The 115,343-nt window shown below is 52.6% G+C and carries 102 protein-coding genes, 3 tRNA genes and 1 pseudogene (2 of these 106 running past the window's edge); 55 read left to right on the plus strand and 51 right to left on the minus strand.

Going from position 1 to position 115,343, the window contains the following annotated elements; translation table 11 throughout:
* From rhlB to KFE80_07140, 3 genes are all read right to left on the minus strand, one after another.
* On the minus strand, positions 1-310 hold the beginning of the coding sequence (rhlB, locus tag KFE80_07130; GenBank protein ID UTW44181.1) for an ATP-dependent RNA helicase RhlB. 1,004 nt of this gene lie to the left of the window's left edge; only the first 310 of its 1,314 coding nucleotides appear in the window; it begins with the start codon at positions 308-310; the stop codon falls past the left edge of the window.
* 129 nt (positions 311-439) lie between these two features.
* The gene (locus tag KFE80_07135; protein ID UTW44182.1) at positions 440-1,042 is read right to left on the minus strand and encodes a DoxX family protein; all 603 of its coding nucleotides are present in this window, start codon (positions 1,040-1,042) and stop codon (positions 440-442) included.
* A gap of 120 nt (positions 1,043-1,162) precedes the next feature.
* Entirely contained in the window at positions 1,163-2,677 is a 1,515-nt protein-coding gene (locus tag KFE80_07140) for an FMN-binding glutamate synthase family protein (protein UTW44183.1), read from the minus strand.
* A gap of 95 nt (positions 2,678-2,772) precedes the next feature.
* Here KFE80_07140 and KFE80_07145 point away from each other — a divergent pair, with 95 nt between their 5' ends.
* The 4 genes from KFE80_07145 (at position 2,773) to KFE80_07160 (ending at position 6,279) form a co-directional block, all read left to right on the plus strand.
* A complete protein-coding gene (locus KFE80_07145) occupies positions 2,773-4,161 on the plus strand; it encodes an MATE family efflux transporter (protein UTW44184.1) in 1,389 nt (462 codons plus the stop codon).
* A gap of 72 nt (positions 4,162-4,233) precedes the next feature.
* On the plus strand, positions 4,234-4,479 hold the full coding sequence (locus tag KFE80_07150; GenBank protein ID UTW44185.1) for a GrxA family glutaredoxin: 246 nt from the start codon (positions 4,234-4,236) through the stop codon (positions 4,477-4,479).
* Between the two features lie 162 nt (positions 4,480-4,641).
* Positions 4,642-5,649, plus strand: a complete 1,008-nt coding sequence (locus KFE80_07155; GenBank protein ID UTW46666.1) for a rhodanese-related sulfurtransferase — start codon at positions 4,642-4,644, stop codon at positions 5,647-5,649.
* A 186-nt stretch (positions 5,650-5,835) separates the two neighbouring features.
* Positions 5,836-6,279, plus strand: coding sequence for a hypothetical protein (locus tag KFE80_07160; GenBank protein ID UTW44186.1), 444 nt, complete (start codon positions 5,836-5,838; stop codon positions 6,277-6,279).
* Positions 6,280-6,359: 80 nt separating this feature from the next.
* On the opposite strand, the gene KFE80_07165 is transcribed toward KFE80_07160, so the two are convergent.
* Positions 6,360-6,584: a TM2 domain-containing protein gene (locus KFE80_07165; protein ID UTW44187.1), complete on the minus strand. Its 225-nt coding sequence runs from the start codon at positions 6,582-6,584 to the stop codon at positions 6,360-6,362.
* A 173-nt stretch (positions 6,585-6,757) separates the two neighbouring features.
* Between KFE80_07165 and KFE80_07170 the strand changes: the two genes are divergently transcribed.
* Entirely contained in the window at positions 6,758-8,065 is a 1,308-nt protein-coding gene (locus KFE80_07170; protein UTW44188.1) for a hypothetical protein, read from the plus strand.
* Here the strand turns inward: KFE80_07170 and prmC are convergent.
* Both prmC and KFE80_07180 read right to left on the minus strand, forming a co-directional pair.
* Positions 8,045-8,881 carry a peptide chain release factor N(5)-glutamine methyltransferase gene (gene prmC, locus KFE80_07175; protein ID UTW44189.1) on the minus strand — a complete coding sequence of 279 codons (837 nt, stop codon included), beginning with the start codon at positions 8,879-8,881 and terminating at the stop codon, positions 8,045-8,047. The two genes, KFE80_07170 and prmC, sit on opposite strands and share 21 nt — an antisense overlap.
* Positions 8,881-9,603, minus strand: coding sequence for a UTRA domain-containing protein (locus KFE80_07180; protein ID UTW44190.1), 723 nt, complete (start codon positions 9,601-9,603; stop codon positions 8,881-8,883). Before KFE80_07180 ends, prmC begins: the two co-directional genes overlap by 1 nt.
* A 254-nt stretch (positions 9,604-9,857) precedes the next feature.
* Here KFE80_07180 and phnW point away from each other — a divergent pair, with 254 nt between their 5' ends.
* The 5 genes from phnW (at position 9,858) to KFE80_07205 (ending at position 16,595) form a co-directional block, all read left to right on the plus strand.
* Positions 9,858-10,964 carry a 2-aminoethylphosphonate--pyruvate transaminase gene (phnW, locus tag KFE80_07185; protein ID UTW44191.1) on the plus strand — a complete coding sequence of 369 codons (1,107 nt, stop codon included), beginning with the start codon at positions 9,858-9,860 and terminating at the stop codon, positions 10,962-10,964.
* Between the two features lie 50 nt (positions 10,965-11,014).
* Positions 11,015-11,827, plus strand: a complete 813-nt coding sequence (locus KFE80_07190) for a phosphonoacetaldehyde hydrolase (GenBank protein UTW44192.1) — start codon at positions 11,015-11,017, stop codon at positions 11,825-11,827.
* Positions 11,827-13,227, plus strand: coding sequence for an FAD-dependent oxidoreductase (locus KFE80_07195; protein ID UTW44193.1), 1,401 nt, complete (start codon positions 11,827-11,829; stop codon positions 13,225-13,227). The genes KFE80_07190 and KFE80_07195 overlap by 1 nt, the downstream gene beginning before the upstream one ends.
* The gene (locus tag KFE80_07200; GenBank protein ID UTW44194.1) at positions 13,224-13,793 is read left to right on the plus strand and encodes an HD family phosphohydrolase; all 570 of its coding nucleotides are present in this window, start codon (positions 13,224-13,226) and stop codon (positions 13,791-13,793) included. The genes KFE80_07195 and KFE80_07200 overlap by 4 nt, the downstream gene beginning before the upstream one ends.
* 231 nt (positions 13,794-14,024) lie before the next feature.
* Entirely contained in the window at positions 14,025-16,595 is a 2,571-nt protein-coding gene (locus KFE80_07205) for a TonB-dependent receptor (protein UTW44195.1), read from the plus strand.
* Between the two features lie 235 nt (positions 16,596-16,830).
* On the opposite strand, the gene KFE80_07210 is transcribed toward KFE80_07205, so the two are convergent.
* The 3 genes from KFE80_07210 to KFE80_07220 form a co-directional block, all read right to left on the minus strand.
* The gene (locus KFE80_07210) at positions 16,831-17,154 is read right to left on the minus strand and encodes a hypothetical protein (GenBank protein ID UTW44196.1); all 324 of its coding nucleotides are present in this window, start codon (positions 17,152-17,154) and stop codon (positions 16,831-16,833) included.
* Positions 17,155-17,343: 189 nt separating this feature from the next.
* Complete coding sequence (gene prfA / locus KFE80_07215; GenBank protein UTW44197.1) at positions 17,344-18,429, minus strand: peptide chain release factor 1; 1,086 nt, start codon at positions 18,427-18,429, stop codon at positions 17,344-17,346.
* A gap of 12 nt (positions 18,430-18,441) precedes the next feature.
* Positions 18,442-19,716: a glutamyl-tRNA reductase gene (locus KFE80_07220; GenBank protein ID UTW44198.1), complete on the minus strand. Its 1,275-nt coding sequence runs from the start codon at positions 19,714-19,716 to the stop codon at positions 18,442-18,444.
* 169 nt (positions 19,717-19,885) lie between these two features.
* Here KFE80_07220 and KFE80_07225 point away from each other — a divergent pair, with 169 nt between their 5' ends.
* From KFE80_07225 to KFE80_07275, 11 genes are all read left to right on the plus strand, one after another.
* Positions 19,886-21,703 (plus strand): tetratricopeptide repeat protein, encoded by a 1,818-nt coding sequence (locus KFE80_07225; GenBank protein ID UTW44199.1) that lies wholly within the window; start codon positions 19,886-19,888, stop codon positions 21,701-21,703.
* 2 nt (positions 21,704-21,705) lie between these two features.
* Entirely contained in the window at positions 21,706-22,296 is a 591-nt protein-coding gene (gene lolB, locus KFE80_07230) for an outer membrane lipoprotein LolB (protein ID UTW44200.1), read from the plus strand.
* Positions 22,297-22,429: 133 nt separating this feature from the next.
* Entirely contained in the window at positions 22,430-23,272 is an 843-nt protein-coding gene (gene ispE, locus KFE80_07235) for a 4-(cytidine 5'-diphospho)-2-C-methyl-D-erythritol kinase (GenBank protein ID UTW44201.1), read from the plus strand.
* Between the two features lie 29 nt (positions 23,273-23,301).
* A tRNA-Gln gene (locus KFE80_07240) sits at positions 23,302-23,377 on the plus strand.
* Between the two features lie 78 nt (positions 23,378-23,455).
* Positions 23,456-24,400, plus strand: a complete 945-nt coding sequence (locus KFE80_07245; protein UTW44202.1) for a ribose-phosphate pyrophosphokinase — start codon at positions 23,456-23,458, stop codon at positions 24,398-24,400.
* Positions 24,401-24,515: 115 nt separating this feature from the next.
* Complete coding sequence (locus KFE80_07250; protein ID UTW44203.1) at positions 24,516-25,184, plus strand: 50S ribosomal protein L25/general stress protein Ctc; 669 nt, start codon at positions 24,516-24,518, stop codon at positions 25,182-25,184.
* A 34-nt stretch (positions 25,185-25,218) separates the two neighbouring features.
* Positions 25,219-25,800: an aminoacyl-tRNA hydrolase gene (gene pth, locus KFE80_07255; GenBank protein UTW44204.1), complete on the plus strand. Its 582-nt coding sequence runs from the start codon at positions 25,219-25,221 to the stop codon at positions 25,798-25,800.
* 58 nt (positions 25,801-25,858) lie between these two features.
* On the plus strand, positions 25,859-26,950 hold the full coding sequence (gene ychF, locus KFE80_07260; protein ID UTW44205.1) for a redox-regulated ATPase YchF: 1,092 nt from the start codon (positions 25,859-25,861) through the stop codon (positions 26,948-26,950).
* Positions 26,951-26,997: 47 nt separating this feature from the next.
* The gene (locus tag KFE80_07265) at positions 26,998-27,426 is read left to right on the plus strand and encodes a DedA family protein (GenBank protein UTW44206.1); all 429 of its coding nucleotides are present in this window, start codon (positions 26,998-27,000) and stop codon (positions 27,424-27,426) included.
* 74 nt (positions 27,427-27,500) lie between these two features.
* Positions 27,501-28,409: a DMT family transporter gene (locus KFE80_07270; GenBank protein ID UTW44207.1), complete on the plus strand. Its 909-nt coding sequence runs from the start codon at positions 27,501-27,503 to the stop codon at positions 28,407-28,409.
* 94 nt (positions 28,410-28,503) lie between these two features.
* Positions 28,504-28,580: transfer RNA gene (locus KFE80_07275), tRNA-Met, on the plus strand.
* A 135-nt stretch (positions 28,581-28,715) separates the two neighbouring features.
* Here the strand turns inward: KFE80_07275 and KFE80_07280 are convergent.
* From KFE80_07280 to KFE80_07305, 6 genes are all read right to left on the minus strand, one after another.
* On the minus strand, positions 28,716-31,850 hold the full coding sequence (locus KFE80_07280) for an efflux RND transporter permease subunit (protein UTW44208.1): 3,135 nt from the start codon (positions 31,848-31,850) through the stop codon (positions 28,716-28,718).
* Positions 31,843-33,111 carry an efflux RND transporter periplasmic adaptor subunit gene (locus tag KFE80_07285; protein UTW44209.1) on the minus strand — a complete coding sequence of 423 codons (1,269 nt, stop codon included), beginning with the start codon at positions 33,109-33,111 and terminating at the stop codon, positions 31,843-31,845. Before KFE80_07285 ends, KFE80_07280 begins: the two co-directional genes overlap by 8 nt.
* Positions 33,104-34,420: a TolC family protein gene (locus KFE80_07290; GenBank protein ID UTW44210.1), complete on the minus strand. Its 1,317-nt coding sequence runs from the start codon at positions 34,418-34,420 to the stop codon at positions 33,104-33,106. The genes KFE80_07285 and KFE80_07290 overlap by 8 nt, the downstream gene beginning before the upstream one ends.
* A 110-nt stretch (positions 34,421-34,530) precedes the next feature.
* Positions 34,531-34,860: a hypothetical protein gene (locus KFE80_07295; GenBank protein ID UTW44211.1), complete on the minus strand. Its 330-nt coding sequence runs from the start codon at positions 34,858-34,860 to the stop codon at positions 34,531-34,533.
* Between the two features lie 348 nt (positions 34,861-35,208).
* Positions 35,209-37,533 (minus strand): M48 family metalloprotease, encoded by a 2,325-nt coding sequence (locus KFE80_07300; GenBank protein UTW44212.1) that lies wholly within the window; start codon positions 37,531-37,533, stop codon positions 35,209-35,211.
* Between the two features lie 31 nt (positions 37,534-37,564).
* A complete protein-coding gene (locus KFE80_07305) occupies positions 37,565-37,870 on the minus strand; it encodes a hypothetical protein (GenBank protein UTW44213.1) in 306 nt (101 codons plus the stop codon).
* Positions 37,871-38,067: 197 nt separating this feature from the next.
* On the opposite strand from KFE80_07305, the gene KFE80_07310 reads away from it, so the two are divergent.
* From KFE80_07310 to KFE80_07370, 13 genes are all read left to right on the plus strand, one after another.
* Positions 38,068-38,175, plus strand: a tRNA-Leu gene (locus KFE80_07310).
* Positions 38,176-38,391: 216 nt separating this feature from the next.
* Positions 38,392-38,970: a thioredoxin domain-containing protein gene (locus KFE80_07315; protein ID UTW46667.1), complete on the plus strand. Its 579-nt coding sequence runs from the start codon at positions 38,392-38,394 to the stop codon at positions 38,968-38,970.
* A gap of 228 nt (positions 38,971-39,198) precedes the next feature.
* On the plus strand, positions 39,199-39,675 hold the full coding sequence (locus KFE80_07320) for a Na+/H+ antiporter subunit E (GenBank protein ID UTW44214.1): 477 nt from the start codon (positions 39,199-39,201) through the stop codon (positions 39,673-39,675).
* Entirely contained in the window at positions 39,672-39,938 is a 267-nt protein-coding gene (locus tag KFE80_07325) for a pH regulation protein F (protein UTW44215.1), read from the plus strand. The genes KFE80_07320 and KFE80_07325 overlap by 4 nt, the downstream gene beginning before the upstream one ends.
* A 36-nt stretch (positions 39,939-39,974) precedes the next feature.
* Positions 39,975-40,322 (plus strand): monovalent cation/H(+) antiporter subunit G, encoded by a 348-nt coding sequence (gene mnhG, locus KFE80_07330; GenBank protein UTW44216.1) that lies wholly within the window; start codon positions 39,975-39,977, stop codon positions 40,320-40,322.
* Positions 40,322-41,299 carry a DUF4040 domain-containing protein gene (locus KFE80_07335; GenBank protein UTW44217.1) on the plus strand — a complete coding sequence of 326 codons (978 nt, stop codon included), beginning with the start codon at positions 40,322-40,324 and terminating at the stop codon, positions 41,297-41,299. The genes mnhG and KFE80_07335 overlap by 1 nt, the downstream gene beginning before the upstream one ends.
* Positions 41,296-41,652 (plus strand): cation:proton antiporter subunit C, encoded by a 357-nt coding sequence (locus KFE80_07340; protein ID UTW44218.1) that lies wholly within the window; start codon positions 41,296-41,298, stop codon positions 41,650-41,652. The genes KFE80_07335 and KFE80_07340 overlap by 4 nt, the downstream gene beginning before the upstream one ends.
* Positions 41,652-43,175 (plus strand): monovalent cation/H+ antiporter subunit D family protein, encoded by a 1,524-nt coding sequence (locus KFE80_07345; GenBank protein UTW44219.1) that lies wholly within the window; start codon positions 41,652-41,654, stop codon positions 43,173-43,175. The genes KFE80_07340 and KFE80_07345 overlap by 1 nt, the downstream gene beginning before the upstream one ends.
* Positions 43,172-44,683, plus strand: coding sequence for a monovalent cation/H+ antiporter subunit D family protein (locus KFE80_07350; GenBank protein UTW44220.1), 1,512 nt, complete (start codon positions 43,172-43,174; stop codon positions 44,681-44,683). The genes KFE80_07345 and KFE80_07350 overlap by 4 nt, the downstream gene beginning before the upstream one ends.
* A complete protein-coding gene (locus tag KFE80_07355) occupies positions 44,684-44,971 on the plus strand; it encodes a hypothetical protein (GenBank protein ID UTW44221.1) in 288 nt (95 codons plus the stop codon). It begins immediately after the preceding gene.
* Positions 44,964-46,676 carry a Na(+)/H(+) antiporter subunit D gene (locus KFE80_07360; protein ID UTW44222.1) on the plus strand — a complete coding sequence of 571 codons (1,713 nt, stop codon included), beginning with the start codon at positions 44,964-44,966 and terminating at the stop codon, positions 46,674-46,676. Before KFE80_07355 ends, KFE80_07360 begins: the two co-directional genes overlap by 8 nt.
* A gap of 93 nt (positions 46,677-46,769) precedes the next feature.
* On the plus strand, positions 46,770-47,777 hold the full coding sequence (locus tag KFE80_07365) for an efflux RND transporter periplasmic adaptor subunit (GenBank protein UTW44223.1): 1,008 nt from the start codon (positions 46,770-46,772) through the stop codon (positions 47,775-47,777).
* Complete coding sequence (locus KFE80_07370) at positions 47,774-50,947, plus strand: efflux RND transporter permease subunit (GenBank protein ID UTW44224.1); 3,174 nt, start codon at positions 47,774-47,776, stop codon at positions 50,945-50,947. The genes KFE80_07365 and KFE80_07370 overlap by 4 nt, the downstream gene beginning before the upstream one ends.
* On the opposite strand, the gene KFE80_07375 is transcribed toward KFE80_07370, so the two are convergent.
* The 7 genes from KFE80_07375 to KFE80_07405 all read right to left on the minus strand — a co-directional run bounded on the left by KFE80_07375 (position 50,931) and on the right by KFE80_07405 (position 65,448).
* The gene (locus KFE80_07375) at positions 50,931-51,653 is read right to left on the minus strand and encodes a DUF1499 domain-containing protein (GenBank protein UTW44225.1); all 723 of its coding nucleotides are present in this window, start codon (positions 51,651-51,653) and stop codon (positions 50,931-50,933) included. The genes KFE80_07370 and KFE80_07375 overlap by 17 nt on opposite strands.
* Positions 51,654-51,680: 27 nt before the next feature.
* On the minus strand, positions 51,681-52,562 hold the full coding sequence (locus tag KFE80_07380) for a dienelactone hydrolase family protein (GenBank protein UTW44226.1): 882 nt from the start codon (positions 52,560-52,562) through the stop codon (positions 51,681-51,683).
* A 339-nt stretch (positions 52,563-52,901) separates the two neighbouring features.
* On the minus strand, positions 52,902-53,441 hold the full coding sequence (locus KFE80_07385; GenBank protein ID UTW44227.1) for a hypothetical protein: 540 nt from the start codon (positions 53,439-53,441) through the stop codon (positions 52,902-52,904).
* Between the two features lie 346 nt (positions 53,442-53,787).
* On the minus strand, positions 53,788-54,648 hold the full coding sequence (locus KFE80_07390) for an IS3 family transposase (protein UTW44228.1): 861 nt from the start codon (positions 54,646-54,648) through the stop codon (positions 53,788-53,790).
* Positions 54,645-54,956 (minus strand): transposase, encoded by a 312-nt coding sequence (locus KFE80_07395; protein ID UTW44229.1) that lies wholly within the window; start codon positions 54,954-54,956, stop codon positions 54,645-54,647. The genes KFE80_07390 and KFE80_07395 overlap by 4 nt, the downstream gene beginning before the upstream one ends.
* A gap of 95 nt (positions 54,957-55,051) precedes the next feature.
* Positions 55,052-55,408: a hypothetical protein gene (locus KFE80_07400; GenBank protein ID UTW44230.1), complete on the minus strand. Its 357-nt coding sequence runs from the start codon at positions 55,406-55,408 to the stop codon at positions 55,052-55,054.
* Positions 55,405-65,448 carry a VCBS repeat-containing protein gene (locus KFE80_07405; GenBank protein UTW44231.1) on the minus strand — a complete coding sequence of 3,348 codons (10,044 nt, stop codon included), beginning with the start codon at positions 65,446-65,448 and terminating at the stop codon, positions 55,405-55,407. Before KFE80_07405 ends, KFE80_07400 begins: the two co-directional genes overlap by 4 nt.
* Before the next feature lie 546 nt (positions 65,449-65,994).
* On the opposite strand from KFE80_07405, the pseudogene KFE80_07410 reads away from it, so the two are divergent.
* The 12 genes and pseudogenes from KFE80_07410 (at position 65,995) to KFE80_07465 (ending at position 76,592) form a co-directional block, all read left to right on the plus strand.
* Positions 65,995-66,210, plus strand: a pseudogene (locus tag KFE80_07410) (helix-turn-helix domain-containing protein).
* A gap of 249 nt (positions 66,211-66,459) precedes the next feature.
* On the plus strand, positions 66,460-67,194 hold the full coding sequence (locus tag KFE80_07415) for a hypothetical protein (protein ID UTW44232.1): 735 nt from the start codon (positions 66,460-66,462) through the stop codon (positions 67,192-67,194).
* A 12-nt stretch (positions 67,195-67,206) separates the two neighbouring features.
* Positions 67,207-69,150, plus strand: coding sequence for a type II secretion system secretin GspD (gene gspD / locus KFE80_07420; protein ID UTW44233.1), 1,944 nt, complete (start codon positions 67,207-67,209; stop codon positions 69,148-69,150).
* On the plus strand, positions 69,147-70,604 hold the full coding sequence (gene gspE / locus KFE80_07425; protein UTW44234.1) for a type II secretion system ATPase GspE: 1,458 nt from the start codon (positions 69,147-69,149) through the stop codon (positions 70,602-70,604). Before gspD ends, gspE begins: the two co-directional genes overlap by 4 nt.
* Complete coding sequence (gene gspF / locus KFE80_07430) at positions 70,604-71,809, plus strand: type II secretion system inner membrane protein GspF (protein ID UTW44235.1); 1,206 nt, start codon at positions 70,604-70,606, stop codon at positions 71,807-71,809. The genes gspE and gspF overlap by 1 nt, the downstream gene beginning before the upstream one ends.
* A gap of 4 nt (positions 71,810-71,813) precedes the next feature.
* Entirely contained in the window at positions 71,814-72,281 is a 468-nt protein-coding gene (gene gspG / locus KFE80_07435) for a type II secretion system major pseudopilin GspG (GenBank protein ID UTW44236.1), read from the plus strand.
* Positions 72,282-72,335: 54 nt separating this feature from the next.
* Positions 72,336-72,851 (plus strand): type II secretion system minor pseudopilin GspH, encoded by a 516-nt coding sequence (gspH, locus tag KFE80_07440; GenBank protein ID UTW44237.1) that lies wholly within the window; start codon positions 72,336-72,338, stop codon positions 72,849-72,851.
* Entirely contained in the window at positions 72,841-73,218 is a 378-nt protein-coding gene (gene gspI / locus KFE80_07445) for a type II secretion system minor pseudopilin GspI (protein ID UTW44238.1), read from the plus strand. Before gspH ends, gspI begins: the two co-directional genes overlap by 11 nt.
* A 62-nt stretch (positions 73,219-73,280) precedes the next feature.
* On the plus strand, positions 73,281-73,919 hold the full coding sequence (gene gspJ, locus KFE80_07450; protein UTW44239.1) for a type II secretion system minor pseudopilin GspJ: 639 nt from the start codon (positions 73,281-73,283) through the stop codon (positions 73,917-73,919).
* Positions 73,912-74,991: a type II secretion system minor pseudopilin GspK gene (gene gspK / locus KFE80_07455; protein UTW44240.1), complete on the plus strand. Its 1,080-nt coding sequence runs from the start codon at positions 73,912-73,914 to the stop codon at positions 74,989-74,991. Before gspJ ends, gspK begins: the two co-directional genes overlap by 8 nt.
* Positions 74,954-76,102 carry a hypothetical protein gene (locus KFE80_07460; GenBank protein UTW44241.1) on the plus strand — a complete coding sequence of 383 codons (1,149 nt, stop codon included), beginning with the start codon at positions 74,954-74,956 and terminating at the stop codon, positions 76,100-76,102. The genes gspK and KFE80_07460 overlap by 38 nt, the downstream gene beginning before the upstream one ends.
* Positions 76,103-76,106: 4 nt before the next feature.
* Positions 76,107-76,592, plus strand: a complete 486-nt coding sequence (locus KFE80_07465) for a type II secretion system protein M (GenBank protein ID UTW44242.1) — start codon at positions 76,107-76,109, stop codon at positions 76,590-76,592.
* 118 nt (positions 76,593-76,710) lie between these two features.
* On the opposite strand, the gene yghU is transcribed toward KFE80_07465, so the two are convergent.
* The 13 genes from yghU to KFE80_07530 form a co-directional block, all read right to left on the minus strand.
* Positions 76,711-77,586 (minus strand): glutathione-dependent disulfide-bond oxidoreductase, encoded by an 876-nt coding sequence (yghU, locus tag KFE80_07470; GenBank protein UTW44243.1) that lies wholly within the window; start codon positions 77,584-77,586, stop codon positions 76,711-76,713.
* A 127-nt stretch (positions 77,587-77,713) separates the two neighbouring features.
* Positions 77,714-78,727 (minus strand): lipoyl synthase, encoded by a 1,014-nt coding sequence (gene lipA / locus KFE80_07475; protein UTW44244.1) that lies wholly within the window; start codon positions 78,725-78,727, stop codon positions 77,714-77,716.
* Positions 78,728-78,740: 13 nt separating this feature from the next.
* Positions 78,741-79,421 carry a lipoyl(octanoyl) transferase LipB gene (gene lipB, locus KFE80_07480; GenBank protein ID UTW44245.1) on the minus strand — a complete coding sequence of 227 codons (681 nt, stop codon included), beginning with the start codon at positions 79,419-79,421 and terminating at the stop codon, positions 78,741-78,743.
* Between the two features lie 4 nt (positions 79,422-79,425).
* Positions 79,426-79,698, minus strand: a complete 273-nt coding sequence (locus KFE80_07485; GenBank protein ID UTW44246.1) for a DUF493 domain-containing protein — start codon at positions 79,696-79,698, stop codon at positions 79,426-79,428.
* Positions 79,699-79,712: 14 nt separating this feature from the next.
* Positions 79,713-80,879 carry a D-alanyl-D-alanine carboxypeptidase gene (locus KFE80_07490; GenBank protein ID UTW44247.1) on the minus strand — a complete coding sequence of 389 codons (1,167 nt, stop codon included), beginning with the start codon at positions 80,877-80,879 and terminating at the stop codon, positions 79,713-79,715.
* Between the two features lie 100 nt (positions 80,880-80,979).
* Positions 80,980-81,810, minus strand: a complete 831-nt coding sequence (locus KFE80_07495) for a septal ring lytic transglycosylase RlpA family protein (GenBank protein UTW44248.1) — start codon at positions 81,808-81,810, stop codon at positions 80,980-80,982.
* Entirely contained in the window at positions 81,797-82,783 is a 987-nt protein-coding gene (mltB, locus tag KFE80_07500; protein ID UTW46668.1) for a lytic murein transglycosylase B, read from the minus strand. The genes KFE80_07495 and mltB overlap by 14 nt, the downstream gene beginning before the upstream one ends.
* A 60-nt stretch (positions 82,784-82,843) precedes the next feature.
* Positions 82,844-83,971 (minus strand): rod shape-determining protein RodA, encoded by a 1,128-nt coding sequence (rodA, locus tag KFE80_07505; protein ID UTW44249.1) that lies wholly within the window; start codon positions 83,969-83,971, stop codon positions 82,844-82,846.
* Positions 83,972-83,973: 2 nt separating this feature from the next.
* The gene (gene mrdA, locus KFE80_07510) at positions 83,974-85,776 is read right to left on the minus strand and encodes a penicillin-binding protein 2 (protein UTW44250.1); all 1,803 of its coding nucleotides are present in this window, start codon (positions 85,774-85,776) and stop codon (positions 83,974-83,976) included.
* Positions 85,777-85,866: 90 nt separating this feature from the next.
* Positions 85,867-86,334, minus strand: coding sequence for a 23S rRNA (pseudouridine(1915)-N(3))-methyltransferase RlmH (gene rlmH / locus KFE80_07515; GenBank protein ID UTW44251.1), 468 nt, complete (start codon positions 86,332-86,334; stop codon positions 85,867-85,869).
* Between the two features lie 11 nt (positions 86,335-86,345).
* Positions 86,346-86,693, minus strand: a complete 348-nt coding sequence (gene rsfS, locus KFE80_07520; protein UTW44252.1) for a ribosome silencing factor — start codon at positions 86,691-86,693, stop codon at positions 86,346-86,348.
* 20 nt (positions 86,694-86,713) lie between these two features.
* Entirely contained in the window at positions 86,714-87,397 is a 684-nt protein-coding gene (gene nadD, locus KFE80_07525) for a nicotinate-nucleotide adenylyltransferase (protein ID UTW44253.1), read from the minus strand.
* A gap of 3 nt (positions 87,398-87,400) precedes the next feature.
* The gene (locus KFE80_07530) at positions 87,401-88,654 is read right to left on the minus strand and encodes a glutamate-5-semialdehyde dehydrogenase (protein ID UTW44254.1); all 1,254 of its coding nucleotides are present in this window, start codon (positions 88,652-88,654) and stop codon (positions 87,401-87,403) included.
* Positions 88,655-88,907: 253 nt separating this feature from the next.
* Here KFE80_07530 and KFE80_07535 point away from each other — a divergent pair, with 253 nt between their 5' ends.
* On the plus strand, positions 88,908-90,029 hold the full coding sequence (locus KFE80_07535) for a glutamate 5-kinase (GenBank protein UTW44255.1): 1,122 nt from the start codon (positions 88,908-88,910) through the stop codon (positions 90,027-90,029).
* On the opposite strand, the gene KFE80_07540 is transcribed toward KFE80_07535, so the two are convergent.
* The 5 genes from KFE80_07540 to KFE80_07560 form a co-directional block, all read right to left on the minus strand.
* Positions 90,026-90,703 (minus strand): ion transporter, encoded by a 678-nt coding sequence (locus tag KFE80_07540; GenBank protein ID UTW46669.1) that lies wholly within the window; start codon positions 90,701-90,703, stop codon positions 90,026-90,028. The two genes, KFE80_07535 and KFE80_07540, sit on opposite strands and share 4 nt — an antisense overlap.
* A 17-nt stretch (positions 90,704-90,720) precedes the next feature.
* A complete protein-coding gene (locus KFE80_07545; protein ID UTW44256.1) occupies positions 90,721-92,583 on the minus strand; it encodes a M48 family metallopeptidase in 1,863 nt (620 codons plus the stop codon).
* Positions 92,584-92,624: 41 nt separating this feature from the next.
* Complete coding sequence (locus KFE80_07550) at positions 92,625-93,221, minus strand: LemA family protein (protein ID UTW44257.1); 597 nt, start codon at positions 93,219-93,221, stop codon at positions 92,625-92,627.
* 77 nt (positions 93,222-93,298) lie between these two features.
* Positions 93,299-94,669, minus strand: a complete 1,371-nt coding sequence (locus KFE80_07555) for a HAMP domain-containing protein (GenBank protein ID UTW44258.1) — start codon at positions 94,667-94,669, stop codon at positions 93,299-93,301.
* Positions 94,669-95,355, minus strand: coding sequence for a response regulator transcription factor (locus KFE80_07560; GenBank protein ID UTW44259.1), 687 nt, complete (start codon positions 95,353-95,355; stop codon positions 94,669-94,671). Before KFE80_07560 ends, KFE80_07555 begins: the two co-directional genes overlap by 1 nt.
* 170 nt (positions 95,356-95,525) lie before the next feature.
* Between KFE80_07560 and KFE80_07565 the strand changes: the two genes are divergently transcribed.
* Positions 95,526-96,026 carry a Spy/CpxP family protein refolding chaperone gene (locus KFE80_07565; protein ID UTW44260.1) on the plus strand — a complete coding sequence of 167 codons (501 nt, stop codon included), beginning with the start codon at positions 95,526-95,528 and terminating at the stop codon, positions 96,024-96,026.
* 76 nt (positions 96,027-96,102) lie between these two features.
* On the opposite strand, the gene KFE80_07570 is transcribed toward KFE80_07565, so the two are convergent.
* The 3 genes from KFE80_07570 to KFE80_07580 form a co-directional block, all read right to left on the minus strand.
* Entirely contained in the window at positions 96,103-98,157 is a 2,055-nt protein-coding gene (locus KFE80_07570) for a hypothetical protein (protein ID UTW44261.1), read from the minus strand.
* Between the two features lie 180 nt (positions 98,158-98,337).
* Positions 98,338-99,564, minus strand: a complete 1,227-nt coding sequence (locus tag KFE80_07575) for a sodium:proton antiporter (GenBank protein UTW44262.1) — start codon at positions 99,562-99,564, stop codon at positions 98,338-98,340.
* A 2-nt stretch (positions 99,565-99,566) separates the two neighbouring features.
* Entirely contained in the window at positions 99,567-100,526 is a 960-nt protein-coding gene (locus KFE80_07580) for a 2-hydroxyacid dehydrogenase (protein UTW44263.1), read from the minus strand.
* Positions 100,527-100,703: 177 nt separating this feature from the next.
* Here KFE80_07580 and KFE80_07585 point away from each other — a divergent pair, with 177 nt between their 5' ends.
* Entirely contained in the window at positions 100,704-103,256 is a 2,553-nt protein-coding gene (locus KFE80_07585) for an MMPL family transporter (GenBank protein UTW44264.1), read from the plus strand.
* Between the two features lie 603 nt (positions 103,257-103,859).
* Here KFE80_07585 and KFE80_07590 read toward each other — a convergent pair.
* Both KFE80_07590 and mpl read right to left on the minus strand, forming a co-directional pair.
* Positions 103,860-104,471: a UbiX family flavin prenyltransferase gene (locus KFE80_07590; GenBank protein ID UTW44265.1), complete on the minus strand. Its 612-nt coding sequence runs from the start codon at positions 104,469-104,471 to the stop codon at positions 103,860-103,862.
* A gap of 3 nt (positions 104,472-104,474) precedes the next feature.
* Entirely contained in the window at positions 104,475-105,827 is a 1,353-nt protein-coding gene (mpl, locus tag KFE80_07595) for a UDP-N-acetylmuramate:L-alanyl-gamma-D-glutamyl-meso-diaminopimelate ligase (GenBank protein UTW44266.1), read from the minus strand.
* A gap of 267 nt (positions 105,828-106,094) precedes the next feature.
* On the opposite strand from mpl, the gene KFE80_07600 reads away from it, so the two are divergent.
* On the plus strand, positions 106,095-107,354 hold the full coding sequence (locus KFE80_07600; protein ID UTW44267.1) for a 6-phosphofructokinase: 1,260 nt from the start codon (positions 106,095-106,097) through the stop codon (positions 107,352-107,354).
* A gap of 71 nt (positions 107,355-107,425) precedes the next feature.
* Here the strand turns inward: KFE80_07600 and KFE80_07605 are convergent, their stop codons facing one another.
* The 3 genes from KFE80_07605 to pip are packed head-to-tail and all read right to left on the minus strand — an operon-like array spanning position 107,426 to position 109,557.
* Positions 107,426-108,094, minus strand: a complete 669-nt coding sequence (locus KFE80_07605) for an alpha/beta hydrolase (GenBank protein ID UTW44268.1) — start codon at positions 108,092-108,094, stop codon at positions 107,426-107,428.
* A gap of 18 nt (positions 108,095-108,112) precedes the next feature.
* Entirely contained in the window at positions 108,113-108,550 is a 438-nt protein-coding gene (gene dtd / locus KFE80_07610; protein ID UTW44269.1) for a D-tyrosyl-tRNA(Tyr) deacylase, read from the minus strand.
* A 47-nt stretch (positions 108,551-108,597) separates the two neighbouring features.
* Positions 108,598-109,557, minus strand: coding sequence for a prolyl aminopeptidase (pip, locus tag KFE80_07615; GenBank protein UTW44270.1), 960 nt, complete (start codon positions 109,555-109,557; stop codon positions 108,598-108,600).
* Between the two features lie 115 nt (positions 109,558-109,672).
* Between pip and KFE80_07620 the strand changes: the two genes are divergently transcribed.
* From KFE80_07620 to KFE80_07640, 5 genes are all read left to right on the plus strand, one after another.
* Positions 109,673-109,987 carry an antibiotic biosynthesis monooxygenase gene (locus tag KFE80_07620; protein UTW44271.1) on the plus strand — a complete coding sequence of 105 codons (315 nt, stop codon included), beginning with the start codon at positions 109,673-109,675 and terminating at the stop codon, positions 109,985-109,987.
* A gap of 126 nt (positions 109,988-110,113) precedes the next feature.
* Positions 110,114-110,536 carry a GFA family protein gene (locus KFE80_07625; protein UTW44272.1) on the plus strand — a complete coding sequence of 141 codons (423 nt, stop codon included), beginning with the start codon at positions 110,114-110,116 and terminating at the stop codon, positions 110,534-110,536.
* A 4-nt stretch (positions 110,537-110,540) separates the two neighbouring features.
* On the plus strand, positions 110,541-110,843 hold the full coding sequence (locus KFE80_07630) for a TfoX/Sxy family DNA transformation protein (protein UTW44273.1): 303 nt from the start codon (positions 110,541-110,543) through the stop codon (positions 110,841-110,843).
* Positions 110,830-111,540: a YafY family transcriptional regulator gene (locus KFE80_07635; protein ID UTW44274.1), complete on the plus strand. Its 711-nt coding sequence runs from the start codon at positions 110,830-110,832 to the stop codon at positions 111,538-111,540. Before KFE80_07630 ends, KFE80_07635 begins: the two co-directional genes overlap by 14 nt.
* Complete coding sequence (locus KFE80_07640) at positions 111,512-112,102, plus strand: DNA-3-methyladenine glycosylase I (protein UTW44275.1); 591 nt, start codon at positions 111,512-111,514, stop codon at positions 112,100-112,102. Before KFE80_07635 ends, KFE80_07640 begins: the two co-directional genes overlap by 29 nt.
* A 216-nt stretch (positions 112,103-112,318) precedes the next feature.
* Here the strand turns inward: KFE80_07640 and KFE80_07645 are convergent, their stop codons facing one another.
* The 3 genes from KFE80_07645 to typA all read right to left on the minus strand — a co-directional run.
* Positions 112,319-113,407, minus strand: a complete 1,089-nt coding sequence (locus KFE80_07645) for a GGDEF domain-containing protein (protein ID UTW44276.1) — start codon at positions 113,405-113,407, stop codon at positions 112,319-112,321.
* 152 nt (positions 113,408-113,559) lie between these two features.
* Positions 113,560-113,982 carry a hypothetical protein gene (locus tag KFE80_07650; GenBank protein ID UTW44277.1) on the minus strand — a complete coding sequence of 141 codons (423 nt, stop codon included), beginning with the start codon at positions 113,980-113,982 and terminating at the stop codon, positions 113,560-113,562.
* A gap of 75 nt (positions 113,983-114,057) precedes the next feature.
* Positions 114,058-115,343 carry the 3' portion of a translational GTPase TypA gene (typA, locus tag KFE80_07655; GenBank protein UTW44278.1) on the minus strand. Its footprint extends 538 nt past the window's final position, so only the last 1,286 of its 1,824 coding nucleotides appear in the window; its start codon lies off the right edge, out of view; it ends in the stop codon at positions 114,058-114,060.

Consider the following 115,343-nt stretch of genomic DNA (forward strand, 5'->3'; position numbering starts at 1 on the left):
TGCCGGTACCGGTCTGCGCCTTACCCACCACATCGTGGCCGCACAGGCTGTGTGGCAGGGAATGCGCCTGAATCGGCGAGGCGTATTTAAAGCCCACATCGGCAATGCCGTGCATCAATGGCAACTCAAGATCGAGATCGTGAAAACGCAGCTTTCCCGCCTCTGGCGACACTTCAAATTGAGACAGGCTCCAGGTTTTTTTGGCGTTGCGATGGCCGCCTGAACGGCGCCGGCGCCGGTTGTGGGAGCGGCGTTTGGAATCTGGGCCCTTAGTTTCGGACGGGCTGTCTTGCTTGTTGTCTTGGGACATAAACGGTATTGCTCAAAGAAAGCTGTTCAAAAATTAGCCAATTTGGCGAAGCGGCGGATTATAGCAGGAATGGGGCAAGGAGGAGACAACAAAAAAGCCGCCCGAAGGCGGCTTTAGATGAGCAGGTAATTATTTCTGTTCTTTACAGAAAACCTTACACAGCCAATAGTCGGCACTGGCGTAACGTCCACCACCGGTAAACATCAGGCTCAACAGCATGATGAAATAGGTAGCAGCGAACTCGATACCATTGTTGAGAATGGTGACACTGCCACGGCCGGTCAACCAAGAGTAGTTACCGTGCTGTCTCAAAATGGATTTGATGGCGTCTTTACGTTCCGCCGCTTCCATCACACGATCGTTGGCCAACCAGCTGGACGAATCAGATACCGCCAACCAGCCGTTTTCCCAGTGCACCGCAAAAATGGCCACCAGCATAGTTACCATCAGTGGAATGGCGACGACTCGGGTTGCCAAGCCAATCAACAGCATAATGCCGCCAATCAACTCCGCACCAATTGCCAGAGCTGCCATCAGTTCAGGCATTGGCAGGCCCAGACCCCAATCGGCATTGCCAAACCAGGATACCGTACCTTGCCAGCCATCCAGCTTGTTCCAGCCAGCTTGAATCATGACCGGAGCCAGGTATACGCGAAACAGCAGAGGTGCGAGAAAATCCACCTTGCTGGCACCGTTCATAAAGCCGTTGTGTAGGCTAAACAGTTTGTTCATTGGTTGCTCTCCAGAATATTTGCGCCACCTTTGAGGGTAAAGCTGGCAAATAATTCCCTCAATAAACGGCCGAAATGCAATTTACTTGATCACTTCTGCATAGAAATCGGTTAAATAATGTTAATCCATGAATTTCACTGCCTGATGACGATTGCGATACAAGGCTTCCAATGTTTCTGAATAACCCGGCTCAATCACCATGCGAGCGTGATTGCGATTCAGCTGGCGAGGTTCCGACACACCACAGGTATGAGCGATGACCCCCACCTCGTGCACCATATGGTGAGCGTAACTGGAAACCCGGTTGGCTTTATTAAACGGGTCGAGGCCCTGCTGAAGTTTTTCATTGTGGGTGGTAATACCGGTGGGGCAGGTATTTTTGTTGCACTGCAATGCCTGTATGCACCCCAGCGCGAACATAAAGCCTCGCGCTGAAACCACAAAATCCGCTCCGGCACACAGTGCCCAGGCCACATCCACCGGATTAACCAATTTGCCCGTGGCAACCAGCCGAATACGTTGGCGCAAACCGTAGTACTCCAGTTTATCCGCCAGCCAAGGCAGGCTTTCACGAATCGGCAAACCGGCGTGATCCATCAAACTTTGCGGGGCAGCACCGGTGCCACCATCCGCGCTGTCCAAGCTAATAAAGTCCGGCGCCCAATAAGCGCCGCGTTCATTAATTGCCGTGCACAGGTTGTCAAAAAAGTTGGTGCCACCCATGACCATTTTGATACCCACCGGCTTACCGGTGACTTCGCGGATACGCCCGAGAGTATCCAGCAAGTCATTGACTGAACGAATCTCCGGGTGCCCATTGGGGCTGATGGAGTCCTGCCCAGCGGCAATACCACGGATGGCCGCAATCTCATCGGTCACCTTGATCGCTGGCAAAATACCGCCTTTACCCGGCTTCGCGCCCTGGCTGATTTTTAACTCAAACATACGCACCTGAGGGTGGGCCGCCACTTCGCGCAATTTGTCGTCGCTGAGATTGCCTGCCTCATCACGCACACCGTACTTGGCGGTGCCGATCTGCATCACAATATCGCACCCCCCTTCAAGGTGGTGCGGGCTGAGGCCACCTTCGCCGGTATTCAGCCAACAACCTGCATCCTTGGCGCCTTTGGAAAGGGCCTGCACTGCGGGCTTGGACAACGCGCCATAACTCATGCCAGATATATTAAAAAATGACCGAGCGTTGTACGGAATGCGGCACTGGGGGCCGATCACCAATGGTTGCGGCTCGCAGGCGTCTTCACTGAGGGTGGGGAAAGGCGTGCTAACAAACAGTACTGCACCAGGCTTGTCCAGAGGTGCGGTGGAGCCAAACGCCAGAGTACTGTCCACATCCTTGGCGGCCCGATACACCCAGGAACGCTGCGCCCTGTTGAAAGGCATCTCCTCACGATCCAGGGAAAAGAAGTACTGGCGAAAGAATTCACCGATGTGTTCAAACCAGTAACGCAAACGGCCAATTACCGGATAATTGCGGCGAATGGTGTGGCTGGTCTGGTTCACATCAATGATATACAGCACTGCAATGGCGATCACGCCAAGTACTAATATCGCCAATACGGATGCGGCAAACAGCTGCATCACAAAGGTTAAAAAGCTGATTTTTTCTTCTGTCATGGTATCCCCAAGTGACCTGTGAATATCGCTTTGTGACAACAGCGATTGGCGATATGCTTCGCCACGGATAATAAACCCACCCAAATTTTCCTACCATGTCTAAAGCACCTCACTATCGCCAGCTTTGCGGCGAGGCGGTACGCCTTTTTCGCTTTGCCTTGCCACTGGTTATTGGCCAGGCAGCGGCGATGGGCATGGGCCTCACCGATGTATTTATGGCAGGTCAGGCCAGTGTAGACGACTTGGCCGGTGTGACGCTGGGCAACAGCATCAGCATTTTTGTGTTTCTGATATTGGGAGGCATTCTGTTTGCCAACGCCCCTCTGATCGGCCACCACTTTGGTGCCGATGACCGCAGCGCCTTGCGGCATCAATTTCACCAATGCCTGTGGCTGGCCCTGCCATTGGGGTTGATTGCCAGCGCTTCGATGGCAGGTGGCTTATGGCTGGTGGGGCAACTGGGGGCAGAACCCCAGGTAGTGGCGATCGCTCGCGGCTACATGGCTCCCATGATCGCCGCGGTGTTTGGCTTTCATTTGATGTTCTGGCTGCGCACCACTCTGGAAGCGGTGAGCCTGCCGCGCGCAGTGATGGTGGTCAACATCGCCGGCCTGGCATTGAATATTGTTCTGGATTACGCCCTGGTCTTCGGCCACTGGGGACTACCCAAACTCGGCGGCGTCGGCTGCGGCTGGGCCACCTTGATTGTGGTGACGTTTCAGGTATTGGCGTTTGCCTTGTGGCTGCAGCGCAGCCGCGCCACTCAAGCATTAAAGCTGTTTACCGAGCTGGCCAGACCGCAATTAAAAACCATGGGCAATATCCTGCGCCTGGGGTTGCCGATTTCAGTCGGTATTCTGTTTGAATTCAGCTTCTTCGGCATTATCCCGCTGGTTATCGCCAGCCTGGGAGCGGAAGTGGTCTCCGGTCACAGCATTGCCCACCAGTTCGATGGCCTGATGTTTATTGTCTCCCTGGGCATTGGTCAGGCATTAACGGTCGCCATTTCCCAGCACATCGGTGCTCAAAAACCCGGCAAGGCCTGGTTCAGCTGCCAGGCCGGACTGCTATTGATCGCCACCATCGCCTGCTTGCAGGTAGCGGTTTATTTAGTCTTCCCGGAAGCCATTGCCGGTTTTTTTAACGACGACCCTACGGTGCAAAAAATTGCGGTAGAGCTGCTGTTAATTGCGGCAATTTATCGTTTTTCCGATGCCATCGCAGTGGGTGCCATGAGTGCATTGCGGGGCTACAAAATTACCAAGGCACCCATGGTGGTGCAGTTCATCGCTTTTTGGGTGGTGGGTTTCCCGCTGGCTTACAGCTTGGGGATGACTAATTTTTGGGGACCAGCTATGGGGGTTCCCGGCTTTTGGGTTGGCGCTGCTGTTGCCTTGAGTGTGTCAGCCCTGTGCCTAATGGCCATGGTTTGGCAGAGAGGCAGACAAAGAGCTATCTTGGGAAAAGCTATCAAGCCCATTTAATCAATTAAATAGTTTTAATGACAGTTAGCCATTACAGTGCACAGCATCCAAACATCTTTTGAGGAGCAAACGATGAGTACCGACAGCACCCGTTACACTATTTTCGGCCACCAGGCATGTGGCTTCTGCCGCCAGGCAAAAGCCGTTATGGAGCAAAAAGACCTGCCCTACCGTTACGTAGATATTCATGAGGAAGGCATCAGTAAAGAGGATCTGTCAAAGACCATTGGCCACACCGTAAATACCGTGCCGCAAATTTTTTACGGCACCGAATACATCGGTGGTTTTGACGCTTTGCAGAAGCATTTAGCGGCTTGAACCTCACAACGTAGCCCGGGTAAGCGCAGCTGAGCCCGGGCTACAGCCCTCGCAACGACGCCCATCTTTCTATAAAATCCCGCCTCGAACACTTTACCCGAAAACCCATGCTCCGGATTTACGCTCCGGCTCGCACGAGGCAACAATATGACTACCCCACACATGGCCACTTCTGGCCAGTATGTCGTCTGCGCGATGTACAAATTCGTTACCCTGGAAAACCATCAACAACTCCGTGACCCGCTGTTGGCCACTATGGAAGCCAACCGCATTTGCGGCACCCTGCTGCTGGCCAGCGAAGGCATTAATGGCACTGTCGCCGGCTCTCGCAAGGGCATTGATAACCTGCTGCAATGGCTGCAACAACAGCCGGGCCTGGAAGGCATTGATTACAAAGAGTCCTACACCGACCACAAGCCTTTCCTGCGCACCAAAGTGAAGCTCAAAAAAGAGATTGTCACTATGGGTGTGGAGGGTATCGACCCGAAAAAAGTGGTGGGCACCTACGTCAAGCCGGAAGACTGGAACGCACTGATCAGCGACCCGGACGTGGTGCTGGTGGATACCCGTAACGATTACGAATACCAGGTGGGCACGTTCAAAAATGCGGTTAACCCCAATACCACCAGTTTTCGGGAATTCCCCCAGTACGTAAAAGACAACCTAGACCCGGCCAAGCACAAGAAAGTCGCCATGTTCTGCACCGGCGGCATTCGCTGCGAAAAATCCACGGCATACATGAAAGAACAGGGTTTTGACGAGGTCTATCATCTTCAAGGGGGTATTCTCAAATACCTGGAAGACGTACCTGCCGACGACACTTTGTGGGAAGGTGAATGTTTTGTGTTTGACGAGCGCGTCACCGTCAATCACAACCTGGAGCGAGGCGAGTACGACCAGTGCAACGCCTGCCGCATGCCCATCACCCAAGCAGACCAGCAGAGCGACCAATACCAGCGCGGCGTCAGCTGCCCACACTGCTACGACAAAACTTCCGCCGCCGACAAAGCCCGCTATCGGGAGCGGGAGAAGCAAATTCAGCTGGCCAAAGCCCGTAACGAAGTACATGTGGGCGGTGACGCTGATCAGTTAATTAAAGCCCGTAAGGCTGCCAAACAAGCTGCCAAAAAGTTGCAGAGCACCAAAGACCGGCAAGCTGCTAATCGCTAATTGCTGCTTGGATGTTCGTCATTCCCGCCTTCGCGGGAATGACGCCCCCTACCGTTAAACTGGCACACTCAGGGTGAATCAGATACCGAACAGCCGTATCTCTTCAGTTATATGGGAACCAACCGGCCACTTGTGACTCTCATGGGTACTTTAATTTTAGCCAAAACTCTTATCTAAAGAACGACCATGAGCTACCACAGCTTTTTACAGCAAATTCGCCGCAATTCAGTGGCATTGATCAGTTTGGCCATTGCCTTGGCAAGCCTGGGTTATAACACCTGGCGCAACGAAGTCACCGAGCAGAATCGCAATGTACGCACTGCGGGTTTCGCGTTGATAGAACGGCTGGCGGAATTAGACGAAGTGGCCATACACATGCGCTATGCTCGCCACGACATGACCGAAGCAGAATTGGAAAACTCTCGCAAACGCGGTTGGGTACAAGTGATTGCCATGCGTGACCTACGCTACTTCATGCCCGACAGCGTCAACGAGAAATCCACACAGCTTTACAGCAAGTGGCAAATGTATTCCGATGAACTGGGCGAAAAAGACTCCTATGATAAAGTCAATCACAGTATCGAAACGCTGCGAGAGAGTGTGCTGACCGCTATTGGCGAACTGGATTGACGCAGCAGCGATTTAGCGCCGCACATAAAAAAGCCCTGCAATATTCATTGCAGGGCTTTTTTGTACCGATGTGGTTTTGCTTACGTCCACTCAGTGATTTTATTGCCTTCCTTATCGGTAAAGGAGCCGATAATAATCATAATAAAATCAATCAGTGTCCAGATGCCAAAAGCACCCAGAGTCAGTAAGTGCAAAATTCCAGTGCCAATTTTGCCCGCGTAAAAACGGTGCGCCCCCAATGGCCCCAGAAAGAAGCACAGCAGAAACGCTGGCAGGATTCGCTTGCTTGTCGCTGAATCGGACATAGTTATTCTCCTTATGTTTCCCCCAGATTCGGGTGCGCATAGCATACTGCTAGCGCACCCGGGTTTCCAGCACAGAACGGTGCACCAATCGTGCACCCTGTCACACAAAAGTCACACTTTGCCGGTTTAATAGCGCCACTGGTGTATACCACTTAATGTGACTGATTCGAGCCATGACACAACTACTGCAACGCATTACCCGCCGGGGCCAAGGGTTTAGTTTCTGCCTGTTTGCCATGATTGCCGCCTTTTGTACGTACTCCTGTATGTACGCGTTTCGCAAACCCATCGCCGTTGGCCTCTACGAAGATATTGTCTACTGGGGCATCTCCATCAAGGTGCTTTACCTATCGGCACAAGTAGCCGGGTACGCGCTGTCAAAATTTATTGGCATCAAAGTAGTATCGGAGCAAAGTGGCAATGGCCGGGCCAAAGGCATTCTGACCTTGATCACTATTGCTGGCATCGCCCTGTTGCTGTTCGCGCTGTTGCCGCACCCCTGGAATATCGTGTGTATGTTCCTCAACGGCATTCCTCTGGGTATGGTTTGGGGTTACGTATTCAGCTACCTGGAAGGCCGCAAGGTGACCGAAGTGCTGGCCGCCGGCTTGTGCACCAGCTTTATCGCCTCCTCCGGCCTGGTAAAAACTGTGGGCAGCTACCTGATGCTCAACTGGGGCGTGGATGAGTTCTGGATGCCGGTAACCACCGCTGCGCTGTTTATGCCGCTGTTAATGCTAGCGGTGTATATGCTGGAGCAGCTACCACCCCCTAATACAGATGACATTCGCCTGCGCACCAAGCGCGAACCTATGGACGCTTCCGCCCGGCGGGCATTCTTCAAACAGTTCAGTACGGGTCTGTGCCTATTGATCGGCGGTTATGTGCTGCTGACCATTTTTCGGGATTTGCGTGATAACTTCACCGCTAATATATGGGACGAACTGGGCTACACCGACTCACCGGCCATTTTCAGCCTCACAGAAATTCCCATCGCGGTGGTTGTACTGATGATTATCGGCGCCATGATGCTGATTAAAAGCAACAGCCGGGCATTAATGGTCAATCATTTTTTGATTTTATTTGGCTTTGCCAGCTGCGGGTTATCTACCCTGGCTTACCAGGCTGGCTACCTAAGCCCAATCAGCTGGATGATTATTAACGGTTTTGGCCTTTACCTCGCTTACGTACCGTTCAACAGCGTACTGTTTGAACGCCTGATCGCTACGTTTAAGCAGGTTGGCAATGTGGGCTTTTTGATCTACTTGGCGGATTCGTTTGGCTATCTGGGCAGCGTTGGGGTGATGGTGTACAAAAACCTCGGCCAAGGGGGTATTCAGTGGCACAGCTTTATTATTTACACCAGTTATCTGGTGGCTGCGCTGGGGGTATTTTTTACGGTGGGCTCCTGGTGCTACTTTGCCAACAAACACCGGCGGCAGAAGGGGGAATCAGCACCGCTAGCAGGGGTAGCGGCCTAAAGTCACACGATCATTACCCGCCAGATCCTGGCGGGTTTGTACCGTTTGAAAGCCGTCATTCACCAACAGATTTCGCACCGCCGCCCCCTGGTCATAACCGTGTTCCAGCAATAGCCAACCATCCCTGTGCAAATAATTCGCAGCGGTCGTCACAATAGCGCGAATATCTGCCAGGCCCTCCTCGTCGGCGACCAGTGCCGAACTGGGCTCAAAGCGCACGTCACCCTGTTGCAAGTGAGCATCTTTCGGATCGATATAAGGGGGGTTGCTGACAATCAGGTGGTAGCTATTTTCAGGTACGTGCTCAAACCAATTGCTTTGCCAAACCCGCAAGTTGTTCAACCCCAGTCGCTCGCGATTATGCTCTGCCAAAGCCACCGCCTCGTCGACAACATCCACCGCATCCACCTGCCAATCCTGGCGCTCAGAAGCCAGCGCCAAGGCGATGGCACCGGTGCCAGTACCCAAATCCAGCACTTGGGCGTGTGCCGACAAAGGCAAGTCCAAGGCAAGCTCTACCAGCAGCTCAGTTTCCGGACGGGGAATAAGCGTGGAGGCATTCACCACCAAAGGCAGCGACCAGAATTCCCGCTCACCGACAATATGAGCTACCGGCTCTCCCCTTTTGCGACGATCTAATCCAGCCTCAAAATCGGCCTGCTGCTGTTCGCTCAAACAACGCTCTGGCCATGTGTAGAGATAAGAGCGATCACGCTGCAGAAAATGGCAAAGCAGAACTTCAATATCCAATCGCGGGGTATCACTGACGGAGGCCAGCTCATCCGCTCGTTTTAGCAGCTGAGCAATGGTGGGCATCAGCAAACATCCGTGGATACGCGAATCTCAATGGCGTCGTGCAGCCATAACTCTTCATCGTATTCCACAGCTGTTTGGTTCTGGTCGTAACGGGTACGGTGAATCGCAACACAGTAACTGCCATCGGCAACCGCCAGCTGCTCGGCCTGCTCCCTGCTCAGGGCCGTGGCATTAATGGTCACTTCTTCACGTACGACCTCTATGTTGTAGTGGTCGCGAAAAATACTGGTCAGGGAAGAGGACACATCCTGGTCGAGCAAGCGCTCAATACCAACACCATTGATGGTGATGTTTTCCAACAGCACGTGGCGGCCATCCAGGCTGCGGCGACGGCGCAGCTGGTACATAGGGTCGCCTCGCTTTAAGCCCAACTTGGCCCCTTGAGCGGCAGAACGGCAACGACTCTGGTGCGCTGATAACGCTTCCGTAGTCGGTACCCGGCCTTGCTCCCGGGCCAATACACTGAAGTTGCTACGCAAGGTGGGGTCAAACACCGGTTTGGGGGGGGTTACAAACCAACCCCGGCGATTGGAGCGATAAATAACCCCTTCCCGCTCCAGCTGAGACAAAGCAATGCGCAACGTCACCCGGGTAGTGGCAAATTCCGCCATCAGTTCTCGCTCGGAGGGCAATTTATCCCGATAGCGCGGCGCCTTGCGGTGAATCTGCCCCAGCATGGTGTGATAAATGGACGCGTAAAGCGGTGCGTTTAAAGAGGTCATGAGAACTCGTTGCCTTTTGCCCTGAGCAAAATAAAACGCAACTTAGAGCAGCCACTGGGGGTTTGCAAGCGCCGCGCCGGCAACTTCTACAAACTTGCGACCTAGAAAAAACTGGAATACACCAAAAAAACAGCTTTTATGACAACCTTAAATAAAACAGTCATATACTTTTGTTTTACTGCATAAAATTCAATTGACCTGCATATCAAACAGATTCAAAATCTGGAATATACCAGATATATCGGAGAAACCTTATGAATGCCCCCGTAAACACCAACCACTACCTGTTGCTGACTCCGGGCCCACTGACTACCAGCGACAGCGTGCGCCACTCCATGCTCAAAGACTGGTGTACCTGGGACGACGAATACAACAATCTGGTACAGAGCGTTCGCCACGACCTGGTGGCTCTGGCCACCCTCAGCGAAGGCTACACCGCTGTTCTGATGCAAGGCAGTGGCACCGCTTCGGTAGAGGCCACCATTGGCAGCGCCGTACCTGAAAATGGCAAGCTGTTGATTCTCAGCAACGGCGCTTATGGCGACCGCATTGTCGAGATTGCCAACTACCTGCGTATCGACTACGTGCAACAGGATCACCACGAGCTGGACGCCATCGACCTGGAGCGTCTGCAAGCCACACTGGCGGAAGACAGCGACATCACTCACGTAGCCGTGGTTCACTGCGAAACCACCACTGGTCGCCTCAACGACATCCCTGCAGTCAGCGCCTTGGTCAAGCAACACAACAAGGTACTTATCGTCGATGCCATGAGCAGTTTCGGTGGCTTACCCATGGATGTAGCAGCACTGAATATCGACTTTCTGGTGAGCTCTGCCAACAAATGCATTCAAGGGGTTCCCGGCTTCGGTTTTGTGATCGCGAAAACCGACGAAATGGAAAAACTGGAAGGCCGCGCTCGCTCCCTGAGCCTGGACCTTTACGACCAGTGGAAGACCATGGAAACCCAAAATGGCAAGTGGCGCTTTACCTCGCCCACCCATGTGGTACGCGCCTTTCGTCAAGCCCTGGATGAACTGAACCTGGAAACACTGGAACAGCGTTACCAGCGCTATCGCAACAATCAAAGCACATTGGCACAAGGCATGGCTGAACTGGGCTTTAAAACCATGATTGATGCCAGCGAACAGTCGCCGTTCATCACCTCGTTTTTCTACCCGGAATCGGAGCAGTTTGAATTTAACCGCTTTTACGAAGCTCTGAAACAGCAAGGTTTCGTGATCTACCCCGGCAAAGTCTCCAACGCCAGTTGCTTTCGAATTGGCACCATTGGTGAGGTGCAGGGGCACGATATTGAACGACTGCTCGGCGCCATCAAAAACAGCATGTACTGGGTATAAAGCTACTCGACTTTCAAACACCCAAACCACTTTTTAGATGAGCATCAGTAATGAGCAACAACATTGAAGCAGTTATTCTGGATTGGGCCGGCACCGTTGTGGATTACGGTTCTGTAGCCCCCACCACTATTTTTGTAGAAGCCTTTAAACAAGCCTACAACTTTGACATCAGCCTGGATGAAGCTCGCGGCCCCATGGGTATGGGCAAATGGGATCACATCAAGGCTCTGGGGCAAATGCCATCAGTGAATGAGCGCTGGACAGCCCAATTTGGTGCGCCCATGACCGACGTCACCGTGGACGAAATCTACAGCGCCTTTATGCCACTGCAGAAAGCCAAGGTCGTCGACCACGCCACCCCCATTGCCGGCGCCCTGGACAGCATTCACTGGATGCGGCAACAGGGTATTAAAATTGGCAGCTGCTCCGGATACCCGCGAGAAGTCATGGAAGTGCTGGTAACTGCCGCCGCCGCACAAGGCTATATCCCAGATCACTATGTGGCCTGCGATGACCTGGCAGCGGGCTCTCGTCCCGGCCCCTGGATGGCACTGCAAAATGTGATTGCACTGGGTGTCAATGACGTCGCCAACTGCATCAAATTCGACGACTCCGCCCCCGGTATCAGCGAAGGCCTGAATGCGGGCATGTGGACCATTGGCCTCAGCCTTACCGGCAATGCCGTGGGCCTGACCGAAGTGGAATGGAACGCGCTAAACGACATTCAAAAAGGGCAAATGCGCAGCGATGCCATCAGCGAACTGAGTGCCGCCGGCGCCCACTACGTGATCGACAGTCTGGCTGAAGCCCCACGGACTATTCAGGAGATCAGCGCCCGCCGGGCAAGAGGTGAAAGGCCCTAATGGACAACAACCACCTGCCGTTTTGGTTTAAGGAAGCACTGGCGACAGAACAACCTCAGTCCAACACCCCGCTCTGTGAACACAAAAGTGCCGACATCTGTATTGTCGGCGGTGGTTACACCGGACTGTGGAGCGCCATCAAAATCAAACAACAGGCACCGGAAAAGCAGGTGGTTGTTATTGACAAAGGTCTTTGTGGGGAAGGCGCATCTGGCCGCAACGGTGGCTGCATGCTCACCTTTTCCACCAAGTTCCCCACCTTGCGCCGCCTGCTGGGGGAAGCGGAAGCCATGGAGCTGGTTACCGCTTCTGAAAAAGCGGTATTTGCTATCCGCAACTTCTGCGACAAACACCGTATCGATGCCGATGTGCGCGTAGACGGTGCTCTGTACACCGCATCCAACCCCAGCCAGGTGGGCATTCTGCGCCCAGTCATTGCCGAGCTGGAGCGACTCGGCATCAACCGATGGCAAAAATGCACGGCAGAGCGATTGCAACAATTGTCTGGTTCCGGGCTCCACCTGGAGGGCCATTACAGCCCCGCCGCCGGTAGCCTGCAACCCGCCAAACTGGTACGTGGCCTGCGCCGGGTGGCCCAGGAAATGGGCGTGGAAATTTACGAACACACGCCCATGACCAAGCTGGACTATGGGCCCCAGGTTCAGGTTCACACCCCCACTGGCATTATCACTGCCGACAAGGTGATTCTGGCGATCAATGCCTGGATGGCCCGCAAATTCCGCTTCTTTCGCCGCAGCCTGGTACTGGTGTCATCGGATATGGTGATCACGGAGCCCATGCCGGAACAGCTGGACAAAATCGGCCTCAACCACGGCACCGCTGTAGTGGACTCGCGCACCTTTGTACACTACTACCGCAGCACCCCGGATGGCCGCTTGATGCTGGGCAAAGGGGGCAATTACTTTTCTTACGGTAACCGGGTATCGCCGGTATTCGATTCCCCCAGCCGTTACCGTGGGCAGCTGGACAACGCCCTGCAACGGTTTTTCCCAACACTGCCTCACAACATTCACCAGACCTGGACAGGTGCCTCGGATCGCTCGGTAACCGGGCTGCCATTTTTTGGCCATCTGCCCGGACAACCCAATGTACTCTACGGTTTCGGCTACTCTGGCAACGGTGTTGTACAGAGTCACCTGGGCGGCGACATCCTCACCGCCATGGCCCTGGAACTGGATAACTCCTGGCGTCACTCGCCACTGGCTCGAGGGTGTCGCGGCTACTTCCCGCCAGAGCCCCTTCGCACCGGTGGTGCGCTGATGGTACGCAACGCAATACGCCGAGTAGAAGCCCGCCAAGACGCCAACAAGACGCCATTTGTTGGCGATACCTGGCTGGCGGCGCTGGCAGGCAGTGCCGGCAAGGCTGACCGACTGTGAACGCTTGCGACCCAGGTAAAAGCATCGCGCAAATTCGCGAATTATTTGAAGAGTACGGCGAACGCCATTACGGCGAAGCCTGCACTCAGCTGGAGCACGCAATCAGCTGTGCCCAGCACGCGGTGCAAAGCAATATGCCAGAGCACATGGTGATTGCTGCCTTGCTGCACGATATAGGCCACTTTGTCGCGGATCGGCAGGGCTTACCGGGCTTTGATCAATGGGGGTATGCCGCTCACGACTCCCTGGGTGCCAATTACCTCCAGTCCTTAGGCTTCGGCAAGGCAGTGACCGAACCCATTCGACTACACGTCGCCGCCAAACGCTATCAGGCAACTTTGGAAAATACCGAACTGTCTGTAGCCAGCAGCGCAACGCTGCAACAACAAGGCGGCACCATGAGCAACCAGGAATGCCAACAATTCAAGAGCCACCCCTGGGCCAATGATGCGCTCAGGTTGCGCCAGTTGGACGACACGGGCAAGCCAGACAAGCTGGAAAATACCAATATTGAGCCCTGGCTTGAGAGAGCCAAAGTTTATTTACGGGCATCTCAGACAACCTGAAATAATTATTTCCAATTAATTCAATTCATTACCAAATAAATGATTTTTTCATTTAAAGCGTATTGGCTGTACCCGCCTATTATAAAGTTTTTCTGAAAAAATCATCTGGTATATTCCAGTTGTAAAATTAGTTTCATATTACATCGGTATTGTTCTCCCCAGAATCACCCAATACTGCGGGCAAAGCCCATTAACAACCCAGCTATATAGCTGAACATCAAGGGGAAACCAATGAACAAGCTCTCTCCACTCGCAGCCGCCATTGCGATTGCCAGCAGCCAGTTGGTTATGGCTGAAAGCAATAGCGATCAGGTTATCGAAGAAGTTCGTGTACTGGGCCACATTGTGCGTGGCCAGATGAAAGCACTCAGCGAACAGCGCAATTCCAACCGCATCGTCAATGTTGTGGCTGCGGACGGCATTGGCAAGCTGCCAGATCGCAACGCCGCCGAAGCAGTACAGCGAATTCCCGGCGTATCCATTGAACGTGACCAGGGCGAAGGCCGCTTTGTGGCCGTGCGCGGCCTGCCCTCTCAATGGGCATCAACCACCCTTAACGGCGACCGTCTACCCACCGCCGAAGAAGAAACCATCACTCGCGCCACTGCGTTTGACTTTTTCCCTTCAGAATTGATTGAGTCAGTGGAAGTTTCCAAAGCGGTTACTGCAGACATGGAAGGAGACGCCATTGGCGGCGCAGTAAACTTTATTACCCGCACCGCTCCAGAAGAAGAAGTATTGAGCTTCACCGCAGGCACCGGCTACAGCGAAAAAGCCGAAGACGGTGGGCACGCGTTGAACCTGACCTACGGCAACCGCATTCTCGACGACAAATTGGGCTTTATTGTTAACGTCTCCAAATGGGAACGCGACTGGGCCACAGACAACTTTGAACCCCGCCGCACCGGAAGCCTGGGCGGTATCCGCCGCCTGGAACTGCGTGACTACACCGGCACCCGCGACACGGTGGGCTTTAACGGCGCCATGGAATACGTATTCGACAACGGCGACACTGTGTTCGCCCGCGCCAACTACGGCACTCTGGACGACGACGAAACCCATTACAAGCATCGCTACCGCTTCGATAAAGATCGCGTGGAACTGCAAAACATCCACGATATTCTGATTACCGAATTAACCGGTTACCAGATTGGTGGTGAGCACCAGCTGGCTGAAACCACCCGCCTTAACTGGCAGCTTTCAACCTACGAAAATGAGTTCCGCTACGGTGATCTCCCTGACGCGGAAAACAATTCTTATTTCGTGACCCGTTTTGACCAAACCAATGTTGGCTATGTTGGCCTGGAAGATCGCGGCGACGGTAAAAACCTGGCTTACAACGTCATTGATGGCGGCACCGATGAGCCTTTTGGTGTGAACACCCACCTACCCAGTGGTTACGTAGCCGACCCCACTCAGGCCAGCCTCAAATCCGTTGAACTCTACAAGGTATTCGTCAACGAAAAAGACAAGGCGGTGCTGCAATTTGATCTGACCACCGAAGCCAGTGACACCGTGGAATGGAAGTACGGTTTTAAATACCGCGACAAAGAGCGTATATCTCGCTTCACCGACGAATTTTATGTGTGGAACGAAGACCGCGCCGGGCGCGCTGCACCACTACTGTCTGATTTCAATTTGATGGATCAGCCAGGCCGCAACGATTTTTTCTCCGGCGATATCGACACCAACGCCAGTGCCGACTTCTTCCAGGTTGTCTCCCGGGAAGAGCTGGTACAGTTTTGGGCGGATAACCAGCAATTCTTTGACCTGTCTCCCGAATCCGACGGCGACACTGTTCTGGTACCCAACGGCCGCAACTTCGACGTAGAAGAAGAGCAAATGGCGGTTTACGGTATGGCCACCTGGAACTACAGCGAAAACATCACCGTTGTCGGCGGCCTGCGTCTGGAGCAAACCACCACGGACGTATTCGGTCAGCAACGTGTTGTAACAGACAGCGGCGAGAGCATTGAAGACTTTTCAGACAGCAACGACTACCTGTCTGTGCTGCCATCACTGCACATCAAGTACGCCATTAACGACGACAGCAATGTGCGTTTTGCTCTGACCCGCACCTTTGCCCGCCCTGACTTCGGCTCATTGACTCCCAGTGCCACTCTGGACAGCGCCGATGGCGAAGTGGATATCGGCAACCCCAACCTGGACCCAACCTATTCCTGGAATCTGGATTTGTTGTATGAACGCTACCTGGGCAATCTGGGTGTGGTATCTGCCGGGTTGTTCCACAAGGAAATTTCAGACCCGATCTACTCATCTAGAGAGCAGGGGCAATTCCGTGGCAACGACGTTGATATTGTTTCTTTTGCCAACGGCGCCAGCGGATCACTGACCGGACTTGAGCTGGCCTTTAACAACAGCCTGGAGTTTATTGACCCAGCCTTGGAAAACTTTGGCTTCCAGACCAACCTGACGCTGATGGATTCTGAGTTCACCTTGCCAGACGGCCGCGTAGCCGCAGTGCCACGCCAGGCGGACGAGCTGTACAACATGGCGGTGTACTACGACAACGGTGTGTTTGCCGCCCGTATTGCCCTGAACCACAAGGGTGAGTACATCGAACAGTACGGTTCCGACGCCAACAGCGACCGCATCTACGGCGACTACACCAGCCTGGACGTGACCACCACCTGGAACATCACTGACAACATGCTGGTGTACCTGGAGGCCAACAACATCAACAACGAACCGCTGATTTACTTTATCGGTAACGAAGCACGCCCAGCCCAAGTGGAGTTCTACGGAACCCGCGCCCAGCTCGGCTTTAAATACTCGTTTTAACGTCCCCTATTGAGCGTGCTTCGGCACGCTCGCGCAAAAGAAAATGCCCCGATTCATCAGACCGGGGCATTTTTTTGATAAAAAGCAGCGAGCTTCGTGCTGCGAGCAGACCGAGTGTATTTGATTTTATTCGGGAAACTTTTGAATTGAGCAGACTTGTCGGACTAAAGCCCGACCTACAATAAAAATCCCACACCTTCCCCTGTAGATTGGCCTTTAGGCCGACAAATATCTATCAGGCGCTTTGATACTTCGTCAGGATTTCACTACAAGCTTTCTTTACATCTTCCCTATAAAAATTCACAACTTCCTTTAATTCTTTATCCGACCTTTCTAACAACATAGAGGAGCAATACTGTCTCACTTTTTCTGTGGGTAAATGGTCTGTATCAGATTCAATAACACCAAACACATGAAACTCAGTGCCCCAGCGCTCATCGTAAAAACTATTTCCAAGCCTCCAAAGCTCAATCACATTGTCCAAATAGTTAACATCTGAATCCAATAGTGCTTTGGCTAGTTCGCAAGCTTGCACTTTAATGTCTGTTTTATCTTCCATACTCGAGATAGCAGAATAAATTAAAAATTTTAACTTTCCATCATCGCAAACGAAACGCGGTGATTTCCAACCGAGCACTCCGAAGTCAGAAAATTGCCGCACCTCTTCGCGGCTCGCAATGGCGAGTAATACTCAAAGTACCAACTACCCTCGATCTGCTCGCAACCCGCAGCCCGAAACTCGCAGCACTTATTCCCCCGCCAACGCCGCCAGTTGATCCGCTTGATATTCCGTCACCAACGGTTGCACCACTTCTTCCAATTTGCCTTGCATAATTTCGTCTAATTTATAGAGCGTCAGATTGATGCGGTGGTCGGTGACTCGGCCTTGGGGGTAGTTGTAGGTGCGAATCCGCTCGGAGCGATCACCACTGCCCACCAACAAGCGACGGGTGTCGGACTGCTCTTTGGCAGCGGCTTCTTCCTGGGCCTGCTGCAGACGCGACTGCAAGTGCGCCAACGCCTTGGCTTTGTTTTTGTGCTGGGAACGTTCGTCCTGGCACTCCACCACTACGCCAGTGGGCAGGTGGGTAATGCGAATAGCCGAGTCGGTCTTGTTGACGTGCTGGCCACCGGCACCGGAGGCGCGAAAGGTATCAATGCGCAGCTCCGCCGGGTTGATTTCGATGGCATCCAGCGCGTCCGCTTCCGCCAAAATTGCCACGGTGCAAGCGGAGGTGTGAATGCGCCCTTGAGATTCGGTTTCCGGTACTCGCTGCACCCGGTGGGCACCGGACTCAAACTTCAGTTTGGAGTAAGCACCGGCCCCGACAACGCGACTGATCACTTCTTTAAAACCGCCGTGCTCACCGTCGCGGGCGCTGATCATTTCGATGCGCCAGCCCTGCAGTTCCGCGTAGCGGGAGTACATGCGAAACAAATCGCCGGAAAAAATCGCCGCTTCGTCACCACCAGTGCCAGCGCGAATTTCCAGGAACACGTTTTTGTCGTCGTTGGGGTCTTTGGGCAGCAGCAGTTTTTGCAGCTCGGTTTCCAACGGCTCCAGCGCTGCCTCACCCTGCTTCAATTCTTCCTGAGCCATTTCCCGCATATCCGGGTCGGCGTCCTTGAGCATGGCTTTAGCTTCGTCGATGTCCGCCAATACCTGCTGGTAACGACCATAGCTTTTTACCACCGGCTCCAGCTCGGCGTACTCGCGACTCAACGCCTGAAACTTTTTTTGATCGCCAATCACATCCGGATCGCCCAGGGAAATCCCCACTTCTTCGTAGCGTTCCATCAGGTGTTCCAGTTTGTCGAGAATGCTTTGTTTCATGGCAATTTGTATTCAGGTTTTATTGTTTTTAAATGAATGGCTGTCGAGAGCAAACAGTTTGCCCGCCAGCTGAATGTGTTCCTGGCGCCCTTCTTCGCCCGCTTGCTTGAGGCCAGTGGTGGGGCGATGCAAAAATTTGTTGGTAAGGTTGCGCGCCAGTTGCTGCAACAGCACTTCCGGGTCGTCGCCGCGTTGCAGCCCCTTAATGGCCTTTTCCAGTTCGTCGTCACGCAGTTGCTCCGTGGAAGAGCGCAAAGCACGAATGGCTTCCACTGCATCCAAACCGCGCAACTGACGCTGCCACTGTTCAACACCTTGCTCAATAATTTTTTCCGCTTTTAGAGCCGCGCTTTCCCGGGAGCGAATGTTTTCATCGATCACTTCTCGCAGGTCATCCACCGTGTACAAATACACATCGCTGAGCTGACCTACCTGGGGCTCGATATCCCTGGGCACCGCAATATCCACCATAAACATGGGCCGGTGCTTGCGTTTTTTCAGCGCTGACTCCACCGCACCCTTACCCAAAATCGGCAACTGGCTGGCAGTGGAAGAAATCACAATATCCGCACGGTGCAAATGGTCGGGAATATCCGACAGCAAAATTGCTTCAGCGCCAAACTGCTGAGCCAGGCCCTGAGCACGTTCCAGGGTACGGTTGGCCACAGTAATACCGCCAACGCCCTTCTCCAGAAGATGGCGAGCCACCAGTTCAATGGTTTCACCGGCACCGATTAACAGAGCGTGTTCGCGACTGAGGTCGGAAAATATCTGCTGCCCCAGGTTAACCGCTGCATAGGCAACAGACACCGGGTTTTCACCAATGGCCGTTTCGGTACGCACTTTCTTGGCCACCGAAAACACCTGCTGAAACGCCTGGTTGAGGGAACCACCAACCGTACCCGCCTCCTGGGCCACCGCAAATGCAGACTTCACCTGGCCGAGGATTTGCGGCTCACCCAGCACCATAGAATCCAACCCACAGGCCACCCGCATCATATGGCGGGCCATATCACTGCCGCTGAATAAATAGTGGCAGCTGGTCAGCTGCTGTTGGGTTAAAGAGTGGTAATCGGCAAACCAGTTCAACAGGCGGCTGGCTTCCCCCTGGCCGGAGCTGTATACCTCGGTGCGATTACAGGTGGAAATAATCACCACCTCATCCAGGTCAGCAACGTCTCGGGCCTGCTGCAGCGCTGCCACCATGCGTTCCGGGGCAAAGGCCACCCGCTCACGCACGTCCAGAGACGCGGTGCGGTGATTGATACCCAGGGCGAGAAATTTCATGGAATAGGCAAACTGCTGACGAAACCGTGAATTTTCGGTGATTGCAGGTAACAAACACAAGGGGCAAGCACTGTGGCGAGACAAAAATCACTAAAAACCGAGCCGAATGGCTGTGACAGTGGTCATAGAACGTGCCACTATTGGTATACATTGATTTAAGGCGGTACCCATGAGCAAACCCAGCGGCCCTCAAAAAACCCGCATTGTGCGGCAGGCCAGCGCAGTGCTGGTGCTGTTATCTCTACTATCCGGCTGTGCCAGCGTCCATCAGGATTCAGCAACCGTAGCCGACGCCGCACCGCAAGCCACACCCGAGCCAGCCGCTGACCCAGCCCCCAAACCGCCGCTGCGACCATTCGAGCCGGAAACCCTGTTCGACCTACTGGTGGCAGACTTTGCCGGTGCTAACCAACAATACGGGTTGCAGCTGAATCGCTACCGCAAACAGGCCTTGGCCACCCGCGACCCTGGGCTGGCGGCACAGGCCACTTGGTTGGCGGTGCAACTCAATGCCCCACAACAAGCTCTTGAGCTCTCCAAATTATGGGCAGAGCTGGAACCGCAAAGCCCGGAAGCCAATCGCATTGCCGGTTACTACCTGGCTTACGCCAAACAACTGCCTGAGGCGCTGCCTCACGCACTCACCGCTCTGCGCCAAGACGACAAAGAAGCCATTTACGCCGTTGCCCGGCTGATTCGCGCTGAAGACACTACCGATCAGCAGCGCCAGCAGCTGCACAGCGAGCTCACCCGGCTGATTGCCGATGGCCCCTTTAACGATTTGGCCGATCATCCTCAAATCGCGTTGCTGGATGCAAACCTGATGATATTGGCCGAGGACTATAAGGCCGCTATTGCACGGGCCAGCAACATTCTGGAACCAGACACCGAGCGCGACTCCGCACTGATACTGATCGCCAATGCCACCCTGCAACAGGACGGCCTGGAAGCAACACTCGAGTTTTTGCAAAACCGCGTTGAAGCCTACCCGGACAGCAAACGCCTGCGCTTGCAACTGGCTCGCCAATGGGCGGAGAAAGACTTGCAACGCAGCCGCAGCGAACTGGATAAGCTGGTGGCGAAATTCCCCGACGACCATCGCCTGCGCTATTCACTGGCACTGATCAATGCGCAGCTGGGCTTCTACGATGAAGCGCAAGATCTTTTGGGCACCTTGGTCGAGGTCGCCGAACTGAAAGACAACGCCCACTACCAGCTGGGTCAGGTGCACGAGGCGCAAGAGAATTACAGCGCCGCCATTGAGAACTACCAGAAAGTAGCCGCTGGCGAACACTACGGCAAAGCAGTCACTGGCCAGATTCGCCTGTTGGCAGAAACTGACCGGGATAACGACCTCAATGCCCTGATTGAACAAATGCTGGCCCTAGACCCGGAGAAAACCACCGACACTTACCTGGATATTGCCTCGGTGTTGGCGGCCAACCAACACACCGACAGAGCCATGGCGCTGATCAATACCGCGCTGGAAAAGGAGCCTCAAAACTGGGAACTGCTGTACAACCGCTCCTTACTGCACGAACAGCAAGGCAACACCGCTAGCTCTCACAAGGACTTACGTGTGGTTATCGGCCTGCAACCGGACAACCCAGACGCCCTCAACGCACTGGGCTATTCCCTGACCAACAGCAAAGATCCAGCAGACTACCCGGAAGCTTACGAACTGATCCGCAAAGCCCTGGAGTTGGATCCGGAAAACCCGGCGATTCTCGACAGCATGGGCTGGGCACTGTTTCGTCTGGAAAAGTTGGAGGAAGCGCTGCCCTACCTGAGCCGCGCCTTTGAACTCTACCCAGACCCGGAAGTGGCCGCCCACTTGGGCGAAGTGTTATGGCAACTGGGCAAGCGCACCGAAGCCTTGACCATATGGCAGGAAAACCTGGCCAAGAATCCCGGCGCAAAACACATTGTTGATACCATGGAGCGGCTGGGTGCTACCCAGGTAAGCCACAACCAGTCCACACCCTAACCGTGAATTACCGATTCCTAATTGCCGCTTCATTGCTGTTGCTGCTGGCGGCCTGCTCAACAACCCCTCGCCAAACTGCACCATTGAGCGATTGGCAACGGCATATGGAACAACACCAACGGCTCAATCAATGGCAGCTGAATGGCAAGCTGGCGTTCCGTTCACCGCAGGACTCCGGCAGTGCGGCCTTGCGTTGGCGTCAGCAGCAACAAGACTATCAGGTGCGACTCAGCGGCGTATTTGGCATTGGTACTACTTATATAGAAGGCAACAGCGAGCAAGTCACCCTGCGCCGGGGGAAAGAACAACTGGCCGCTGGCAACAGTCAACAACTGACCACCGAACTGCTGGGGGTTCCGCTGGCCGTGGAAGACCTGACTTACTGGGTGCGCGGCATCCCCAACCCAACAACCCCTAGCAGCGCACAAAGCCACGACCCACAAGGTATGCTTCAGCACCTCAGCCAAAATGGCTGGCAACTGGAATTTTCTCGCTATCGCCACTCTGGTGAATGGTTGCTGCCCAGCAAAATTGACGGCACCAAAGGTGATTTAAGCTTTAAGTTGGTGATTAAGCGCTGGGAGTTTGAGTAAGCGTCCCCGTCATTCCGAGGAGCGTAGCGACGCGGCAATCTCCTGACATTGGCGATCTGCAGATGGAGATCGCCGCAGTCGCTACGCTCCTTCGCGATGACGATGGCCCACAGCTTTGCTATGGTTCGCAACCATGACTCTTACCCTCCCCGCCCCCGCCAAGCTTAATCTGTTCCTGCACATTACCGGGCGCAGGAACGATGGTTATCACAACTTGCAGACCCTGTTTCAGTTACTGGATTACGGCGATGAACTGGGGTTTAGCCGCAGGGACGATGGCCAAATAACCATTACACCCACCATTGATGGGGTTCCGCTGGAACACAATTTAATCTGTAAAGCCGCCCGCTTATTGCAGCAGCACACCGGTTGTACCCTGGGTGCAGATATCCAACTTACCAAGCGCCTGCCCATGGGAGGTGGCCTGGGCGGTGGCAGTTCCAACGCAGCCACCGCACTGGCGGGCCTCAACCACCTGTGGCAACTCAACCTCGATGTGGATCAACTGGCGCAACTGGGGCTGAAACTGGGGGCCGATGTACCGGTGTTTGTGCGCGGCAGTACCGCTTGGGGCGAAGGCATTGGCGAGCAATTAACGCCTCTTGAAACCGCCCGTGACTGGTTCCTGGTGATCCACCCCAACTGCCATGTGGAAACCGCCAAAATTTTTTCCCATCAGGCATTGACAAGGGACACCCCAATCCTGAAAATACGCGCCTCTTTCGAGCAGGGCTGGCGCAATGACTGCCAGCAAGTTGTAGAAATGCTGCATCCCGAGGTACGAAATGCACGGGAATGGCTGCAAAAATACGACAAAAATGCTCGAATGACCGGAACCGGTGCTTGTGTATTTGCCCGTTTTGACTCCCAGCAAACTGCCTTGGCAGCACTGGAACAAAGGCCAACAAATACTCAGGGGTTCGTAGCCAGAGGTGTTAATCAGTCACCGCTCTACGACAACCGCTTCCAACCATAGCAACTGCCAACAAACAGTTAGCTATCTGCAGGGGTATCGCCAAGTGGCTAAGGCAGCGGCTTTTGATGCCGCCATTCGGAGGTTCGAGTCCTCCTACCCCTGCCATTTTTTCTTCCCTGAGAAACCCCGCAAGGTACGCGAGCAGGGGTTGCAACCGAGAATTTACCTATCAAGGATCTAACTGTGGCCAACTTGATGGTTTTCTCCGGAAACGCGAACCCGGAGCTGACGGCGGAAGTCGCCTCTATATTAGGCGTGCCTGTAGGCAATGCGGTGGTATCGCAATTTTCCGACGGCGAAATCAACATCGAAATCTGCGAGAACGTTCGCGGCAAAGAAGTGTTTATCGTCCAGTCTACCTGCCAGCCCACCAATAAGAATTTGATGGAACTGGTACTGATGGCGGACGCCTTGCGCCGTGCATCAGCCTCTATCGTAACTGCCGTCATCCCTTACTTTGGCTACGCTCGCCAGGATCGTCGGGTACGCTCCATTCGCGTACCCATCAGCGCCAAAGTGGTTGCGGACATGATCGCCAATGTGGGTGTTGAGCGGGTAGTAACGGTAGACCTGCACGCGGAGCAGATTCAGGGCTTCTTTAACTGCACTGTGGACAACGTATTCGGCACCCCGATTCTGCTGGAAGACATCCGCACTCAGCGCTACGACGACCTGATTGTGGTTTCACCGGATATCGGCGGCGTAGTAAGGGCCCGCGCTACTGCCAAATTGCTGGGTTGCGACCTGGCGATTATCGACAAGCGCCGCCCCAAGGCCAATGTGGCCGAAGTGATGCACTTGATCGGTGAAGTAGAAGGCAAAACCTGTCTGTTGGTCGACGACATGGTCGACACTGCCGGCACCCTGTGCGGTGCGGCGAACGCGCTGAAAGAAAACGGTGCCAAAAAAGTGGTTGCCTACTCCACCCACGCGGTGCTGTCTGGCAAAGCCCTGGAAAACATTGCCAGCTCACAGATGGATGAGTTGGTAGTAACCAACAGCATTCCAATGAGCGAAGAAGCCGCTCAACTGGGCAAAATTCGCCAGCTGTCACTGGCGCCGATGCTGGCGGAAACCATCCGCCGCATCAACAACGAAGAATCCATCAGCGCGATGTTTGAGCAGTAAGCTCAACCATTTGCTGGTACAAGCATCCCCGCCATAGCATTAATGGCGGGGATTTTTTAAATCCTCACCGCAATCGGTCGCAGAGAACGGTGAGCCACAATAGGAGATTCAGACCATGTCTGATGATTTTACCCTTAGCGTTAAGGTCCGCCAGGACGTTGGGAAAGGTGCGAGCCGCCGCCAACGCCGTCTGGCTGGCGAAATTCCAGGTATTGTTTACGGTGGTGTTCGTGAGCCAGTGATGATCAGCATCCCTCACAAAGACATTTCCAAAGCCCTGGAGAACGAAGCCTTTTACTCCCACGTGATTACACTGGATATTGAAGGCACCGAGCAGCCCGCGATCCTCAAGGACATTCAGCGTCACCCAGCCAAGCCGCTGGTTCTGCACGCCGACTTCCTGCGCGTAAACCCCAAGCGCACCCTGACTGTGAACGTACCATTGCACTTCATTAACGAAGACAGCTGTGTTGGCGTTAAACAAGAGGGCGGCATTATTGCTCACACCATGACTGAGCTGGAAATCAGCTGTCTGCCTGCCGACCTGCCAGAGTACCTGGAAGTGGACATGGCAGAAGTTGCTGTTGGCCAGAGCCTGCACATTTCTGACATCAAACTGCCGAAAGGCGTTGAGTCTGTGGCCCTGTCCCACGGCGAAGACCACGACCTGCCTATCGCTGCAGTGAACAAGCCGAAAGCAGCTAGCGAAGAAACCGACGAAGAAGCACCTGCTGAAGGCGAAGTGCCTACCGTTGGCGAAGACGAGGCAGCTGACGAAGAGTAATCTCTGTCAGCGTTACCTCTGAGAGGCCCCGACATTGGACGCACCGGTTGAATTGATTGTTGGTTTGGGAAACCCCGGACCAAAATATGACCGGACCCGTCACAATGCCGGGGCCGATTTCGTTGTGGAGCTGTGCCGCCAAGTCGGTGCCACACTGAAACCGGAAAGCAAGTTCTTTGGTGATACCGCACGCATTCGCATCGGCAACAGAGATGTGCGTCTGTTGATCCCTACCACCTTTATGAACCGCAGCGGCCAGGCCATTAGCGCCATGGCGCGGTTTTATCAAATCGCCCCTGAAGCCATTCTGGTGGCCCACGACGAACTGGATTTGCCACCCGGCACCGCGCGCTTTAAGAAAGGCGGCGGCCATGGTGGCCACAATGGTTTGCGAGACACCATCAGCAGCCTGGGCAACAACAAAGACTTTGCCCGTCTGCGCATTGGCATCGGCCACCCCGGCAGCGCTAAAGAAGTGGTTAATTTTGTACTCTGCAAAGCCAGTAAAAGTGATCAACAAAACATAGACGACAGTATCGACAACGCCCTACGCGCATTGCCCCTGGCAATAGACGGCAAATGGGAGTTGGCGATGACAGAATTGCATTCTGCGTAAGACGTTTAGCATATCGCCAGGTATGAGATACCTGGCGTCCGACCAGAGGTTTTAAAACATGGGCTTTAACTGCGGTATTGTCGGCCTGCCCAACGTGGGCAAATCCACCCTGTTTAACGCATTGACCAAAGCGGGCATCGACGCCGAGAACTTTCCGTTCTGCACCATCGAACCCAATACCGGCGTGGTGATGGTTCCCGATCCACGCCAGGACAAACTGGCCGAGATCGTCAAGCCGGAGAAGACCATCCCCACCACCATGGAATTTGTGGACATTGCCGGGCTGGTCGCCGGCGCCTCCAAAGGCGAAGGACTGGGCAATAAATTCCTTGCCAACATTCGCGAAACCGACGCCATCGCTCACGTAGTACGCTGTTTTGAAGACGACAATGTGGTGCACGTAGAAGGCCAGATCGATCCACTGGCTGACGTGGAGGTAATCAACACCGAGCTGGCTCTGGCGGATCTGGACACTGTGGAGCGCGCCCTGCAACGTTACACCCGCGCCGCCAAAGGTCAGGACAAGCACGCCATCGTGATGAAAGCGCTGTTGGAAAAAGTTCAGCCTCATCTAAACGAAGCCAAGCCACTGCGCTCCTTTGGTCTCAGCGATGACGAATTGGATAAGCTCAAAGAGCTAACTCTGCTCACCGTCAAACCCACCATGTACATCGCCAACGTGGACGAAGAGGGTTTTGACAATAACCCGCTGTTGGACAAGGTCAAAGCGATTGCCGGCGACGAAAACGCCGTGGTCGTGGCCATTTGCAACAAACTGGAAGCAGAAATCGCTGAGCTGGATGACGACGAAAAAGCTGAATTTCTGCAAGACCTGGGCATGGAAGAGCCGGGCCTGAATCGGGTGATTCGCGCCGGCTACGAACTGCTGGGCCTGCACACCTACTTTACCGCCGGACCAAAAGAAGTCCGCGCCTGGACAATCCCCTTGGGTGCCACCGCTCCCCAGGCCGCCGGTAAAATTCACACGGATTTTGAAAAAGGCTTTATCCGCGCCGAAGTGGTGGCCTACGACGATTTTGTCGCCAACAACGGCGAAGCCGGAGCCAAAGAAGCGGGCAAATGGCGCCTGGAAGGCAAAGACTACATCGTTAACGATGGCGATGTGGTGCACTTCAGATTTAACGTTTAAGTTACTTCCCCTGTCATCCTGAGCGCAGCGAAGGATGACAGCACCAAATGCCCTACCTCTCCCTATTCACCTCAGCCTTTCTCGCCGCCACCCTGTTGCCACTGGGCTCGGAAGTTTTACTGGGCGCGCTGGTTCTTGAAGGCTATTCACCCCTGTGGCTGTGGCTCACCGCCACTGCAGGAAATACTCTAGGCGCCGTGGTGAACTGGTACTTGGGGCTAAAGTTACTGCACTTCCAAGATCGCCGCTGGTTTCCCTTCAAGCCAGATAAACTGCAACGGGCCCAGGCGGGGTTTCAAAAATATGGCACCGCCTCCCTTTTATTTGCCTGGCTACCAATAGTCGGCGACCCGCTGACATTTGTGGCGGGGCTAATGAAAACCCGGCTATTGCCCTTTGTGATTCTGGTGGGCATTGGCAAAGGCGCGCGCTATGGCGTGGTGCTTGCTGTAGCGTTGAATTTACACAGCGGCTAACGAGCATTTTCCGCAGCCGACAAAGGCTGATTTACAATACGCCCCTTTTCACTTGGCTGTCCTCAGGAAGCGTAATGCCCCATAGCAATAACTGGAAAATCGGCTTGCCACTGACACTGGGCGCCGCACTGATGTGGGCCATTTTGCCGATTATGCTCAAAGGCATACTCAGCGATATGTCACCGGCGAGCTCCGCGTTTTACCGTTTTCTGATGGCAGGCATTATGCTGCTGGCGATTCTCAGCTTCCGCAAAAAAGACAACAATCTGAAAAAGCTGGCGCAACCCAAGCTGTTACTGGCAACCCTTTTTGCCGGGTTGATGCTGGCGGGCAATTACCTGTTCTTCGCCTGGGGGGTTAACCACATTACCCCCAGTGCTTCACAAGTCTTGATTCAGCTGGCGCCCGTTATGCTCCTTCTGGGTAGCATCTTGCTCTACAAAGAGCCTTTTTCACCGCGACAGTGGTTGGGTTGTGCAATCTTTGTGTTCGGCTTGCTGCTGTTTTTTCACCATCGCCTGGAATCGTTACTGGCCGACCCCGGTGATTATGGCCTGGGCATTCTGCTGATCGTAGTGGCCGCCTTGGTTTGGGCGATTTACGCACTGGTTCAAAAGCGTATTCTCAAACACATTGACGCCCAACAGCTTAATTTAGTGGTGTTCTTTATCGGGGCACTCAGCTTGCTACCCTTCTCTTTTCCGCTGGTGCCCGAGCTGAGCGCAGGGCAATGGCTATTGCTTGTACTGTGTGGCGCAAACACCCTGGTGGCCTACGGCTGCTTTACCGCTGCACTGCACCACTGGCAGGCCACCAAAGTCAGTGCCACGCTCACCACCGTACCGATCTGGACGCTGTTTATTATCCCCCTGTGCCTGCAAATCTGGCCGGGACTGTTTACCCCGGAACAACTGGGACTACTCAACTACAGCGGCGCCGCTCTGGTAGTAATTGGGTCATTGACCGTGGTGGTTGCCAGGTAGCAACAGCGCTTGAGCGGCGCTTGACAAAACCGGGCAAAGCATAGAGAATGCGCGCCCTTGCCGACAGGCAGGAGTACTGAAAAGTACACTTTGTGGCTATGTAGCTCAGCTGGTTAGAGCACAGCATTCATAATGCTGGGGTCGCTGGTTCAAGTCCAGCCATAGCTACCATATCTTTTAAAGGGCTACCTACGGGTAGCCCTTTTTGTTTGCGTCAAATGCGAGAAATTTGCGCAAGCTGATGGGATCCACCATCAGACAAACTGAACCCCCAGACATAATTGCCTTCAAGGGTTGAGCCAGATATTACCTTGGTTTTTCTGAGGGTAGCGTTTGCTTCCACAAATAAAACACCACGGGCAACACCAAAAGCGTTAACAATACGGCGCTGACCATGCCGCCAACCATCGGTGCAGCCAAGCGGCTCATAACTTCGGAACCTGTACCCGAGCCCAGCATAATCGGAATTAAACCAACAATCGTCGCACTGGCCGTCATCAGTACCGGGCGTACTCGCACTGAAGCACCACTCAATATGGCATCGAACAGTGCTTCACTGGACAGCCCTTCTTCACTGCCAGATACCAACTTGTCTCGCTGCTCTTGCCAAGCTTGATTCAAATACACCAACATGATGACGCCCGTCTCGACGGCAACACCGGCCAACGCGATCATGCCTACGCCTACTGCGATAGAAAAATTAAACCCCAGCCAATACATCAACCAAAGACTGCCGACCAGGGACATAGGCAATGTCCCCATTAATATCAACACGGGAGTGAACTGCCGAAAATTCAGATAAAGCAGCACTACGATAATAGCCAACGTGAGCGGCACCACATAGGTCAGCTTTTCCATAGCGCGCAGCATGTATTCATACTGACCTGACCAGTTGATTGAGTAGCCAGGTGGCAAGTCCAGTTGTTCGTTAACCACTTGCATAGCGTGCTCAACGTATCGACCAATATCTACCCCGTCGATGTCCACAAAGACCCAACCGTTTACTCGGGAGTTTTCACTTTTGATAATGGGTGGCCCCTCTTCAACAAATACTCTGGCCACATCGCCCAAGGCGATTCGCTGGCCTAAAGGAGTCACGAGAGGTAGTAATTCAAGCTGCTCCGGTGAGTTGCGGTAGGACTGTGGGTAGCGAATATTGACCGGGTAACGCTCTAATCCTTCAACGGTTTGAGTCACATTGATGCCGCCAACAGCAGAAGCAACCACCTGTTGAACATCGGCGATATTCAAGCCAAAGCGAGCTGCATTTTCACGATTGATATCAACTTTGATGTAGCGCCCTCCAGCCACTCGCTCAGAATAAACCGATGCAGTACCAGGCACGTCCGCCAGTATCGTCTCAAGTTGTTGACCGAGGCCCTGAATCACCTGGAGGTCAGCACCAGCAATTTTGATACCGACGGGGGTTTTAATACCGGTGGCCAGCATATCGATGCGGGTTTTAATCGGCATCACCCAGGCATTGGTCAGGCCGGGCAGCTTGACCAGCGCATCCAATTCTTCCTTTAGCGATTGCGATGTAACCCCGGGACGCCATTCACTTTTATCCTTTAGTTGGATAAAAGTTTCTATCATGGTCAGCGGTGCCGGGTCGGTAGCGCTCTCGGCACGGCCAATTTTGCCGAACACAGTTTCAACTTCCGGTACCATGCGAATCAACTTATCAGTTTGTTGCAGTAACTCCCGCGCTTTACCGATAGAAATACCGGGGTAGGTTGTCGGCATATACATTAAATCACCTTCATCCAGTGGCGGTATAAACTCACTGCCGATTTTTTGTGCAGGCCAGAAGCTACTCACAACTATCAGCAAGGCGACAGCCAGCGTGGTTTTAGGGCGGCTCAACACGACTTTAAGCAGCGGCCGATAAGTACGCACAAGAAAGCGATTGACGGGATTATCCTGTTCTTTGCGCACATGGCCGCGAATAAAATAGCCCATCAGCACCGGCACCAGTGTCACAGCCAGTGCTGCAGCGGCAGCCATGGCATAGGTTTTGGTAAAGGCCAACGGCGAGAACATTCGGCCCTCCTGGGCTTCCAGAGTGAATACCGGGAGGAAACTAACCGTAATAATCAGCAGACTGAAAAACAGCGCCGGCCCCACTTCTGCCGCAGAATCAGCAACGATCTGCCAACGGTTCTTATTCGTCACTTGCTGGCGTTCCATGTGCTTGTGCATATTTTCGATCAGCACAATAGCACCATCGATCATTGCACCAATGGCAATGGCGATACCCCCCAACGACATAATATTTGCGTTCAAACCCTGAAAGTACATCACCACAAATGCCGTCAGGATACCGATGGGCAAACTGATCATCGCGACTAAAGAGGAACGTAGGTGTAACAAAAAAACGAGACAGACCAAGCCAACCATCGCCAGCTCTTCCAGTAACTTGTGCCAGAGGTTGTCTACGGCACGTTCGATTAAGCCGGAACGGTCGTATACAGTCACAATCTCGACGCCATCCGGCAGCCCTTGCTTCAGACTAGCCAGTTTCTTTTTGACGCCCTCAATCGTTTCCTGGGCATTTTCACCAAAGCGCATCACAACCACACCACCCACGGTTTCTCCTTCACCATTCAGTTCGGCAATGCCTCTGCGCATTTGCGGGCCGAGGGTAATATCGGCGATGTCGCCAAGGCGAATGGGTATTCCTTTGTGATTAACCCCCAAAGGAATGCTAACCAGGTCTTCTTTACCTTGGATATAGCCGGACGCGCGCACCATATATTCGGCTTCCGCCATCTCCACCACCGATGCGCCCACTTCCTGATTGGCCCGTTTGATCGCTGTTTGAATGTGCGCAAGGGGAATGCCATATGCACGCAGCTTTTCCGGGTTAACCGTCACTTGATACTGCTTAACCATGCCACCCACAGCAGCAACTTCAGAAACACCTGGAACGGTTTGCAGCTCGTACTTCAGGAACCAGTCCTGAATCGAGCGCAACTGGCTGATGTCGTGTTGGCCGGTGCGGTCAACCAGTGCATACAGATACACCCAGCCAACACCGGTAGCGTCTGGCCCAAGCTGGGGCTTGGCATTGCCCGGCAGTGAGGGCGCAACCTGACTTAAATATTCCAGCACCCGCGAGCGTGCCCAATACAAATCGGTATCGTCATCAAAAATGACGTAGACGTAGGAATCACCAAAAAAGGAATAACCGCGAACCGTCACCGCGCCGGGGACTGACAGCATGGCGGTGGTCAATGGGTAGGTTACCTGGTCTTCCACAACCTGTGGTGCCTGACCCGGATAGCTGGTTTTGATAATAACCTGCACATCGGACAAATCCGGAATGGCATCAACGGGGGTATTTTTCAGCGAAAACAGCCCGGCACCGATTAAAATAGCCGTCGCCAGCAGTACAAAAAAGCGGTTGCTGACGGACCAACGAATAATGGACTCAATCATGGTGGCCTCCATGATGAGCGTGATCCATTTCAGCCATGTCATGCTTCTCAGCATCACCAGATTCCAGGCGCGCAAAGTCAGCGGTTTTGCTGGACTCAGAGTCGAGCAGGAACTGAGCTGAAGTGACAATAAGCTCGCCTTCCTCTAACCCACTCGTTACCTCGACCATATCCCCCGCAACATACCCGAGTGTGACTACCACCGATTTGAAACGCCCTTCGCCCACGGCCAAGACCACCCGATTCTGCGTGCCCGTGCGAATCACCGCCTCTCTGGGAACCACCAATACATCAGTTTTGGGACAGGCCTGGATAGCGACCTGCGCAAACATATTGGGCTTTAATAGCTCTTCCGGGTTGGCAAAACGCAGGCGAACCCGCGCTGTCCGGGTTTTCGGGTCCAGGGTTGGATACACGTAATCAACCTGCCCTTGCCACTGCTGCCCAGGCAAATAATCCAGCGTCATTGATACCGGAGAGCCGACCTCCACCAGCACTGCCTGACGCTCAAACACCTCCGCTTCTACCCACACGCTATCCAGTGCACCCACGGACATCAGGGTAGTACCCGGTTTGACGAAAAAGCCTTCGCGAATGTGCAGGTTGTCAACGACACCGGTTTGCGGGACATAAAAGGTCAGCTTTTGCTTCACCGCCCGGTCGCGCTTGAGTTGCGCAATAACAGCGGCGTCAACTTGCAGCGCTTTAAGCCTGTCCTCAGCCGCCTTAATCAGGCGTGCGTTTTTGCGATTAAGTGCTAACAATAATTCTTCCTGTGCATTGACCAGCTCTGGCGAATAGAGGGAATACAGTGGATCACCCCGCTTCACCGGGTCACCAGATGCTTTGACATACAGCTTGTCAATCCAGCCTTCGACGCGAGGGTGAATATGGATCAAGCGGTCCTCGTCGTATTGCACGTAGCCAACCGTGGTAATGGTTGTATTCAAGGCACCACGTTTTACCGGTGTTGTACGCACACCGAGGTTATTCACCACCGTTGGGGATATGCTGACCAATCCAGCATCGTCCTGGCCGGCTACCGCATCGTCATAGACAGGGATTAAATCCATTCCCATGGGCGACTGGCCCGGTTTGTCACGCCGGTAGTTGGGGTCCATGGGGGCCACCCAATAAAGGGGCTTTTTTTCCTCCATGGCATCGCCTCCACTGGCATTCTCCACACCCTGCCTGGTGAGGTAATAAGTTGTTGCCGCTGTCACCAGCACACTGATAATGGCAACTAAAAGTGATTTATTCATAAGAAGGTCCTCCAGCAGGATCACCGCCAGCAGGCACTAGAAAGTAATTGAGTTCGGCAACCGTTTGCAGTCGGTCTATGGTGATATTTAAGTAGTCGATATTGGTGTTCAGCTCGGCAATGCGGGCACGCACCACTTCAGAGAAATCACCAACATCATTGGTATAGGCGGTTAGCGCGGCTTCGGCCTGATCGTGGATTTCCCGCAGCAGCTGCGCTTCGTAAAGTTTCTTGCGCTGATTAAGGCGCTCCCAGCGTGCCCTGGCGGCTTCAAATTGCGCACGCAGAGCGCGCAGCGCCAAAGCCTTATCGGTTTTCAACGCCTCTGTTGTCGCAGTGGCCGCTTCAACATTTTTGTCCTGGCGGTTACCAGTAAATATAGGCACATCAAACGTCAACGCCACCGAGAAGAAATCACTGCGATCATTGCCCAGCGGGTCGTCATCGCGATAACCATAACTGGCATCGATGCCCCATTGTGGTTTGTATTTTTGGCGCTCCCGCTTAATGGCTGTTTGGCTGGCAATAACCTGCTGATCCAGGGTTTTAATAACCGGGTGAGCGATAAGGCGGGGCAGAATCTGCGCCCTGTCACTGCCCAGTATTGCCTGATGGGCTTGAGTGATTTGGGGCAAATCGACACTCAGTAGGTAGTTGTGCTCAATTGAGCCCGACAACCATTCACCGAGCTGGGCTCGAGATATTTCCTGTTGTTCGTGCAACACCGTCAACCGGTCTTCAAGCCGGGTTAATTCAAGCTGGGCTCGCACCAAATCCTGTTGGCGAGTTTTATCCACCGCACTGGTATAACTCGACTGGGCGACATCGACCAAATGTTCAAACAGCGCGCGGTCTTTCTCAATCAGACGGATCGTATCGCGGTGACGATAAACTTCCAGCCAAAGACGAGTAACGGACAAGGCAATCTGAGCGCGACGATCCTGACGCATATAGGGCTGCCGCTGACTCTGCTCTCTAAGTTCTTGCCGCCGCAAGGAAAGCGTTTTTCCTCGGGGGAAAACCTGGCTTACACCCACGCGAAACTGAGTCATGGGTTCCTGATTAACATCGAAAGTATCCACTGGCAGGTTAGCAAAGCCCAGAGATACCCTCGGACCCGGCAGTGCTCCGGCAGACACGCTGCGAGCGTCACCGGCTTGCTCGCGGTAATAACTCCCGGATAACCAGGGATCATTTTCCTGGGCTAATGTGATTGCACGCTCAAGACTTAGAGAAGTCTCGGCAATAGCGGCTGGCAGCAAACCAATAGCGAACGCCAATGCGGCGCCGCATTTAAGTAAAAACGTCATAACAGCTCCCGACAAGGATGCTGGCCATTAGGCCAATTCAACGGGGAGAGAGAACTCTCGCTAACAGTTTTAGATGGTGTTGCCCGATATGCGGGCGCACCTATCCTGTGTTAGCCAGAGATGGGAGGACGAAGCAAAGAAAGGGGAGATGGGTTGATGTATGACACTACGTATTCGGCGTTAAACACGTTGTCCTGTACAGAATCATACGACACCTCGGCAGCGATATGCGCAGATGGTGAGCCAAAGCAGCCATTCATTGCGCACGCTTCATCGCCACAGCAATCCATAGAAGAGGAGCCACTATCAGAAATGTGCATGGCATGGGCTGAGTGATCCATACCGTCCATGGACATCATTGCCATACCATTGTCTTTATCCATTAGCATTGAGCAGGAAACATTGGCAGCAGCAACGGACTGACCGATGAAAACTATCATCAGACATATCGCAACCATGTACTTATTTCGTGTAAGCCGCATTGTTTGCTGAGTGTTGCTACTGATTCAATGGCAAAAAGAATAGATTAGACTTGACCAACGATAGTTCAATTTATTGGTTACCGCAACAAGCTTACCTAATACACTTGTTCACCAGTAAAACAGTGTTCAATATTATTGAATACTGCATAAAAATGAACGAAATATACATGATGGAATAACTCGATAAGCGCGTTACCTAACAAAAAACCCACAAAGGACTTACCTCGTTGTCGATTATGTAGTGGCATTAAATAAAGACATGTGAAAGCAAAAACCAAACTGGCCCCTTTCCCATAACACCATTACCTATACCCCCACAAATCCACCATATACCGTACCGCCAACAATCCCCAACGACACAATTAACCGCAGTGCGGTTGGCAAAACGCCGTGAGCCAGTTGAAAACGGTTCCACAAATCCAGCTTGCGTTGCAGGGTATGCTCATCGCCTTTTAACAACACTGGGTATTCTGCTGGGCCGTTAGCGGGGGTTGGTGCTACATCAGGAGTTGTGCCATCGGTGAGATGTTTGGCCAATTTGCTTTCTGTACTAATCAGTTCTTCCAGCGCCGCCGATTGCACTACAGTTAGTGCATAAGACAAGTTGCCCATAATCTCAGACGCTGCCTGGCACCAATCGCCCCAGTTCTTTTTGTTTACATCGACCATCTCGAATTGCGGGCATTGCTCTGCCCAGTTTTCGATTCCGGTTGTGCCGATAATAGCCTGGGGGAGGCTGAGCTGAACCGCACAGGCAGAGACAGTGCGCATTTCATCTTGCACTTGTTTGCAGACCCTCAGCATTCTCTTTTTTTCAAAATGCCCTATCTGGCCATCGGCGGTAATGACGTTCCAGGTGTTTACAAACAAAGCCTGCTCGTTATCCACCCTGGCACTCAGGTGCTCTGCGCAATGGAGCAGCTTTATCAAGCCTAGCAAGTAGTCTTTCCAACCACCGCCCAATTGTTCTGCAGCCTGCAAGTGTGCACGACGACAGTTAGCATCATGCACTTTGAGCTGGTCAGCGACGATCTTGCGCTCTGCTGTGATTTCCTGAATAGCATCGGGGATCTGGCTTTTCTTCAGTTCTTTGCCGCGATGGCGAATCACACCCCCAGAAGGTTTGAGGTCACCCCTTGCCAGCGCCTCCAATGTATGGCGCTCCAAATCGAGGTTGCGCGCCAATTCCAGCTGATCAGCCAGAGACGGCGGGTACAGGTCAGCAATAGATTCTGCGGCAGTGCTGGCGATGGTGCCACTATTGAGCATATCGTCCACCGTGGCAAAGTTACGTACTGGGCTCCGGCTCAAGTAGGTACCACGATATTCCGGAGAATAGGAGGCTTTGCTGAATCGTTTACTAACCGCATCAGCAGGGGAAATAGGCTCCATCTTGGAAATTTTTTCCGGGTTGTAAAAGCTCATGCTGATCTGTTGCCGCAGAGCTTCCGGGTTGGCGAATATTTGCCAAGCGTCACGGTCATCTATTTTGGCTGGTATGTAGGTGCTTTTGGCATTGTCTTCCCGGTCTCTGTTGGCTGGGTGGGTAGACCACATTTGCGGTGGCCGGGCCATATCTTCTGTGAATACTCGATGTTGTTGCGCATCCTGATTTTCCGGGCGCTGTGGTACCGTGCCGTAGCTGTCATCGTCTAATACATGGCCAATAGCACTGATGGCAGACTTTTGCGCTGCGAACAGGTCAGTCAGTAGCTTGTCTTGCCCAGCCTGTTGGCCTGCCACATCCAGAGCTGTCTGCCAGGCATCATCAGCCGCCTGCAATTTGTGCAGTGCGTGAATAAGTGCATCGCTGCCGGTAACGGATACTGCCACCAGATCAGCATTGAATTCCATTTCACGGCTGAGGGCGCGCTCGGCAATAACCACCAGCCTAAATAAGGTATCCATCAATGAACGTATAGACCAAATCACCAATGCCAGTATCCAGCCGATCCAGGCGATGCGCAGATCGATTCGAGAAATAAAACGGATAATGGAATCCAGCCAGTCGCGAGTGGCCACCATATGAGCAATAATCTGCTGGGCGATATATACCCAACGCCCCACCATCATTGAGTTTTGAGCAAAGTGACCAAATTCGTGAGCCAAGACAGCTTTGAGTTCGCCCAGGTTGAGCACATTCACCAACCCGAGACCGACAATCAGGTTTTTCTTTGAAGGAAAGATCAGGTTAAGCAGTGACAAATCATAAAAAACCGCGGCGTTTACCTCCGGAGTAATAAATACCCTGTGTGGCTTTGGCGCACCTACCTCATCTGCCAGGCGGTGCAGGAAAGCGAATAGTTCGGGCTGTTCTTTGCTGGTGACTTCAACACCACCGGGATTGCCGGATTTGCGCACCGAAAACAATGCCTTGATCATGAAAACTGTTAACAATAATGAACTCACTGCGACAACGATCATCCCAAGATTTCCGTCACCTGCCTTTATAGTCATCGCACTGTTGTAGGTGATCAGCCCAAAACAGGCTGCCAGGGCAATATAAACAAGCATAAAGAGCATTAAGCCTGCCATGGCCAACCATGCCTGTCGTTTATAACTGCTCTTTGCCTTGGTAAGCCCTTCGGGAACATTGCTGGGGCTTTCTGGGTACAGTATTGAGTCAGACATTTGTAATTCTCTTATGTTATTGTTTTTTATGTTAGGCGTCGCTATCTGGGTATAGCGTGTTGTAGATCATGTAGGCTTGATTTCGGGTATAGAGGGATAAAAAGGCAGCTAGAGCTTCCAAGGCGATAAAGGCTATACCCTGCCAACTGGCGATTACGGTAGATATTTGCAACCAGCTCGTTTTCTGCACATTACCTTCGACGATATGACCAATGATCATACCCATGGGGGCAATGGTGATTGTGATGATAAATGCGAGAATCAGGCTGTTGCTGAATTTGAGTAGAAAAGCGGCGTGCTCTTCTTTAGTCTTTCTGGACATTTCGCTGACTTTCATGTCTTTCCCTGCGTAACTATTGGGCATTCGCTCTGGTACGACCTACCTGCCAACTACTGTGTAGCGTGAAGAAAGTATATGAGGGTAGATAAAGAATGCCAACACACCCTACACCTCATTTCTTACCTATCGCACTTAAACCATTGAGAGAGTTGTGCGGGAAAAAGTTCTGCATGGCGATGCTTTGTAAGGCATTTGGCTGTGAGCGGTCACAGGTTAAGTTACATATAAAGCAATAAGTTAAGCTCCCCCAGCTAAAATTCATAATGCTGGGGCCGCTGGTTCAAGTCCAGCCATAGCTACCATACAGATTAAAGGCTTATACGTTTTCTGCGTACAAGCCTTTCAAGCCTTTTATTTTGCCTGAGTGTGTGAGATTTGCGTGATCCTTGACCGATCAGCTTTCTGGGTGGGATTTAACGAAAGCATACTCGGTATATTTAAGGCAGCGCGGGTTGTTGATAGTAGCCCACCTTACTGCTAACTTTAAAAGCATCGCAGTTCACCAAGACCTTCCAGATATGACGATCCCCATTCCTGACCGGCCCAGTGGGTTTCTTTTAGGTGACCATGCAGCATTGGTCACTATTGATGTATTTTTCGATATTCAGTGCCCTCACTCACGCGCGGCCTGGCCAACCTTGCTTGAAGTCATCAAGCACTACGAGAATGAGCCTGTCAGCCTCAGAGCCCATGTAATTACCTTGAGCAATCATCGCCAGGCCTGGGATATGAGCCTGGGCTTATTCGCTTTAGCCGATGGCGACCCGGATAAATTCTACAGTTTTGCCAGCTTTCTGTTTGCCCGGCAGGAGCAGTTTTACAATGTCCCGTTTGCCGATAAAACCCATAACGATCTGCTGCAATTGGTCGCCGATTTTGCACAAGAGCATTCAGGCGTTGACCGCGCCGCGTTTCTTAACAGAATGGGCGACAACGATATCTATGTACAGGCACGTACACCCATTCGCTATGCAGCAACCAGAGCAGTTTGGGCAACGCCTACCCTGTTCATCAACAATGCGGGTAAAGTGCCGGTCGACCACACATCCGGGCTGGCTGACTGGCAGGCGGTCATTGATCCCCTATTGGGCAAGTAATAGCCCGACCAAACGCTGAATAACGTATGGTCGGGCTATTCGTATACCTAAAAAACAACATTCGCACCTTTACACCCACTCGGGCAGCATCCGCAAAGCAAACCCCGTATCAAGGTCAAGACTCCCCAAGGTATAGAGGCTAGCTCCGATCTAAAGTACCCATTCCAGTCCAGATAGCTTATTATTGGTTAAAAAAACGACAACGAATAACTGGGTGGGGCGGTATCTATGCGTATCGGCAAGTGGGCTGTTTTATTGGCTGTCTTCTGGCTACTGCTTTCAGGCTATATTCAACCATTATTACTCAGCTTTGGCGCCGCCTCTGTCGCCATCGTGCTTTTCGTTCTGCATCGCATGGATGCTGTTGATCAGGAACCGGAAGACGTGGGCAACGGCCCACAAATTATTCGATACACCGTCTGGCTTCTGGGTCAAATTATGAAGTCCAGTACCCATGTCACCAAACTGGTATGGGGCTCATCAAGCCAGGTCTCACCCTGCTTGGCAAACGTATCCGCACAAAATGTACCGCCGGAAAGCCAGGTACTTTACGCCAACTCCATCACTCTGACCCCCGGCACGCTGAGTGTCGACCTGGAAGACGGCCAGATTACCGTCCATGCTCTGCAAAAGGCATCCATTGAAGAGCTTGAGCAAGGCGACATGGAGCGAAAAATCACCAGTATCTGGGGTAAAAACACATGAGCGAAGTTCTGGCGGCAGCCTGCATTGCTATTTTGGTGGTTATGGCTATTGCCCTGGCCAGGGCCTTTAAAGCACCCACGGTCTACGACCGCATTCTTGGCGTCAACATGTTTGGCACCAAAACCGTACTGTTTATTGCGGCGGTTGGCTTTTTGATGGGGCGGCCAGACTTTTTGGACATCGCGATTGTTTATGCACTGATCAATTTTATTGGGATGATCGCGGTACTTCGTTTCTTTGAATATACCGCGCCAGCCGAATAACAACTTACATAACAATCCACACAACAACGGTAACTCATGTTTATCCTGGACATTGTCAGTAGCATACTGCTTATTGCAGGGGTATTTTTTGGCTTCAGCGGCGCGGTCGGGCTGTTTAAATTCCCCGATTTTTTTACCCGTGTACACGCAGCCAGCGTTACCGATTCCATCGCAGCTATTTTGGTCATCAGCGGTTTACTGCTGCAAACCTCATTCGACCTGAACACAGCCAAACTTGTGTTTATTCTGCTGTTTCTAATGATCACAAGCCCCACCGCCTCACACGCCCTGGCAAAATCTGCTCGCCACGGCGGACTGCTGACATTGGCTGAAGCCAAGACGGAAAATGAAGGGGCAGACGATAAACAGGAGCAAGCGCACTAATGGCTGAATTGATTGATTTGGTGCTGCTGGCAATGCTTGCACTCACCGCATTGCGAATCATCTTTTTGAAGGATTTATTTGCTGTGGTGATGTTGTTCGGCATCTACAGCTTTTTATCCGCTCTTATCTTTATAAACCTGGATGCGGTTGATGTCGCCTTCACCGAAGCATCCGTGGGTGCAGGTATCTCCACCGTTCTGATGCTCGGAACACTGGCATTAACCGGTCGAAAAGAGAAAAAGAATTCACACTCGTCCCTGCTTCCTTTATTGGTTGTCACTGTCACGGGAGCGGCATTGATTTACGGCACGCTGGATATGCCACCGTTCGGCGACCCGGATAATCCGGTACACCAGCATGTCGCCCCCAGGTATATAGAAGAATCCCCCAGTGAAATCGGCCTGCCCAATATGGTCACCTCGGTGCTGGCCAGCTACCGTGCCTTCGATACCCTGGGCGAAGTGGTGGTGGTGTTCGCTGCGGCCATTGGCGTTCTTGCCTTGCTCGGTATCCGGCGCAAAAAAGACAGTGACCTGGAGTCAGGCTTAAAAGAACACAAAGTGCTCCACGTGATTGCCAAAATCGTGATTCCCCATGTGATTCTTTTTGCGCTGTATGTTCAGTTCCATGGCGACTTCGGCCCCGGAGGGGGCTTCCAGGCCGGGGTGATCGCGGCAGCGGCCTTTATTTTGTACGCCCTGGTATTCGGGCTACCCAATACCCTGGCGGTGGCGAGCCCAAAATTCTTGCAATGGATGGCGTCTTTTGGCGTGTTGCTCTACGCCGGTGTCGGTTTGGTCAGCATGATTAAGGGTGGCCAATTCCTTGATTACAACCAACTCGCCGCTGACCCAATAGCCGGTCAACACTACGGCATCATTATTATTGAGCTGGGTGTTGGCATTACGGTATTTGCGGTAATGCTGAGTATTTTCTATGCCTTTAGCAGCCAGGCAGAGAGGTCAAACGTCCAGTGAATTTTATTCTCGATTACTACAACTACTGGGTTGTAGTGTTTTTGATGATGGCCGGGTTTTATATTGTGATTTCAGCCAACAATCTGGTTAAGAAGATTGTCGGCCTGAACGTCTTTCAAACCTCTGTTTTTATGCTTTATATCTCTATGGGTAAAGTCAGCGGGGGTACCGCGCCCATTCTGGTCGAAGGTGTTACCCAGTATTCCAACCCGCTTCCTCACGTACTGATTCTCACCGCCATTGTGGTTGGCGTTGCGGTTACAGCGGTTGGTCTGTCGTTGATTGTGCGCATCAAAAGAGCGTACGGCACAGTTGAAGAAAATGAATTTGAACATAAGGACGATGCCATCTAATGCTTGAACAACACTTGGCAGCACTCCCTGTTCTTCTGCCGTTAATCGCAGCTCCTATTACCCTGATTTTAGGTCGCTCACTGCTCTCCTGGGGTTTCGCTACCTTAGTTAGTGGGTGCGCATTTGTGGTGTCCATTCAGCTGTTAGCGGCGGCATTGTCCGATGGCGTGCTGAGCTACGCGTTGGGGGGCTGGCCACCGCCCTGGGGCATCGAATTGCGTGTGGACGCAGCCAATGCCTTCGTCTTGCTCGCGGTGTCCGCCATCTCAACTCTGGTGCTGATTTATTCCAAAGACAGCATCGAAAAAGAAATCGAAAAATCAAAGCATTCACTGTTTTACACCGCCCATCTGCTCTGCCTGGCTGGCCTTTCCGGCATTTTAATCACCGGTGATGCGTTTAACTTGTTCGTATTTCTGGAAGTGTCATCGCTGGCCACCTACACCTTGGTCAGCCTGGCATCGGATCGTCGCTGTTTAACGGCAGCGTTCCGCTACCTGGTGATGGGCACCATTGGCGCGACCTTTATTCTGATTGGCGTGGGCCTGCTGTACATGAAGACCGGCACCCTCAACATGATGGACCTCGCCAGCCGCATTGAGCTCTACGACAGCAGCCGCACTATTAACACCGGCCTGGCATTTATCGTCGTCGGCATTGGCATTAAGATGGCTCTATTCCCTCTGCACATGTGGTTGCCACCCGCTTATACACACGCGCCGTCTGCGGTCACTGCTTTTCTATCCAGCACCGCAACCAAGGTTGCCGTGTACGTGATGATTCGCTTTATATTCACCATTTTTGGCATTGACCACGTCTTTGAAGAAATGGGCATGGACATTATTTTGATGGCCCTAGCAGTGGTGGCCATCTTCAAATGCTCTTACATGGCAACCGTGCAAAGCAACGTCAAAACCGTATTTGCCTACAGCAGTGTGGCGCAAGTTGGCTACATGATTCTGGGCCTGAGCCTGGTGAGCGTGACCGGTTTAATGGCAAGCCTGATGCATGTGTTCAACCACGCCCTTATGAAAGGCGCCATGTTTATGGCGGTGGGTGCGGTTTTTTACCGAGTTGGTTCTGTGGATATTAAAGCCTTTCAAGGGCTGGGCAGGCAGATGCCTCTGACCATGGCGGCTTTTACCATCGCCGGCTTAAGTATTATTGGGGTGCCGCTTACGGTAGGTTTTGTCAGTAAATGGTACCTGGTCACCGGAGCACTGGAGCAAAACAACTGGATCATTGCGGCACTGGTGCTGGCAGGTTCCCTACTCGCGGTTGTTTACGTTGGCCGCATATTGGAGGCAGCCTACTTCAAAAAATTACCCGAGAACGTTGATCCAAACACCGTCAAAGAAGTACCCCCGCTGATGCTGGCACCCATGTGGGCGCTGGTACTGGCGAATATTTATTTTGGCATTGATACCGGCCTGACCACCGAGGCGGCCAGCAGTGCAGCGGAATGGCTGTTCCCGAATGGCGATACCCATAGTGTAAGCAACGGGCAGGAGATGTCGAAATGAATCTCTGGCAGGGCGTTGAGCCTTCTCAATTAATTGCACTTTCTATCATTGTGCCCTTTGTTGGGTCCTTACTGGTTGTGGCCACCGGTAAAATCCCAAATCTGAGAGAAGCGGTTACGCTAACCACAGCGGCTGTTTTGTTCAGTATTGTGCTGGCCATAACGGACTACTCGATGCAGGGCACGGCTCTATCGCTGGATGTTATCGAGATATTCCCAGGCCTGGGTTTGAACTTTGATGTGGAACCGCTGGGCGTGCTGTTTGCCCTGGTGGCCAGCTTTCTGTGGATTATTACCAGCATCTACGCCATTGGTTATATGCGTGGTCATCAGGAAAAAAACCAGACCCGCTTTTTCTGCTGTTTCGCACTGGCCATCAGTTCGGTGATGGCCATTTGCTTCTCTGGCAACCTGTTGACGCTGTTTGTGTTTTATGAGGTGTTGACCCTGTCCACCTATCCGCTGGTCACCCATGCCGGTACCGACGCGGCCAAACAAGGCGGCCGAACCTATCTGGGTATTCTGCTCAGTACCTCTATCGCCTTCCTGCTGTTCGCCGTACTGGGCACCTATGTCGTGACTGGCACTCTCGATTTCCGCCCCGGCGGTATTTTTGACGATTCCCACAGCAAAACGGTGCTTGCGGTGTTGCTGGTGCTGTTCTGCTACGGCATTGGCAAGGCCGCCATTATGCCATTCCATCGCTGGCTGCCTGCTGCCATGGTGGCACCGACACCGGTCAGTGCCCTGTTGCACGCCGTAGCCGTGGTCAAAGCCGGTGTGTTCAGTATTCTGAAAGTGGTGATTTATATCTTTGGCATCGATGGTCTGACGGATCTCGCCACCACAGACATCATGCTCTACATTGCCACAGCGACGGTGTTGCTGTCGTCGTGCATTGCCATGACCAAAGACAACCTGAAAGCGCGGCTGGCCTATTCCACAGTCAGCCAGTTGAGCTATATCGTGGTCGGCGCCCTGCTGGCTTCTTCGGTGGCCGCAGCCGGCGCCGCGTTGCATATTGCCACTCACGCTGTGGGCAAAATTACCCTGTTCTTCTGCGCTGGCGCGATCATGGTGGCCAGCCACAAAAAGAACATCAGCGATATGGTGGGTCTTGGGCGGCAAATGCCACTGACCATGGCAGCCTTTACCATCGGCGCCATCAGCATTATCGGCCTGCCGCCCATGGTGGGTACCTGGAGCAAATGGTATCTGACCATTGGCGCCTTGGAGGCAGACAAACTGATTGTGGTGGCTGCACTGATGATCAGCTCCCTGCTCAATATTGCTTACTTGTTGCCAATCCCCATCAAAGCGTTTTTCAACACTCAGAGTGAAGGCGCAACAGCCTGGTCTTGGTCCGAGACCAAAGAAGCGCCACTGCCCATGTTGATTGCGCTGGGTGTGACCTCATTCGGATGCCTGGCCCTGTTCTTCTACCCTCAGCCTCTGATCGACCTCATTAATTTGATTCCGGGCGTTTCAACCAGCATGGGAGAAAGATAAATGTCTGACCATCACGACTCCGATGGCTGGTTCGACAAGCCAGAAAACGTTCGCAAAATGCTCAGAGTATTTTATGTACTGTGCGCGTTATTGGTGATCGCCGATTTTGTTGTGAACCGATACGTTTACCACAGTTGGGAAAACGTACCTGCTTTTTACGCCATTTACGGTTTTGTGGGCTGTTCCATTCTGGTGTTTGTAGCAACCTGGATGCGATCGTTTTTGATGCGTGGGGAAGATTACTACGAGGTAGATAGCTACGACGAGGTGGATAGCCGCGATGAATAGTGTTATCCCTTTTCTGCCATTAATGCTGGCGGCCCTGGCGGCGCTGTTCCTGCGCGGTTGGGCACGCAACATTATTATGCTGGCCGCACCAATTATTGGCGGCCTCAATTTGCTGGGCCTGGAACACGGCGTGTTCTGGTCGATGGAGTTTATGGGCTACGCCCTGGAGCCGGTTAAGGTCGACAAACTCAGCCTGATGTTCGGCTACCTGTTTCATATCGCCGCCTTGATTGCGGTGATTTACGCACTGCATGTGAAAGACACCACGCAACACGTGGCCGGGCTCTCCTACGCCGCCAGTGCGGTGGGCGCTGTATTTGCCGGGGATTTACTGACCCTGTTCGTGTTCTGGGAACTGCTGGCGCTGACGTCGGTATTCCTGATTTGGGCGAGAAGAACCGACCGCGCCTACTCATCCGGTGTTCGTTATCTGATTTTTCAGGTGCTGTCCGGTGTGTTGCTGCTGGCGGGGCTGCTGATTTTTGCGCAAGTAAATAACAGCTTGCTGTTTACCGACATTGGTTTGCAGCACGAAGGTATCGCACAAGTTGGCGCCTGGTTGATCTTCCTGGCGTTCGGTATCAAAAGCGCGTTCCCGTTTGTGCACAACTGGCTCACCGATGCCTATCCAGAAGCCACTCCCAGCGGGACCATCTTCCTCGCCTCATTTACCACCAAAGTGGCTGTTTATGCCTTTGCGCGGGCCTACGCCGGTGAAGAAATTCTGGTTTGGATTGGCGTCACCATGGCGTGCTTCCCGATTTTCTACGCGGTGATCGAAAACGACCTGCGCCGGGTACTGGCCTACAGCCTGATAAACCAGATCGGTTTTATGATTGTGGGCATCGGCATTGGCACCTCCCTGGCGCTCAACGGCGCTGTGGCTCACGCCTTTAATGACGTGATCTTTAAAGGCCTGTTGATGATGACCATGGGGGCAGTACTGTACAAAACCGGCAAGATCAATGGCTCGGAACTGGGCGGTTTGTACAAGAGCATGCCGAAAACCACCATACTCTGTATTGTCGGTGCCGCTTCTATCTCCGCATTCCCATTGTTCAGCGGCTTCGTGTCCAAGTCGATGATTATGTCGGCGGCGATAAAAGAAGGGTACGACTACGTGTGGTTGCTGTTGTTGTTTGCAGCGGCGGGCGTGTTCCATCACGCGGGTATCAAGATTCCCTATTTTGCCTTCTTCGCCCACGATTCCGGCATTCGCACCACAGAAGCCCCCAAAAACATGCTGATCGCCATGACCCTGGCTGCGGTTGCCTGCGTGGTGCTCGGCTCCTTCCCGGCGCAAACAGTGTATGCCCTGTTACCCTGGGAGCATAAATACCAGCCCTACGATGTCACTCACGTACTCACCCAGCTACAGCTGTTGTTCTTCTCCGCAGCGGCGTTTGTGTGGTTAAACCTGTACAAGCTGTACCCACCCGAGTTGCCGTCCACCAACCTGGATGCGGACTGGCTGTATCGCAAATTGGCCCCTGCCTTTATTAAGCGCATCGGCTGTAGCGTCTACGGTGTGTACGCGAGCATTGAAAAATCCATCACTGCCTCTATCAAGCAAATCATTCAAAACTCTTACGATGCAGAGGAAGGCAAACCCAAAGGCTACTTTGCGCGACTGTGGCCAACGGAAACCATGGTGGTGTGGGTGGCTGGATTATTGGCAGCTTTTCTGGTGCTCTATTATATTTAAGGCAAATAGCCCCCAAGTGAGACCGCCATGCCGACATTGCCCAAAATGCGAATACGAGCCCTAGTCGGCCTATTCGCACTTTGCGCCCATTCAGTGATATCAGCTCAAGCCACTGAAGTGGACGTGTTCTACCCGGCACCGGAGCCGACGTACCAAGCACTCACGCTAACGGGCACTGTGGAAGCGGTGCAAAACGCCAACCTGGCCAGTTTGCAGGCAGGGGTTATCGAGCGATTTTTTGTGGAAGTTGGCGACCGGGTAACCCAAGGGCAAAAGTTGATGGCACTGGATGCCACATTGGCAAAACTGACACTGGCCGAAGCAAGAGCCAGCGTTGCCAGCAGCAAAGTCAACCTTGCAGAGGCGAAACGGCTTTATCAGGAAGCGTTGGCACTATCAGAACAACAGGCACTGGCACAAACTCTGATTGCCCGGCGCAAAGCGGCTGTATCCATTGCCGAAGCAGAGTTGAGCAAACAATCATCCAGCCTCGCCTATCAACAGGAACTGGTGAATCAACACACCCTGTATGCGCCATTCAATGGTGTGATTTCCCAGCGCAATGCGGACCTCGGCGAATGGGTGACGCAACAAAGTTCGGTGTTGGGCCTGGTTCAGCAAGACAAACTCCGCTTGGTGGTTTCTATTCCGCAAGAGTATTACCGGCTTTTAAAACAGCCGGAGAATATTGTGGTAATGGTAACTCCCGGCGTTACCGGCGCAGATGGGTTCAAAAGTACCATCAGCCGCTACGTGGCGGTCTCCAACGAACAAAGCCGGGCTTTTACCGCTCATATTGACCTGCCTGCATTGGAAAATCTGGTACCTGGTATGTCCGCCAGTGCCAACTTGCAGTTCGGCGCAACACAACAGCAGCTGATCTGGCTGCCTAAGAAAGCACTCAAACAGCATCCAGACGGCGGCAGCAGTGTATTTGCTGTAATTAACGGTGTGGCGGAGCGCTTTATCGTCAGCGTCGTCGATGAAAAAGAGCAACAGATCGCGGTGACTGGGGCACCAGCCAACCACGCTTATGTCACCTCAGGTATCGCCCTGCTGCGTGACGGAGAGCCATTGACCATTAAGCGTACACAACCATGATCGAGGCAGCGGTCAAACGCGGCATCCTGGTTGCGGTGGTGGTATTGATTAGCTGCATCCTGGGCCTGGTGGCCGCCTTTAATATACCGGTGCAAATGATCCCGGATCTGGAAGTACGCACCATTACGGTACGTACCGGCTGGCCAGGCGCGACACCGCAAGATGTGGAAAAGGAAATTCTGATCGAGCAAGAGCGCTATTTACGCAGCCTGCCCAACTTGCAGCGCATGCTCTCGTCTGCGGAAATGGGGGAAGCCAATATTGAGTTGGAGTTTCCGTTTGGGGTAGACGTCAACGACGCTCTTATCCGGGTCAACAATGCCCTCAGCCAGGTGCCCGCCTATCCGGAAAATGTGGATCAGCCACGGCTGTTTTCCAGCTCCTTTTCCAGCAATGCTTTTATGCACCTGACGCTGCGCCCGATTGAGGGCAACCCCATGCAGCTGGATATGGATTTGCTCAGCGACTACGCCGAGGATTTTATCCGCCCCCGAATGGAATCCGTTGCCGGAGTCTCTGAGGTTCGCGTTCGCGGCGGCGCCCAGCGCCAAATTCAAATAAAGGTGGATGCCGGGCGCCTGGCGCAAAGGGGCATTAGCCTGACAGACGTTAGAAGCGCTATCCGCGAGCGCAATTCCGACGCCTCCGCGGGTGATATTGAAAGTGGCAAAAGCCGATATCTGATGCGGGTTGTCGGTCGCTTCGAACGGCTCAACGAACTGGAAAACCTGATTATCAAACGCCAGGGGCAGGCCAATACCCGCCTGAAAGACGTGGCCGATATCACACTGGATCACTTTGAAACCCGTGGCGAGCGGTTTTTTAATGGCAGGCGCAACATTAACCTGTCGGTGCGACGGGAAAGCGGCTCCAATGTTCTGGAAATTAAAGAACAAATGTTGCCGGTGATTGCCAGCCTCAATCAGGACTTACTGCAACAAAACGGCTTGGAACTCAAACTCACCAGTGATGACGTTCAGTACGTTCAAAGTTCACTGAGCAACGTGTGGACCAACCTGGCCATTGGTGCCCTGCTGGCGACCTTGGTGATGTACGCCTTTCTGCGTTCCGGCCGTGCTACCGCGATCGGCGTTATTGGCATCCCCATTTGCACCATTTTTGCATTTTTGGCGTTAACCGCGTTTGGCCGCACCATCAATGTGATTTCTCTCGCTGGCGTGGCTTTTGCCATCGGCATGACCGTGGACAATACCATTGTGGTATTGGAGTCCATCTTGCAGCAGCGAGCAAAAGGGTTAAACAAAGTTCAGGCGGCCATTGCCGGCGTGAAAGAGGTGTGGCCTGCGGTACTCGCCTCCACCACCACGACCGTATTGGTGTTCGCCCCCATTTTATTTATCGCTCAGGAAGCGGGGCAGCTGTATTCCGACATTGCCATTGCCATTTCCGGCGCCATTATCGCTTCGATGCTGGTGGCCATTTTGGTTATTCCATCGGCACTGGCACACTTTGGTAAAAAGTCTGCGATCACCAAAAGTGAATCATTTGAGCTGTCGGATCGCTGGTTAAAGCTGTCCGCCGTATTTACCCGCTCGCGAAAAAAAGCCCGTATGTACAGCGGTGTATTTGTTGCAGGCATTCTGTCGCTGGCTTATTTGCTGATGCCCGCCGCCGAGTATCTTCCGGAAGGTGAAGAGCCCAAAGCGTTCTCAAATATGGTGGCGCCGCCCAGTTACAACCTGACGGAAATGAAAAAAATTGGCAATGATTTAAGAGCCTATTTTAATCAGTACATTGACGCCGACCCGGCAGCGTTTAACAGCGGCGACGACAATATGCCGCCGCTGGCCTATTACATGATGTCGATTTCCAATGGTCGTATCTGGTTTCTCAGCGCCCCCTCTGATGCAGAAAACATCAACGCCATGATGGAGGGTATTACCAGCAAATTTAAAAGTTACCCGGGCATGCGTGCGTTTTCCGCCAGAGGCTCGATTATTTCCAGCAACGATGGTGGCACCCGAGCAGTGGCGCTGGATATCGCCGGTAACAACATTACTGATATTTACAAAGCCGCCGATGCGGTTTACCAAGCAGCGGATATCTATTTTGACCAACCGCAAATCAATTCCGAGCCCCGTTCTCTGAGTTTGGATCAGCCACTGATCCAGATAAAGCCAAGATGGGAACGCCTAGCGGAACTGAACATGAGCAGCCGCGATTTAAATTATTCCATCGCCGCCATGAGTGATGGCGCTTACGTGGATGAGTTTATTCTCGAAGACGATAAAGTGGATATTTTCCTGTTCAGCAATGCGGGCAACCGACAGACCTTGCCCAATCTGGCCGGGTCACCAATCTTGGTGGGCAATGGTCAAATACTGCCGTTGAGTGCGCTGGCGGATTTGGTGGAAAGCAAAAACAGCAACAGTATTCGGCGAGTGGACAGCAATCGCACCGTAACCGTTTATATCATTCCGCCGCGAAACCTCGCCCTGGAAACCGCAGAGGCCATCGTGCGTGAACAACTGCTACCGCAGCTATGGCAAGAAAATAAAATCGCCCAGGGAATAAAGGTCAGCATCAGCGGCGCTGCCGACCAACTGGAAGCCACTCGTAAAGCGCTATCGAGCAATTTCCTTGTCGCGCTTATACTGATTTATTTATTGCTGGTGGCCATTTTTACCCACTGGCGTTACCCGCTGTTTATTTTGGCAACGGTACCGCTGGGTATGGCAGGTGGCTTGTTAGGCTTGGTGTTGGTCAACGGGATTAACGCGGGGCTGGGTTTTCTGGGAATGAATGCCTTCCATCAACCTTTTGACATGATTACCATGCTCGGCTTTTTGATTCTGCTGGGCACCGTGGTCAATAATCCAATTCTGATTGTCGACCAGACTCGGCGTTGTTTGCTTGAACAGGGCACTTCCGTAAAAGACGCCATTCACCGGGCGCTGAAAAAACGCTTAAAGCCTATTCTGATGTCCACCGCCACCACCATATTTGGTCTGGCGCCACTGGTACTGATTCCCGGCGAAGGCACCGAACTCTACCGCGGTGTTGGCATTATCGTCCTCAGTGGCATTTTGGTATCCACGGTATTGAGCTTAACGTTTTTACCGGCGCTGTTGATGGCGCTGTTAAAACCCACCCAACCGCAAAAGGGCCAGGCGAAAGATATTTCTGAAGGGTTCAAAACGCTTGGATAAAACGCCTGATACGAGCAGCATTGGCACCTAGATCACTGCGGCCGACGCGAGATACTGAACGCAGGTCGATGCGGGTGTCACCGTCATTACGGGTGACACGCACAACCACATCGTCTTTAAAACCAAACATGGGCGTCGTTACAACCGCTTCCACCAGACCCGTTGATTGATCAAGATTGACCACTTCCCAGCCCAAGCTTTCGGCAACGTCAGCGGCACGCTCAATCGCCTGCGGTAGTGTGAGCTGCGACACAATGGGCTGAATATCCGGGTAGGCATCACTTTGCAGTTTTGCCAATTCGGGATTGGCGCGATCCAATGGGTTACTGTTGTCACCCCTCAACAGCACCACTTTGTCAAACGCCGGTGGCGTCACCAGATCGGTGGTGATGTCGTGTATTTTCGGTACCGATCGCGCCTCCAGCACTTTTGGCACCACCATCGCAACCGGTATCACCGCGATGGCAACCGCAGCGATAGCGGGCACAACAGAGCTTTTATCAATTAACGCTTTGATAAACACACCGATACCGGCGACACCGACACCCATCGCCAGATAAATTCCCCAGCGAATGATTTTTGCCGACATACCAAAACGCCAAAATTCCAGTCGGTAGCCGCATATCGCCACAACAAACAGCAGCAGACAGATAGCAAGCGCAATAAATAACGCGGTATTGAGTAAACGATTTGATGGTGAAGACATATTTATTCTCTGTATTTACAGCGTGAACTAGACCAGAGCCGTCTTAAACAGTACCTGCAATCTGGCCCAGGCTTTTTCCGCCTGCTCCTTGTTGTACACCCTGGAATCTGGCGGACACCAGCCGTGTAGCGCGCCTTCGTAAACTTCAATCTCCGCCGGAATACCTGCAGCTTTATAAGTCTCAGCCAGAACGTGCTTGGCATTAGGGTCTTTCTTGTCGTCGTTCTCGGCGATAGCGTGCAACACTTGCGCCGTTGAGCGAGGAATCAACAAATGTGGGCTGTCAGGGGTATCTTTAACCAGCCCACCACCATGGAAAGACGCCGCAGCGCCAACCCGCTGGGGAACTGCAGCAGCGGTTCGCATAATCAGACGGCCACCCATGCAGTAACCCAAGGTGCCAATTTTTTTGCCGGTATCGACACTCTGCTGGCTATCGAGAAATGCAATGTAATCACGGGCATCCGACATACTCGCATCTTGGGTGAGCTTACTCGCCATACCGCGAAGAAACGTTCGAGTATCCGGGTCGCGGAAGTCCGCTCCCGGCCCGACCACCGGCGCTTTGGCATCCCGATAAAACGGATTGACGACAAGTACCGCATAGCCAGCCATGGCAAGGCGCTTACCCATGGCCTTAAACGCGGGCCGCAACCCTTTAATGTCTGGCCACATCAAAACACCGGGGCATTTTCCTTTGGCGGGCCTGACGAAATAACAATCGGAAACCCCATTTGCCATGGGTACCGAAACATCCGACTCTTCAAGCGTTTCAGAGCTCGAAGCAACTGAAGGAAACACCAAGGCGGTAATCGCCGCCACACCCAACTTGCTGAAATCGCGCCGATTTAACTGCCCACCATTTCTGGCAAACTCTTCGTTGTCTTTTTCTGTTTGTTCGTCACACATACTCTCCCTCCAACAGTCATAGCGGATATATATCGGCCATCTACATTATCAAATTTTACGAAGCTAGTGGCGACAAACAGGGAGGTTTTTATCGAGGTAAGGTGATGGATAGTATTTTGCATGCACTGCACCAAAGCAACCACGCTGCTGGCAAAGACTGACCACTCAAACCGGAACTCACTGACCACCCTGCTGGCGCAAAGTGACCATTCGGCAACAAAATAGGCAGGCACTAAAAAAGCCCCGGCAGATAACCACCAAGACTTTTTCTAGATAGTCACCCCTTCTCAGAGAGCGCCATCTTTCTTAAAGTAAAGCTCGGATGCGCTATACAACTATCTATTCTACTAAGAAATTTTCTACAAATTTCCTAAAAATTTCTTTTCTTGATTTTAGCCATGATTCATTTAAATACTCTTTCCCATAATAGTTTGCATTTACTGAAATAAAACAACACTCAGTGAAATTCATAGAATAGCTTTCACCATTCTTTCCTGATGAATAAACCCAAATATTTCTTCCAATTGACTCCAACGTGAGATCTTCTCTGGTTTTCTCTTTGTAACTTACAGAACCAGAGTACAGTTTATTGAACGTCAACAATAAAACATCGAGTAGCTCGCCCCCTTGTGCATTTTGACCCATGATACCTTCGGGGTATTTCGTTATTTGAACCCCCAACCTAAACCCTGGAACTGACTGGTACCCATCTTTATAGTCATATCCGACATCAAGTATAGTAAGAAAATCTTTATTCAAATATTCGTTAGAAATTTCTGAAACTGGGGATACGGTGAGCCTTCCTCCCGAGGGAAGAGAAAAGCTAGCACTATGATCATTAAAACTAATGTGGTAGTTGACCCAAGCTTCTATATCCATATCGAGTTCCTGACTCTTGCATGAACATGTGCAGACAGTAAAAAATAATAAAAATAATTTATTTATATTTTTCATGGCTTAGGCCTATAGACAGTATGAGGGCTAATATTCGGACCCATAAATAGTGTAGGAGCAGCCAATATGGAGCCTATCACTTCAAAAATATTACCATCCCACCAATAACCTGAGGAACCAAATCAAACCTATGCACATTATAAGAGCTAATTGGATCAAGATTCGCCCCGACTTTCGAAATGACTGCTGAAGCATGTGAGTAATTGACAGCTCCTCCATTAAAAGTTACCTGAAGAGGGTTGACGTTCCCCCAAAATAACGGAGTGATAAATTAAGAGGCATTCTTTCTCTCGTACTCTACTGGGCTCACATAGCCCAAATAAGAATGCCGTCGATACCGATTGTAAAACACCTCAATGTACTCAAAGAGGCTTTGTTTGGCTTCTTGCCTAGTTCGATAATCTTCGTGATCCACCAGTTCCGTTTTCAAACTGCCAAAAAAGCTCTCAGCAACTGCGTTGTCCAGGCACTCACCTTTGCGGCTCATGCTGCATATAAGCTTGTTCTCCAACAGCTGTTGCTGGTAGTCGCCAGACGCGTACGTACTTCCCTGGTCCGAATGCACAATCACACCCTCTACCTTCCCCCGCCGCCACACAGTCATAGTGAGAGCATCCTTTACCAGCTTGCTGTTATTGCTGTCACTCATGGCCCAGCCGATCACTTGCCGAGAGTACAGGTCGAGTACGACAGCAAGGTATAGCCAGCCCTGACGCGTGCGGATAAACGTCGTATCCGACACCCAGGCATGATTGGCTTTTAGTGCCCAGAAGCGTCGCTGCAAGTAATCTGGAGCGGGTTGTAATGTATTCTTTGAGTCCGTTGTAACCACAAACTTTCTAGCCACCTTGGACTGTATTCCCTGGCTTTTCATCAAGCGGGCAACCCGATTAACGCTCACGGACTCACCGATATCTCGCAAGTCTTGATGAATGCGCGGAGAGCCATAAGTGCCACGGCTCGCTCGATGGAAACAGCGTATTTGCGTCGTTAACCGGCGATTCTCCTTAACACGAGCACTTTCTGGCCGGTTACACCAGTCGTAAAAGCCGCTGGTTGACACGCCCAGTACACAACACAAACGTTGAACAGCATGGCTACGGCGCTGCTCTTTGATGAAGGCGTACTTCACTTGAGGTCTCTGGCAAAGTACGCTGCGGCCTTTTTTAGTATTTCAACTTCTTCCTTGAGACGAGCATTCTCCTTTTGGAGAGCGGAAAGTTCATTTTGGTTTTCTTGGCTTGGCCGACCGCGACGACCAGAGAAGGCGTCCTCGCCTTTTTCGGCAAGTTGTTCTTTCCACTTGTACAATTGATTGCGACGAATGCCTAGTTCCATGGCTATCTCAGCTGGTGAGCGTCCCGACTCTTCCATTAGCCGAACAGCTTCCAACTTAAAGTCGCGGGTGTAGGTCTTATAAGGCTTTCTCTTTGATGTCATGGGGATACTCCTGTGGCGACAGTGTCGCTGATTTTAAGTATCCGTTAAACTGGGGGAGCTTCACTCTGACCCCTTTAATGACCCATTGTTCATGTTCATTCTTTTAAAACTATTAAATATTTGGATAAATACCAATAATCCAGAGCATATTTAGCCAACAATACCAACATCAGCACTATACTGTTTTTAGCACTAATATCATAAAAAAATATAAATCCAAAAAAAATTACATTAGTAATTGAACATAAAAAAATACAGCGTAATAAAAAAGTTTCTTTTAACCCTAAAAATTTATTAAAAATAAGCTTGGAGCTGGCAATATTCAAAATTATTACCACTAAAATAGTGACGTAAAAACCAACATATTTTTCCAACAAAAAGAATGCAAATAGCGATGGAGCGCTAACCCAAAAAATATATGTAAATAAATTTCTACCTTCTACTTCTTTCATGGCAAATTGGACACTGTTTGAGATATCGCGACACCAACAACTGTTGCCGCCTTTGATGGTGAGCCAAATCTGGATGTCCTCTGTAACTTATCTGCGTAGGTTGTAAAAGCTTCTCTACTACCACTCACACCCAGCGAAAACGCATCCCGTACGTTTGGGTCAGAAGCAAAGCTTACAACTGTACCTGCAGTAGTAACCCTATCTGCCCAAACCAGAGTTTGTACAACACCTAATTCACCTATGATAACAGGAGCAGAAACAGCAACCCCAATCGTGCCCAAAGCAGCTTTTTGCAACCTATCACCATAGTCACCCAAAGATGCAACACCATAAGATAATTTTTGTGGGTCAACCCCCGGACTAGCAAAGTCTATCGCACTAACCATCCTTGTATCGGTTGCCACCGCATTCGGTAAATCTCGGCTAATATTCGGTGCCTGATAATCTCGTTTAGTGACCGAACCTTTGCCATTAGACGCCGGAGCTGGCCTAAGATCAGCCTGCGCTCCTCCATCCATGGATTCTGTAACCACATCCTCATTAATCACAGGTTCTCTAGGTTGGTCCACAATATCTATATCTGCTTCAAAACTTATCGAAAAGTCCTGGCGAGGATCACTTTTAAGGCTTTCACCATAATCACTGGCTAAAGAAGAGAATGCCCCCGATATTGCACCATTAGAGAACTTTCCACCCGACAGTTGGGAAACAGTACCTCCAACAATCGCTCTAGCTGCTGCTTTTGCTCCTACGCTTTTGATCCCGTCAATCTTTAAAGCGCCTCCGGCAATTGCCCCTAAGCCCGCCGAGGCAAAACCATGGCCAAATTTACCACCTTGGAGCACCGATGTAACACCTGAAGTAACCGCCATAGCAGCCACATATCTATAAGTGGCAGGGTTAAAGCCAAAGCTTTGCCCGGCCTCTAAGCCAAAGTTTGCTCCAACAGCAGAGAGCGCAGCTGCTGATATACCAGATTTTAAGGCATCACCAAGACTCGCACCTTGAAGTAACGCATCTGCAAAACCAGCTGCACCAAAAATAGCTGCTGCTACGTACCATTTGATCCCTTCAACAGCTGCCGTATATACGATTGCCGCCAATGTAAATATAAAGTACCCACTCGGATCCGTCGCGTTGAGCGGATTGTTGATTGTGTAGGCGTACCTATTGAGGCTTTGGCTCATTAATGGATCTTGTATAAACGGATCGGCCTGAAGGAACCTGGCAATCTTCGGATCGTAAATCCGCCCATTCATATGGATCACACCCACCTCATCCAGCATCTCATGGCCCGTAAAGCCTCTGGTGGTGATGCTGCTGTCAAAGGTGGTCAATGCCCCATTGGCCAAGGCCGTCCAATCTGTAGCGTCCCTTCTCTCGCCCCAGGCGTCAAAGCTCATTTCCTGCACAATCGCACCGGTTTCGTCGGTGATGACGTCCAGGCTGCCCAGATGATCATGGTACTGGTAGTGGGTATCCACGCTTTGCAGTTGATCCGCACTGTTGAGCTTCAGGGTAATCAAAGTCCCCCCCAGATGGCGTTTGATTTCTTTATCGCCATTGACCTGGGTAATCCACTCGGTGTTGCCCACGTACAGGGTGGTTTTGGTGCCACTACTGTTGGTGTCGGTGCGTTTGTAGCGGGCTCTGTCCGGCCCATACTGGAACCCGGTGGTGTGACCGCCTTTGCTGATGGTTAAGGGCTTGTCAAAGGTGCTGTAGGTGATGTTGCGGCCATCCCCACTGGTATTGTTGCCGTTGTCGTCGTAGCTGTAGGTGGCCGCTTCCGCTCCCGTAATTTGGGTCACCGCGTGTACGCCCGCGTCCCCGGCTCCGCTATTATTGCCCGTACCGTAGCTGTAGGTACCCACATCACTCTTGTAGAGGATGTTGCCCAGGGCGTCGTATTGCACGGTTTTGGCCGCTTGGCCTACCACCTGGTAGCTGGTCAGGCGGTTGAGGTCGTCGTAGCCAAAGTTTTCTCGCAGGTTTTTGTTACCGGATTTTTCTTCTCGCCATTCCAGGTTACCAATGGTGTCCCACTCGTACTCAAGGTCCTGGACTTCGGCCCCCAAGGCGTGAGTGGCATCAATGGTTTCGATGCGCCCGGTTTGTGGGTCGTACACCCGAGCGATACTGACGTTGTCGCCCCGGGTTTCACCCGTCACGTTACCCCGTGCGTCCATGCTGGTGATGGTGCGGTAGATACTCCGCGGTTGACCATTGCTGCCCAGCACTGCATCGCCCACCCAGTCCATGTAGCCGTAGGCGTTGTAATGGCTTTGAGTGCCCTGGTAACCGGTAGCCCCAGTGGGGTCGGTAGACGCATCGAAGGTTTGGTAAGTACGGCCGTATTGGTCGTAGGTCACTTGTTCGATGTAGCTGCCGTCGCTGCCGCCAGCCCCCAGTGCCGTGGCGGTGTGGGTCACCCGCCCGTAGGTGTCGTAGGTAACGGTTTTGACGTAGTCGTTAGTGCCGTCATCGCCGTTGTCTTGTTGAACGTTGTTCAGCAAGCCAAGGCCCAGCCCACTGGTGCCGTTGTTGTAGTGCCACTGGGTGTCGCTTTCCACACTGTTGTTGGTGCGGCGATCAATCCGATGGATCAGTCGGCCCAACACGTCGTAGCTCAGTGTGCTGGTCTGACCGTTGGCATCGGTTTGTGATTCCAGTTCGCCGTACACGTTGTAGCTGTAGGTCCAGTAGCCCTTGTCCGGATCATCCATCCAGTCTTTGCGGCCCAACAGGTCGTAGTGAATGGTGCTCACGTTGCCCGCCGAGTCGGTCATGGTGGTCATGTTGCCCTGGGCGTCGTAGGCGTAGCTGACCGAGGAGGTTTCATGACCACTGCCCCCTTCGTTGTCGGTCACACCCACCACTTCGCCCAACGCGTTTTTGGTTTCCACCTTGCGGTGGCCTTTGTCGTTGATGGTGACGGTGCTGTAGCCGTTGTATTGCACGCTACCGGTGCTGTTGTCCGGCAGTGTGGTGGTGGTCGGACGGCCCAGGATGTCGTAGTCGATGGTGGTCCAGTAGATGGGAGAACCACTGTCCAGGTAGTAGGGTTCGCTCTGGCGTTTGGTGCGACCCAGGGTGTCGAACTCCACGTCGCTGGCAATCCAGTTGCCACTAAAACCCACGCTCAGGCTACGAATCGCACGACCCAGTTTGTCAAAGCATTGCTGGCTCTGCCCACCCCCGGCGCTGTGGCTGATGGCTTTGTAGACCGTGCCTGTCGGACAGTGGCTGGTGTCCGCGTCCGTCAGGTAGGTTTTACTAAAGCCACCGGTCTCGCCGCGTTCAAAGTATTTGCGGCCCAACGGGCTGTAAGCGCTGACCACGTCCAGACCATTGAGGTCTCTGGCCTGGGTAACTTGACCGTAGCCGTTGCGGGTAACCACTTCGCTGGTTTTTTGTTCCAGGCTGTTGAAGCTGCGCTCGACATAGCGGCCCAAGGCGTCGTATTCGCTGCGGCTGTAGCGAGAGGTAACCCCTGCCCCACTGGTGGTAGCACGCAGTTTGTTGCCAAAGTTGTCGTACTGGTACGTTGTGGTCAACCGGTAGGCAACATTGTCTGGCTCAATAACTTCCGTGGCCAGCAGGCCGCGTTTGTCACCGCTGGTGATGTAGGTAAAGGCACTGGTGCGGGTCTCGGTGTCGGCGACACTGCCGCTGCGGGTGCTCACCACCTGGGTGCGACTAAGGCGACCCATCTCCCGCTCCCAAGTACTGGTGCCGTAGGTGTTGGTGGTGGTTTTGACAAACTGGTCGCTGCCGGTTTCATCGTCGGTGGTGACGGTAATGGTCAGCGGGTTGCCGTAACTGTCATAGAGGTTGTCGGTGGTCACCGTTTGCAGATGAGCGCCTTGGGCACTGCCATTACTCGCCAGGTCGTAGGTTTTTTCGATACTGCGGGCCAGGTACGGCGCGTAAAGTTTGGTCGCCGGCATGCCGGTGCCACTCCACTCCGTATGGCTGCTCCCGTTCCAGTGTTTGAGCTTCCAGATGTTCTCAGACATGCTCAGTACGTGGCCATCGTCGGTGGTCACCGTAGTTTGCAGTGGTGAACCAATAAACGGGAAGTCTTGCCGATAGCTGGTGGTGGTGATCACCCCGGTTTGGTTGTCCACGGTTCTCAGCCGCTGGAAGCCCAAAAAGCCTCGGCCCATGGCCTGTACTTTGGCTTCGCCGTAGTAGTAGCTGATGGAACTGGTGGCGTTGTTGTTCACAGTACCAGGATTGGCGTCATCCGCCGCCGGTGCGGAACTGGCCACATCGGTCACTACGTACATGGGGCCGTTTAGCTCCAGTACCGGATCTCGCTGCCCGTCGTCGTTAACGTCTTTGCCCAGAGTGTGGGCGCTGGATTGCACGTCCCATCCGCCGTTGAGCATGCTGTAAAAGTCGCCCACATTGGCAGTGCTGTAGGTGTATTCGCACTCGCCTGGGTCAAACTCTTCCTCGTCTTCGTCGTAGGGATTCTCGGGGAAGCAGGGACCGTCGTAGGTGTGGGTAGTGCTACCAACGTTAACGCGCTGGTAGTGGCCGCTGGTAGCCAGGGTACCGTAGGTGATATTGGTTTCCGCACCCAGGCCATTGGTGACACCGGTGATGCGGTTGGTGGGAACATTTTGTTGCGTGGACAGATAGATTTTGGAGGTGTTAGCTCCACCGAATTGAAGATCAAACTGCACCACATCCGTAATGCCATCGGCATTGACGTCCGTAAACTGATAGCGACGCCTTTCCAGATCCTCAATACTACCCAAAGTACCTTTAGCGTTCTCTGCCAGATCAAAGCCACTACCGTTCCAGTAGCGAACTTTTATCTGTCTATCATCAACATCATGCCAAACCACATCCTGATAACCATCACGATTGTAATCGACTACCTGAAGGTCCTTTTCAATGTCAGTGCCCAGCGTATCCGATAGTGTTATTAATCGAGTACCATCGCTTAAGGCCACACGCCAACTGCCAAGTTTTTTAAAGAGCACGTCGGTTAGGCCATCGCCATTAAAATCGGCGTATCTAATATCTCCTTCACTTACGTTTCTTAATACACTGCTGGAAAATAACGCTGTTTCAATATCACCACTGCCACTGTCAAAACCTTTATGGAGCCAAATGTCATTCAGGGTGATATGGTCAGTTTCTTCAATGTCTTCATCGTCACCCACTATTTCTTCGTTATAACCAGATATACGACCAATAAAATCCACCCGACCATCGCCATCAAAGTCACCTCCGCTGGCACTAATGCGTTCAGGGCCCCAGTTGTCTCTTAACTCATTCCAATAACCACTGGGTGGGTCAATATCAATGGCGCCATTAAAGTGGTTGGAGAAGTAATAGTAGCGGTTCGATGTAATTGGCTGACTGCCGTCGTGCTTGAGATAGCGAACATTGTTATTCTCAACCAAGTCCACCAAACCGTCACCATTTATGTCAGCAAAGGTATTGTCCTTATTTGCAGGAATGCCCGTACCAAAGCTAAATCCGCTACTAGACAGCCTCCACGCTCCATTGGCTTGAGGCAATGAAAGGTGAACTCGCCATTCACTGTTTTTATTCGTTACATATTCATTGTTGTCCCAGTACAGGACATCCATACGGCCATCGGCGTTGTAATCCACAATTTCAATTTTGTTGGGCACATTGCCAGTAAAATCCCCATCCTCAAAAACTTTTACCCCAGGATGCATACCACCGGCATCATTTGCCAAAGCGTAATACAAGGCATGATAGTCTGTATTACCATGGCGATTAGGGCTGGCCTCCAGCCACACCAGATCCATGCGTCCATCGCCATTAATATCCGCTGGGCGGTAATCCGCAATGTAGTCGTCACCACCACGTGCTGGACCAATATTAAAAGTACTGACAGGACTGAAGCTGATACCCACACTGGGCAGCGCCCAGTCAAAGGTAGTGGCCGGCAAACAACGACTGCCCACGCACTCTTCAATGCTGGTGAGACGGCTGAGATCATCCGTAGCCGGCTGACTTTGACTGGTGCCGTTGTTGCTCTGATCCAGATACTTCAGGTGGTAGGTGCGCAGCGCCGTTTCACCACTGCCACCGGTGTTGTAACTGGTCACACTGGTCAGTCGCTGGCCGGTACTAAATTCGTACCCCGCCACATAGCCACGGGTCACATCGTTTCGGGAACCGTAGGTAAAACGAACCCGCGCGTTAGACCCACTGGGGCCACCGGCACTGCCATAGGCGTACTTCACCTCCTCGATGCGATGACCATCGGCGTCGTTGTGGTAATCGAACCAGATAGGATTGCCCACACTGTCCTGGAACTTTTTCAGGGCCCAGGTCAGGGTTTGACCCGCTGTGTTGTTTTGCTTGGCATCGGTAAAGTTGCCCGTCGGCACGTCTCCATAGAACGAGGTAGAGCCGTCCTTACGATGCACTTCCCAGTAATCCGGGTGACCGGTGCTACCGCCACGCGCGTAGATCTGGGCAAAGCTGTCGATCTCCGTGCGGTATTCGGAGTCCGGCGCTCCATAGGTACCCGACACCAAAATCAGGCGCTGGCCATCCAACGCAAAGCGGTCCTCCGGCCCCCAGGTGATGGGCATGGGGTCGCCATCCTGTTGGAGAGTTTGGCGCGAACGACTGATGCCACTCAAACCGCCAATGTTCCAGCCCAGACCCGCCAGGCCATTGCCGCCCTGGCTGGAATAGTTAAGGGACAGCTGAGGGGCCACACCCGCGGTACCCGCCGCCGTGGCAATGGGAATGCTGTAGGTGGCACTGCCGGATTCGTCCACCCGGAAGCTGCCCGCAATCGTGCCCACACTGTCGGTTTCGATCACTTCGCCTGCATTCACACTGGGTGCGGGTTCTACATGAGCGGTTGGCGCCGCTGGCGGTGGTGTGTGAGGTGCCACAGCAACACTGTGCACCGCGGTGTAACCGCCGCCACCAGAGCTGTTGAACGCCCTGACTCGATAGTCGTAAGTGCCTTCAGTGAGTGTGCCGGCCGTATACGTACGATCTGAACCGGAGTCAACCACACCCCAGCTGCCACCGTCCTTGCGCTGTTCCAGGCTGTAATAACCCACACTGCCCGCAGCACTGCCCCAGGTCAAGGTAATGCCCGAACCATAGCTTTGAGCTGGGCCACTGATGGCACCCGGAGTGCCCGGAACATGGATAACCGCCACCGTATCCGTGGCACTCCAGCCACTGCTGCCACTGCCGTTATTGGCGCGAACCCGATAGCTGTAGTTGCCATCCCCTTTGCCGGTGACGGCGTAACTGGTGCTGGCAGTGGTGGTGACGTCGGCCCAACTGCCACCATTGATTTGTTCTTGCAGCAAGTAGTCTACGGTGGTGCCGTTGCCCGCCGTCCAGGTTACCGTGTAACTGCCGGTACCATTGGTGGTCGGCACACTGGTGCTACCAGGGGTTCCCGGTGGCAACAGAACGGTCACCGCCGCTGCGGTACGCCACCCGGAACACTGGGTATTGCTGCCAACGGTGTGACACGCCCTGACCCGGTATTCATAAGTGCCGTCGCTTTGACCACTGTACGCTTTACTGCGGGCACTGGTGTCTTGCTCATTGGTCCAGCTACCACCGTTAACACGACGATCCATATCGTATGTGGTCAGTGTGCCGCTGGCCGTTCCCCAGTTCACCGTATGGTTGCCATCAGGACTGGTGGAAGGGCTGGCACTGATGCTGGAAGGCACACCCGGTGCAATGGCCACATGGGTGGTCACCGCACTGCTGTACACACTACAACCACTGACGTTACAAGCCTGTACCCGGAACTGGTAACTGCCGTTGCCCAAACCCGATACCGCTTTGCTGGTGGCGCCGCTTGTATGGATGTTGCTCCAGGCGCCACTGCCCAAACGTTGTTGCAAGGTATAGCTGTTGGCGCCGCCGGAGGCGTTCCAGTTCACCGTAAAGCTGCCATCGTTATCCGTCGCCGGCGCACTCAGACCTGAGGGCGTGCCTGGAGTCGCCACAGAACCGGCATTAGTGGTAGTGCGGTAACCGGAACACCCCTGATAACTACCCTGAGTGTTACAGGCCCTGACACGATAGTGGTAACTGCCGGTCATTAAGTTGTTGATCGCCCGACTGGTGGCACCGCCGGAGTACACTTCCAACCACCCACCACCGTCTTTTTGCTGTTCCAGGCGATACATGGCAACGGTACCCGTTGATGCACCCCAACTAACGGTGTGAGTACTGTTGGTCGTGTGTTGTGGCGAGATACTGATCGAAGGTGAAACACTCGGCGCAATGGCCACATCGGTACTGTCTACACCACTGTATCCCGAACAGCCCACCGCACTACAGGCTCGTACCCGATAACCGTACGTGGCCGTACCCAGACCAGATTCGGATCTGCTGGTGCCGCTGGCATTGTGGATGGTACTCCAGCTGCCACCGTTGGTTTGCCGTTGCAATTCGTAGCTGGTAGCACCGGTGGTGGTGCTCCAACTCACGCTGTAGGCGCCATCCGGATCACCGGAAGGCGCATTGGGAGTTCCCGGTGTCGCTGGGGTGGTGACGGCAAAAGTATTGCCATAGCGCCAACCCGAACAGCTGGTATAGCTGCCAGTGGTACGGCAGGCTCTGACTGCGTAACGGTAGTTACCTACTACCAACCCCGTATCTGTGCGACTAAGAGCAGAACCATCGTACTCTCCTACCCAACTACCACTATTAAATTGCTTGTTCAGATCGTAGTAGCTCACAGAGCCACTGGCCGCGCCCCAGCTGAGGGACACGGTACCACTGTAATTGGTGCCCGGTGTGGTAATGGAGCTGGGTACTCCAGGGGTGATCGCCACCTGGGTGGTGTCCACCGGGCTGTAAGCGGAACAACCCACGGCGCTACAAGCGCGCACCCGATAGCCGTATACCGCATTGCCCAAACCGGATTCGGAACGACTGGTAGCACTGCTGGTTTGGATGGTGCTCCAGCTGCCGCCATTGGCTTGCCGCTGCAGCTGATAGGAGGTAGCGCCGGTCGAACCAGACCAACTGACGGAGTATGCGCCGTTGTTGTCGTTGGTGGGCGCGTTGGGTTGACTCACCGCAGACGGAACCGTCACCGTGGCGTTGGACGAGTAACGCCAAGCTGAGCAATTGGTGTAACTGCCGGTGGTGCGGCAAGCGCGAATGGCGTATTGGTGGGTACCGGTGCTCAACCCGCTAAACGTGCGATTGCGAGAAGTGCCGTCGTAAGCGTTGCTCCAACTGCCACCATTAAAACGTTTGTCCACGTCGTACTTGGTGACAGAACCTGACGCCGCCCCCCAAGTCAACGAGTGACTGCCGGTGTAGCTGGTACTGGGGCTGATGCTGGCGGTGCCCGGTACCCCGGGGGCGATGGCCACCTGGGTGCTGTCCACACCGCTGTAACCGGAACAACTGCCAGCACTGTTACAGGCACGAACGCGGTATTCCCACACACCATTGCCCAGACCAGACTCGGAACGACTGGTGGTACTGCTATTGTGGATGGTGCTCCAGCTGCCACCAGACAGGCGGCGTTGCAGTTGATAGGTGGATGCGTGGGCAGTCGAGGACCAGCTGACCGTGTAGGCACCATTGCCATCACTGGTGGGCGCGTTTAAACCGGCAGGTGTTGCAGGTGTAGGATTGTGTACAGTGACGGTAATTGAGCCAACTGTATACGTATAATCAATCTCTTCCTCGTATTCGTCACCAGTGTTCTCATCTTCGTATGTCTCAATCTGAGTAACTGTGACTTTCACCAAGTAGGTGTAGGTGCCAACTGGCTTGTTGGAAAAACTTTTGCTGCGACTGGTCGCATGGCCTGCGATGTAATCAATGGATGTGCCGTTTTCGTACACGCGGTAACCAACAATGGTGTCCGCACCGTACGTCCAGTTGAGTGTAAACGACCCTGTACTGGGATTTGGCGTGGCACTGATGCCCGCAAACACTTGAGCACCAAACACGGACAGGCTCAACAGCAACAACGCCTTCGCTGCAACACCCGTAAACAGAGAAACCACCCTACCCAAAGTACCCATAACAACCTTCCCCATGGTCATTAAAACGACACGCGCACGAAACCAGCCGTGCGCATCGACGCAACAGAATCAGTGACAAAAAAAGACAGTGCGAGAAACCGCAAAAGACCCTGCACCCTGACAAGATGCAAAGCCTTCAAACCCCTTGAAACGCAACGGCCATCCATGACTGTGACCGACGCTTAACGGATTAAAAAATCAGAATATGTGTAAATAAACCCAGGGTTAGAACAACCCCCAATAACCGACAAAGACTGCCCAGAACAGACCAACATCCTTACAACCCCCCAATCCGAAACCTTTTCGTAAACGCAGCAATGCGCCGTCTCCCTACGCCTCAACATTCCTGTGATCCGTGAGACGAATACTTAAATGTATAGACTTGGGTTTTGGGTGTGTCAAACCATGGCAGGCAACTTTTTAGCAAGCTGAGCATCTTATTTTTTGTGTTCAAACAAACTGATGCACCACTGAAGTGCAAGAATAAGAATTTTTGATACTACCGTATCAAAAAAGATAATAAAAAAGCCTCCATTTGATACCACAATGTCAATTTTGACCGTTCACGAAAATCTTGAGTTTTTAGCGAAAATAGTTCGTCAACGACGGGAACTTTTTGGCCACAGCCGAAACACCGCCGCTACACTCACCGGTGTACCGGCAGCCACCATTCGGAAATTTGAAAGCTCTGGCAGAATTGCACTGCACCAGTTTTTGATGCTGTGTGAGGTTTATGGAGACCTCAACAAACTCAGCTTCTTGTTCCCAACACCCATCAACGGGTACCAACAAACAACGACTGTAAGCTCTGATAAGGTAAAAGATGAAGTCAAGGATAAGTAGCTAGCAACGCATAAGCTCTGTGAAAATTCGAATAATTAGCCTACAATTCATGTTGATTTCACCAAGAGGGGGTGAGTTAGCGTAAACTGCTATGTGTTAGCAAAGAGCTATTCTACCACCTTTAGCGCAATCAAAGGCTTTAATAGGAAAAGGGACCGGAAGGACTCCATGAGTGCTAATTGGCAATCAAATACCAATGTATACCGCTTGACCACATTTGCTGTGTGGTTGGCTGTGTCTTTAGCTATTGGTTTTACCGCACTTGCCGACTGGCGCATCAGCAATGAGTTAGACGAATACGGCTTTACTGGCAAACCCTCGCCACCCACTGAGTCAAACAACAAACTCACACCCCATGTATTCGATGTAAAACCAATGGCCCAGCTATTTGGTGTTGTTCAGGTCAAACCCTCAACACCTGAGGCCAAACCTGTTAAAAATATCCCCCTGACTCGGCTTAACCTCAGACTTATCGGAACCTTCTCTCACTCTGATCATAAAAGTGCCAGCGCGCTGATTGCCGATGGCAGCAAACCATCGAAACGCTATTTTGGTGGTGAAACTGTACCCGGCGGGGCAGAACTTGTCGGCGTGACCAGAAACTCTGTTGTACTAAGGCGCAATGGACGGGACGAAGTTTTGCTGTTTCCGCGTATTTCCCCTGATATCAAGAGTATTCAGAACCAAGCCTTGGCCAGACAACCGGACAAAGAGGCGCATACAGGATCCGACACGGACCAGAGTATTGTAGCCAGGAAACAATTAGCAAATGATTCACCCACTATAGATTCTGCCACCTCTAACTCCGTCGCCGCTCCCGATATCACTCCTGTTCTTGCCAGCACTGCGACCTCACGCGACGAACTCAAAGAACGCTTAAAACGCCTGAGAGACCGAAAATAATAGGCACCCAGCATGGTTAATAAACTACACCAGTTGTTGCTGATCACCATTTGTTTGGCAATATCCCTTCCGCCTGCACTTGCTCAGCAGGGCACTGACTCATCAGCCGATAAAGGCATTATGTTGGCTTTAGATAATGCCGATGTAGTGGACTTAATTCGCTGGGCCCAAGGGGTTACTCAGAAAAATATTATTCTTCACCCCAATGTGAAAGGCCGAGTTACTGTATTGGCTGGCGACAGTATGACTCGAGAAGAAGCCTATCGAGTCTTTCTGTCGGTTCTTGAAGTACACGGCCTTGCAGTCATTGATAGCGGTGACTCATTAAAAGTAATCCCCGTCGCTGGCGCCAAAACCTCCTCACTCCCTATGTCACCAGATGGCCAGCCCCTTAAGGGAGAAGAGCTGGTTGTAAAAGTCATCAAGGTAAAAAACATCTCAGCAAACAATCTGCTGAATTTGTTGCGCCCATTGATTCCCCAATCTGGTTACGTCGCCGCTTACCCACAAACCAATATGCTGATTGTGGCAGAGCGTGCCAACAAGATTGCACAGGTTATGGATATCGTCGACAGCATGGATAAAAGCGGTATCATCGATATTGAGCTGATCCCGCTGGAGTTTGCATCCGCTCGAGAAGTGAGTGATGTTGTATCAAAGCTGCTGCCCAAGCAATCTGGAGAAAGCTCTGTTAATTCTTTCACACTGGCCGTAGACGAACGCTCCAACAGTATTTTAATGACTGGTGATCCAGTATCACGCCAGCAGATTCGTACTTTAATTGGGCGCTTGGATCAGCCACTACAGGGGCAAGGCAATACCCAGGTAATTCGCATTCAATACGCAAATGCCAAAGATCTGGTGCCACTGCTGCAAAGTGTGAGTGGCAGTGAACAAAAAAAATCCAAGGATCAGGGATTGGCCGATGTAGCCGTTAGTATTGAACCTCACGACCAATTAAATGCTTTGGTTATTACCGCGCCCCCTTCTCTGTTGGCGACTATGAAGGGTGTTATTCGAGAACTGGATGTACCTCGTGCTCAGGTGTTGGTAGAAGCACTAATTGTAGAGGTCAATGAGGACTTGGCACACAATTTGGGTATTCAATGGCAGTCTGACAATCCCAGTGGCCAAACCGATGTACTCGGTGGGTTCAGTAATTTTCCCGGTGGTCTAACACCATTTAGCCTCGATGATAGCGGCAACCCCGTACTGGGCAGTGGCTTATCATTCGGCTATTTGCGCAGAAACAACCTGCAGTTTGTACTTAATGCCCTGTCTGGGGAAACCGACGCGAACATTTTATCCACCCCTACTATTGTAGCCTTGGATAATGAAGAAGCGTCTATTTTGGTAGGTTCCACAGTGCCTTTTTTGACTGGCCAGCAACAGCGCCCTGGAGATCTGAACGCATTTAACACAATTACCCGGGAAGACATTGGCCTGACTCTAACCGTTACACCTCGTGTGAATAATAACAACTCAGTCACACTGAATATTGAGCAGTCTGTGGAGAGTATTACTCAATCCCCCGTGGAAACTGCAGATATTGTTACCAACAAAAGGGAAATCAAAACTCGTGTCTTGATTGGCGACGATCAAGTATTGGTATTGGGCGGGCTTATGCGCGATGAATTTACCGAAACCAAAAACAAAGTTCCGGTATTAGGCAGCATCCCTCTTCTGGGCCGTCTTTTTAGAAGTACCAGTATTACGGCAACCAAAGCGAATTTATTGGTTTTTATCCACCCAAAGATTTTGCCCAATAACGCAGCACTGGCTCAATACTCCAGAGAACGCTACGACAGTATCCGCAATCAGCAATTGCATTTTGACAAGAAGACTGAGAACTTTTTCATCCTGCAAGATAAGCCACTCCTGCCGAAAATTGAAAAGCTCCCGCCCCAGAAACCCAAGAGAGGGGATACACCGCAAGCTGATGCTCAAAAGCCATGAGCATAGCCCCATTACCTTACTCTTTTGCCAAACGCTATCAGGTGCTGCTGACAGCTGGCCCGGAAGTGTTTTTTACAGCCGAAACACACCTTAATGCCATTTGTGAGGCGCAACGGTTTGCTGGCGTAACAGCCAGGCTTACAGAGCTGAACCAATCAGCTTTCAACCAACACTTGCGCGATATCTATGATCAAAAAAGTGACTCCGCTCAAGAGCTGGCCGACGGCATTGGCGACAGCCTGGATTTGACGGCACTGGCGGAGCTGGTTCCTGAAGCCGAAGACCTGATGGAGCAGGAAGACGAAGCCCCTATAATTCGTTTGCTCAATAGCTTGCTCAGCGAAGCCATACGCCAAAACGCTTCAGACATTCATATTGAAACCTTTGAAGCCAAAATGTTGGTGCGCTTTCGAGTAGACGGGGTATTGCAGGAGGTGCTGCAACCCAAGCGGGCATTGGCTCCCCTGTTGGTCTCACGTATCAAGGTAATGGCAAAACTCGACATTGCTGAAAAACGCATCCCCCAAGATGGACGTATCGCCTTGAAAGTAGCCGGACGCGAAGTAGATATTCGCGTATCCACCATGCCAGCCAGTGATGGTGAACGAATCGTCTTGCGCTTATTGGATAAACAAGCAGGTCGCCTTGATTTTGAAGCTTTAGGCATGGGCAAAGAGGATCGCGAACTATTAGGCTCGTTGTTAAACCGCCCCCATGGAATTTTATTGGTCACTGGCCCTACTGGTTCCGGTAAATCTACCACGCTCTATGCAGGGTTAACTCGCATCGAAGATGGTCAGAAAAATATTCTCACCATCGAAGACCCTATTGAGTACAATTTGGAGGGCATCGGTCAGACACAGGTAAACCTGAAAACAGATATGACCTTTGCCCGTGGCCTTAGGGCTATGCTGCGACAGGACCCTGATGTTGTCATGGTCGGAGAAATCAGGGACCTGGAAACTGCACAGATTGCCATTCAAGCAAGTTTGACCGGGCATTTGGTGCTATCGACTTTGCACACTAACACCGCTGTTGGCGCTATCACACGTATGGAAGATATGGGTGTGGAGCCATTTTTACTGTCTTCCAGTTTGGTGGGGGTATTAGCACAGCGATTAGTGCGTACTCTTTGCACACACTGCAGGGAGCCACACACCGCCGATTCCAGTGAGTGTCAATTACTCAAGGTTAATGGGCAAGCCCCTACTATCTACCGCGCCAAAGGCTGTGAAGAGTGTAACTCCCAAGGCTATCGAGGACGCACTGGCATTTACGAACTGATCATTGTTGACGATACCCTGCGCACCTTAATTCATAACCAAGCTTCTGAAGCAGAGCTTACTCGCCATGTTAGACAAAACAGCGCGGGGATATTCAGTGACGGTTGTAGTCGTGTATTAGCGGGAGAAACCACCCTTGAAGAAATTTTAAGGGTCACTCAGGAAGCCTAATGCCCACCTTTGATTTTCAGGCAATGGATAGCAGCGGACGCCGACAGAGAGGAGTGCTGGAGGCAGACAGCCTACGCTCTGCAAGGCAAGTATTGCGTGACCGTCAACTCATTCCGCTGTCTGTGGATGAAACCAGGCAGCGACCAACAAATAGCTTTTTTTCTGGCCACCGAATCAGTACATCTGATTTGTCGCTGGCGACACGGCAACTGGCCACTCTGTTGCAAGCAGGTTTACCCATCGAAGAATGCTTGTCTGCAACCGCCAATCAAACCGAGCAACACAGTGTACGCAGGGTGTTAACAGCAATTCGTACACTGGTGCGAGAAGGCCATACGCTAGCGGGCAGTATGCAGCAGTTCCCTCGCGCCTTCCCTGCTCTTTTTTGCGCTACAGTGTCTGCAGGAGAAAAATCTGGCAATTTGGACGCCGTGCTGAATCGCCTGGCGGATTACACCGAGGCACAACTGGAGTTTCGACAAAAAATACAGCTGGCAATGTTGTATCCTGTATTGTTGTTAACCCTATCATTGGCGATTGTGGTGGGGCTGATGGTGTATGTAGTGCCAGACATCATTGATACGATTTCAGATGCCGGCCAACAGCTACCATTGATTACTGAAATTTTAGTTACTGTGAGTAATTTTCTATCCCAACAGGGAGGTTGGCTATTAACTGGGGTTTTATTGCTCATCTTGCTGCTTCGAGCGATATTGCAACGGCCTTCGATTCGGCTGCAATGGCATAAAAAAATACTGACCATGCCGTTTGTGAAAAAATTCAGCCGCGGTGGTAACTCAGCTCGCTATATTAGCACTCTTGCGATTTTGACAAACAGCGGTATTCCCCTGGTAGAAAGTATGAACATTGCCCAATCTGTCGTGAACAATCGTGCATTTCAAAGGGCATTGGAACAGGCAAATAAGCTCGTTCGCGAAGGCACAAGTTTGAACCGTGCTCTGAGCCAAAGTGGCTATTTCCCACCTATGATGCTGCATCTGATCGCCAGTGGTGAAGCCAGCGGTGAACTGCCTACACTTTTGGAAAAAGCGGCCACTGCCCAGGAAAAAGAACTACAGCGTATCGTAGCCACACTGGTGGGTTTTTTGGAACCTGTCACTTTAGTGGTGATGGGTGGATTTATTCTGGCGATTGTACTGGCAGTTATGCTGCCCATTCTCAACTTGAACCAAATTGTGGGGTAACCCAATGGACAATAAAATTCCGACACGCACAAACTCAACTCTTTTTATTAAAAAGGAACAGCAAGGCTTTACTTTAATCGAGATTATGGTGGTAGTCGTCATTATTGGCATTTTAGGTGCACTAGTAGTGCCACAATTTTTAGGACGTGCCGACGAGACTAAAGTGAAGGCAGCGCAAAGCGACATTCGCTCCATTGGTAACGCTTTAGATTTGTATCGCTTGGACAACAATAATTATCCGTCTACGGATCAGGGTTTAAGTGCATTGGTGAATCGCCCTAGCGGGTTTCCCGAAGCCAAAAACTGGAATCCTGAGGGCTATTTGAAAAAGCTCCCCAATGATCCTTGGGGAAATCGCTACCAATATTTGAGCCCGGGCTCTAACGGCAAATATGATTTGTTTTCATACGGCGCAGATGGCAAAGAAGGTGGTGACGATTACGACAAAGATATTAATAGTTGGGAGTTGTAACTCTCTATGGCTCAGCGGGTAATGGCACTACCTTACCAAGGACACAGGTTTTCGATGGGGTTTACCCTGATCGAGATGCTGGTAGTGATCTTTATCATCGGCACCCTGGTTGCTACGGCTACTCTATCCTTTGGAGTAGTTGGGCAAAGGGAGTTTCGCAGCCAAGCGGATCGGTTATTACTAATACTTCAGCACGCCGCCGACGCATCACTATTTCAACAGAAAACCTATGGGCTCTACGTGGACACACGGCTGGGCCAGTATCAAGTAATGGAATACAAACTCGGCAGCTGGAAAAACAGCTCAGAAAAACTATTTGCTACCACTGAGCTTGGCAGCGGCTCTACCCTATACTTGGCTCAACCCAAGCGACTCCCGACCGACGATGGCGACAACACTAACGGGTCAGACAGACAAAAAAAGCCCCCAACGCCTGATATCGTGTTTTTGAACTCCGGAGAGTACACCCCATTTCAATTACTGCTAAAACGCCCTAATCATGTAGCGTGGGTGATAGAAGGCGATGGTCTTGGCAGGGTCGCTTTGAGGCAGAGTAGTGATGGAGAGTAGCTCTAGAGGCACTCAGCGAGGATTTACTCTGTTAGAACTGATGATCGCTTTGGTGGTATTTTCAGTAACGGCGCTGATCGTTCTGGAAAACAATTCCTCCAGCGTGCGTCAACAAGCTCATCTTGAAGATAAGGTATTCGCCACCTGGGTAGCAGAAAACACGTTGGCAGAATTACGCCTAAAGCCTTTTTGGCCAAGTATCGGCACACAGGATAGTCGGGCTCAACTGGCTGGTAGAGAGTGGCATATTCGCACCGACACTATGAGCACTGTGGAACCCAAACTACGCAAAGTAACTACACAGGTGCGCACAGACCGCAATGCCCCACCAGTAATTGAACTGACTGGCTATTTTCGAGAGCGATGATGGGCAAACACTCGACAATAAGGCGTTATCGACAACAAGGGTTCACTTTGTTGGAAATTATTGTGGCACTGGCAATTTTTAGCGTTATCGGGTTTGGATCATGGCAACTACTGAATCAAGTTTTGCAATCCCATGAGACTGTTCAACAGCGCGACACTGCACTTGCAGAGATGCAAAGAGGCATGTGGGTATTAGCAAGAGATTTGCGAAATCTCGCCATACGCCCTATTCGTAATGAATACTTTCAAGTGGAACCCGCCATAAGTACTTTGGAATCCAGCTATGCGCTCACTTTTACTCGCAATGGTTGGGACAACCCAACACATCAGGCTCGCGGGACACTGCAGCGAGTGGCGTACCGGGTGGGCAATATCAAAGAAAGTTCTTACAACAAACAAACACATTTGCTCCGATCTTATTGGCCAGCTTTGGATCGAAGTAGAGACACGGAGCATTACGAACAGGTTCTGATTCCCAATGTGTCAGACATAGAGTTTCGTTTTATCGACCGCGCTGGCATACCTCGTAGTCATTGGCCTACCAGCAGCAGCGCTCTAGATACCAGTGAGAATGACCTTACACCAGATCAACTGGCACGGTCTCAATTTCCATTGCCACTGGCTATTACTGTTCGCATTAGCAGTGAAGTGTTTGGCGACATAACGCGTACGTTTGCAATGGGCGAATTAGTCGATGAATAAAAATTCGGAAGCTAGACACAGCATACATCAGCCGCCTTATTCGCTCCCTAAATATCAATCTGGAGTCGCGCTAATCAGTACGTTACTGGTATTTGCCATTGCCACTATTTTGACAGCTCAAATGATTGGCAACAATCAGGCCAGCCTGAAGCGCACACAATGGATAGTCGATGATGCACAGGCTTGGCAACATGCTCTGGGTGCTGAAGCTTTGGCACACATCAAATTGCAACAGGCATTAACAGAAAAAAAACCCATTAATACATTATTCCTGACACGCACTTACCCCACGAGTCAAGGACGTATCACGGTAAACACAGAAGATCTACAAAGCCGCATCAATCTCAACAATATTGTTGCTGACGGCGGTTATCCGGCAGTAGTTCGACGTTTGTTTCAGCAGCAAGGCGCACCCCAAGTGATTGAACCATTGCGGGATTGGATAGATGCCGATAGCCAACCTACAGGTTCAGGTGTTGAAGACAATCATTACCAATACTTACAGCCCAGCTATCGAACTGCCAATCGCCCTATCACTGATTATCATCAATTGCAGGCACTGGCTGGTGCCAGCAAAGATACAGTTTTCAGGATGAAGCCTTATGTGTCGTCATTACCCATTCCACTCCCAATTAATATAAATACGGCTTCTGCCACCGTAATAAACGCCATTGCACCCAACCTCGACGGTGAGCAAGTGGTCAGCAATCGCGATAGCTTGTTGGCCGTACCTGTGGAATCATCCAATAGCGAAAGTCTTGAAGGGTTTCAAAGTGTCGAATCCTTTTTACAGTCCGCAGCAACCGCGGGTATAGAACTAGACAGCTCCGTCTTAACAGTAAAATCTCATTGGTATGCGATTCTGATAACTGCAAGATATGGTGAGCGCACAGTAACGCTGAAATCCAGATACAATATTGGTCATGACTCAGAAACATTGACACTGTGGGACCGCACCAGCGGATTGCCAATACGACACAATACACAAGAAGCCTTTGATGCTTCCGAGCCAGGACAACTCACGGAATCTCCGGATGAAAAAGACGGAACACAGTCTAGCTCTGTATTTTGAGCCATCACTGCCAGAGGGGCATGTGCGCCTATTGGCAAGTGCAGCAAAAGCGAATTTAAGCCTGCCTGATACCGGACCGTTGGCTGAAATCGCCGAATCTTTGAAAGACAAAAACGTATACCAGGCTATTCTAATACTCCCTGGTGAACATATCCATTGCTCCACTATTACGTTGCCCAATCGAGGGGCTCTTAAAGCTCTGCCGTTTTTGCTCGAAGAACAATTGGCCGAGCCGGTAGAGAATGTACACATTGCGCACAGTCATATTAAAAATGGTGTTATTCATACACTGGCGATCAACAAAAGATGCCTGGACGGCTACCTGGAGCAACTGGATGCACAAGGAATTAAGCCAGCCGCTGCTTACGCCGATTATCAACTGCTGCCTATCCCGACAGGGAGCACTCTAAATCAATGCCAACAAGGATCTAGAACATTACTGAGGTTTTCTGATGGCAAAGGGACTGTTCTGCAAAGCGACCAACTGGAGTTGATAGCAGCACGTTTACCATCCTCTGGTGAGGGTTCTCAAAACTTATACCGTGATTCAGCAGAACCACTGTCTGCCACCGCCCTCACCGCGGATAATCAGAATGCACTCAACTTGCTTCAAGGTGTCTATCGGCCCGAAAACAGCAGCTCTCAAAGGCAATGGCAAAAAATAGCTATTAGCTCCCTTGCAGCATCTTTTTTATTGATGCTGGCTTATTTTTTAACCGCTGGTTGGCACTTTCATAAAGAAGCAGATTCCTTTCAAGAACGAGCTGAAGATCTGTTCTTAAAAACAATACCGACCACCAGCAATACCGAAAATATAAAGCGTCGCATGGAGGGGTATTTAAAAAACCAGACTGGCACATCGTCTAACAACGGATTTTTAACGCTTTTAGCTCAATGTGCACCGGCTTTAAAAAAGCCACACCAGATTCGACACATCCGCTTCGATCAACAACAAGGCACTTTGCAACTGGAAGTCCAAAGCAGTAGCAATGAAACAATCAATAAATTACGCAAAGAATTAGAACAACAATCGCTAACCGCTGAGGTACTATCCAGTACAGCTAATGATACTGGAGTGCTTGCACGCCTATCTGTTTCAGGGCAAGGATAAAGGGATGAATATCAGTAGTTTAAAGCAGCGATACAAAGAGCTCGATAACCGAGATCAAAAGGCGCTACTTTTGTTAACCGTATTTTTTGCTGCCCTTATCACAATCTACGGGATATTGATTCCTGTACACAGTTATTATCAATCGGGAAAAAGCCGACTTGCAAAACAAGTTGATCTTTTCCAATGGGTGAGTGCACACGCTCCTAAGGTAAAGCTGCTAGCCAGTCAGCCGCAGCAAACTGTGTCTGACACGCCACTAATGGAAGCGGTTACAGGGGCGGCCAAAGGCCTAAAGCTAGAAATCAATCGGATGCAACCTGAAAAAGACGGACTGAGGATTTGGCTCAGCACAGTGTCTTTTGAAAAAGCCATAAACTTGGTGTCGAAGTTAACGAACCAACACAGTATTTCTGTTGATCAAATTACCATCGAAAAAACTGCCAAGCCTGGGCTTGTGAACATTCAATGTGCATTAAGTAGAGTTCAATAGGCAGCATTGCATGCTGCGAAAAGCCAACACCAGAAGAAATGCCCTAGCGAAAAGCCCTAAAGGAATTGGCTGTTAAGCAGTTTTGTCTCGCTTTTTAAATGAGCTTTATTGCCTGTTTTTACTCTACCTCAGCTGCTAACTTATCCTGAGTACGGGTTTCAAAATCCTCGGCACTGTGGCGCTCATGCAGTTGCTCTTCAGGCTCCCCCCAGGTGCGGTTCACCATCCGCCCTCTTTGCACAGCAGGTCGGGCGTCTATTTCCTTGGCCCAGCGAGTGACATGCTGGTAACTGGCTACATCCAGAAATTCAGCGGCTTCGTATAAGCGGCCTAGTATGAGATTGCCATACCAGGACCAGATGGCGATATCGGCAATGGTGTAATCATCACCACACAGATAGTGGTTGTCCGCCAAATGCCGATCCAGCACATCCAGCTGGCGCTTTACTTCCATAGTGAAACGATCAATGGGGTACTGAAACCGTTCTGGCGCGTAGTGGTAAAAGTGACCAAAGCCGCCACCCAGGTAAGGGGCACTGCCCATTTGCCAAAACAGCCAAGACAAGCATTGATGGCGTTTTTCTGGAGCCGGCAAAAATGCGTCAAATTTTTCCGCCAAGTACAACAATATGGCGCCAGACTCGAATATAGATACGGGTTCTGCACCACTGCGATCCACCAAGGCCGGTATTTTGGAATTGGGGTTGATGCCAACAAAGCCACTACTGAACTGGTCGCCTTCAGTAATACGTATCAGGTGGGCATCGTATTCAGCACCGGTGTGGCCAGCAGCCAGCAGCTCTTCCAGCATCACGGTAACTTTGACACCGTTGGGCGTGGCCAGTGAGTAGAGTTGCAATGGGTGTGCGCCGACAGGCAGTTCTTTATCGTGGGTTGCGCCGGCGATGGGGCGGTTGATACTGGCGAATTCACCGCCGTTTTCAGAATCCCAGGTCCAGACTTTGGGAGGTACGTAAGTGGTTGACTCTGCCATCGTATATCCTCTTTATAGATAACCCAATTATGACCATCTGGCAGCGGTTTTGATCGCTGCCACAAGCAAATTTTTGAGTGGGGTATAGAATGGCTGGGGTACTGCGCGAAACCAGTGGCGCAGCCCGTTACTTCACCTCTTCCCCATGGGCCTGTTTATCGGCGTGATAGGAGGAACGCACCAACGGCCCACTGGCCACGTGTTTGAAACCGATGGAGTAGGCGTATTCGGCGTATTCTTCAAATTCATCCGGGTGCACAAAGCGATCCACTGGCAAGTGGTCTTTGGAGGGTTGCAGGTACTGGCCCACAGTGAGCATGTCGATATCGTGCTCACGCATTTCGTAAAACACTTCCAGCAGCTCGTCCTTGGTTTCCCCCAGGCCCACCATCAAGCCGGATTTGGTGGGTACTTGCGGGTTGAGTCGGCCGTATTCCTGCAACAGTTTTAATGACCATTTGTAGTTGGCGCCGGGACGCGCTTCACGGTACAAGCGGGGAATGGTTTCCAGATTGTGGTTAAACACATCCGGCGGCGTGGCACTCAGAATATCCAGGGCAATTTCCATGCGGCCCCGGAAATCCGGCACCAACACCTCAACTTCCAGATTCGGTGACAGCACCCGCGCCTCGCGAATGCAATCGGCGTAGTGCTGGGCGCCACCATCGCGCAAATCGTCGCGATCCACAGAAGTAATCACCACGTACTTGAGCTTCATGTCGGCAATGGCTTTGGCCAGGTTTACTGGCTCATCCACATCCAGTGGGTTCGGCTTGCCGTGGCCCACATCGCAGAACGGGCAGCGGCGGGTACAGATATCGCCCATGATCATAAACGTCGCCGTACCACCACCAAAGCACTCACTGAGGTTAGGGCAATTGGCTTCTTCGCAGACTGTAGACAGCTTGTGACTACGCAAGGTTTTTTTGATTTCCGCCACCTTGGGGGAATTGGACATGCGTATGCGAATCCAGTCCGGCTTGCGCTGGTGGGTTTCGGTGGGCACAACTTTGACCGGAATCAGCTCTACCTTGTCGGCATCGCGCAGCTTTTCTCCCTGCACTCGGCGGCGGGTTTTCCGCACCGGTTGCAGTTTGGAGGCATCTACAGCCAGTTCGTCGTCTCTGCTTAAGTCGGTCATTGCTTACTCTCTGTCAGGCACGCTGCTCGGCAATTAATATGGCTTCTGGGTCGATCAAATATTGCCAGTCTTCAAACCCCAGATTATTGACCATATGGCCGAGTAGCTGCTCTTCTACAGTGCTATAAGGGGGCAACTTACCCTGCACCAAATCCTTCATCTGTACCATTTGCAATCCCTGGTAACCACAGGGATTGATACGGCCAAACGGCGACAGATCCATATCAATATTAAATGCCAGGCCATGGTAACTTTTGCCTTTGCGCACCCGTAGCCCCAGGGAAGCGATTTTGTCGTCATTGACATAGACCCCGGGGGCGTCTGCTTTGGGGGCAGCGACAATACCATACGGTGCCAGGGTGTCTACTATGCTCTGTTCGATGGCAGTGACCAGTTGTCGCACGCCAATACCTCGGCGACGTAAGTCCACCATCGGGTAAGCGACAATTTGGCCGGGGCCATGGTAGGTCACTTGGCCACCGCGATCCACTTGTACAACCGGAATATCGCCGGGAAACAATACATGCTCGGCCTTGCCCGCCTGCCCCTGGGTAAATACCGGGTCGTGTTGTACCAGCCAGATTTCGTCGCGGCTGTTGTCATCTCGGCCATCGGTAAAGGCCTTCATCGCCGCAAACACCGGCTCGTAAGGCTGGCGCCCCAGTTGACGTACGTAAACAGTACCGGCAGCCATAGGCTCAGATCACCATATGAACCATGGGGTGGTCTTTCAGGTCGGCAAAAATCGCGTCCAGCTGTGGTTTGCCAGTGCACACAATGGTCACCGTCATGGACTGGAATGTGCCTTTACTGCTATCGCGTACCGTCACCCGCTGTGGGTCAAAATCGTCAACATGGCGATGCATCACTTCCAGCACATAGGCATGAAAATCCGGGTGGGCCTTGCCCATTACCTTGATCGGGTAATCGCAGGGAAATTCGATTTTGGGGGCGTCCTGTTCAGTCGCCATATGCCCTCCGATAATCAACTGAAAATACCCACAAAGAACAGCTTGATGCTGTCCCACAACCGGGCAAAAAAGCCCGCTTCAGGAATTTCACGATCCGAAACCAGTGGCAGTTCTTTTAATACCTCGCCCTCATAGCTCACAGTAACCGTACCCAGCTGTTGGCCATCGGCAATGGGAGCTTCAATACGTTCGGGGCTATTTACCGCAATTTCGAGCTTTTTACCCGCCCCATAAGGAACCGTAAGCTGAGTATCTTCTGCCACAATCAGGTTGATGTGCTCACCTTCGCCGTACCAGACCCGGGCGTTTTCCTGCAACACTTCCTGAGCACTAAACACTCTGGCACTTTCAAAATAGCGGAACCCATAGGAGAGCAGTTTTTGTGACTCTCTGGCTCGATCTTCATCGCTATCAGTGCCCATCACCACCGAGATCAGGCGCATACCGTCACGCACAGCGGAGGCCACCAGGCAGTAACCGGCAGCTTCTGTGTGCCCGGTTTTGATACCGTCTACTGACTTGTCTCGCCACAACAGGCGATTGCGGTTGGGCTGGGGTTTGTCGATGTTGTACTTGAAATATTTCTCTGAATAGATGGCGTAGTGCTCCGGGTGATCAGTGATCAGAGCCCGCGCCAACAGCGACAAATCGTAGGCAGTAGTTAGGTGCCCTTCCGCCGGCCAGCCGGTGGCGTTTTCAAAGTTGGTATTGTTCATGCCCAACAGTTGTGCCTGCTGGTTCATCACATCGGCAAACGCGTCTTCACTGCCCGCCACGTACTCCGCGAGCGCCACCGAAGCGTCGTTGCCGGACTGAATAATCACACCGCGCAGCAAGTCGATGAGTTTGACTTCGGTGCCCTCGCGCACAAACATCTTGGAACCACCCATACGCCAGGCTCTGACGCTGATAGGCACCATATCCTGCTCGCCAATTTTGCCTTCGTGGACATCTTTGGAGACGATATAGCTGGTCATCATTTTGGTGAGGCTGGCGGGCTCAAGCTGTTCGTTGGCATTGTGCTCCACCAGAATTTCACCGGTATCCGCATCCACCAGAATCCAACCTTTGGCAGACAGTTCCGGGGGCGCCGGGGTAATGGCAAACAACAGGGGGGCCAACAGGGTAAGACAAGAGGCCAGAAACAGGCGACCGAATCGGTCAAACAGCTTGGTAGTCATCACTATTCCTTGAACAAGCACGCCAACTTTGGGCTTTGGCAGGAAAAAATCGGCGGCAATTCTACCACGAGAGCGTGTTGGAATGAGTGAAACAGTTGGTTTAATAGTGAACCAAAAATGGAGATAGTTTTTCTTTGCTGCGCACCATCTCCTTGACCCGCTTTTGCTCCGTCGATTGCTGGAGCGGGCCAATTAAAACTTTATAGAGCAAACCGTTGGCACCTTCGTGGATAGTCATCAAAACCGGATGCCCCGCCCACTGCCGCACTCTGGCCTGCATTTGCAGAGCGGGCTTTGCTTGAGAAAAAGCGGCCAACTGCAGGTAACTGCCCTCTTCCATTGGCTTACCGAGCTGTTTCGGTGGGCGTACCGGCTCAGCTCGGCTGGCCTGTTGCAGGGGGTCGATGTACTCCACTTCCACCTGGGCCAGGCCATCGCTGGCAAAGCCGAGCTTTTTGGCGGCGGCGTAGGAAAGGTCGATCAGGCGGTCGTGCAAAAACGGGCCGCGATCATTGACTCGCACCACCACCTGGCGGCCATTTTCCAGGTTGGTGACTTTCACGTAAGCGGGAATTTTCAGGGTTTTATGGGCGGCGGTCATGGCAAACATATCGTAGGTTTCGCCATTGGCCGTTTTTCTGCCATGGAACTTGCTGCCGTACCAGGACGCCATGCCCCGCGCCTTGTAACCGCGGTTGTCCGGGAGCAGGCGATAGGTTTTGCCCAGCGCCCGGTAGGGGTTGGTATTGCCCGCGCGGGTGATGGGCTCTACTTTGGGTACCGCGTCCGGGATCTGGCTGACATCCCGATCCCGGCTCGGGGGCCGGTCATCCTTGTAGTAATTGGAACTTTCGCAACCAGCCAAGACCAGCAGCGTGGCCGCCAGCCAGTAGCGTACAGGTGCGTTGTTGCCGGATTTAGTTTTCGCCAACGTCGCGTTCCATACGTTCGCGAATAGCCTCGCTCACCTGATACACCGCCATCGCGTACAGCTTGCTGTGGTTGTAGCGGGTAATTACATAGAAGTTGTGCAGGCCAAACCAAAACTCCGCGCCTTTGGAACCATTGAGTTTCATCGCTGAAGCCATGGCGTCCGGCGACGCAAAGTCCACTGGAAAATAGCCGTGCTCACTGAACTCCAGAATGGTGCGATCCGGCTTCAGGCCCTGGGTAATCACATCTGGTGAATAATCCGACTTGAGCTTGACCCGGGTGGCCACCGGTTCGCCGTCTTTCCAGCCGTGTTCGGCAAAGTAGTTGGCGACACTGCCAATGGCATCGGTGGTATTGTTCCAGATGTCCGCAAAGCCGTCTTTGTCGTAGTCTACGGCGTAAGCGCGGTAGCTACTGGGGATAAACTGGCCAAAGCCCATGGCTCCGGCGTAAGAACCTTTGAGCTTGAGAGGGTCCTGGTTCTGCTCTCGAGCCAGCAGCAGAAAATGCTCCAGCTGCTTGGTAAAGAAGCGGCTGCGCTTGGGGTAATCAAACGCCAAAGTGGACAGCGCGTCCAGCACCCGGAAAGAGCCCTTGTTGCGACCGTAGTAGGTTTCCACCCCAATAATCGCCACAATTACCGCGGGATCCACGCCGTAGTCTTTTTGCGCTCGAGTCAACACATCGGCATTTTCACGCCAAAAGCGGGTTCCCAAATCAATGCGCTTATTGGTGTAAAAAATCTTGCGGTAGTCCTTCCAAGGTTTGACCTTTTCCGCCGGGCGAGTCATGGCATCGATGATGCTCTGTTTGTACTCGGCCTCGGCAAACAGGCGCCTCAAATCCGTGGCTTTAAAACCATGTTCTTCCACCATCTTGCCGATAAACGCTTCTGCCTGGGGGTTACCCAGATAGTTTTTTGCCTGTGCACCGGCAGCAAATACCAACAACATCGCCACCAAAATACGCATTACGGGTTTGTTCACCTATACCACTCCCTTCACTGAAATATGCGAGCCCTTGAGAAGGCCCTATTTCTTACCAACACAAACGGCCATCAGCATACCAAACCCCAGCAGCAGGGTCACAATGGATGTGCCACCATAACTTACCAAGGGTAGAGGTACCCCAACCACAGGTAGAACGCCAGACACCATACCCATGTTGACCACCACATACACAAAAAATGTCAGCGCGATGCTGCCCGCCAGCAGGCGGCCAAACATATTGCTAGCGCGCAACGTCAAAAACAGGCAGCGCCCCACAATTAGCAAGTACAGCCCCAAAAGGCTGAGCACTCCGGTCAGGCCAAATTCTTCACTGAGTACCGCGATAATAAAATCCGTGTGGGGCTCTGGCAGAAAGTCCAACTGCGATTGAGTGCCCTGCATCCACCCTTTGCCCTGCCAGCCACCGGAACCGATTGCCGTGGTGGACTGAATAATATTCCAGCCGGAACCGAGGCGATCCGCCTGGGGGTCGAGCAACGTCAGGATGCGTTGTTTCTGGTAATCGTGCAGTAAAAACAACCAAAACAGCGGAATCGCCGCCAGTGCCAGCAGCGCAGCGCCACCCATATAGCGCTTGTGCAGCCCCGCCAGAAACAACACAAAAAAACCGGAGGCAAAAATTAGTAGCGCAGTACCCAAATCCGGTTGCAACCCCACCAACAGCCCCGGCAGTGCCATCATCAACAAAGCGGCGACAATATAGCGGAATGCAGGGGGCAGTGGCCGCTGCCCCAGATAACTGGCCAGCATCAGTGGCACTGCGATTTTCATAATTTCCGAGGGCTGAAAGCGAAATCCACCCAGCTCCAACCAGCGTTGAGCCCCCTTGGCACCCACCCCAAAGAACAACACTGCCACCAACAACAATAAACCCATGCCGTAGGGCGCTGCCGCCCAGCGAACCAGCAGACGCGGCGACAGTTGTGCAGTCACCAGCATCACAAAAAAGCCTATACCGTAGTACGCCAGTTGGCGTTTAACATAGTGTTGGCTCTGGTCAGTGGCGCTGTAGAGCACCAACAAACCAACACCGCAGAGCAACATCAGCAACACAATCAACGGCAAGTCCAAGTGCAACTTCTGCCAGCGATTTTTGCGGTACATACCGGTGCTGTGCTGGCGCAGATGGCGAACAAAATCGTTTTGCATCGCTATTCCGCCCCCTCTTTAGTCAGAGGAGTTGGCGCATATTCCAACAACCAGGCATCCATCACCTGGCGCGCCACTTTGGCGCTGCGGCTGCTCTTCTCACCATTCTCGATAATCACCGCCACGGCAATTTGGGGGTCGTCTGCGGGGGCGTAACCGATAAACAGAGCGTGGGGGCGTTTACGTTTTGCCACTGCCTCGGCGTCGTACTCCTCCCCTTGGGCGATGCCCACCACCTGAGCGGTACCGGTTTTACCGGCAATGCGATACTGCAAGTCTTTGGAAATGGATTGGGCGGTGCCGCGAATATTGTGTATCACCGACTCCATGGCAGCCTGTACCACATTCCAGCTGGCGTCACTGGCCTGTACGTGCTGACTGGGCGGCTCCAGATCCACCACCTCCTCCGCCACCTTTTTCACCAACTTGGGCGGTCTGCCCTCACCGCGATTGGCCAGACGCATGGCCATTACCGCGAGCTGCAATGGGGTAGCAGTACTAAACCCCTGGCCAATGGAGGTGTTGATGGTGTCACCAGGAAACCAGGGCAGCCCTCTGGCGCCTTCTTTCCAGGGGCGATCGGGCATCACACCCGCCTTCTCCCCAGACAGATCAATACCGGTGGGCTGGCCCAGGCCGAACATTTTGCCGTAGGGCGCCATGCGGTCGATGCCCATATCGTAGCTGACGCGGTAAAAGTAGATATCGCAGGACTGGCGAATCGCATCATTCAAGGTCATATGGCCATGGCCACGTCGCTCCCAGCAGCGGTATTCGTGATCGTGGTTAGGCAACTTGTAAAACCCAGGCCCCCAAATACGGGTTGCCGGTGTCGCTACCCCGGTTTCAAGGGTAGCGAGTCCGTAAGCGGGCTTTACCGTAGACGCCGGCGGATAAGTGCCCTGCACAGTGCGGTTGAGCAAAGGCCGATCCAAAGAATCCCGCAGCTCACCGTAATCCCGGTGGCTGATTCCGGTCACAAACAGATTGGCGTTGTAACTGGGCGCACTCACCATGGCCAGCACCCCGCCGGTTTCGGTATCCAAGGCCACTACCGAGCCTCGCTCTCCGGCCAGGGCGTCCAGCGCCACTTTCTGCAAGCGGCTGTCGATAAACAATTGCAGATCGGAACCTGGCACTGGGTCGTTGCGTTCCAGCACTCGCATCACACGACCTAGCGAGTTGGTTTCCACATGCTCGTTGCCCACCTGGCCCAGCAGTTGATCTTCGTAGTAGTACTCTAGGCCACGCTTGCCGATCACATCGGTGCCCTGATACAACTGCTCATCACGGCGGTTCAGGTCGCCCTCGCTGATGCGACTGACATAGCCCAGCACGTGGGCCATCAATTCCTGCTGCGGGTAGTAACGCACCACCTGGGCGGCGACTTCTACCCCAGGCAGGCGATGGGCATCCACCGCCAAAATGCCGCGCTCACGCTCGGTCAGGTTGTAACGCAGAGGAATCGCTTCGTAGGGGTGACGCCGGGTCAGGCGCTTTTTAAATTGCGCGACCTGCTGCTCCGAAATATCGATCATTTGGCCTAATTGGGCCAGCAGCGCATCCAGATCGTCGCTGCGCTCGACCACAATCCGCAAGGTAAAGCTGGGGCGATTGTCCGCTAACAGCACACCGTTGCGGTCGTAAACCAGCCCGCGAATGGGGGCCACCGGGCGAACGTGCACCCGGTTCTCATCAGATGCGGCGACAAAATGATCGTGATTGGTCACCTGCAAGCTGTAGTAACGCCCCGCCAAAGCCAGAGTCAGACCAACCACCACCAACGCAGCCACCAGCAAGCGCATGGCGTACAGTGACCTCTCCCGCTGGGAATCTTTAAGCTTCTGGTTAATGGTTATACTCCGGAGGACACAAGGCGGAGGATGCTCGCTTCATTATTTATGGTAGGGATGACCCACGTTAATCGTCCAGGCACGGTACAGCTGCTCTGCCAGCAGGATACGCACCAGCGGGTGTGGCAGCGTCAGCGGTGACAGCGACCACTTGGCATCCGCTCTGGCCAGACAGGGTGCCGCCAAACCATCGGGGCCACCGATCAAAAAACTGTAATCACAGCCCTGAAACTGCCAGTCGCTTAATTGACCGGCCAGCTGTTCGGTGCTCCAGGGTTTGCCTTTGACATCCAGCGCCACCACCCGATCATTGTGGCCGATGGCCTTGAGCATGGCCTCCCCCTCCCGGGCAATGGCCCGCTTGAGGTCGGCCCCTTTACCACGTTGGCCAAGAGGTAGCTCGTGCCACTCCAGTTTTAATTCCGGGGGCAGGCGCTTGCTGTATTCAGCAACACCAGCCTCTACCCACGAAGGCATTTTGGTGCCAACAGCAATAATTTTCAGGCGCATGGTTTCGGCAGTTACTGCTGTTCTTTACCAACATCATCCGGGCGCATGGACCAGAGTTTTTCCAAATCGTAAAACACACGGGTGGCCGGCAACATAATGTGCACCACCACATCACCGAGATCCACCAGCACCCACTCTGCGCGGTCGGCACCCTCCACTCCCAATGGCTGGAAGCCGGCGGCCTTGGCCTCGTGAGTAACGTTGTCGGCCAGGGCTTTAACATGGCGGTTGGACGTGCCACTGGCGACGATCATGGTATCCATCACATCGCTCAAACCACTCACGTCCAGAGTGACAACATCTTTTGCTTTAACGCCTTCCAGGGCATCGATAACCAGTTCCTGCAAACCTTGACTCATAAATTTTTCCAAACCATCTTTCAACTCACCTTTTTGTACAGGTTGTGTTCTTTAATGTAGCTTATTACCGGCTCTGGCAACAGGTAACGCACCGATTCTGACTTCACCAGTGCCTGGCGAATACCTGTGGATGATACTGGCAGCAGCGTTAACTGCTCCAACCAGACGCCGCCACAAGGCTGCTCCAGCAGCTGTTGTAGCTGTTCAACACGATAATCTGCCAGCCATTGAGCGATCGGGCCACTGTCTGGCAGGCTCCAGCCGGGCCGAGCCACCACGACCAAATGCGCAAAATCCAGCAGTTCGCGCCAGCGGTGCCAGCTGTCCAGAGATAACAGGGAATCCATGCCAACACATAGGCAGATCACAGCCTGCGGGCCCAATTCGGCGCGCAACTCAATGACAGAATCGATGGTATAAGAAGGCCGGTCACCATTGGTTTTTGCGCGACGCAGTTCCCGATCGTCCACTTGCAAACCGGGCTCATCCACCAGCGCCAATTGCAGCATGGCCAGGCGATGCTCTGCGGTTACCTCCGGAGCATCCCGATGAGGAGGCAGCGCACAAGGCATCAAGCGCATTTCATCCAGTTGCAGATGCTGGCGGAGTTCCAACGCCGAGCGCAGGTGGCCGATATGTACCGGGTTGAAGGTACCCCCAAACAGACCCACAGCGAGCCGCTGGGACGGTGAGCGATGGCTCAACGGTTACTGCCTGATCTGGCCATCGCCAAACACAATCCACTTTTGGGAGGTCAGCCCTTCCAGTCCCACTGGGCCGCGAGCGTGGAATTTGTCGGTGGAGATGCCGATCTCGGCACCCAGCCCGTACTCAAAGCCATCGGCAAAACGAGTGGACGCATTAATCATCACCGAGCTGGAATCCACTTCCGCCAGAAAACGGCGACCGGTGGTGTAATTTTCGGTCACGATGGACTCAGTATGGCCAGAGCTGTACTGAGCGATATGGTCCATGGCTTCATCTGCATCTGTTACCACACGAATGGACAGCACCGGGCCCAAATACTCTGTGACCCAATCCTCCTCGCTGGCCGGGGTGCAGGTAATCAGCTGTTGGGTACGCTCGCAGCCTCGCAGCTCCACCCCTTTGTCCCCGTAAGCCTGGGCCAGGCGCGGCAGAATCTCGCTGGCTACCGCATCCGCCACCAACAGGGTTTCCATGGCGTTACATACACCATAGCGATGGGTCTTGGCGTTAAAGGCAATGTTAAAGGCCTTCTCCAGATCCGCAGCGTCATCAATGTACACGTGGCAAATACCGTCCAGGTGCTTGATAACCGGTACCCGCGCATCGTTGCTGATGCGTTCAATCAGGCCGCGACCGCCGCGGGGAATAATCACATCCACATAGTCTGGCATGGTAATCAGCTGGCCTACCGCTGCGCGGTCGGTGGTTTCAATCAGCTGTATCGCATTTTCTGGCAGCCCTGCTTCAGTCAGCCCCGCCGCTACACAACGGGCAATGGCGCAATTGCTATTAATGGCTTCACTGCCACCACGCAAAATAGCCGCATTGCCGGATTTCAAGCACAAACTGGCGGCGTCGATGGTCACATTGGGGCGAGATTCGTAAATAATACCCACCACCCCCAAAGGCACGCGCATTTTGCCCAACTGAATACCGGTGGGACGATAGCGCAAATCACTGATTTCACCGATGGGATCTTCAAGGCCAGCCACTTGGCGCAGGCCTTCCAACATGCCATCGATACGGTTGTTATCCAGTGCCAGACGATCCAGCAAAGCCGCATCCAGGCCGGATTCACGCCCTGCCTCAAGGTCTTTTTGATTGGCCACCAGCAATTCCTCGCGGGCACTGTCCAGCGCTGCGGCCATGGCCAGCAGGGCACGATTTTTTTGCTCGCTGGTGGCGCGAGCAACGGCCCGGGACGCCTGACGCGCCCGCTGGCCGGTTTCATTCATATACGTAGAAATATCCATGGCGGCGATAATACCCAAGCGGAGGAGAAAAGGGTACAACCGAATGTTGCTCTACGTATCACTGCAAGCGATGAATCGGGTGCCACTTGCCGTGACTGTGGCCAGCAGGGATGCTTATTTTATAAGGAAGGCACGGCGTGTCACCGCAAGTGGTACCCGGTTCACTGCTGACTTGATGCCCTGTTTATTGACAGCCTGTGATACAGTCCGCAACCGAGCCGCACCATGAACATAAGCACCGTAATTAGTACCCATGAATATCCGCAGTCAACTTAACAACAGCCGCCGCTGGGTAGTCAAAATCGGCAGCGCCCTGCTCACCGACAATGGACAGTGTCTGGACAGTGACGCCATCGGCCAATGGGCACAGCAACTGGCGTTTCTGCGAGGTCAGGGCGTTGAAGTGGTGTTGGTGTCCTCCGGAGCGGTGGCTGCCGGTCTCAGCCAACTGGGGCTCAAACAGCGGCCAGACACCATTCATCAGCTACAAGCGGTTGCTGCCGTGGGCCAGATGGGGCTGGTGCAAACCTGGCAGAGCGCACTGCAACAACACGATCTGCAAACCGCGCAAATCCTGCTGACTCACGATGACTTGTCTAACCGCCGTCGCTACCTGAATGCTCGCAGTACCCTGCGTGCGCTGCTGGATTTGGGCGTTATTCCGGTCATTAACGAAAACGATACCGTGGTAACCGATGAAATTCGCTTTGGTGACAACGACACCCTGGGTGCGCTAGTGGCCAATCTGGTGGAAGCGGACACACTCACCATACTCACGGACCAGAAAGGTTTGTACAGCGCCGACCCACGCAACAACCCAGACGCCGAGCTGATTAGCGAAGAGCGCGCCGCCAATAGCAGCCTGGACAAACTGGCCAGCGGCGGTGGCACCCTGGGGCGCGGCGGCATGGTAACCAAGCTGCGGGCTGCGCGCCTGGCGGCTCGCTCCGGTGCCCACACCCTAATCGCTTGGGGACATGAAACTGATATTCTCAAGCGTTTGCACGGCGGCGAAAACCTGGGCACCTGTTTGCGCGCCGACGAACAACCAGTGGCCGCTCGCAAGCAATGGCTTGCCGGTCAACTGCAGTTTCGCGGCACCCTTACTCTCGATGACGGCGCCGTTAAAGTATTGCAACAGCAAGGCAAAAGCCTATTGCCTATTGGAGTGACCAACGTAACCGGTCAATTCCAACGCGGCGACCTGGTGCGCTGTGTGGATAACAACGGCCGAGAGGTGGCTCGTGGCCTGGTGAATTACAGCGCTGAAGACAGCGCCAGAATTTGTGGTAAAAACAGTCGCGAAATTGCTGAGTTATTGGGGTTTATTGATTCCGAGGAATTGATTCATCGCAATAATATGGTGGTGGTTTAGTTATCATCGCAGACGTCACTTGAGAGTTTGGTGCTATTCTTTTTTTGTAAAACAAGCCAAGCTACGATCATTGAATTCAGATAAGCAAAAACTAACAAGCCAACCTTATTAAGCACAATCGTCATGGTCACGCCTTCAGGACTAACCGCATGACTAATAGATGATTTTGCATTCATTAAATTCAAGAACGCCCACCACAATGCTGACTCAGCTGTCGATATATTGGAGTTATAGTCCCGCTCGAACTCCAAAATAAATGCTGCAGACAATGAAAAGGCAAAGAACACCACTAAAAACACACAAAGCGTTAGTGTTTCAAATTTATTTGCATGCAGACTTCCTACAAGGACACGAATAGATTTTATTGCCCTGAGGTATCGAATTATACGAATAACTTTTGAAAGGCGTCCCCATCTCAATGGATCCAATGCTGGTATCGAGGCCAACAAATCTATCCAACCCCATTTCATATATTCAATTTTTGATTTGGCTGCAAAAAAGCAAATAAAGAAATCAATCAAGAATAAAAGGCAGATAAAGAAGTCAACATACTGAAGAATCTTTTTTATCTCTGGATCTGATATCCAAAATGCCTCTATGAGCAGAGCAAAGAGTACATAAACACTTAACACAATCAGAGTCAGTTTATATAAAGGCGATCCCGTCTCTGTCATCACAAATGGTCCTATGCTCAGGCACTTAACACCGGCATCGGACAGTCCAACGCTACCGCCACCACACGCAGCCATTCCCGCTCCCTGGCTGTCACTTGATTATCGTGTTCGATGCAGGCGGCGCAGGCTTTTAGCAGGCGTTCTTTGAGTGGCGCCTGCAACCGTTGCAGACGATTAAGAGCGGCGTCGATAGCTGGCAGGCTCAGCTCCTGCTCACGGACAATGGGAGAAGGCCCGATATTGAGCACATTCAAGGCTTTAAAAAATGCCGTTTCCGCTGGGTAGTAACTTTTGTGACCCTGATGGGCCACCAGGCTCATCAGCTGAAAGCACTCTTTGCTGACCCGATAAAGGGAATCGATGCTTCGGCCTTGTTTACCCGGGAGGCTGTAGCTACTTTCCAGATAGTCGGAAAGCAGGCGCTGCAACATCCATTCAAAAGGGTCCAGTTCACCATCGGCAGCGACCACTTCTTGCAGATAATGCTCAAATTGTTGGTACTGACGAAAAGATTGCTGTTTGAGCACGGGTACTGCCAGCTCAAGCAATGGCAAACGCTGCTCGGCTTTCAATTTAGCAACCGCTGGCAGCAGCGATTCAACCCGCTGGCGCAGACGAATACCATCGTCTACAAATGTTAGTTGCCGTTGTTGCAGTTCTCCCGGCTTCTTGCTTACCACCATCGCCAACACCAGTGCCCTGGCGTAATAAGGGTGGCGGCTGGCCTGGTCCAACACCTTGGGCAGTCCGGCAATCAGTTGTCGCCCTTGCTTAAGATTAGCCTCGGTCAGCTGCCCGGCCAACGGCACTTGTTGCTGCAAGTTTGCCATGTCACCACCGGCAAACTGACTGACCGTTGGCTGCACATCGCTCGATGCAGATTGAGTGGAAGGCTCTATAAATTCCCCGTCCCAGTCCGGCAATATACGTTGGATGCGCTGTTCCAGAGGTGGGTGGGTAGCAAACGCAGAGCGAGCTTTGCGCAGCAGTACGCTACCAAAAAACAAATGGCTGTTTTGCTCGGCACGATTGCTTTGCATGTAGGACTTGGCAGTGCTGCCACCAATCACTTGTAGCGCACCGGCAATACCCTCAGGGTTGCGTGTATATTGCACCGCGGACGCATCCGCCAGAAATTCCCGCTGGCGACTGACTGCCGCGCGAATCAAATTACCCAACATCACGCCCAGATAACCAATCACGGTGAGCCCAAGGCCAAGCAGTACCAGGCCGCCACCGTTTTTGCTTCTTGTGCGCACCATAGACCGGCGCCCGGAACTGCGCATCAGTATTCGACCGGCCTGGCCGATGAACACAATGCCCGCCAATATAGCAATCAGTCGCAGGTTAATGCGGGTATCGCCGTGGAGAATATGGCTGAACTCGTGGCCAATCACACCCTGAAGCTGGTCGCGATTCAACGCTTGCAAGGCACCCCGAGTAACACCGATCACTGCATCCCGGGCACTGTAGCCGGCGGCGAACGCGTTGATGCCCGATTCTTCCAGCAGGTACACCGGAGGTACCGGCATGCCCGCGGCGATGGCCATTTCTTCCACCACATTCAGTAATTGGCGTTCATCCGGGTCGCGGCTGTCACGGCTCAGCAATACGCCACCCATCTGCTCCGCCACCACTTTGCCGCCGCCCCGCAGCTGTAGCCACTTGAACAGAATCACCAGGCCAATGGTGCCCATCACGGCGATGGATACTTTTAAAAACAGGGTTTGATCCACCCCCTGCAAGTTGCCGTTGTAACCCAGAACTGCAGCCACCAGAAGGTTGGTGAGTACCACCAAGCTGAGCACCGCCAGCAAAAACAGCGCCACCAGCCGCCAGGTACTGCGTCGGGCGCTGTCTTGGTGTTGGTAGAAATTCATTGTTGGCACATCCCTGGCGGTTAGTCGCTAAAAATTGGCGTTTAAAAGCTGACTTTGGGCGCCTGCTGGATGGCTTCGCTGTCTTCAAATTCCAACAGCGAGGCATCATTGCCATGGCCAAAAAAGCCGGCGAATATCACTGGTGGGAAGCTCTGCCGGTAACTGTTGTAGGCCGTAACGCAATCGTTAAAAGACTGGCGGGCAAAAGAGACGCGGTTTTCCGTGGAAGTCAGTTCTTCGGTCAGCTGCATCATGTTTTCGTTGGCTTTGAGATCCGGGTAGGCCTCGACGACCACATTGAGCTTGCCCAACGCTCCGGCAAGAGCCCCCTCGGCACCCGCCAACTCCTGCAAAGCGGCCCCACTGGCTGGGTTAGCAGCAGCGGCTTTAAGGCCGGCAAGAGCGCTGTTGCGGGCGCTGATGACCGCTTCCAGAGTTTCTCTTTCGTGCTTGAGATAGCCTTTGGCGGTTTCCACCAAATTGGGGATCAGGTCGTAGCGGCGTTTTAGTTGAACTTCTATTTGCGCAAACGCATTTTGGTAGCGGTTTTTGAACAGCACCAAGCGGTTGTAAATAGAGGCCACGTAAAGGCCAATGCCAATAATGACCAACCAGAAAATGACTGTAGACCAATCCATATCGGTTCCTTATCAAACGGTGAGGTGAAGCATGGCGCAATAATGCAGTCTTGCAATGGCAAACTCAACGCCAGCCATCAGTCAGACAATGAGATACCGCTGTAAGGTAGACGAACAGTGACGCACAACCCTCCTTTTCGACGATTTTGGGCGAAAGCACTGCCGCCGTGGTGTTCGATGGCGCGCTTGGTAATGGCCATCCCCAAACCGTAACCTTGGTCATTAGAACCCCGCTCACGGGCAGCACTGCCGCGAACAAACGGGTCGAACAGTTTGTCCAGCAGCTCATCGGCGACACCGGGGCCGGCATCGCAAACTTCGATATCAAACCAGGCCTCATCTTTGGCAGCTACGGTGACGGTCACTTCCGTACCCGGCTCCGTATAACGCACGCCATTGCGAATCACATTCTCCAGTGCCTGGTGCAACAATTCCGCGTTGGCCAACAGTTGCGGGTGAATGTTCGCCGTCAACACCACTTGCGCTGTTTTGCTGCGAGCTTCGTAGTTAGCGTCGTCAACAATGGCGGCCAGCAACTCCCGCACATCCACCAAATCCTCTTGCGGCTGAGCATTAAGGCCGGTTTCCAGGCGAGACAATGTCAGTACCTGGCCTACCAACTCTCCAAGGCGTTTAATGTCCCGTTCGAATCGATCCAGCTCATCCGGGCTGAGCGAACTTTGCTGCTGGCGTTTGCGGGCCAGACCAACCGCCATTTGCAGCCGAGCCAACGGCGACCTTAACTCATGGGATACGTCGGTCAGCAGCTGTTTCTGGCCATTGATAAGCTCTTGCAGCTTAGCGGCCATGGCGTCGAAGTCGTGGGCCAGGTCGGCAATTTCATCTCGCCTGGACCCAACTCCGTCAGCCACTCGTATATCCAGATTGCCGCCAGAGTAACTGCGGGTAGCCCGGCTCAGTTGTTTGATGGGCCGACTCAGGTAACGGGCCAACAAAAAGCAAAGCACCAGGCTCACCAACAAAGACACCAGCAACACCAACCATGATCCTCCCATCAAAGATTGCTGCGCCTGTTGGTCCTGGGGGTCTCGCAGTGACAGCACTCGATAGCGATTACCGCTTGGCGCAGTCACCCTGCGCTGCGGAAACACCAGAGGTTTATCCAGCGCCCGCTTTAAGCGCTGCATCAAATGCGGGCGAATTTTGCGGCCATTGAGGTCGCGCCCAGTTTCGTCGACAACCACCAAACCGAGGCGGCGGTGAGAAACACCGGAGGAGCGCATTTCACGCAACAGGCGACGGGCAGCGTCTTCGCCCTCGTCGCGAAGGGTGTAGGCAATGGTCACTACTTCTGGATGACTGGAATTTTCAAACAGGTTTTCGATCAGGTGCTGCCGGTACAATTTCAAACCCACAGCAGCGCCGGCAATAATCACCACAAAAGCCAGCCAGTAGGCGGAGAATAGTTTCCAGAACAACCTACCCACTATTTGGCCTCAATCAACTGGTAGCCAATACCACGAATGGTTTCAATCGTCGGCCCTTGAGAACTGCCGCTGGACAGCTTACGGCGCAGGTGGCTGATGTGCATATCGATACTGCGGTCGTAGCGAGCCAGCGGTTTACCCAGCGCTTCACTGGAAATCAATTCTTTGGTCACTACCTCAGCGGCACGGGAGATCAGGGTATACAGAATGTTGTATTCAGAGCTGGTGAGTTCCAAAGCCATTCCGTTCAGCGTCGCCTGGCGGGAGCCGGGCTGCAAGCACAAACCTGCAAAAGTGCATTCCTGCTGATTGTCGGCACTGCGATCCATACGCCGCAAAATGGCCCTCAACCGAGCCGTCAATTCCCGAGGGCTAAAGGGTTTCGGCAAATAGTCATCAGCACCCATTTCGAGGCCAACAATACGGTCAATTTCCTCGCCGCGGGCAGTGAGCATCAGCACCGGCAACCGGGAGCGGGCACGAACCTGGCGCAGCACATCAAAACCGTTCATTTTCGGCAACATCACGTCGAGCACCACTGCATCAAAGTGGCCACTGCAGCCCATTTGTGCGCCTTGCTCACCATCATTTACACAGGTGGTCGCAAACCCCTCCAGGGTCAAATAATCAGACACCATGTCGCACAGCTCAGTATCGTCATCGACAATCAGAATGTGTTGCCCCATGCAGCTCTCCGCGCCCTTTATCAGTGGCTTATGTTGCCATATCCCAAGCGAACACACTGCTATTTACAAAAGATTTACACCTTCTTACACAGGCTAAACCCTCTCTTACAGCAGCCGAGCATAGACTGGCTTCACATTCTAAACAGGCTCAAACACAGGAGACACAGCCCATGAAGACATTACAAGCAACCGGTATTGCCCTGGCCCTGGTTGGCGCGTTCACCATTTCTACGGCCACTTTGGCAGAGTCCGGTAAGGGCGGCAAACACCGAGGCCACCACGCCGAGCACACTTTTAAACGCATGGCCAAGCACCTTAATCTGGACCAAAGCCAACGGGAACAGGCACGTGCCATACACGAAGAAATGCGCCCGCAAATGCGCGAGCTGAAAAAGGAGAGCCGAGAAGTACGCAAAGCACTGGGCGAAGCCGTGCGCAACGGTGCCAGCCAGGCGGAAATTGAAGCCCTGGCGGCACAACAGGGTGAGCTACACGGACAGCTGGTGGCGAAACGGGCAGAAATGAAGGGCCGCATTCACGATTTGTTGACCGACGAACAAAAGCAGCAATTGGAAGAACACCGTCAAAAACGTATGGAGCGCAAGCAACAGCGTCGGGAAAAAATTCAGCAGCGCCGTGAGGAGCGTCAAGCTCAACAAGAAGAGGCTTGATTAGGCAACCACTGTCACTTTAAAAAAGCGGTGTTTTTAACACCGCTTTTTTTGCGAATTTCCTCCCGATAAAGTTTTAAGGGGAAAATTGGTCGAAAATACAAGATTCGAACGGAGTCGGCCCTATTGAGCGCGCCCAACGCAAAGTACGAAATTGCCCGATGTCGACCAAGCCATCTCCTATATTGACGATGCTCGAACCGTCTGCTGTAGCGATATAAGAGTCCGTACCTGATGAGTTGGTCAGAGAATAAATAACCTGTGAACCGTCAGGCGACCAGAACGTATCAGCAATCGAATCCGCTTGGGTATCATTGAGCAATGCTACCTGGCGGCCATCTGGTGATGCAGAATACAGGTTACTGGATGTCGGATTTTGCCCTGCGGTTTGAAACAAAAAATACGCCGAATCCGAAGACCAGGGCAGAAGATCAACAAAGCTACTGGCACCTGTAGGCAATGGCAGCTCATGGGTATCTGAACCATCCGGCAGTGCTGAAAAAATCCTGGGTGATGGCGAAGGGCTAAAGTCGCCGACGTGGGTTCGATAAGTGATACGAGACGAGTCCGGCGACCAACAGGACTCAAACAGTTCTTCTGTGCCAGTCAAAGCCTGGTTGACTTTCACATTGCCACTGCCATCTATTTGTGAGGTGTATAGCTCAAGCCTTCCCTGAATATCCTGGTCAGCCCAGTAGCTCAGACGAGAAGAGTCCGGGGACCAACGCCACAGGCTCTCGATATCTTCACTGACCCGGCCACCAGTGACTAATTCACCATTAACGCGATTCAGGTCTGTACCATCAGCGGCAACGCTAAACAGTTCTACCGGGCCATTAGAATTCGCCAGAAAGCCAATATGGTTAGAATCAAAAGACACTGAGGGAGAAAACTGAACACTCCTAAGAATACCCGAAGGGCTAGAGGCCGCCAGAGTCAAACTACCTCCATCCGGTTCGTTGACATAATAGCGCTGCTCTTCCGTCAGCGTCGAAAAAGCACTGAAAGTAATTCGGGAAGAATCAAACAGCCACAACAAAAACCCAAAAGTTTCATTATTTTCGTCTATACGGCTGACTCTTACAGGCTCGGAGGAAGCGTCAGGCAGCGCCGTGAAAACCTCTGTCGAACCACCGGCAATACTCATCGCGTAGGCTATGCGTGAGCCGTCCGGAGCCCAAGCTGAAGAACCGACAAAGTCGTTTACAGAGGTTAACGGGCTATTAATTCTGATATTGTCCGTACCATCCGGGCGCACTGTATAAAGACCCCTAATACCTTCACGATCTTCAGCGTACAAAATGCGTGAAGAATCGGGTGCCCAGACTGGACGCACTCCCCGACTGGAACTGACGCCGAACCCTGTAGTGGCAAGGCTAACTTTTACCTGCCCAGAACCGTCGGGGAAAGAGGTAAACAGCTCCCAAACACGAGTAAAGGCATTACGTTGCCTAAAATGCAGCCGTGAACCATCAGGGGCCCAACCATAACTAACCCCCAGTCCACGGGTGATTAATTGCCGCCCAGAGCCATCTGGGGACACAACATAAACAGAGCCCTCATCATTGGCATGATCGATACGATAGCCAACATGGCGACGGTCAGGAGCAATAACAAATGTTCTGATTTCGTCGCCAGGCTCTAACGTCTGGCTTAATTTGGACAAAGTGGCGGATTCAGGGTTATAAGCAAACAATTCCCTGGCACCTATTTGGTCCGGATCGGCGATAAAAACAAAAAAATCATTGGAATTGGCATCAATGGTGACGGTATCGCTGGTGCTGAGGCCACCGCTATCTGTTACCTCCAGCATCAACTGAATTTCTGCCGATGTACCAATATCCACGACCGGCGCTCGAAAACTGGGGTTGCTGACTGTGCTATCAGATAGAGCAACCGCCGGCCCACTGACCTGTGACCAAGCAAAACTGACCCCGCCTTCGGCGTCACTTCCAGCCCCTTCTAATTGCACCAAAGTGCTTTCGTTGACTGTTTGGTTGGCACCTGCGTTTGCCGTTGGTGGTGTATTTACAACGGGGGGCTGAACGGTATTACTACCGCCACCTCCGCCGCCACAGGCGCTTAGTACTATAAAACCGATCAACAACAACAGACGATGTAAACAATCCATGTGCAATTTTCCTTGGACTGACAGATTATGGGATATCTAAAATTATGGGAGGGCAATTAGGAAACACTATTTGCTATAGACGTAACCGGATAGGTAATGCCTGAACGAAGCTTACATGAATGAGGTATTTCAGACCACAAAAGTCAGGGCAGAAAATCCACTAACCCCCGAAAAAAGATACTAAACCTTATCCTTCAACCGATTCAGCAACCACTGGTTACTGGGCGCCTGAATAAACAGTGAGAACACCACCACCCCAAACGCAATGGACTGCACCGTCCACCAGCCTTGCATATCGGTTGGCAGTGACAATGCCAACGCAATGGCCACCACACCTCTCAGGCCACCCCACATCAGCACTGGTTGATAGGCTTTCGGTACCGGTTCACCGGCGGGGGTCAATTGGGCCGCTTTAAGGCTCAGCCAGGTGCTGATAATCCGGGCAACCACCACCACACCAATGGCAATAAGGATCGCCAGCCAGCGTTGGGTAAACATGGCCAGGCTGACGGTGACTCCCATCAGCAAAAACACCAGGTTATTACCCAGCTGCCCCAGCAACCCCCACAGCTGCTTGAGTGGCAGCGCCTGTTGTTTATCCAGTACCCGCTGGTGATTGTGACCAAGCACCAAACCCGCTGCCAGTACCGCCATAATGCCGGACACATGTAACCAGTGTTCGCCCACATAAAAAGTACCGTAGGCGAGCAGCAGCGTCAGTATCGGGGCACTGTAGCCGTCTTTCAGTAGCCTGCTCAACAAACTGGCCAGATAACCGGTCACCAAGCCAAAGCCGATGCCGCCAAAAAACAAACGAGCGAAATCCAATAGCGCGGAGCTGGTCGTCACTGCCTCTGCATCACCCACCGCAAGAGTGATAAATAAGGAGAACATCACCACCGCGGTGGCATCATTGAACAAACTCTCTCCCTCCAGCAGGGTTTCCAATTGCTGAGGGGCGTTGCTGCTTTTGATCTGCGCAACTACCGCAACCGGATCGGTCGCGGCCAGCAAGGCACCACACACCAGAGCAGTGGTCCAGGGGAAACCCGTAGGGTGGTTGATGCCAAAATACACCCCCACAGCGGTGAGCAGCGCCGTTAAGCCCATACCCAAAATAGCCATCCACAGCACCGCGGGCAAATTGCGCAGCAGCTGTTTGGCGTTGAGGTGGTAGGCGGAGTCAAAAATCAGGATAGGTAGGAACACATAAAAGATCAGCGGCTGAAAGCTGTTGGCGCGTATGCCGGTATCGCCACCAAAGCCAATGTAAATTTCAGAGGCCAGATAGCCGACCACCACCAATAACGTGGCCACTGGCAACCGCAACAGCCGAGCCACCGGCGGCGTGGCCAGACTGGCCACCAGCAATATAGTCAGGAACGCAATCAGTTCGGTTATGTGCATTTTTATTCCACCAGACGTTTGGGTTGGCCCGCCAAAAAGCCGCGAATGTTTTCCGCGACCTGCTCAATCAGGGTTTGTCGGGCCTGTCTGCCACCCCAGGCGCAATGCGGGGTTATCAGCAGATTGGGCAAATCATTGGCAAGCAGCGGGTTGCCGTTTTTCGGAGGCTCCTCCGTCAGTACATCCACAGCCGCACCGGCAATTTGGCCGGTGCGCAATGCATCGGCCAATGCCTGTTCATTGACAATGCCGCCGCGGGCAACGTTCAACAACAGTGCGGTGGATTTCATCGCCGCCAACTGAGGGGCATCAATCAGGTTGTGGGTCTCGGGGGTGAGCGGGCAATGCAAGCTCAATACATCAACCTGCGGCAGTAACTCTTGCAAGGGTATTCGCCCAGGTCCTTCACGGCCTGGAAGCGCCGCCACCTGTATATCCATGGATAGCGCTTCGGCAATGTGGGCGACTCCCTTGCCCAGTTCACCATAGCCGACAATACCCAGTGTTTTGCCCGACAGTTCCTGAGCGGGATAGTCCAGACGACAAAACATGGGGCTTTGTTGCCAGCGACCCGCCATCACGTCCCGGTGATAGTCGAAGATTCTACTGCTCAGGGCCAACATCAACGCAACTGTGTGCTGGGCCACGCTGTTGCTGCCGTAGGCCACACAATTGCTCACCACAACACCGGCGGCTTTGGCCGCAACCAGATCGATATTGTTGGTGCCAGTGGCGGCAACCACAATCATCCTGAGTTGAGGGATTGCAGCCAGCACTTCAGCACTGATCGGTACCTTATTGGTAACCACGACGTGTGCACCAGCCAGGCGTTCAATCACCTGTTCAGGGGTGGTATTGCCATAACTTTGCCACTGAAGGGGCAACTCATGGATCGTGTTCAGGTCTAAATCGTCGGTACCAAAGGTATCGGTGTCCAGCAAAACACCTTGCAGATCTGTCATCGAGTTACCGTTTTTAGAGTTTATAGGTATGCAATATCAACAAATTCTATCGATTTAGCGGGAAGCAGTTAACGTTTGTTTACCACAAAGGGTATGACTTGCTGCTGCGTTCTCCGTCATAATACCGCGCTTTTTTCTGCGCCATGGTGACGCAGCATTTGTCAGCAAGGACTTTTCATGTCAAAACAGTTGTTTAACTGGTACGAATCCATTGTTCTACGCCACCCTATCGCCACCCTGCTGGCGGTGTTTTTGGTGACTGTAGGGTTGGCCATGGGGCTGCCCAACTTCAAGCTGGATGCCTCTGCCGAATCCCTGACCCTGGAACACGATACGGATCTGGATTATTTCCGTGAGGTCAACAAGCGCTACGGCAGTGGCGATTTTCTGCTGGTGACATTCAAACCTCACAGCGGAGACCTGTTTTCCGATCATTCCCTGAAAGTGCTGGACGAGCTGCGCACCGAACTGCAATCTCTGGATGGCGTACAAGCGGTTACCTCTATCCTGGATGTGCCACTGCTGTTTAGCCCTAACATCACAGTATCGCAATTAAGCAACGAGCCGCGCACTCTGCGCATCGAAGGTGTAGACCGTCAGCTGGCCAAAAATGAATTCCTGGAAAGCCCTATTTACCGGGACTTGATCCTCAGCCCCGATGGCCAGACCACGGCCATATTGGCCACCTTGGGCACCGACCACAAATACATTGAGCTGGTGCGCGCCAGAGATGAGCTGAAACTCAAGAAAGAACGCATTGGCCTGATTCCCGCTGAGACCGAAGAGCTGGCCCGCATCAGTAAAGAATTTCGCGACTACCACACCTTGCGTACCGAGAAAGATCGCCAGCGGGTCGAAAGCGCCCGCGCCCTGATAGAGCCATTCAAGCAACACGCCGAGCTGTTTCTGGGTGGCCCCAGCATGGTCACGGCGGATATGGTGGATTTTATCCGCAGCGACTTGAAGGTATTCGGCATCAGCATCTTGCTGTTCATCATTCTGACCCTGGCGGTGATATTCCGCCAGCTGCGCTGGGTCGTTATGCCACTGATTACCTGCGTGTTAGCGGTGGTGATGATGCTGGGTTTCCTCAGCTGGGTGGACTGGCGACTGACGGTTATTTCATCAAACTTTATCGCTTTGCTGTTGATTATCACTCTGGCGTTAACCATCCATTTGATTGTCCGCTACCGGGAGCTGCACAGCAGCCAACCGGAAAGCAGCCAATACCAGCTGGTTCGTCAAACCGTTATCTCCATGGCACGTCCCTGTCTGTACACAGTGCTGACCACAATAGTAGCCTTCGCATCACTGGTGGTGAGCGACATTCGCCCGGTCATCGACTTCGGCTGGATGATGACCATTGGCATTTCTGTGGCACTGGTGCTGGCCTTCCTGGTCATCCCCGCCAGTATGATGCTCGGTAAGCGGGCCAATGAAAAACAGGGCAACGATCGCTCTGGGGCCTTCACCCTGCACTTTTCCCGTTTTACCGAAAAGCGCCAGGCGGCTATTTGGGCCACAGCACTGGTGGTTGCGGTTGCCGGCGGCTGGGGTATTACCCAACTTCAGGTAGACAACCGCTTTATCGATTACTTCAAGGAAGACACAGAAATTTATCAGGGCCTGTCGGTGATTGACGCCCGCCTCGGCGGTACCACACCTCTGGATATTATTATCGACATGCCGGAACAAAGTCAGGAAACCGGCCTGGAAGAAGGTGAGGAAGATCCATTTGCCGATGACGACGAGTTTGCCGAAAGCGGTGAAGATCCGTTTGGCGACGAAGATCCATTCGCCGAAGATGACCCGTTTGGCGAGGACAGCGGCACGGCGGCCACCAACAGCTACTGGTTCACCAATGCCGGCCTGGAGCCCTTGGAAAAGCTTCACTACCACCTGGAATCTCTGCCGGAAGTGGGCAAAGTCAGCTCCCTGGTTAACGGTTTTGAAGCCGCCAACAAGTTGATGAACCACCGTCTGGACGACTTCGAACTGGCGTTTATGCGCCAGCAACTGTCGCCAGAAGTGGCTGGCATTATTATCGACCCCTACATCGACGACGAACTCAACCAGGCGCGTATCACCCTGCGCACCAAAGAGACCGAAGGTGACCTGCGCCGCTCTGAACTGCTGGCTCAGGTGCGCGATTACATCGTCAATGAAGTCGGCATCGCGCCAGACAAATTCCGCCTTTCGGGCCTACTGGTGCTGTATAACAACATGCTGCAAAGCTTGTTCTATTCTCAGATTGTCACTCTCGGCGCGGTGTTCCTGGGCATTATGGCCATGTTCCTGGTGTTGTTCCGGTCTCTGCGATTCTCGGTGATTGCCATTATTCCTAATATGCTGGCAGCCACTGCCGTGCTTGGCGGTATGGGCCTGGCGGGCATCCCCCTGGATATGATGAACATCACCATCGCCGCCATTACCGTGGGTATCGGGGTGGACCACGCCATTCACTACATCACCCGCTATCGCCGGGAATTTGCCATCGACCGCAACTACGTTGCCGCCATGCACCGCTCCCACGGCAGCATCGGCCAAGCACTCTACTACACCGCCATTACCATCATTATTGGTTTCTCAATTCTGGCTCTGTCGAACTTTATTCCCTCGGTGTATTTCGGTGTATTGACTGCTGGCGCGATGATTGTGGCTTTGATGGGGTCGTTGACGTTGTTGCCGAGATTGATACTACTGATTAAGCCACTGGGGCGGGGGGAATAACCCCCTACCCCGTTGTTGCTTTTGAGTAATTTCTGATTGCAGGTTTCGCCCTGCTGGGCGACTGACTTTCTTTGCTCGTGCAAAGAAAGATAAGTAAAGAAAGCACGCCCCAGCGCCCTTGCCCCTCTGGGGTACCCTCGTTTCTCCAATGCCATGGCAGGGTCGCGCAGAGGGTACTTCCTGTACCCGCTGCACTGAAACGGACGTCCTGTCCGTTTCACCCTATGTCACCTACGTCACTCAGCAAGTGCGAAGGGAAATAGGTTTACTCCGTAGTAAATTCCGTGTGAACTTTCCCCTTTGGAGTTGCCGAGCGCAGCGCAATTGGTAGGGAAACGCGCACACGGATGTGCGCGTTAGGTCGATCGAGCAAGGATGCGAGTAAGACCGGCCCGTGGCAATTGTGCGGAGCGAGGGGAGCCCGAAGGGCCTACGGAACGGGGGCGTGTTTCTTTTGGTTACTTATTCTTTGCACGGGCAAAGAAAAGTCACTCGCCAGCAGGCGAAACCTGAAATAAAAATTCACTTAGAAAACACCGGCAGAGTTAAAGCCACTAGGTTGCCGCGTCGACCTGCGGACTCCTCGCAATGACGAGACTACCGTCACTCCCCCCACCGCGACACCAAATCTTGCTCGACGCCCAAGTGATCCAGTATCCGCGCCACCACAAAATCCACCATATCCTCCACTGACTGCGGGCGCTGATAAAAGCCGGGGCTGGCGGGCATGATGGTGACGCCCAAATGGGCCAAGGCTCGCATATTGTCGAGATGAATGGCGGAGTACGGCATTTCACGTGGTACCAGGATCAATTGACGTTTTTCTTTAATGGCCACGTCAGCAGCCCGCTCCACCAGGTTGTTGCTGGCACCGCTGGCAATGGCGGAGATGGTGCCACCGCTGGCGGGGCAGATCACCGTAGCGGTGGGTGATGCGGAACCAGAGGCCACCGGAGAAAACCAATCGCGCTTGCCAAACACGCGTAGCTGCCCCGCTTCGGTGTCGAAGTGGTTGCAAAGAAACATTTCCAGCTCGTCTTCGTCTCTGGGGAGTTCCAGCTCGGTCTCAGCTTCCACTACGATATGGGCGGCATCGGAAATCAAAAAGTAAACCTGCACACCCGCATCCAGCAGACATTCCAACAAGCGTAAGCCGTACTGAGCCCCAGACGCACCGGTCATGGCCAGGGTGACGGTTTTGTGGAAATCGGACATGCGCTACGCCTCTTTCAGTGTACTAATCAGTTTTTGATGGAAACCGCCAAAGCCGCCATTGCTCATTACAACAATATGGCCACCCTCTTTCGCAGCAGCAACGGTTTGCGTTACCAGCGCCTGCAAGTCGGTTTCGGTGACCGCGGGGACAGAACTGCTGGCCGCTACATCATCCAACCACTCCATACCCTCTGAGCAAAACCACAGTACCTGATCAGCCAGCGCCGTAGATTGAGCCAGTTCGCTTTTGTGGTGGCCCATTTTCATGGTGTTTGAGCGGGGCTCAATCACTGCAATAATTTTTTCGTCGCGAACCTTTTCGCGCAAACCGTGCAGAGTGGTAGCAATGGCGGTGGGGTGGTGAGCAAAGTCGTCGTAGACACACACACCGTTGTGCTCCGCCAGCAATTCCATACGCCGTTTGATGCCTTCGAAGGCGCACAGCGCTTCACAGGCAACTGCCGGCTCCACTCCCACATGGCGTGCTGCGGCAATGGCCATCAAACCGTTATCTACATTGTGCTGCCCGGTCATATTCCAGCGCACTTCGCCCTGTGGCTCAGCGGTCATTAACACCTGAAAATGGCTGCCATCACCAGCCATTAGTTGCGCCTGCCAGTCTTGCTCGTGGCCAGTTTTCTCCAACTCAGACCAGCAGCCTTTATCCAATACTTGAATCAGGTTTTTATCTTCCGCAGGGGCAATGATTTTGCCGATACCCGGCACCGTTCTCACCAGGTGGTGGAACTGGGTTTGGATAGCCGCCAGATCCGCAAAAATATCCGCGTGATCAAATTCCAGGTTGTTCATAATCAACGTGCGCGGACGGTAGTGCACAAACTTGGAGCGCTTATCGAAAAAGACGCTGTCGTACTCATCGGCCTCGACCACAAAAAATGGCGATTCACCCAGCCGCGCCGACACACCAAAATTTTGCGGCACACCGCCAATCAAAAAACCAGGCTGGTATCCAGCGTACTCGAGTATCCACGCCAGCATGGTACTGGTAGTGGTTTTGCCATGAGTACCGGATATCGCCAGCACCCATTTATCTTTTAAAAACACATCCCCCAACCACTGTGGACCAGAAGTATAGGGAATGCCTTTATTCAGCACCGCTTCTACACAGGGGTTACCACGAGACATAGCGTTACCGATCACCACCAGATCTGGTGCCGGTTCCAGCTGGGCCGGATCGTAACCCTGAATAATATCGATACCCGCCTGCTCCAATTGAGTGCTCATAGGCGGGTAGACATTGGCATCGCAGCCGCTCACCCGATGACCGCTGGCCACCGCTAGTTGCGCCAGACTGCCCATAAAGGTGCCGCAGATACCGAGGATATGAATATGCATTGTTGTCCGATTAAGTCATTTTTTTGATGGCGAGATTATCGCACTCGGGATTAGCTGCGGGCAACGGGCTTCGGGCAGCGAGCAGTTCGTGCCACCTGTCATCTTGAGCGCAGCGAAAAATCTCATACTTTCACTATGCAAAGGGATTCTTCGCTGCGCTCAGAATGACAGCCTCGCTCGATCTGCTCGTAGCACGCAGCTAGATGCTCGTAGCCGATTCCGGTATCATCTGCGCCCATCTGCAATCCACCATTTTCGGGAACCCCCATGGCCAAAAAGAACGCTTTTTACGCCCAGTCCGGCGGTGTCACCGCCGTTATTAACGCATCCGCCTGCGGCGTGATTGAAGCGGCTCGTGCCAGCAAAAAAATTGGCAAAGTGTACGCCGGCAACAACGGCATTATTGGCGCGCTACGGGAAGAACTGATCGACGCTAGCAAAGAAACCCGCAGCACCATTAGCGCCCTCAAGCACACACCGTCTGGTGCTTTTGGTTCTTGCCGCTACAAATTGAAAAGCCTGGAAGAAAACCGCGCCGAATACGAACGCTTGATCGAAGTGTTTAAAGCTCACAATATCGGCTATTTCTTTTACAACGGCGGCGGCGATTCCGCCGATACCTGCCTAAAGATTTCCCAGCTTTCTGAAAAAATGGGCTACCCGATTCAGGCCATTCACGTACCCAAAACGGTAGACAACGATTTGCCGTTCACCGATTGCTGCCCAGGCTTTGGCTCCGTAGCCAAATACGTTGCCGTATCCACCAAAGAGGCGAGCATGGATGTGGCATCCATGTGCGAGTCTTCCACCAAAGTATTTATTCTCGAGGTAATGGGCCGCCATGCGGGTTGGATTGCCGCCGCCGGAGCTCTGGCCAAAGAGCAAGAAGACGACGCCCCACACATTATCCTGTTCCCGGAAATTGCCTTTAACAAAGAGAAGTTTTTGCGCAAGGTAAAACAGAACGTAAAGAAAAATGGCTACTGCGTGATTGTTGCCTCTGAAGGCGTTCAATACAAAGACGGCACTTTCTTGGCGGATGCGGGCACCACCGATGCTTTTGGCCACAAACAACTGGGCGGCGTCGCCCCCACCCTCGCCAATATGGTCAAGGAAGAACTGGGCTACAAATACCACTGGGCACTGGCAGACTACCTGCAACGGGCGGGCCGCCACATCGCCTCCGCTACCGACGTAGAGCAGGCCTACGCTGTAGGCCACCGTGCAGTAGAGCTGGCCGAAGCCGGTCAAAATGCGGTGATGGTGACCATCGAACGCGGCAAAGGCAAAAAATACAGCTGGAGCATTGGCGAAGCGCCACTGGACAAAGTGGCCAATGTGGAAAAAATGATGCCCCGCAGCTACATTACCCGCGACGGTTTTGGCGTTACAGAAGCGGGCCGTGCCTACTTGCAACCCTTGATTCAAGGGGAAGACTACCCGCCCTACAAAAATGGCATTCCGCAATACGCCACGTTGAAAAAGGTGTTGGTGGAAAGGAAATTGAAGAAGCGGTTTAAGGTTTAGGTGACGTTTAAATTCTTGGTACAAGGTGGCCCAGCTCAAGCCACCTTGTACCAGAGCACCAAGTTTTTGGGCTAGCCCTCACTATTCAGCTCTAGCCAAAGCTCACTAAAACGTGATTCGCAGTCATCTACCGACGAAAGCGGAGCTTCTCTACCGGTCCCCAGCGTATCCATACCAAACCGGTCGACTTCTGTACGGCTCATCCAGTGAGTCTCTTCAGGACCTGCGGCATCCAGAGTAAACCAGTAAAACTCTGTATCAATTGCCATATCCCGATAGTAGTCCAGGTAAGGTTGATGCTCAGAAGAAGTGCGCGGGTATTCAGCACCAGCTTTTCCACTCAGCCCTTCTGCCCAGGTGTGTACACCAACACAGCTCCCTTGCCCTAAACGACGTTGCTTGCCAGCCAAAAAGAGATCAGTGCCTCCTGATACGACTATACCTCCGGAAGGAACCTCAGTGGTTAGCCCTGCATTTCTGACAGCGCGCGCCACCGCCAAGTTGCTTTCATCATCGATCGAACCGGGCACAAAACGCAAAACTAATGCAGTCACGTTTGGGCTTTCTGACAGTGCATTGCGGAACGCGTCAGGGGTAGTATCGTCAATGATTCCATTGAGTACTAACTTGTCATCAGCCACAGTAAAAACCGCAGATGGGTAGTCCATAAAACCAGTACAAGCAGATAGAGTCAGAAATATAGAGGCCAGAAATAGCCTGGAAAATTTACCAATACTCAAAAGGTTATCCTTATAAATTTACACAGAAAGTACAAAAGTCACCGGCCCATCGTTGCACAACGATACTTGCATATCACCACCAAACTCCCCGGTAGCAACAGGATTATGTTGGCCACTTATCTGTTGCACAAAATAATCGTATAGCTGTTCTGCTTCTGCCGGTGGTGCCGCGGAGGAAAAGCTGGGGCGCAAACCTTTCTGGGTATCCGCTGCCAGAGTGAATTGAGAAATTACCAATACACCGCCGCCAATATCGACAACGCTGCGGTTCATTTTGCCTTCGTCGTCCGAAAAGATGCGGTAGTTGAGCACTTTGTGAATCAGTTTGTCGGCATTGGCCTGGTTATCGCCTTTTTGGATGCCAAGCAATAACAATATTCCACAACCAATTTCACCGACGGTTTGCCCTGCCACCACCACATCTGCGCGGGTAACCCGCTGGATTAAACCTAACAAATTGATCCCCTAGAAATAACGCCACTGAAATGACGGGATAGATAACGTTACGCCAAATCACCCAGTTTATTCGCCATCTCATCCGTGGCTTTGACCAACGCATCTAAGGTACCCGGCTCCGATGAGGCATGGCCGGCATCGCGGATAATTTCCAATCGAGCTTCTGGCCACACCCGGTGCAGGGCAAACGCCTGATCCACCGGGCATACCATATCGTAACGACCGTGGACAATAATACCGGGAATGCCTTTAAGTTTATTGGCATTAGCCAGCAACTGATTCTCTGCCAGGAAGGCCTTGTTGTAAAAATAGTGGCACTCTACCCGGGCAATAGCCAGTGCCACATGGGGATTGGCCACGTGCTCAATAATTTTTGGGCTTGGGTGCAGAGAAGCACAGCGCCCTTCCCAAATCGACCATGCCTTCGCAGCGCTCATGCGCTCGAGCTCATTATCACCAGTCAGGCGACGGTGATAGGCGGCGACCATATCATCTCGCTCTGCTTCTGGAATTGGCGCCATATAATCCCGCCAGTAGTCGGGAAACACATGGTCAGCCCCTGTTTGATAAAACCAGTTTATGTCCCGGCCCCGACACAGGAAGATACCGCGCAATATCAATCCGGACACTCTGTGCGGATGAGCCTGCGCATACAGCAGGCTCAGAGTCGACCCCCATGAACCGCCAAACAGTAGCCACTTTTCCACACCCAGGGATTGGCGAATCACTTCCATATCCGCCACCAACGCCTGACTGTTGTTATCTTCTAGGGACGCATGAGGGGTCGAACGCCCGCAACCACGCTGGTCAAACAAAATAATGCGGTATTTTTCCGGATCAAAAAAACTCCGATCCTGCTTGCTGCAGCCACCCCCTGGGCCACCGTGTACAAACAGCACCGGAATACCATCCGGGCTGCCACACTCCTCAACGTAAATCCGATGAGGTGACCGCACATCCAGCTGATGGGTTTTGTAGGGTTTGATATTGGGGTAAAAGCTGCGCATACCTGTTCCCGCAATGATATTACTTTAAGTCTAGACTAACTCTACTGACAGTACGCTGTCAGTAGCGCTGGCCAATAATACCGACTCTTCAATCATTCACCTCAGGAGTCGCATTGTGAGCAAACAGGTTATGAACCTCTACTTTTTTAAACTGGCCAACGGAGCCAGCGACGAGCAATTTATTCACGCCAGCCAGCAAGCGGAGGAATTTCTGAGGCAGCAACCAGGTTTTTTGTATCGTTCGGTAAGCCGCGAGAACGACAGCGGCCTTTGGGTTGATACTGGCTACTGGGAAAGTGCCGAAGCCTACCAGCAAGTCCACCAGGCATTTGCGCAAGCACCACAATGCCAACAGTTTATGGCGTTAATAGAAGAGAGCAGCCTGCAAACTCGTCATACACAAATCGAAACCACCAGCTGCTCAGGGTAACAATCATCCAGGCCCAACAGGTAGACATGGATAGCCTGCCTGTTGCCATGACACAACAGCTTGCTGACACTATGCTGTCAGGCAATTCTGTTACACAACGTCTAAAAACGGATTAAGGAGACCGCAATGAGTACGACGATTTCTGCCAAAGGGCAATGCCTGTGTGGCTCTGTACAAGTTGAAGCCAACACCCTGGATACCCAGATGGAAGCCTGCCATTGCAGTATGTGTCGGCGCTGGGGCGGCGGGCCGCTGTTGGCAATAAATTGCCAGCAAGATGTCGCCCTGTCTGGCGAGCAGCATATCACCACATACAGTTCGTCCGATTGGGCCGAACGCGGCTTTTGCAAGAGCTGTGGCACTCATCTGTTTTATCGTCTGAAGCACAACAACCAGTACATTATGCCGGCGGGATTGTTCGAGTTGCCCGACACATTGAGCTTTCATCAACAGATATTTATTGATGAAAAACCGGATTACTACTGCTTTGCCAATAACACCAAAGAGATGACCGGAGCAGAGGTGTTTGCCCAATATGCGCCTCAGTAACCCTATGAAAAATCAGGATCGCGCTCTAACGAAGCTGAAAAATATTGGCCCCACCATCGCCGCCCGCCTGAACGAGGTGGGCATTTTCAGTGAGCACGACCTGCGTTTTCACGGAGCGGTGAACGCACACCGCTTGATCGCTCAAAAATACCCATCCATGCGCTTGCCAGTCTGTTACTACCTCTATTCATTCGAAGGTGCATTATTGGACAAACACTGGAACGATATTGGCGAAGTACGCAAACGGGAATTGCGTAGTGCTATAGAAGGCGCGATAAAAAGCGGCATTAAGCATGCGCCGCGCTGACCGCCTCTTTCAGATACTGACCCTACTGCGCAATCGCCGTACAGCGATTACTGCGCGGCAATTGGCGGAGACCCTGGAAGTATCCGAGCGCACCATCTACCGGGATATACAATCGCTTATTTGTTGCGGCACCCCCATTGAAGGAGAAGCGGGTGTTGGCTACCGGCTGAACCGCCACTTCGACTTGCCACCGCTGATGTTCAGTACCGACGAAGTGGAAGCCTTGCTGTTGGGCACTCGCATGGTTCAAGCCTGGAGCGATCGGCAACTGGCATCAGCGGCGGATACTGCCATGCAAAAGATTCTCGCGGCACTGCCAGACAATCTACGACACCGGGATGAGCAACTGGCGCTACTGGTGCCAGATTGCCATATCGACCCGGGCTTGGTGGCATACAGTGACGACATTCGCAGTGCCATCAAAAATCGTTGCAGCGTGCGTATTCAATACTGCCGGGCCGACGGCAAACGTTCCAAACGCACCGTGCAACCACTGGGGTTAATATATTGGGGAAGAGTGTGGACCTTAGTGGCTTGGTGCGAGCTTCGTAACGACTACCGAACTTTTCGTCTGGACCGAATCCAACAACTGACTAACGAACAACAGCCATTTGAAACCGGCCCAGAAAAATCCCTGAAACACTACCTGGACACCATGGAAAAAGCCGATGAAAAACAACTCAAGAACTCGCTGTGAATGGTGTGGTGATAGCGAGCTGTACCAAAATTACCACGACACCGAATGGGGCGTGCCCTGCTACAACGACCAGGTACTGTTTGAGTTTTTGATTCTGGAAAGCGCACAAGCCGGCCTGTCGTGGATCACCATTTTGAAAAAGCGAGAAAACTACCGAAAAGCCTTCGCGGATTTTGACGCTGCCAAGGTAGCGCGTTTTAACAGTCGCAGCGTAGAACGACTGATGCAGGATGCGGGCATTGTGCGCAACCGCCTGAAAATCGAAAGCGCCATCAGCAATGCCAAATGCTTCCTCGACGTGCAAAAAGAATTTGGCAGTTTCAGCAACTATATTTGGGGCTTCGTAGATGGAAAACCGATCCAGAACTGCTGGGAAAGCCTGGCAGAAGTACCCGCTTCAACCCCCCTTTCCGACACCATCAGCAAGGATATGAAAAAGCGTGGCTTCCGCTTCTTTGGCACCACCATCTGCTACGCCCATATGCAGGCAACGGGGATGGTAAATGATCATGTTGTGGGATGTTTTCGGCATAAGGAATGTGCGGAGATGGCAAGAAAATAAATGGCAACTAAGAGTTGCAGACAGAGCGGTGGTTAGCTGTCATTCTGAGCGTAATGAATATAGCTGAGATTGACTCGTTAGTGCGTCTGGCGCGTTGAGATTTTGTTGTCAGGCAAGGCGTGTTGCCGACGAGTAGCGCAGCGTATTGAAATACGTGAGCAACGCAGGCGGTGGCACAACGCCGCATGACAGCAAAAGATCAATGCGCCAGGTGTGCTAACCCGCGACTACCATATCCCGTCCCATCTGCTTGGCCTGATAAAGCCCACGATCGGCGGTAGACACCAGATCATCAATTCCTTCATGGCCCTTCATGCAGGCCAAGCCAAAGCTCATGGTAACGTTCTGAATTTCGCCGGATACTTCCAGCTGAAGAGCGGACACATTGCGCCGCAAGCGTTCTGCAACCTGATGAGCGGCTTCAATTTTCTGGCCACTGAGCAGCACCAGAAATTCATCACTGCCCCAGCGCGCCACCACATCGTCGGAACGCAGCCCACGCTGCAATGCCCCGCTGACTGCTTGCACCATACGATCGCCAAACTGGTGGCCAAACGTGTCATTAAATTGCTTAAAGCCATCGATATCGCAAATCACTATCGAAAACACATCCCCACTGAGGTGGTAGCGATTGATACTGCCGCCCAGCAGCCGCTCCATTTCCCGGCGGTTAGGCAAACCGCTGAGTTCATCCTGGGTAGCGGTACGGCTAAATTGCTCGCTCACACCAACCATGCGTGCTTGACTGCGCTCCCGATAAAAATCCACCACCAACAGAAACAGAGCCATGGCACTGTAACCAACAACAATGCCATTCTCCATGTCGCTGCTGTAGCTGGAAACCTGCCATTGCAGCCAACCATCAAACAACCCAATTAACAGCAACAAATTGAGCACCAAAATGCCGACAGCCAGCCGGTAGCCACAGACAACCACCAGCGCAGGCACAATGGCCAAAGCACCAATAACACCGGTTTCACCCACTGGGCATAATGCAACAATCGCCTGGCACGTCACCAACATCAATACAGCAAACAACCATTGCATAGGGGCGATAGCACGCTTGCCAACGTACTGACATAACACCAACAACACCACTGCGCTGGCACCAATAGCAGTAAGGGCAATGGCAAAAACACCGGGGCTGGTGAAATAAAACCAGGCGGCATAGCCCAGGGTAAATAAAGCCGTAAAGGTGAGACACAGCGGCAGATTAAGCAGTAATTCTTCGCGACGCAGGTCTTTCAGAATCTGCTGTTGATGCTGGTGCTCTTGTTGTCGATAGGATTCCCGACCCTCAGACATAGCTGGTTCTCGTTTTTATGGAGTCTGGTGATGGGGGGATATTATGCGGTGAATGGTTGGGGTTCTCAATCACAACCCAAGCATTGTGGACTTTAAAGATGAAAAGCTTTGGTTGTCTCAGCAATCAACGAGAGATTGATTACTGCGTATTGTTAGGTGCTTTCAACGTGTAGCCTCCACTCTGGAGACCTTTTTGAGTAATCATCACTCTTTGAATATTCACTCATGTAGCTATAACCTTCTCCTCGCCCAGCAATATCAACCAGGAATGCTTGCAATCCAGCAAGTGAACGGCTACTGCCATAAACTCTTAGGATGTCCCGGTTATTCCAGTCATCCATCGACAAATATTCATTTGCCCTATTTTGGAGAGAGGTAAAAAGCTCCTCTTCTAATTCATCCAAAATAACTTCAATTGAAATTTTCGACTCAGATAACATCAGTACTGGCTTTTTTGAGCTAATAGCCTTACCAATAAAACCAGCGAATTGCAGATAATCTTCAGGTTTTGCGTATAAAACAAGGTCATCAATCAATCCGTTTGAGCGGAAGATTTGTCGCGCTTCGATTCTCACTACTGTCTCACATAACAGCGTATTTCAACAGATTGCCACGAATTAGGCCTCGCAATGGCAGGAGCGGAAGCGGAGTTAAAATTTCCGCCCGCGCTTGCGCTCGTTTTCCTTCAACAGTTTTTTGCGAATCCGAATACTCTCTGGTGTGACTTCCACCAGCTCATCGTCTTCAATAAATTCCAGCGCCTGCTCCAGAGTGTGCTTAATGGGCGGAGTCAGTGTCAGCGCTTCGTCGGTACCCGCAGCGCGAATATTGGTCAGCTGTTTGCCCTTGGTGGGGTTCACCGCCAAGTCGTTGTCGCGGGAGTGAATACCAATCACCTGGCCTTCGTACACGTCCACGCCGTGGCCCAGAAATAAGCGACCGCGATCCTGCAGGGTAAACAGCGCGTAAGCCAGGGTTTTGCCATTCACCATGGAGCAGAGCACGCCGTTCTGGCGGCTGACCACTTCACCGGCTTTAACCGGGCCGTAGTGATCAAAAATGCTGGTCATAATGCCGCTGCCGGACGTCAGGGTCAGGAACAAACCACGGAAACCGATCAGGCCACGGGAAGGCACAATAAATTCCAGCTTTACCCGACCTTTGCCGTCCGGCTCCATATTGGTGAGTTCCGCCTTGCGCAGGCCCAACTCTTCCATCACCGACCCCTGATGCTGGTCTTCAACGTCGATCACCACTTGTTCAAAGGGCTCGTGGATTTCGTCGCCGACTTGCTTCTGCACTACTTCCGGGCGGGAAACGCCTAACTCAAAGCCTTCCCGGCGCATGGTTTCAATCAGCACCGACAGGTGTAGCTCACCGCGGCCAGAAACCCTGAATTTGTCCGGGCTATCGCCGGGCTCTACTCTCAGCGCCACATTGTGAATCAGCTCTTGCTCCAAACGCTCTTTGATGTTGCGAGAAGTGACAAACTTGCCCTCTTTGCCCGCAAACGGCGAATCGTTGACCTGGAAGGTCATACTTACGGTGGGCTCGTCCACCGACAGGGGCGGCAGCGCCTCGGGGTTAGCCAAGTCACACAAGGTATCGGAAATATTGAGGCCATCAATGCCGGTAATGCAGACAATATCACCGGCAGAGGCTTGTTTTACCTCTACCCGCTCAAGACCCAGATGCCCCATCACCTGCAACACCTTGGCTTTGCGCTGCTTGCCATCGGCACCCACCACCATCACCTGATCGTTGGGCGACAGAGTGCCACGAGTAATGCGGCCAATGCCGATCACGCCCACATAGCTGTTGTAGTCAAGCGCGGAAATTTGCATCTGCAGGGGGGCTTCCACATCCACTTTCGGCGGCTGCACCTGTTCGACAATCTGCTCGAACAGCGGTGTCATATCTTCCGCCAATTCGTCCG

The organism is bacterium SCSIO 12696 (genome assembly GCA_024397955.1).
In the GTDB taxonomy this organism is placed as follows: Bacteria; Pseudomonadota; Gammaproteobacteria; order Pseudomonadales; family Porticoccaceae; genus SCSIO-12696.

Excerpts from the sequence above, each read along its gene's own strand:
- KFE80_07135 (UTW44182.1), bottom strand. The coding sequence starts at position 1,042 with ATGAACAAACTGTTTAGCCTACACAACGGCTTTATGAACGGTGCCAGC.
- KFE80_07140 (UTW44183.1), bottom strand. The coding sequence starts at position 2,677 with ATGACAGAAGAAAAAATCAGCTTTTTAACCTTTGTGATGCAGCTGTTT.
- KFE80_07145 (UTW44184.1), top strand. The coding sequence starts at position 2,773 with ATGTCTAAAGCACCTCACTATCGCCAGCTTTGCGGCGAGGCGGTACGC.
- KFE80_07150 (UTW44185.1), top strand. The coding sequence starts at position 4,234 with ATGAGTACCGACAGCACCCGTTACACTATTTTCGGCCACCAGGCATGT.
- KFE80_07155 (UTW46666.1), top strand. The coding sequence starts at position 4,642 with ATGGCCACTTCTGGCCAGTATGTCGTCTGCGCGATGTACAAATTCGTT.
- KFE80_07160 (UTW44186.1), top strand. The coding sequence starts at position 5,836 with ATGAGCTACCACAGCTTTTTACAGCAAATTCGCCGCAATTCAGTGGCA.
- KFE80_07165 (UTW44187.1), bottom strand. The coding sequence starts at position 6,584 with ATGTCCGATTCAGCGACAAGCAAGCGAATCCTGCCAGCGTTTCTGCTG.
- KFE80_07170 (UTW44188.1), top strand. The coding sequence starts at position 6,758 with ATGACACAACTACTGCAACGCATTACCCGCCGGGGCCAAGGGTTTAGT.
- prmC (UTW44189.1), bottom strand. The coding sequence starts at position 8,881 with ATGCCCACCATTGCTCAGCTGCTAAAACGAGCGGATGAGCTGGCCTCC.
- KFE80_07180 (UTW44190.1), bottom strand. The coding sequence starts at position 9,603 with ATGACCTCTTTAAACGCACCGCTTTACGCGTCCATTTATCACACCATG.
- phnW (UTW44191.1), top strand. The coding sequence starts at position 9,858 with ATGAATGCCCCCGTAAACACCAACCACTACCTGTTGCTGACTCCGGGC.
- KFE80_07190 (UTW44192.1), top strand. The coding sequence starts at position 11,015 with ATGAGCAACAACATTGAAGCAGTTATTCTGGATTGGGCCGGCACCGTT.
- KFE80_07195 (UTW44193.1), top strand. The coding sequence starts at position 11,827 with ATGGACAACAACCACCTGCCGTTTTGGTTTAAGGAAGCACTGGCGACA.
- KFE80_07205 (UTW44195.1), top strand. The coding sequence starts at position 14,025 with ATGAACAAGCTCTCTCCACTCGCAGCCGCCATTGCGATTGCCAGCAGC.
- KFE80_07210 (UTW44196.1), bottom strand. The coding sequence starts at position 17,154 with ATGGAAGATAAAACAGACATTAAAGTGCAAGCTTGCGAACTAGCCAAA.
- prfA (UTW44197.1), bottom strand. The coding sequence starts at position 18,429 with ATGAAACAAAGCATTCTCGACAAACTGGAACACCTGATGGAACGCTAC.
- KFE80_07220 (UTW44198.1), bottom strand. The coding sequence starts at position 19,716 with ATGAAATTTCTCGCCCTGGGTATCAATCACCGCACCGCGTCTCTGGAC.
- KFE80_07225 (UTW44199.1), top strand. The coding sequence starts at position 19,886 with ATGAGCAAACCCAGCGGCCCTCAAAAAACCCGCATTGTGCGGCAGGCC.
- ispE (UTW44201.1), top strand. The coding sequence starts at position 22,430 with ATGACTCTTACCCTCCCCGCCCCCGCCAAGCTTAATCTGTTCCTGCAC.
- KFE80_07250 (UTW44203.1), top strand. The coding sequence starts at position 24,516 with ATGTCTGATGATTTTACCCTTAGCGTTAAGGTCCGCCAGGACGTTGGG.
- ychF (UTW44205.1), top strand. The coding sequence starts at position 25,859 with ATGGGCTTTAACTGCGGTATTGTCGGCCTGCCCAACGTGGGCAAATCC.
- KFE80_07265 (UTW44206.1), top strand. The coding sequence starts at position 26,998 with ATGCCCTACCTCTCCCTATTCACCTCAGCCTTTCTCGCCGCCACCCTG.
- KFE80_07270 (UTW44207.1), top strand. The coding sequence starts at position 27,501 with ATGCCCCATAGCAATAACTGGAAAATCGGCTTGCCACTGACACTGGGC.
- KFE80_07280 (UTW44208.1), bottom strand. The coding sequence starts at position 31,850 with ATGATTGAGTCCATTATTCGTTGGTCCGTCAGCAACCGCTTTTTTGTA.
- KFE80_07285 (UTW44209.1), bottom strand. The coding sequence starts at position 33,111 with ATGAATAAATCACTTTTAGTTGCCATTATCAGTGTGCTGGTGACAGCG.
- KFE80_07290 (UTW44210.1), bottom strand. The coding sequence starts at position 34,420 with ATGACGTTTTTACTTAAATGCGGCGCCGCATTGGCGTTCGCTATTGGT.
- KFE80_07295 (UTW44211.1), bottom strand. The coding sequence starts at position 34,860 with ATGATAGTTTTCATCGGTCAGTCCGTTGCTGCTGCCAATGTTTCCTGC.
- KFE80_07300 (UTW44212.1), bottom strand. The coding sequence starts at position 37,533 with ATGTCTGACTCAATACTGTACCCAGAAAGCCCCAGCAATGTTCCCGAA.
- KFE80_07305 (UTW44213.1), bottom strand. The coding sequence starts at position 37,870 with ATGAAAGTCAGCGAAATGTCCAGAAAGACTAAAGAAGAGCACGCCGCT.
- KFE80_07315 (UTW46667.1), top strand. The coding sequence starts at position 38,392 with ATGACGATCCCCATTCCTGACCGGCCCAGTGGGTTTCTTTTAGGTGAC.
- KFE80_07320 (UTW44214.1), top strand. The coding sequence starts at position 39,199 with ATGCGTATCGGCAAGTGGGCTGTTTTATTGGCTGTCTTCTGGCTACTG.
- KFE80_07325 (UTW44215.1), top strand. The coding sequence starts at position 39,672 with ATGAGCGAAGTTCTGGCGGCAGCCTGCATTGCTATTTTGGTGGTTATG.
- mnhG (UTW44216.1), top strand. The coding sequence starts at position 39,975 with ATGTTTATCCTGGACATTGTCAGTAGCATACTGCTTATTGCAGGGGTA.
- KFE80_07335 (UTW44217.1), top strand. The coding sequence starts at position 40,322 with ATGGCTGAATTGATTGATTTGGTGCTGCTGGCAATGCTTGCACTCACC.
- KFE80_07345 (UTW44219.1), top strand. The coding sequence starts at position 41,652 with ATGCTTGAACAACACTTGGCAGCACTCCCTGTTCTTCTGCCGTTAATC.
- KFE80_07350 (UTW44220.1), top strand. The coding sequence starts at position 43,172 with ATGAATCTCTGGCAGGGCGTTGAGCCTTCTCAATTAATTGCACTTTCT.
- KFE80_07355 (UTW44221.1), top strand. The coding sequence starts at position 44,684 with ATGTCTGACCATCACGACTCCGATGGCTGGTTCGACAAGCCAGAAAAC.
- KFE80_07360 (UTW44222.1), top strand. The coding sequence starts at position 44,964 with ATGAATAGTGTTATCCCTTTTCTGCCATTAATGCTGGCGGCCCTGGCG.
- KFE80_07370 (UTW44224.1), top strand. The coding sequence starts at position 47,774 with ATGATCGAGGCAGCGGTCAAACGCGGCATCCTGGTTGCGGTGGTGGTA.
- KFE80_07375 (UTW44225.1), bottom strand. The coding sequence starts at position 51,653 with ATGTCTTCACCATCAAATCGTTTACTCAATACCGCGTTATTTATTGCG.
- KFE80_07380 (UTW44226.1), bottom strand. The coding sequence starts at position 52,562 with ATGTGTGACGAACAAACAGAAAAAGACAACGAAGAGTTTGCCAGAAAT.
- KFE80_07385 (UTW44227.1), bottom strand. The coding sequence starts at position 53,441 with ATGGATATAGAAGCTTGGGTCAACTACCACATTAGTTTTAATGATCAT.
- KFE80_07395 (UTW44229.1), bottom strand. The coding sequence starts at position 54,956 with ATGACATCAAAGAGAAAGCCTTATAAGACCTACACCCGCGACTTTAAG.
- KFE80_07400 (UTW44230.1), bottom strand. The coding sequence starts at position 55,408 with ATGAAAGAAGTAGAAGGTAGAAATTTATTTACATATATTTTTTGGGTT.
- KFE80_07405 (UTW44231.1), bottom strand. The coding sequence starts at position 65,448 with ATGGGTACTTTGGGTAGGGTGGTTTCTCTGTTTACGGGTGTTGCAGCG.
- KFE80_07415 (UTW44232.1), top strand. The coding sequence starts at position 66,460 with ATGAGTGCTAATTGGCAATCAAATACCAATGTATACCGCTTGACCACA.
- gspD (UTW44233.1), top strand. The coding sequence starts at position 67,207 with ATGGTTAATAAACTACACCAGTTGTTGCTGATCACCATTTGTTTGGCA.
- gspE (UTW44234.1), top strand. The coding sequence starts at position 69,147 with ATGAGCATAGCCCCATTACCTTACTCTTTTGCCAAACGCTATCAGGTG.
- gspF (UTW44235.1), top strand. The coding sequence starts at position 70,604 with ATGCCCACCTTTGATTTTCAGGCAATGGATAGCAGCGGACGCCGACAG.
- gspG (UTW44236.1), top strand. The coding sequence starts at position 71,814 with ATGGACAATAAAATTCCGACACGCACAAACTCAACTCTTTTTATTAAA.
- gspH (UTW44237.1), top strand. The coding sequence starts at position 72,336 with ATGGGGTTTACCCTGATCGAGATGCTGGTAGTGATCTTTATCATCGGC.
- gspI (UTW44238.1), top strand. The coding sequence starts at position 72,841 with ATGGAGAGTAGCTCTAGAGGCACTCAGCGAGGATTTACTCTGTTAGAA.
- gspK (UTW44240.1), top strand. The coding sequence starts at position 73,912 with ATGAATAAAAATTCGGAAGCTAGACACAGCATACATCAGCCGCCTTAT.
- KFE80_07460 (UTW44241.1), top strand. The coding sequence starts at position 74,954 with ATGAAAAAGACGGAACACAGTCTAGCTCTGTATTTTGAGCCATCACTG.
- KFE80_07465 (UTW44242.1), top strand. The coding sequence starts at position 76,107 with ATGAATATCAGTAGTTTAAAGCAGCGATACAAAGAGCTCGATAACCGA.
- yghU (UTW44243.1), bottom strand. The coding sequence starts at position 77,586 with ATGGCAGAGTCAACCACTTACGTACCTCCCAAAGTCTGGACCTGGGAT.
- lipA (UTW44244.1), bottom strand. The coding sequence starts at position 78,727 with ATGACCGACTTAAGCAGAGACGACGAACTGGCTGTAGATGCCTCCAAA.
- lipB (UTW44245.1), bottom strand. The coding sequence starts at position 79,421 with ATGGCTGCCGGTACTGTTTACGTACGTCAACTGGGGCGCCAGCCTTAC.
- KFE80_07485 (UTW44246.1), bottom strand. The coding sequence starts at position 79,698 with ATGGCGACTGAACAGGACGCCCCCAAAATCGAATTTCCCTGCGATTAC.
- KFE80_07490 (UTW44247.1), bottom strand. The coding sequence starts at position 80,879 with ATGACTACCAAGCTGTTTGACCGATTCGGTCGCCTGTTTCTGGCCTCT.
- mltB (UTW46668.1), bottom strand. The coding sequence starts at position 82,783 with ATGCGTATTTTGGTGGCGATGTTGTTGGTATTTGCTGCCGGTGCACAG.
- rodA (UTW44249.1), bottom strand. The coding sequence starts at position 83,971 with ATGCAAAACGATTTTGTTCGCCATCTGCGCCAGCACAGCACCGGTATG.
- mrdA (UTW44250.1), bottom strand. The coding sequence starts at position 85,776 with ATGCGCTTGCTGGTGGCTGCGTTGGTGGTGGTTGGTCTGACTCTGGCT.
- rlmH (UTW44251.1), bottom strand. The coding sequence starts at position 86,334 with ATGCGCCTGAAAATTATTGCTGTTGGCACCAAAATGCCTTCGTGGGTA.
- rsfS (UTW44252.1), bottom strand. The coding sequence starts at position 86,693 with ATGAGTCAAGGTTTGCAGGAACTGGTTATCGATGCCCTGGAAGGCGTT.
- KFE80_07530 (UTW44254.1), bottom strand. The coding sequence starts at position 88,654 with ATGGATATTTCTACGTATATGAATGAAACCGGCCAGCGGGCGCGTCAG.
- KFE80_07535 (UTW44255.1), top strand. The coding sequence starts at position 88,908 with ATGAATATCCGCAGTCAACTTAACAACAGCCGCCGCTGGGTAGTCAAA.
- KFE80_07540 (UTW46669.1), bottom strand. The coding sequence starts at position 90,703 with ATGACAGAGACGGGATCGCCTTTATATAAACTGACTCTGATTGTGTTA.
- KFE80_07545 (UTW44256.1), bottom strand. The coding sequence starts at position 92,583 with ATGAATTTCTACCAACACCAAGACAGCGCCCGACGCAGTACCTGGCGG.
- KFE80_07550 (UTW44257.1), bottom strand. The coding sequence starts at position 93,221 with ATGGATTGGTCTACAGTCATTTTCTGGTTGGTCATTATTGGCATTGGC.
- KFE80_07560 (UTW44259.1), bottom strand. The coding sequence starts at position 95,355 with ATGGGGCAACACATTCTGATTGTCGATGACGATACTGAGCTGTGCGAC.
- KFE80_07565 (UTW44260.1), top strand. The coding sequence starts at position 95,526 with ATGAAGACATTACAAGCAACCGGTATTGCCCTGGCCCTGGTTGGCGCG.
- KFE80_07570 (UTW44261.1), bottom strand. The coding sequence starts at position 98,157 with ATGGATTGTTTACATCGTCTGTTGTTGTTGATCGGTTTTATAGTACTA.
- KFE80_07575 (UTW44262.1), bottom strand. The coding sequence starts at position 99,564 with ATGCACATAACCGAACTGATTGCGTTCCTGACTATATTGCTGGTGGCC.
- KFE80_07580 (UTW44263.1), bottom strand. The coding sequence starts at position 100,526 with ATGACAGATCTGCAAGGTGTTTTGCTGGACACCGATACCTTTGGTACC.
- KFE80_07585 (UTW44264.1), top strand. The coding sequence starts at position 100,704 with ATGTCAAAACAGTTGTTTAACTGGTACGAATCCATTGTTCTACGCCAC.
- KFE80_07590 (UTW44265.1), bottom strand. The coding sequence starts at position 104,471 with ATGTCCGATTTCCACAAAACCGTCACCCTGGCCATGACCGGTGCGTCT.
- mpl (UTW44266.1), bottom strand. The coding sequence starts at position 105,827 with ATGCATATTCATATCCTCGGTATCTGCGGCACCTTTATGGGCAGTCTG.
- KFE80_07600 (UTW44267.1), top strand. The coding sequence starts at position 106,095 with ATGGCCAAAAAGAACGCTTTTTACGCCCAGTCCGGCGGTGTCACCGCC.
- pip (UTW44270.1), bottom strand. The coding sequence starts at position 109,557 with ATGCGCAGCTTTTACCCCAATATCAAACCCTACAAAACCCATCAGCTG.
- KFE80_07625 (UTW44272.1), top strand. The coding sequence starts at position 110,114 with ATGAGTACGACGATTTCTGCCAAAGGGCAATGCCTGTGTGGCTCTGTA.
- KFE80_07630 (UTW44273.1), top strand. The coding sequence starts at position 110,541 with ATGAAAAATCAGGATCGCGCTCTAACGAAGCTGAAAAATATTGGCCCC.
- KFE80_07635 (UTW44274.1), top strand. The coding sequence starts at position 110,830 with ATGCGCCGCGCTGACCGCCTCTTTCAGATACTGACCCTACTGCGCAAT.
- KFE80_07640 (UTW44275.1), top strand. The coding sequence starts at position 111,512 with ATGAAAAACAACTCAAGAACTCGCTGTGAATGGTGTGGTGATAGCGAG.
- KFE80_07645 (UTW44276.1), bottom strand. The coding sequence starts at position 113,407 with ATGTCTGAGGGTCGGGAATCCTATCGACAACAAGAGCACCAGCATCAA.